The 112,349-nt window shown below is 69.8% G+C and carries 106 protein-coding genes and 4 pseudogenes (2 of these 110 cut by a window edge); 53 read left to right on the plus strand and 57 right to left on the minus strand.

Annotation, left to right across the window (positions count from 1 at the left end; genetic code table 11):
- Both ACFYPC_RS05810 and ACFYPC_RS05815 read right to left on the minus strand, forming a co-directional pair.
- A protein-coding gene (locus ACFYPC_RS05810) for a carbohydrate binding domain-containing protein (protein ID WP_388671314.1) crosses the window boundary here: on the minus strand, positions 1-147 show its start. Its footprint begins 1,536 nt before the window's first position; 147 of the gene's 1,683 nt are visible here — the first part of the coding sequence; the start codon lies at positions 145-147; its stop codon lies off the left edge, out of view.
- Between the two features lie 133 nt (positions 148-280).
- Positions 281-1,585, minus strand: a complete 1,305-nt coding sequence (locus ACFYPC_RS05815) for an ATP-grasp domain-containing protein (RefSeq protein WP_388671317.1) — start codon at positions 1,583-1,585, stop codon at positions 281-283.
- A gap of 263 nt (positions 1,586-1,848) precedes the next feature.
- On the opposite strand from ACFYPC_RS05815, the gene ACFYPC_RS05820 reads away from it, so the two are divergent.
- Together ACFYPC_RS05820 and ACFYPC_RS05825 are read left to right on the plus strand one after the other, a co-directional pair.
- Complete coding sequence (locus tag ACFYPC_RS05820; RefSeq protein WP_388671320.1) at positions 1,849-2,757, plus strand: metallophosphoesterase family protein; 909 nt, start codon at positions 1,849-1,851, stop codon at positions 2,755-2,757.
- On the plus strand, positions 2,705-3,394 hold the full coding sequence (locus ACFYPC_RS05825; RefSeq protein WP_388671323.1) for a 4'-phosphopantetheinyl transferase: 690 nt from the start codon (positions 2,705-2,707) through the stop codon (positions 3,392-3,394). The genes ACFYPC_RS05820 and ACFYPC_RS05825 overlap by 53 nt, the downstream gene beginning before the upstream one ends.
- Before the next feature lie 48 nt (positions 3,395-3,442).
- Here the strand turns inward: ACFYPC_RS05825 and ACFYPC_RS05830 are convergent, their stop codons facing one another.
- Positions 3,443-3,679 carry a hypothetical protein gene (locus ACFYPC_RS05830; RefSeq protein ID WP_388671326.1) on the minus strand — a complete coding sequence of 79 codons (237 nt, stop codon included), beginning with the start codon at positions 3,677-3,679 and terminating at the stop codon, positions 3,443-3,445.
- Between the two features lie 284 nt (positions 3,680-3,963).
- Here ACFYPC_RS05830 and ACFYPC_RS05835 point away from each other — a divergent pair, with 284 nt between their 5' ends.
- Positions 3,964-5,001 (plus strand): alpha/beta fold hydrolase, encoded by a 1,038-nt coding sequence (locus tag ACFYPC_RS05835; protein WP_388671329.1) that lies wholly within the window; start codon positions 3,964-3,966, stop codon positions 4,999-5,001.
- A 30-nt stretch (positions 5,002-5,031) separates the two neighbouring features.
- On the opposite strand, the gene ACFYPC_RS05840 is transcribed toward ACFYPC_RS05835, so the two are convergent.
- The 3 genes from ACFYPC_RS05840 to ACFYPC_RS05850 are packed head-to-tail and all read right to left on the minus strand — an operon-like array spanning position 5,032 to position 7,457.
- The gene (locus ACFYPC_RS05840) at positions 5,032-6,231 is read right to left on the minus strand and encodes an MAB_1171c family putative transporter (protein WP_388671332.1); all 1,200 of its coding nucleotides are present in this window, start codon (positions 6,229-6,231) and stop codon (positions 5,032-5,034) included.
- 6 nt (positions 6,232-6,237) lie between these two features.
- Positions 6,238-6,768, minus strand: coding sequence for a toxin-antitoxin system, toxin component (locus ACFYPC_RS05845; RefSeq protein WP_388672023.1), 531 nt, complete (start codon positions 6,766-6,768; stop codon positions 6,238-6,240).
- A 32-nt stretch (positions 6,769-6,800) separates the two neighbouring features.
- Positions 6,801-7,457, minus strand: coding sequence for a helix-turn-helix domain-containing protein (locus ACFYPC_RS05850; RefSeq protein WP_388671335.1), 657 nt, complete (start codon positions 7,455-7,457; stop codon positions 6,801-6,803).
- Positions 7,458-7,679: 222 nt separating this feature from the next.
- Between ACFYPC_RS05850 and ACFYPC_RS05855 the strand changes: the two genes are divergently transcribed.
- From ACFYPC_RS05855 to ACFYPC_RS05885, 7 genes are all read left to right on the plus strand, one after another.
- Entirely contained in the window at positions 7,680-8,336 is a 657-nt protein-coding gene (locus ACFYPC_RS05855; RefSeq protein WP_388671338.1) for a hypothetical protein, read from the plus strand.
- A gap of 214 nt (positions 8,337-8,550) precedes the next feature.
- Complete coding sequence (locus ACFYPC_RS05860; protein WP_388671341.1) at positions 8,551-9,549, plus strand: LacI family DNA-binding transcriptional regulator; 999 nt, start codon at positions 8,551-8,553, stop codon at positions 9,547-9,549.
- A 145-nt stretch (positions 9,550-9,694) separates the two neighbouring features.
- Positions 9,695-11,044 (plus strand): ABC transporter substrate-binding protein, encoded by a 1,350-nt coding sequence (locus ACFYPC_RS05865; protein ID WP_388671344.1) that lies wholly within the window; start codon positions 9,695-9,697, stop codon positions 11,042-11,044.
- Between the two features lie 8 nt (positions 11,045-11,052).
- A complete protein-coding gene (locus tag ACFYPC_RS05870; RefSeq protein ID WP_388671347.1) occupies positions 11,053-12,015 on the plus strand; it encodes a carbohydrate ABC transporter permease in 963 nt (320 codons plus the stop codon).
- Positions 12,012-12,887, plus strand: a complete 876-nt coding sequence (locus ACFYPC_RS05875; RefSeq protein ID WP_388671350.1) for a carbohydrate ABC transporter permease — start codon at positions 12,012-12,014, stop codon at positions 12,885-12,887. Before ACFYPC_RS05870 ends, ACFYPC_RS05875 begins: the two co-directional genes overlap by 4 nt.
- A 39-nt stretch (positions 12,888-12,926) precedes the next feature.
- Positions 12,927-14,537 carry a glycoside hydrolase family 13 protein gene (locus tag ACFYPC_RS05880; RefSeq protein ID WP_388671353.1) on the plus strand — a complete coding sequence of 537 codons (1,611 nt, stop codon included), beginning with the start codon at positions 12,927-12,929 and terminating at the stop codon, positions 14,535-14,537.
- An 85-nt stretch (positions 14,538-14,622) separates the two neighbouring features.
- Positions 14,623-16,764: a discoidin domain-containing protein gene (locus ACFYPC_RS05885; protein WP_388671356.1), complete on the plus strand. Its 2,142-nt coding sequence runs from the start codon at positions 14,623-14,625 to the stop codon at positions 16,762-16,764.
- On the opposite strand, the gene ACFYPC_RS05890 is transcribed toward ACFYPC_RS05885, so the two are convergent.
- Genes ACFYPC_RS05890 through ACFYPC_RS05905 form a run of 4 tightly spaced genes read right to left on the minus strand, consistent with a single transcriptional unit; the run spans position 16,736 to position 20,080 of the window.
- Positions 16,736-17,542 (minus strand): ABC transporter ATP-binding protein, encoded by an 807-nt coding sequence (locus ACFYPC_RS05890; protein WP_388671359.1) that lies wholly within the window; start codon positions 17,540-17,542, stop codon positions 16,736-16,738. The two genes, ACFYPC_RS05885 and ACFYPC_RS05890, sit on opposite strands and share 29 nt — an antisense overlap.
- A gap of 20 nt (positions 17,543-17,562) precedes the next feature.
- On the minus strand, positions 17,563-18,342 hold the full coding sequence (locus ACFYPC_RS05895) for an ABC transporter permease (RefSeq protein ID WP_388671362.1): 780 nt from the start codon (positions 18,340-18,342) through the stop codon (positions 17,563-17,565).
- Complete coding sequence (locus tag ACFYPC_RS05900; protein ID WP_388671365.1) at positions 18,339-19,112, minus strand: ABC transporter permease; 774 nt, start codon at positions 19,110-19,112, stop codon at positions 18,339-18,341. The genes ACFYPC_RS05895 and ACFYPC_RS05900 overlap by 4 nt, the downstream gene beginning before the upstream one ends.
- The gene (locus ACFYPC_RS05905; protein WP_388671368.1) at positions 19,109-20,080 is read right to left on the minus strand and encodes an ABC transporter substrate-binding protein; all 972 of its coding nucleotides are present in this window, start codon (positions 20,078-20,080) and stop codon (positions 19,109-19,111) included. Before ACFYPC_RS05905 ends, ACFYPC_RS05900 begins: the two co-directional genes overlap by 4 nt.
- Before the next feature lie 211 nt (positions 20,081-20,291).
- Here ACFYPC_RS05905 and ACFYPC_RS05910 point away from each other — a divergent pair, with 211 nt between their 5' ends.
- Positions 20,292-21,107 carry an IclR family transcriptional regulator C-terminal domain-containing protein gene (locus ACFYPC_RS05910; RefSeq protein WP_388671371.1) on the plus strand — a complete coding sequence of 272 codons (816 nt, stop codon included), beginning with the start codon at positions 20,292-20,294 and terminating at the stop codon, positions 21,105-21,107.
- On the opposite strand, the gene ACFYPC_RS05915 is transcribed toward ACFYPC_RS05910, so the two are convergent.
- The 4 genes from ACFYPC_RS05915 to ACFYPC_RS05930 all read right to left on the minus strand — a co-directional run bounded on the left by ACFYPC_RS05915 (position 21,058) and on the right by ACFYPC_RS05930 (position 25,017).
- The gene (locus ACFYPC_RS05915) at positions 21,058-21,984 is read right to left on the minus strand and encodes a PDR/VanB family oxidoreductase (protein ID WP_388671374.1); all 927 of its coding nucleotides are present in this window, start codon (positions 21,982-21,984) and stop codon (positions 21,058-21,060) included. The genes ACFYPC_RS05910 and ACFYPC_RS05915 overlap by 50 nt on opposite strands.
- Positions 21,981-22,271, minus strand: coding sequence for a hypothetical protein (locus ACFYPC_RS05920; protein WP_388672059.1), 291 nt, complete (start codon positions 22,269-22,271; stop codon positions 21,981-21,983). Before ACFYPC_RS05920 ends, ACFYPC_RS05915 begins: the two co-directional genes overlap by 4 nt.
- On the minus strand, positions 22,268-23,332 hold the full coding sequence (locus ACFYPC_RS05925) for a Rieske 2Fe-2S domain-containing protein (protein WP_388671377.1): 1,065 nt from the start codon (positions 23,330-23,332) through the stop codon (positions 22,268-22,270). The genes ACFYPC_RS05920 and ACFYPC_RS05925 overlap by 4 nt, the downstream gene beginning before the upstream one ends.
- Before the next feature lie 212 nt (positions 23,333-23,544).
- Entirely contained in the window at positions 23,545-25,017 is a 1,473-nt protein-coding gene (locus tag ACFYPC_RS05930) for an aminotransferase class I/II-fold pyridoxal phosphate-dependent enzyme (protein WP_388671380.1), read from the minus strand.
- Between the two features lie 271 nt (positions 25,018-25,288).
- Here ACFYPC_RS05930 and ACFYPC_RS05935 point away from each other — a divergent pair, with 271 nt between their 5' ends.
- The 3 genes from ACFYPC_RS05935 (at position 25,289) to ACFYPC_RS05945 (ending at position 26,503) form a co-directional block, all read left to right on the plus strand.
- Complete coding sequence (locus tag ACFYPC_RS05935) at positions 25,289-25,474, plus strand: hypothetical protein (RefSeq protein ID WP_388671383.1); 186 nt, start codon at positions 25,289-25,291, stop codon at positions 25,472-25,474.
- 115 nt (positions 25,475-25,589) lie between these two features.
- Positions 25,590-26,072 carry an SRPBCC family protein gene (locus tag ACFYPC_RS05940; RefSeq protein ID WP_388671386.1) on the plus strand — a complete coding sequence of 161 codons (483 nt, stop codon included), beginning with the start codon at positions 25,590-25,592 and terminating at the stop codon, positions 26,070-26,072.
- Positions 26,073-26,149: 77 nt separating this feature from the next.
- Complete coding sequence (locus ACFYPC_RS05945; protein WP_388671389.1) at positions 26,150-26,503, plus strand: PRC-barrel domain-containing protein; 354 nt, start codon at positions 26,150-26,152, stop codon at positions 26,501-26,503.
- Between the two features lie 122 nt (positions 26,504-26,625).
- Here ACFYPC_RS05945 and ACFYPC_RS05950 read toward each other — a convergent pair whose 3' ends face one another.
- From ACFYPC_RS05950 to ACFYPC_RS05960, 3 genes are all read right to left on the minus strand, one after another.
- A complete protein-coding gene (locus tag ACFYPC_RS05950; RefSeq protein ID WP_388671392.1) occupies positions 26,626-27,282 on the minus strand; it encodes an endonuclease in 657 nt (218 codons plus the stop codon).
- Between the two features lie 111 nt (positions 27,283-27,393).
- The gene (locus ACFYPC_RS05955) at positions 27,394-27,816 is read right to left on the minus strand and encodes an SsgA family sporulation/cell division regulator (protein WP_388671395.1); all 423 of its coding nucleotides are present in this window, start codon (positions 27,814-27,816) and stop codon (positions 27,394-27,396) included.
- Entirely contained in the window at positions 27,813-28,151 is a 339-nt protein-coding gene (locus ACFYPC_RS05960; RefSeq protein WP_388671398.1) for a DUF5133 domain-containing protein, read from the minus strand. The genes ACFYPC_RS05955 and ACFYPC_RS05960 overlap by 4 nt, the downstream gene beginning before the upstream one ends.
- A gap of 773 nt (positions 28,152-28,924) precedes the next feature.
- Between ACFYPC_RS05960 and ACFYPC_RS05965 the strand changes: the two genes are divergently transcribed.
- Positions 28,925-29,542 (plus strand): GAF domain-containing protein, encoded by a 618-nt coding sequence (locus ACFYPC_RS05965; RefSeq protein WP_388671401.1) that lies wholly within the window; start codon positions 28,925-28,927, stop codon positions 29,540-29,542.
- Positions 29,543-29,575: 33 nt separating this feature from the next.
- Here ACFYPC_RS05965 and ACFYPC_RS05970 read toward each other — a convergent pair whose 3' ends face one another.
- Positions 29,576-29,950 (minus strand): hypothetical protein, encoded by a 375-nt coding sequence (locus ACFYPC_RS05970; protein ID WP_388671404.1) that lies wholly within the window; start codon positions 29,948-29,950, stop codon positions 29,576-29,578.
- A gap of 58 nt (positions 29,951-30,008) precedes the next feature.
- A complete protein-coding gene (locus ACFYPC_RS05975; RefSeq protein WP_388671407.1) occupies positions 30,009-30,377 on the minus strand; it encodes a DUF6479 family protein in 369 nt (122 codons plus the stop codon).
- An 840-nt stretch (positions 30,378-31,217) separates the two neighbouring features.
- Here ACFYPC_RS05975 and ACFYPC_RS05980 point away from each other — a divergent pair.
- The gene (locus ACFYPC_RS05980; protein WP_388671410.1) at positions 31,218-31,538 is read left to right on the plus strand and encodes an ANTAR domain-containing protein; all 321 of its coding nucleotides are present in this window, start codon (positions 31,218-31,220) and stop codon (positions 31,536-31,538) included.
- A 132-nt stretch (positions 31,539-31,670) separates the two neighbouring features.
- On the opposite strand, the gene ACFYPC_RS05985 is transcribed toward ACFYPC_RS05980, so the two are convergent.
- Entirely contained in the window at positions 31,671-32,159 is a 489-nt protein-coding gene (locus tag ACFYPC_RS05985) for a DUF5709 domain-containing protein (protein WP_388671413.1), read from the minus strand.
- 156 nt (positions 32,160-32,315) lie between these two features.
- Between ACFYPC_RS05985 and ACFYPC_RS05990 the strand changes: the two genes are divergently transcribed.
- The gene (locus tag ACFYPC_RS05990) at positions 32,316-32,552 is read left to right on the plus strand and encodes a hypothetical protein (RefSeq protein ID WP_388671416.1); all 237 of its coding nucleotides are present in this window, start codon (positions 32,316-32,318) and stop codon (positions 32,550-32,552) included.
- 92 nt (positions 32,553-32,644) lie between these two features.
- Here ACFYPC_RS05990 and ACFYPC_RS05995 read toward each other — a convergent pair whose 3' ends face one another.
- From ACFYPC_RS05995 to ACFYPC_RS06005, 3 genes are all read right to left on the minus strand, one after another.
- Positions 32,645-33,181 carry a cysteine hydrolase family protein gene (locus ACFYPC_RS05995; protein ID WP_388671419.1) on the minus strand — a complete coding sequence of 179 codons (537 nt, stop codon included), beginning with the start codon at positions 33,179-33,181 and terminating at the stop codon, positions 32,645-32,647.
- A 110-nt stretch (positions 33,182-33,291) separates the two neighbouring features.
- Entirely contained in the window at positions 33,292-33,618 is a 327-nt protein-coding gene (locus ACFYPC_RS06000; RefSeq protein WP_388671422.1) for a plasmid stabilization protein, read from the minus strand.
- A gap of 152 nt (positions 33,619-33,770) precedes the next feature.
- Positions 33,771-34,430 carry an ANTAR domain-containing protein gene (locus ACFYPC_RS06005; RefSeq protein WP_388671425.1) on the minus strand — a complete coding sequence of 220 codons (660 nt, stop codon included), beginning with the start codon at positions 34,428-34,430 and terminating at the stop codon, positions 33,771-33,773.
- 239 nt (positions 34,431-34,669) lie between these two features.
- Between ACFYPC_RS06005 and ACFYPC_RS06010 the strand changes: the two genes are divergently transcribed.
- Positions 34,670-35,041 (plus strand): helix-turn-helix transcriptional regulator, encoded by a 372-nt coding sequence (locus ACFYPC_RS06010; protein WP_388671428.1) that lies wholly within the window; start codon positions 34,670-34,672, stop codon positions 35,039-35,041.
- 469 nt (positions 35,042-35,510) lie between these two features.
- Positions 35,511-36,302 (plus strand): SigB/SigF/SigG family RNA polymerase sigma factor, encoded by a 792-nt coding sequence (locus ACFYPC_RS06015; RefSeq protein WP_388671431.1) that lies wholly within the window; start codon positions 35,511-35,513, stop codon positions 36,300-36,302.
- Between the two features lie 215 nt (positions 36,303-36,517).
- Here ACFYPC_RS06015 and ACFYPC_RS06020 read toward each other — a convergent pair.
- The 3 genes and pseudogenes from ACFYPC_RS06020 to ACFYPC_RS06030 form a co-directional block, all read right to left on the minus strand.
- A pseudogene (locus tag ACFYPC_RS06020) lies at positions 36,518-37,359 on the minus strand (4Fe-4S dicluster domain-containing protein); the annotation flags it as partial.
- Positions 37,354-37,748: pseudogene (locus ACFYPC_RS06025) on the minus strand (formate dehydrogenase); the annotation flags it as partial. The pseudogenes ACFYPC_RS06025 and ACFYPC_RS06020, both read right to left, overlap by 6 nt.
- 87 nt (positions 37,749-37,835) lie before the next feature.
- Positions 37,836-38,096, minus strand: coding sequence for a hypothetical protein (locus tag ACFYPC_RS06030; RefSeq protein ID WP_388671434.1), 261 nt, complete (start codon positions 38,094-38,096; stop codon positions 37,836-37,838).
- 320 nt (positions 38,097-38,416) lie between these two features.
- On the opposite strand from ACFYPC_RS06030, the gene ACFYPC_RS06035 reads away from it, so the two are divergent.
- Together ACFYPC_RS06035 and ACFYPC_RS06040 are read left to right on the plus strand one after the other, a co-directional pair.
- Entirely contained in the window at positions 38,417-39,232 is an 816-nt protein-coding gene (locus ACFYPC_RS06035) for an isocitrate lyase/phosphoenolpyruvate mutase family protein (protein ID WP_388671437.1), read from the plus strand.
- Positions 39,233-39,439: 207 nt separating this feature from the next.
- A pseudogene (locus ACFYPC_RS06040) lies at positions 39,440-39,565 on the plus strand (ergot alkaloid biosynthesis protein); the annotation flags it as partial.
- A 67-nt stretch (positions 39,566-39,632) separates the two neighbouring features.
- On the opposite strand, the gene ACFYPC_RS06045 reads toward ACFYPC_RS06040, so the two are convergent.
- Positions 39,633-40,355, minus strand: a complete 723-nt coding sequence (locus ACFYPC_RS06045) for an FAD binding domain-containing protein (RefSeq protein WP_388671440.1) — start codon at positions 40,353-40,355, stop codon at positions 39,633-39,635.
- Between the two features lie 176 nt (positions 40,356-40,531).
- Positions 40,532-41,122 (minus strand): histidine phosphatase family protein, encoded by a 591-nt coding sequence (locus tag ACFYPC_RS06050; protein ID WP_388671443.1) that lies wholly within the window; start codon positions 41,120-41,122, stop codon positions 40,532-40,534.
- Between the two features lie 380 nt (positions 41,123-41,502).
- On the opposite strand from ACFYPC_RS06050, the gene ACFYPC_RS06055 reads away from it, so the two are divergent.
- On the plus strand, positions 41,503-43,554 hold the full coding sequence (locus ACFYPC_RS06055) for a phosphocholine-specific phospholipase C (protein WP_388671446.1): 2,052 nt from the start codon (positions 41,503-41,505) through the stop codon (positions 43,552-43,554).
- Between the two features lie 61 nt (positions 43,555-43,615).
- On the opposite strand, the gene ACFYPC_RS06060 is transcribed toward ACFYPC_RS06055, so the two are convergent.
- Positions 43,616-44,551, minus strand: coding sequence for a DMT family transporter (locus ACFYPC_RS06060; protein ID WP_388671449.1), 936 nt, complete (start codon positions 44,549-44,551; stop codon positions 43,616-43,618).
- Positions 44,548-45,336 (minus strand): phosphatase PAP2 family protein, encoded by a 789-nt coding sequence (locus tag ACFYPC_RS06065; protein ID WP_388672026.1) that lies wholly within the window; start codon positions 45,334-45,336, stop codon positions 44,548-44,550. The genes ACFYPC_RS06060 and ACFYPC_RS06065 overlap by 4 nt, the downstream gene beginning before the upstream one ends.
- 370 nt (positions 45,337-45,706) lie before the next feature.
- Here ACFYPC_RS06065 and ACFYPC_RS06070 point away from each other — a divergent pair, with 370 nt between their 5' ends.
- Positions 45,707-46,321 carry a TetR/AcrR family transcriptional regulator C-terminal ligand-binding domain-containing protein gene (locus ACFYPC_RS06070; protein WP_388671452.1) on the plus strand — a complete coding sequence of 205 codons (615 nt, stop codon included), beginning with the start codon at positions 45,707-45,709 and terminating at the stop codon, positions 46,319-46,321.
- Positions 46,322-46,532: 211 nt separating this feature from the next.
- Here the strand turns inward: ACFYPC_RS06070 and ACFYPC_RS06075 are convergent, their stop codons facing one another.
- A complete protein-coding gene (locus ACFYPC_RS06075; RefSeq protein ID WP_388671455.1) occupies positions 46,533-47,519 on the minus strand; it encodes a DUF2510 domain-containing protein in 987 nt (328 codons plus the stop codon).
- Positions 47,520-47,784: 265 nt separating this feature from the next.
- Between ACFYPC_RS06075 and ACFYPC_RS06080 the strand changes: the two genes are divergently transcribed.
- Positions 47,785-50,454, plus strand: a complete 2,670-nt coding sequence (locus ACFYPC_RS06080) for an ATP-binding protein (protein ID WP_388671458.1) — start codon at positions 47,785-47,787, stop codon at positions 50,452-50,454.
- On the opposite strand, the gene ACFYPC_RS06085 is transcribed toward ACFYPC_RS06080, so the two are convergent.
- From ACFYPC_RS06085 to ACFYPC_RS06120, 8 genes are all read right to left on the minus strand, one after another.
- Positions 50,451-51,266, minus strand: a complete 816-nt coding sequence (locus tag ACFYPC_RS06085; RefSeq protein ID WP_388671461.1) for an SDR family NAD(P)-dependent oxidoreductase — start codon at positions 51,264-51,266, stop codon at positions 50,451-50,453. The two genes, ACFYPC_RS06080 and ACFYPC_RS06085, sit on opposite strands and share 4 nt — an antisense overlap.
- Before the next feature lie 207 nt (positions 51,267-51,473).
- Positions 51,474-52,619 carry a 3-oxoadipate enol-lactonase gene (pcaD, locus tag ACFYPC_RS06090; RefSeq protein WP_388671464.1) on the minus strand — a complete coding sequence of 382 codons (1,146 nt, stop codon included), beginning with the start codon at positions 52,617-52,619 and terminating at the stop codon, positions 51,474-51,476.
- Positions 52,616-53,944, minus strand: a complete 1,329-nt coding sequence (pcaB, locus tag ACFYPC_RS06095; protein ID WP_388671466.1) for a 3-carboxy-cis,cis-muconate cycloisomerase — start codon at positions 53,942-53,944, stop codon at positions 52,616-52,618. The genes pcaD and pcaB overlap by 4 nt, the downstream gene beginning before the upstream one ends.
- Entirely contained in the window at positions 53,941-54,510 is a 570-nt protein-coding gene (gene pcaG, locus ACFYPC_RS06100) for a protocatechuate 3,4-dioxygenase subunit alpha (protein ID WP_388671469.1), read from the minus strand. The genes pcaB and pcaG overlap by 4 nt, the downstream gene beginning before the upstream one ends.
- The gene (gene pcaH, locus ACFYPC_RS06105) at positions 54,507-55,277 is read right to left on the minus strand and encodes a protocatechuate 3,4-dioxygenase subunit beta (protein ID WP_388671472.1); all 771 of its coding nucleotides are present in this window, start codon (positions 55,275-55,277) and stop codon (positions 54,507-54,509) included. Before pcaH ends, pcaG begins: the two co-directional genes overlap by 4 nt.
- Before the next feature lie 9 nt (positions 55,278-55,286).
- The gene (locus tag ACFYPC_RS06110; RefSeq protein WP_388672029.1) at positions 55,287-56,489 is read right to left on the minus strand and encodes a thiolase family protein; all 1,203 of its coding nucleotides are present in this window, start codon (positions 56,487-56,489) and stop codon (positions 55,287-55,289) included.
- 2 nt (positions 56,490-56,491) lie between these two features.
- Positions 56,492-57,139: a CoA transferase subunit B gene (locus tag ACFYPC_RS06115; RefSeq protein ID WP_388671475.1), complete on the minus strand. Its 648-nt coding sequence runs from the start codon at positions 57,137-57,139 to the stop codon at positions 56,492-56,494.
- On the minus strand, positions 57,139-57,921 hold the full coding sequence (locus ACFYPC_RS06120) for a CoA transferase subunit A (RefSeq protein ID WP_388671478.1): 783 nt from the start codon (positions 57,919-57,921) through the stop codon (positions 57,139-57,141). Before ACFYPC_RS06120 ends, ACFYPC_RS06115 begins: the two co-directional genes overlap by 1 nt.
- Before the next feature lie 279 nt (positions 57,922-58,200).
- Here ACFYPC_RS06120 and ACFYPC_RS06125 point away from each other — a divergent pair, with 279 nt between their 5' ends.
- Positions 58,201-58,665: a MarR family winged helix-turn-helix transcriptional regulator gene (locus ACFYPC_RS06125; RefSeq protein ID WP_388671480.1), complete on the plus strand. Its 465-nt coding sequence runs from the start codon at positions 58,201-58,203 to the stop codon at positions 58,663-58,665.
- 95 nt (positions 58,666-58,760) lie between these two features.
- On the opposite strand, the gene ACFYPC_RS06130 is transcribed toward ACFYPC_RS06125, so the two are convergent.
- Both ACFYPC_RS06130 and ACFYPC_RS06135 read right to left on the minus strand, forming a co-directional pair.
- A complete protein-coding gene (locus ACFYPC_RS06130; RefSeq protein ID WP_388671483.1) occupies positions 58,761-59,762 on the minus strand; it encodes a DUF3048 domain-containing protein in 1,002 nt (333 codons plus the stop codon).
- A 158-nt stretch (positions 59,763-59,920) separates the two neighbouring features.
- Complete coding sequence (locus ACFYPC_RS06135; RefSeq protein ID WP_388671486.1) at positions 59,921-60,991, minus strand: ATP-dependent DNA ligase; 1,071 nt, start codon at positions 60,989-60,991, stop codon at positions 59,921-59,923.
- Between the two features lie 74 nt (positions 60,992-61,065).
- On the opposite strand from ACFYPC_RS06135, the gene ligD reads away from it, so the two are divergent.
- Positions 61,066-62,082, plus strand: a complete 1,017-nt coding sequence (ligD, locus tag ACFYPC_RS06140) for a non-homologous end-joining DNA ligase (protein ID WP_388671489.1) — start codon at positions 61,066-61,068, stop codon at positions 62,080-62,082.
- Between the two features lie 39 nt (positions 62,083-62,121).
- On the opposite strand, the gene ACFYPC_RS06145 is transcribed toward ligD, so the two are convergent.
- A complete protein-coding gene (locus tag ACFYPC_RS06145; protein WP_388671492.1) occupies positions 62,122-64,338 on the minus strand; it encodes an OmpL47-type beta-barrel domain-containing protein in 2,217 nt (738 codons plus the stop codon).
- The gene (locus ACFYPC_RS06150; protein WP_388671495.1) at positions 64,338-66,857 is read right to left on the minus strand and encodes a ThuA domain-containing protein; all 2,520 of its coding nucleotides are present in this window, start codon (positions 66,855-66,857) and stop codon (positions 64,338-64,340) included. Before ACFYPC_RS06150 ends, ACFYPC_RS06145 begins: the two co-directional genes overlap by 1 nt.
- 184 nt (positions 66,858-67,041) lie before the next feature.
- Between ACFYPC_RS06150 and ACFYPC_RS06155 the strand changes: the two genes are divergently transcribed.
- The 4 genes from ACFYPC_RS06155 (at position 67,042) to ACFYPC_RS06170 (ending at position 70,693) form a co-directional block, all read left to right on the plus strand.
- Positions 67,042-67,995, plus strand: a complete 954-nt coding sequence (locus ACFYPC_RS06155; protein ID WP_388671498.1) for a multicopper oxidase domain-containing protein — start codon at positions 67,042-67,044, stop codon at positions 67,993-67,995.
- Between the two features lie 186 nt (positions 67,996-68,181).
- The gene (locus ACFYPC_RS06160) at positions 68,182-69,228 is read left to right on the plus strand and encodes a LacI family DNA-binding transcriptional regulator (RefSeq protein WP_388671502.1); all 1,047 of its coding nucleotides are present in this window, start codon (positions 68,182-68,184) and stop codon (positions 69,226-69,228) included.
- A 169-nt stretch (positions 69,229-69,397) separates the two neighbouring features.
- A complete protein-coding gene (locus ACFYPC_RS06165) occupies positions 69,398-70,189 on the plus strand; it encodes a VOC family protein (protein WP_388671505.1) in 792 nt (263 codons plus the stop codon).
- A 186-nt stretch (positions 70,190-70,375) separates the two neighbouring features.
- On the plus strand, positions 70,376-70,693 hold the full coding sequence (locus tag ACFYPC_RS06170) for a WhiB family transcriptional regulator (protein ID WP_388671508.1): 318 nt from the start codon (positions 70,376-70,378) through the stop codon (positions 70,691-70,693).
- Positions 70,694-70,884: 191 nt separating this feature from the next.
- On the opposite strand, the gene ACFYPC_RS06175 is transcribed toward ACFYPC_RS06170, so the two are convergent.
- The 3 genes from ACFYPC_RS06175 to ACFYPC_RS06185 all read right to left on the minus strand — a co-directional run bounded on the left by ACFYPC_RS06175 (position 70,885) and on the right by ACFYPC_RS06185 (position 74,652).
- The gene (locus ACFYPC_RS06175) at positions 70,885-71,862 is read right to left on the minus strand and encodes an acyl-ACP desaturase (protein ID WP_388671511.1); all 978 of its coding nucleotides are present in this window, start codon (positions 71,860-71,862) and stop codon (positions 70,885-70,887) included.
- Between the two features lie 226 nt (positions 71,863-72,088).
- Positions 72,089-72,865 carry a dimethylargininase gene (gene ddaH / locus ACFYPC_RS06180; RefSeq protein ID WP_388671514.1) on the minus strand — a complete coding sequence of 259 codons (777 nt, stop codon included), beginning with the start codon at positions 72,863-72,865 and terminating at the stop codon, positions 72,089-72,091.
- 152 nt (positions 72,866-73,017) lie between these two features.
- Complete coding sequence (locus tag ACFYPC_RS06185; RefSeq protein ID WP_388671517.1) at positions 73,018-74,652, minus strand: ABC-F family ATP-binding cassette domain-containing protein; 1,635 nt, start codon at positions 74,650-74,652, stop codon at positions 73,018-73,020.
- 361 nt (positions 74,653-75,013) lie between these two features.
- Here ACFYPC_RS06185 and ACFYPC_RS06190 point away from each other — a divergent pair, with 361 nt between their 5' ends.
- Positions 75,014-75,694: a GPP34 family phosphoprotein gene (locus tag ACFYPC_RS06190; protein ID WP_388672032.1), complete on the plus strand. Its 681-nt coding sequence runs from the start codon at positions 75,014-75,016 to the stop codon at positions 75,692-75,694.
- A 208-nt stretch (positions 75,695-75,902) separates the two neighbouring features.
- Here ACFYPC_RS06190 and ACFYPC_RS06195 read toward each other — a convergent pair whose 3' ends face one another.
- Positions 75,903-76,319: an SsgA family sporulation/cell division regulator gene (locus ACFYPC_RS06195; RefSeq protein ID WP_388671520.1), complete on the minus strand. Its 417-nt coding sequence runs from the start codon at positions 76,317-76,319 to the stop codon at positions 75,903-75,905.
- A 258-nt stretch (positions 76,320-76,577) separates the two neighbouring features.
- On the opposite strand from ACFYPC_RS06195, the gene ACFYPC_RS06200 reads away from it, so the two are divergent.
- The 4 genes from ACFYPC_RS06200 (at position 76,578) to mmpA (ending at position 79,302) form a co-directional block, all read left to right on the plus strand.
- Positions 76,578-77,684 (plus strand): WD40/YVTN/BNR-like repeat-containing protein, encoded by a 1,107-nt coding sequence (locus ACFYPC_RS06200; RefSeq protein WP_388671523.1) that lies wholly within the window; start codon positions 76,578-76,580, stop codon positions 77,682-77,684.
- A gap of 107 nt (positions 77,685-77,791) precedes the next feature.
- Positions 77,792-78,121: a plasmid stabilization protein gene (locus ACFYPC_RS06205; protein WP_388671526.1), complete on the plus strand. Its 330-nt coding sequence runs from the start codon at positions 77,792-77,794 to the stop codon at positions 78,119-78,121.
- Between the two features lie 261 nt (positions 78,122-78,382).
- The gene (locus ACFYPC_RS06210; protein WP_388671529.1) at positions 78,383-79,072 is read left to right on the plus strand and encodes an endonuclease V; all 690 of its coding nucleotides are present in this window, start codon (positions 78,383-78,385) and stop codon (positions 79,070-79,072) included.
- 83 nt (positions 79,073-79,155) lie between these two features.
- Positions 79,156-79,302: a morphogenic membrane protein MmpA gene (mmpA, locus tag ACFYPC_RS06215; RefSeq protein WP_388671532.1), complete on the plus strand. Its 147-nt coding sequence runs from the start codon at positions 79,156-79,158 to the stop codon at positions 79,300-79,302.
- Between the two features lie 39 nt (positions 79,303-79,341).
- Here mmpA and ACFYPC_RS06220 read toward each other — a convergent pair whose 3' ends face one another.
- On the minus strand, positions 79,342-80,631 hold the full coding sequence (locus ACFYPC_RS06220; protein ID WP_388671535.1) for a saccharopine dehydrogenase family protein: 1,290 nt from the start codon (positions 80,629-80,631) through the stop codon (positions 79,342-79,344).
- 117 nt (positions 80,632-80,748) lie between these two features.
- Between ACFYPC_RS06220 and ACFYPC_RS06225 the strand changes: the two genes are divergently transcribed.
- The 6 genes from ACFYPC_RS06225 to ACFYPC_RS06250 all read left to right on the plus strand — a co-directional run bounded on the left by ACFYPC_RS06225 (position 80,749) and on the right by ACFYPC_RS06250 (position 87,895).
- On the plus strand, positions 80,749-81,129 hold the full coding sequence (locus ACFYPC_RS06225) for an MmcQ/YjbR family DNA-binding protein (protein WP_388671538.1): 381 nt from the start codon (positions 80,749-80,751) through the stop codon (positions 81,127-81,129).
- 130 nt (positions 81,130-81,259) lie between these two features.
- Positions 81,260-82,399, plus strand: a complete 1,140-nt coding sequence (locus tag ACFYPC_RS06230; protein WP_388671541.1) for a CaiB/BaiF CoA transferase family protein — start codon at positions 81,260-81,262, stop codon at positions 82,397-82,399.
- On the plus strand, positions 82,396-83,538 hold the full coding sequence (locus ACFYPC_RS06235) for an acyl-CoA dehydrogenase family protein (protein ID WP_388671544.1): 1,143 nt from the start codon (positions 82,396-82,398) through the stop codon (positions 83,536-83,538). Before ACFYPC_RS06230 ends, ACFYPC_RS06235 begins: the two co-directional genes overlap by 4 nt.
- 21 nt (positions 83,539-83,559) lie before the next feature.
- Positions 83,560-84,774 carry an acetyl-CoA C-acetyltransferase gene (locus ACFYPC_RS06240; RefSeq protein WP_388671547.1) on the plus strand — a complete coding sequence of 405 codons (1,215 nt, stop codon included), beginning with the start codon at positions 83,560-83,562 and terminating at the stop codon, positions 84,772-84,774.
- A 31-nt stretch (positions 84,775-84,805) separates the two neighbouring features.
- Complete coding sequence (locus ACFYPC_RS06245; RefSeq protein WP_388671550.1) at positions 84,806-87,019, plus strand: 3-hydroxyacyl-CoA dehydrogenase NAD-binding domain-containing protein; 2,214 nt, start codon at positions 84,806-84,808, stop codon at positions 87,017-87,019.
- A gap of 147 nt (positions 87,020-87,166) precedes the next feature.
- Positions 87,167-87,895, plus strand: coding sequence for an SDR family NAD(P)-dependent oxidoreductase (locus ACFYPC_RS06250; RefSeq protein WP_388671553.1), 729 nt, complete (start codon positions 87,167-87,169; stop codon positions 87,893-87,895).
- Between the two features lie 21 nt (positions 87,896-87,916).
- On the opposite strand, the gene ACFYPC_RS06255 is transcribed toward ACFYPC_RS06250, so the two are convergent.
- The gene (locus ACFYPC_RS06255) at positions 87,917-88,615 is read right to left on the minus strand and encodes a MerR family transcriptional regulator (protein ID WP_388671556.1); all 699 of its coding nucleotides are present in this window, start codon (positions 88,613-88,615) and stop codon (positions 87,917-87,919) included.
- Between the two features lie 145 nt (positions 88,616-88,760).
- Between ACFYPC_RS06255 and ACFYPC_RS06260 the strand changes: the two genes are divergently transcribed.
- A complete protein-coding gene (locus ACFYPC_RS06260) occupies positions 88,761-89,240 on the plus strand; it encodes a macro domain-containing protein (protein ID WP_388671559.1) in 480 nt (159 codons plus the stop codon).
- A 31-nt stretch (positions 89,241-89,271) separates the two neighbouring features.
- Positions 89,272-89,776, plus strand: a pseudogene (locus tag ACFYPC_RS06265) (PfkB family carbohydrate kinase).
- Here the strand turns inward: ACFYPC_RS06265 and ACFYPC_RS06270 are convergent.
- Positions 89,770-91,281 carry a M1 family metallopeptidase gene (locus ACFYPC_RS06270; RefSeq protein ID WP_388671562.1) on the minus strand — a complete coding sequence of 504 codons (1,512 nt, stop codon included), beginning with the start codon at positions 91,279-91,281 and terminating at the stop codon, positions 89,770-89,772. The pseudogene ACFYPC_RS06265 and the gene ACFYPC_RS06270 overlap by 7 nt on opposite strands.
- A gap of 183 nt (positions 91,282-91,464) precedes the next feature.
- Here ACFYPC_RS06270 and ACFYPC_RS06275 point away from each other — a divergent pair, with 183 nt between their 5' ends.
- The 3 genes from ACFYPC_RS06275 to ACFYPC_RS06285 all read left to right on the plus strand — a co-directional run bounded on the left by ACFYPC_RS06275 (position 91,465) and on the right by ACFYPC_RS06285 (position 96,460).
- Positions 91,465-93,426: a Xaa-Pro dipeptidyl-peptidase gene (locus ACFYPC_RS06275; protein WP_388671565.1), complete on the plus strand. Its 1,962-nt coding sequence runs from the start codon at positions 91,465-91,467 to the stop codon at positions 93,424-93,426.
- Positions 93,423-94,706 carry a M14 family metallocarboxypeptidase gene (locus tag ACFYPC_RS06280; protein ID WP_388671568.1) on the plus strand — a complete coding sequence of 428 codons (1,284 nt, stop codon included), beginning with the start codon at positions 93,423-93,425 and terminating at the stop codon, positions 94,704-94,706. The genes ACFYPC_RS06275 and ACFYPC_RS06280 overlap by 4 nt, the downstream gene beginning before the upstream one ends.
- 80 nt (positions 94,707-94,786) lie before the next feature.
- A complete protein-coding gene (locus tag ACFYPC_RS06285) occupies positions 94,787-96,460 on the plus strand; it encodes a BCCT family transporter (protein WP_388671571.1) in 1,674 nt (557 codons plus the stop codon).
- Positions 96,461-96,615: 155 nt separating this feature from the next.
- On the opposite strand, the gene ACFYPC_RS06290 is transcribed toward ACFYPC_RS06285, so the two are convergent.
- Positions 96,616-97,566 carry an FAD-dependent oxidoreductase gene (locus ACFYPC_RS06290; RefSeq protein ID WP_388671574.1) on the minus strand — a complete coding sequence of 317 codons (951 nt, stop codon included), beginning with the start codon at positions 97,564-97,566 and terminating at the stop codon, positions 96,616-96,618.
- 66 nt (positions 97,567-97,632) lie between these two features.
- Between ACFYPC_RS06290 and ACFYPC_RS06295 the strand changes: the two genes are divergently transcribed.
- Both ACFYPC_RS06295 and ACFYPC_RS06300 read left to right on the plus strand, forming a co-directional pair.
- Positions 97,633-98,652, plus strand: coding sequence for an oxidoreductase (locus tag ACFYPC_RS06295; protein WP_388671577.1), 1,020 nt, complete (start codon positions 97,633-97,635; stop codon positions 98,650-98,652).
- Positions 98,653-98,757: 105 nt separating this feature from the next.
- The gene (locus ACFYPC_RS06300; RefSeq protein WP_388671581.1) at positions 98,758-100,398 is read left to right on the plus strand and encodes an ABC-F family ATP-binding cassette domain-containing protein; all 1,641 of its coding nucleotides are present in this window, start codon (positions 98,758-98,760) and stop codon (positions 100,396-100,398) included.
- A 239-nt stretch (positions 100,399-100,637) separates the two neighbouring features.
- Here the strand turns inward: ACFYPC_RS06300 and ACFYPC_RS06305 are convergent, their stop codons facing one another.
- From ACFYPC_RS06305 to ACFYPC_RS06315, 3 genes are all read right to left on the minus strand, one after another.
- Positions 100,638-103,022 carry a Tex family protein gene (locus ACFYPC_RS06305; protein WP_388671584.1) on the minus strand — a complete coding sequence of 795 codons (2,385 nt, stop codon included), beginning with the start codon at positions 103,020-103,022 and terminating at the stop codon, positions 100,638-100,640.
- Positions 103,023-103,145: 123 nt separating this feature from the next.
- The gene (locus tag ACFYPC_RS06310; protein ID WP_383688820.1) at positions 103,146-103,277 is read right to left on the minus strand and encodes an LPFR motif small protein; all 132 of its coding nucleotides are present in this window, start codon (positions 103,275-103,277) and stop codon (positions 103,146-103,148) included.
- A 52-nt stretch (positions 103,278-103,329) separates the two neighbouring features.
- The gene (locus ACFYPC_RS06315; RefSeq protein WP_388671587.1) at positions 103,330-104,196 is read right to left on the minus strand and encodes a hypothetical protein; all 867 of its coding nucleotides are present in this window, start codon (positions 104,194-104,196) and stop codon (positions 103,330-103,332) included.
- 144 nt (positions 104,197-104,340) lie between these two features.
- On the opposite strand from ACFYPC_RS06315, the gene ACFYPC_RS06320 reads away from it, so the two are divergent.
- Together ACFYPC_RS06320 and ACFYPC_RS06325 are read left to right on the plus strand one after the other, a co-directional pair.
- Positions 104,341-105,294, plus strand: a complete 954-nt coding sequence (locus tag ACFYPC_RS06320) for a GlxA family transcriptional regulator (protein WP_388672035.1) — start codon at positions 104,341-104,343, stop codon at positions 105,292-105,294.
- An 11-nt stretch (positions 105,295-105,305) separates the two neighbouring features.
- A complete protein-coding gene (locus ACFYPC_RS06325) occupies positions 105,306-105,941 on the plus strand; it encodes a DJ-1/PfpI family protein (RefSeq protein WP_388671590.1) in 636 nt (211 codons plus the stop codon).
- Here ACFYPC_RS06325 and ACFYPC_RS06330 read toward each other — a convergent pair.
- Entirely contained in the window at positions 105,928-106,683 is a 756-nt protein-coding gene (locus ACFYPC_RS06330) for an enoyl-CoA hydratase/isomerase family protein (RefSeq protein ID WP_388671598.1), read from the minus strand. The two genes, ACFYPC_RS06325 and ACFYPC_RS06330, sit on opposite strands and share 14 nt — an antisense overlap.
- A gap of 259 nt (positions 106,684-106,942) precedes the next feature.
- Between ACFYPC_RS06330 and ACFYPC_RS06335 the strand changes: the two genes are divergently transcribed.
- Positions 106,943-107,449 (plus strand): ATP-binding protein, encoded by a 507-nt coding sequence (locus ACFYPC_RS06335; protein ID WP_388672038.1) that lies wholly within the window; start codon positions 106,943-106,945, stop codon positions 107,447-107,449.
- Between the two features lie 132 nt (positions 107,450-107,581).
- Here ACFYPC_RS06335 and idi read toward each other — a convergent pair whose 3' ends face one another.
- Both idi and ACFYPC_RS06345 read right to left on the minus strand, forming a co-directional pair.
- Positions 107,582-108,175: an isopentenyl-diphosphate Delta-isomerase gene (gene idi, locus ACFYPC_RS06340; protein WP_388671601.1), complete on the minus strand. Its 594-nt coding sequence runs from the start codon at positions 108,173-108,175 to the stop codon at positions 107,582-107,584.
- Positions 108,176-108,542: 367 nt separating this feature from the next.
- A complete protein-coding gene (locus ACFYPC_RS06345) occupies positions 108,543-109,481 on the minus strand; it encodes a cation diffusion facilitator family transporter (protein ID WP_388671604.1) in 939 nt (312 codons plus the stop codon).
- A 534-nt stretch (positions 109,482-110,015) separates the two neighbouring features.
- On the opposite strand from ACFYPC_RS06345, the gene ACFYPC_RS06350 reads away from it, so the two are divergent.
- Both ACFYPC_RS06350 and ACFYPC_RS06355 read left to right on the plus strand, forming a co-directional pair.
- On the plus strand, positions 110,016-111,833 hold the full coding sequence (locus tag ACFYPC_RS06350; protein ID WP_388672041.1) for a DUF5941 domain-containing protein: 1,818 nt from the start codon (positions 110,016-110,018) through the stop codon (positions 111,831-111,833).
- A protein-coding gene (locus tag ACFYPC_RS06355; RefSeq protein ID WP_388671607.1) for a sugar phosphate nucleotidyltransferase crosses the window boundary here: on the plus strand, positions 111,830-112,349 show its 5' portion. The gene runs 233 nt beyond the window's last position; the window shows 520 of its 753 coding nt (coding positions 1-520); its start codon is at positions 111,830-111,832; the stop codon falls past the right edge of the window. The genes ACFYPC_RS06350 and ACFYPC_RS06355 overlap by 4 nt, the downstream gene beginning before the upstream one ends.

Below are 112,349 nucleotides of genomic sequence, written 5' to 3' on the forward strand. Positions count from 1 at the left end.
CGCGCCCGACTCGAAGCCGGGGTTGGTGAGGATGTTGGCCGCATGGGCCGTGGTGGGCAGGGCGACCGCTCCGGCCAGAGCCAGGGCGGCGGTGCCGAGCAGAGCGATGAGGCGACGTCTGGAACGTCTGAGGAAGTTGATGCGCACGCGATCTCCCTGAAGAAATGGGGGTGTTCGGGAGTGCTGAGGGATGCGCACCCAAGTTGGTATGGACCAATCGAGCTGTCAAGATGCTGTGCGCTGATTGGTCCAGACCGGTAAGGGGTGGTGGGGGAGTGGTCTAGGCGGGCGCGATGGCGGACGCGGCTGCGGCCGCCGGGGCGATGCCCGACGCGATGGCCGGAGACGCCGCGGGAGTGAGGACCGGTGTGACGGCCGGTGTCGCCGCGGGAGCGATGACCGGCGTCACGGCAGGTGTCGCCGCGGGGGCGATCACCGGCGTGACGGTCGGCGTGAGCACGCTCTCCGTCACCGGGGCGGTCCTGGTCTCCGCGACCGGGGCCACGGCGGCCTCCACGGCGGGCGTGGCGGGCAGCGTCTCGGCGCGCTGCTGCGGCACCGCCACCGGGCGTACCGGACGCGGTCCCGTAACCACGGCGTAGTCCTGCCCGAGCAGTGCGGGAACCAGTTCGCCGGTCTCCTCGCCGAGTGCCAACTGCACTGCCGCCCAAGGGGCGTTGATCCCGCAGAGTGCGAGTTGGTGCAGCCCGCCGGCCGGCCGGGTGTTGACGTCCATGAGGACCGGCTCGTCGCCGAACATCCGGAACTGAATGTTCGTCAGGTAGTGCAGGCCGAACGCCTCCGCGAGCCGGCGCGCGGGGTCGATCCAGGTGGGGTGGAGCGTGAAGCCGCGACGGCGCCCGTTCTTGGTGCGGCCCACCGCCATCCGGACCCGGCCGTCGGGCCCGGTGAGGCAGTCGACGGACACCTCCGGCTCCGCCAGGAGCGGCATCACCAGCCAGTCGACGGGCTTCCCGGCTCCCCGCAGAGCGTCCTGAACCAGGCTCAACGGCACGTGCGAGCTGGGGAATCCGTTGAGGTGCATGAGTGAGAAGGGGGCGCGTGTGATCACCCGGAAACCCACCCCGCCCGCACCGGCGGCGGGCTTGAAGCAGGCCTTGTGGCCCGCGGCCTCCAACGCCTCGACGGCGACGAGGAGTTCCTCCTCGTTGCGGACGCGCCACCACGGCGGCACCGGAATACCCACGGCCTGCAGCGCCTGATATGCCGTCACCTTGTCGTGGAAAATGGCCACGGCCTCGGAGGGCGGCGCGAGCAGGGCCGTACCGAGCGCGGCGAACTCCGCGCGATGAGCCACGATCGCCGACTGGTGGAGCACGGGCACGAACACGTCGATCTCGTGCCGGGCGCACTGGTCGAGGGCGTACTCGACGTACGCGGCCCGGGAGAGGCCCTCGGGCTCCATGGCGGCGGTGTCGGCGGCGGCCAGGATGGGCGAGTCGGCGTCTCCGTGTGTCGCATGGATCTCGACCGGGCGTCGCTGCGGATTACTTCGCAGCTGATCCATGAAGAACACGTTCTCCGCGTACGTGCGGTTGAGCCAGACGCGTACGCGAGAACCCATGCAGGCCGCCTTTCACGGTTCCCGGGCACGGCGGAGCAGGCCGTGCCCGGCCAGGGGAGAGGGAGGTACACCAAGCCGCCGCAGACCGAGGAAGGTTCAGCGCGGTGGTGTTGGGGCGATCATAAGGGGCGCGGGACGGGTGTGGCGCTACAGGCGTGTTACGGATTCCCGAATTGTGGACCCCGGCTCCCGCAGGACGGTCTTGTCCGGCCCCGCTCGGATGTGTTCTTGTGTTGCTATTCGTGTTCGTGGAAGGGGCGAGGGTGGATTCGACGGCCGGCCGTTCGGGACAACTGCTGGCCATCAGCGATCTGCACATCGGGTACGCCGAGAACCGCGCTCTCGTCGAGCAGATGCGCCCTGGGTCCGACGACGACTGGCTTCTGGTGGCCGGTGACGTCAGCGAGAGCGTGGCCGACATCCGCTGGACCCTCGAGACGCTCAGCGGCCGATTCCGCAAGGTGATCTGGGCACCCGGCAACCACGAGCTGTGGACCCACCCGAAGGATCCGGTGCAACTGCGCGGCGTCGCCCGCTACTGGCATCTGGTCGCGCTCTGCCGGGAGTTGGGCGTCACGACCCCCGAGGACCCCTACCCCGTCTGGGACGGTCCCGGCGGCCCCGCCGTCATCGCCCCGCTCTTCCTGCTCTACGACTACTCGTACCTGCCGAAGGGCTGCACGACCAAGGAGGAGGGGCTCGCCTACGCCGAGGGCACCGGCGTGATCTGCACCGACGAGCACTTCCTGCACCCAGATCCCTATCCGAGCCGCGAGGCCTGGTGCCGGGCCCGGGTCGCCGAGACCGAGCGCAGACTCGCCGAACTGCCCGACGACCTGCCCGTGATCCCGGTCAACCACTACCCGCTGGACCGCCATCCGACGGACATCCTGCGCTACCCCGAGTTCGCGATGTGGTGCGGCACCACGCTGACCGCCGACTGGCACCGCAGATTCCGCATCGAGACCATGGTCTACGGTCATCTCCACATCCCACGGACCACCTGGCACGAAGGCGTCCGATTCGAAGAGGTGTCCGTGGGCTACCCCCGCGAATGGCGCACCCGCCCGGGACCGCCAGGTACGCTGCGCCGCATTCTGCCGATGGAGGTCGAAGCAGGTGATCGAGGAGCTGCTCCCGGAGTCCGTGGTGGCCGTGGAGAGCTACGGTGACGACGGGGCCGAGGATACGACTTTGTACCCCGAGGAGCAGGCGCTCCTGACCCGCGCCGTGGCGAAGCGGCGCCGCGAGTTCACCGCCGTACGTGGCTGCGCCAGGCGAGCCATGGACAAGCTCGGCGTGGCCCCGGCGCCCATCCTGCCCGGCGAGCGCGGCGCCCCGCAGTGGCCCGCCGGCCTGATCGGCAGCATGACGCACTGCGAGGGTTACACCGCCGCCGCGGTCGCCCGCGCCACCGACCTGGCCTCCCTCGGCATCGACGCCGAACCTCACCTGGTGCTCCCGGACGGCGTCCTGGGCGCCGTGGCCCTGCCCACCGAGGTGGCCCGGCTGGGAAGCCTCGGGGTCCGGATCCCCGACGTGCACTGGGACCGGCTGCTGTTCAGCGCCAAGGAATCGGTCTACAAGGCGTGGTTCCCGCTCACCGCGAAGTGGCTGGACTTCTCCGAGGCGGACATCGACATCTTCGTGGACCCCGGGGCCGGGGTCCACCCGCTGTCGGGGCGGCTGCGCGCGAAGCTTCTCGTACCGGGCCCGCTGGTCGGCGGTGACCGCCTCGGGTTCTTCGACGGTCGCTGGACCGTACAGCGGGGCCTGGTCACGACAGCCGTCACGGTGCCGCACGGCTGAGCCTGCCTGGGCTTGCCGCAGCTGCTGGAGTCCGGCCGGCCACCGGCCTCAGAGCTGTGTCGGCTCGGGGCACCAGGTGTGCAGCAGCCGGAAGAACGACTCCTCGTTTCCCGCGAGCCCGGCCGCCGCCAGCGCCTCCTCCGCCTCGGCCAGAGCGGAGGGCGGCACCACGGGTGGTCGGCGCCCGTCCGGCGGGCTGTCGAAGGCGGCTCGGACGGTCTGGAGGAGACGCAGGTAGGCCTGCACGGCGGCGCGTTCGTGATCGGTCAGTACGGCGGTCGGCATCGGACGGCTCTCCCCGGGTCGGCTGGTCGAAGCGATACATGGCGGTACTGACTCCAGCTTGCCGTCCGCCACTGACAATGCCGTTTCGGTACACGGAGGTTCGCCCGCTTAGCGGAGGCGAAACCTCACGGAAATCCCTTGGGGGACGAGGGCCCTAGGCTGGAACGGAGACCTGGGAACCGCTTTCTCGGCGGCTTGCCGGCTGCCTCGACGGTGGCTCGGGCGCTGCCTTGACGGTGGCTTCGGGCTGTCTGCACGGCGGCCCGGGAACAGGAGGTGAGCCCATGGCCGACGTACCGCCCAAGCGCCCGCGGCGCACCCTGCGCTCGGTGGGTGACGGGGAACTGCGCCTGCACCACCGCGTCGTGCACGGCTACCGGCGCGCCTACCGGATGGCGGGCGAGGGTCCCGCACTCGTCCTGATCCACGGCATCGGCGACTCCTCGGACACCTGGGGAGAGCTGATCCCCGACCTCGCCCGCACCCACACGGTGATCGCGCCCGATCTCCTCGGCCACGGGGCGTCCGACAAACCGCGGGCCGACTACTCGGTGGCCGCGTACGCCAACGGAATACGTGATCTGCTCACCACCCTCGACATCGAGTCCGCCACGCTGGTCGGGCACTCGCTGGGCGGCGGCGTCGCGATGCAGTTCGCCTACCAGTTCCCCGAGCGGACCGAGCGGCTGATCCTGGTCAGCGCGGGCGGCGTCGGGGGCGAGGTCAACCCCGTACTGAGGGCCGTGTCGCTGCCCGGCGCCCACCTCATGCTCTCGGCACTGCGACTGCCCGGCATGCGCCTCCAAGTCGGCCTGTTCTTCCGCCTGATGATGATCCTCAACACCGATCTGGGCCAGGACGCGCCGGAGTTGCTGACCCTCGTCGACTCGCTGCCCGACGCGACATCCCGCAGCGCCTTCATCCGCACCCTGCGCGCCGTGGTCGACTGGCGCGGGCAGGCGGTCACCATGCTCGACCGGTGTTATCTGACCGAGGGCATGCCCACGATGCTGCTCTGGGGGGACCGGGACAGTGTGGTGCCCGTGCGACACGCCTACGGTGCGCACCAGGCGATGCCGGGCAGCCGCCTGGAGATCTTCGAGGGCGCCGGCCACTTCCCCTTCCACAGCGACCCGGTGCGCTTCCTCGCCCTGATCGAGGAGTTCACGAGCACCACCAGCCCCGCCGACTGGAGCCGCGACCACTGGCGCGAACTGCTGCGCGCCGGCCGCCCCGGCACGGCCGTCGGACAGCCGGACACGGAGCAGAACCGAGAGGTGGAACGGGACCTGCGAGAGGCGAGCGAACGCAGCGCGACGTGAGGGCACAGGCCCTGAATGCGTCTCGTAGGTCTATCCGGCGTGTTCCGGGGACCCGGACGCGACCCGTTCCCGGGCGGTCGCGACGACGGGGGAGCGGCGCAGGGCGAGGGACATCCCCACGAGGTCTCGCGGACCGCCGGCCGAGGTGGCGGTCGGGTTGGCGTCCGCCGTCGCCGCGCTGATGATCCTGCCCTCCGGATCGTCGGCCCTGGCCCGCAGCGCAGCCGTCACCATGGCCGCGTCGGCCTCGGCCCGCGCCCCCTTCTCGCCGGAGCCCGCGGACACGGCGGCGGCGTAGGCCCGTGCGCGCACCGCGGGGTCGAAGTACGGATACAGGCTGAGCAGACCGTCGTGGATGTCGGACTCCCGCTGGGTCACCAGCAGTTCGGCCGGAGACCACCAGGCGATCCGCACCGCGTGGTCACCGGGGTCGCCCGCCGGCCGCAACTCCCGCCAGAGCGGCCCGAGGTGACGGTAGGTCGCCCAGGTGCTCCACACGTCTCCGAAGCGCTGACAGGCCATCGGGACACAGAAGCCGATCGCGCAGATCAGTTCCCCCGCGGCGGCCAGGACGGGAGCGACGTCGGTGCTCAGGTAGTCGAGGTTCGCGCCGCTCCAGCGGGCGACCACGGCGGTCAGCTTGGCGGCGTCGAAAGCGACGCTGGTCAGGAAGCCGCATACGAGGACGAGCAGCCCGGCGCGCAGCCAGCCCCGCACCTGGAGCGCCCAGCGCCAGCACATCATGACCATCGCGACGTTCGCGAAGGTGAGCGCGGCGAGGTAGAGCACGATCATCTCGCGGATGAACGGCGTGTTGGCGTAGTACGTGTCGAGATCCCGGAGGCGCTCTTCCGGGGCATCCCCGAGGGCGAACAGCGTCACGGACGCCACGATCACCACGGAGTACCCGGCGATCCAGCGGCGCGAGGCGCGACGGGTGACCTCCGACGGTCCGCCGCGCCAGTGGATGATCAGCACCAGACAGGAGGCGCTGAAGGCGCTCAGCAGGCTGTACACGAGCGGCGCTGCGACGTTGGGGATGCCGGTGAGGTGGTTGACCCGGGTGATCGTCGGCGGAGCCGCGAAGCAGAACACCAGCGCGGACAGCGCGAGCAGCGCGTACACCGACCGCAGCAGCGGATCGCGCCAGGCGCGCAGCACCGCGGGGCCCTTGAGAACGAGGGCGATCGCCATCGCGACCGCCGGTATGTAGTAGCTGGAGTCGTGCACGCCGTCTCAGCCCTGCGGTCCGCGATAGCCGAGGGACGCCTCGATCCGGCCCGCCAGTCCGTCCCGCCGAACCGGCCCGCGCAGCGACGAACCGGCCAGCCACGTACGGCACTTGCTGGCGAGCAGCAGACCGAAGTTCTCGGCCTCCGCCTCGTCCGAGAGGTGCGACCGGGTGCGTGCGGCGACCTTGAGGACGGTCTCCTGGAGATCCGCCGCGTCGCTGAGCAGGCGGGCCGCGACGGCCGCGCCCTCGACGTGGTGACTGCAGTGCCCGGCCTGCATGTGCCACAGCTCGTGGCCGAGGATCACCAACTGGTGGTCGGGCGCGGTGCGTTCCTCGACTACGACGAGATCCTGCTCGGCCATGTCGAGCCAGAGCCCGCTGGCGGTGCCGGGCGGGAACGCCGCGGTGCGGAACCGGACGGGGCGCCCGCGGCGTCTGCTCATGGCGTCGCACAGCGCCGTGCAGAGGTCGGCGGGTTCCGCCGGCGCCGAAAGGGTCAGTTCCCCGACCAACTCGCCGCACAGGCGGCGCATGTCCCTTTGGATGCCCACAGTTCTCCCCGTGCTCACGACTCGGGCCGCTTGACGCTTTCCAGGAGCATGTCCAGCCACTCGGCGACCTTGTCCCGGTGCTGATCGGTGGGCAACTGGGCGGCCCGCCAGGCGATTCCGCGGACGCCGTGGTCCAGCAGCAGACGCTCCAGCGGATCGGGGGCCGCCGAGGCCGCCGCGCGCTCGCAGTCGGCGAGCCGTTGCAACAGCTCCTGCTCCGAGCGCTGGAGAGCGCCCACGAGCGCCTCGGAGTCCTCGGCGGTGAGGAAACCGGCGTGCACCCGGAAAAACCGTTGAATGGCGTCGCAGTGCTCCATGGTGGGTCGCCGGTCGCCGTTGATGAGCGCCCCCGCCTGCTGCCGCGACATGCCCGCGCCGTCGGCGATCTCCTGCTGTGTGTAACGGCGCCCATTGGGCTTCAGCCGGGTGCGGCGCAGCAGATCCAGGCGTTGCAGGAAGCGGGCCTGCAGATCGGGTTCTCCCGCGCGGTGGCCGCTGAGCAGGGCTCGTACCACGGGCTCGGGGACACCCGACTCGGCCGACAGGCGGCGGGCGTCGAAGACCTCGGCGTGCCGCACACCGAGCCGGTCGGCGAGCACGCTGACCCGGGCCACGACGGCCTGCAGCAGAACCGTCGCCGTGGCGGCCGGAACCTCGAAGCCATCCGTCACCGACAGATCTCCTACGTCTTTTCTCAGGTCTCTCACGTGATGGTCAGGAATCATCGGGAGACTAGCCTCTTGCTCGAACTCACATCCAGGTCTCGCCACAACTGTGGCGAGATTCAGCCGTCAACGAGCGTCAAATGCCACGATAGTTGACACGACAACACTCAGGGAAGCAGGATCGGGGCGCCGCGTGAAGGCCGCATAGGCAAGAGGGGTGACCTCCCGATGGCGTACCAGGCAGGATGGCAGCGGTCCCAGCCGCGACCTGTCCCCGAGAGTCTCGAAGCGCAGGCGTATCTGCAGGACTACGCCGATCTCCTCGAGGCCGTCCCGTTCCCCTCCGTCGTCTTCGATCACCGTTGGGACGTCGTTCTGTGCAACGACGCGTTCGAGACACTTTTCGCCGGCGTCGGACCCCATCCGACAGCGATGCCCGGCGACAACTTCCTTCGGTTCGTCCTGTTCCATCCGGACGCGAGCACGATCCTCGGCGACCACGAGTCGAGCTGGTGTCTGCCGATGCTGGCCCACTTCGCGGAGGCGGTGAAGCGGAACGAACAGGATCGCGCACTCCAGTCGATCCGCCGGGACATCGCCCAGGACCCGATCATGGACGCCGCCTACCGGCACGGGCTGTCGCACTGGATCCGCGCGGTCGGCCCGGACGGTGTCGAGTCCGACGGCGCCGTACGCCCGTTGCTGCACCCCGACCCGCGCTGGGGCCGTACGGACTGCCGGGTCGTCTGTGACGCCCCCAAGTCGCTGCAGGACATGGGCTACACGCGGATGACGCTGGTGCTGCGCGAAGCCCGGCACGCGACGACCGGACCGGGCAGGACGCACAAGACCCGAAACGGCGCGGCGGAGCTGCGGGCAGTGTGAGCCCGCGCCGGGCGTCCCAGGGGCTGGGCCCCCGCTGAACTGCCCAAGGGGTGTGCCGGCGTTGAACGGTCCGAGGGATGCGCGCGCTGCGCGCCCCAAGGGTGCGCCCGCGCTGGACGAACGGTCCGAGGCAGGCGCCCGCGGAGTGAGGCCGCGGGGTCGTTTCACCCCTAATGCGCAAGCCGCTTGCATTTCTTGCGCTATTCTTGCATGTATGACGCGACGACTTGCTCAGGTGGCGAAGAAGGTCGGGGTCAGTGAGGCCACGGTCAGCCGGGTGCTCAACGGTAAGCCCGGAGTCTCCGATTCCACCCGGCAGGCGGTGCTTTCCGCCCTCGACGTCCTCGGCTACGAGCGGCCCACGCAACTGCGCGGCGAACGCGCCCGGCTGGTGGGCCTGGTGCTGCCCGAGCTGCAGAACCCGATCTTCCCGGCGTTCGCGGAGGTGATCGGCGGGGCGCTCGCGCAGCTCGGTCTCACCCCGGTGCTGTGCACCCAGACCAAGGGCGGCGTCTCCGAGGCGGACTACGTGGAGCTGCTGCTTCAGCAGCAGGTCTCCGGCGTGGTGTTCGCGGGCGGTCTGTACGCGCAGGCGGACGCGCCGCACGATCACTACCGGCAGCTCGCGGACCGCAACATTCCGGTGGTCCTTGTGAACGCGGCCATCGAGCACCTCGGCTTCCCCTGTGTCTCCTGCGACGACGCCGTCGCTGTTGAGCAGGCCTGGCGCCACCTGGACTCGCTCGGCCATGAGCGCATCGGCCTTGTTCTCGGCCCCGGCGATCACATGCCCTCGGGGCGCAAGCTCGCCGCGGCGCGCGTGCTCGCCCCCGACCTGCCCGACGATCACATCGCCCGGGCGATGTTCTCCCTGGAGGGCGGCCAGGCCGCGACCACCCGGCTGCTCGACCGAGGCGTCACCGGCATCATCTGCGCCAGCGACCCGCTCGCGCTCGGCGCCGTACGCGCCGCCCGCCGCAAGGGCCTCACCGTGCCCGGCGAGGTCTCCGTCGTCGGCTACGACGACTCGGCATTCATGAACTGCACCGAGCCGCCGCTGACCACCGTGCGTCAGCCCATCGAGGCCATGGGGCGCGCGGCCGTGGAGTTGCTGAACGCTCAGATCGGCGGCAGCAGCGTCACTCCCGAAGAGCTGCTGTTCGAGCCCGAGTTGGTGGTCCGTGGTTCGACAGCGCAAGCGCCGCGCCACTGAGCAACACGTGACTGTCAAATAATTACAGATTCTGCGCGACATCTTGCGAACAGATGACGTCGGTGCTTGAGTGTGCGGCGCCCACCGCTCCAGGCCACGGGTTGCCAAAAGGGTTCCACCCGCTCCCGCCCAAAGGGGTCCACCGATGAGAAGCACCGGGTTCCGCCGTACCTTCGTCACGCTCATGGCGTGTTCTTTCGCGCTCACCGCCACTGCCTGCGGGTCGGGCGACGACGACGCGGCTGACGGCAAGACCAGCATCACCGTCAACTGCATGCCGCCCAAGAGCGCGAAGGTCGACCGCTCGTTCTTCGAGGCGGACATCAAGGCCTTCGAGAAGGCCAACCCGACCATCGACGTCGTCGCACACGACGCGTTCCCGTGTCAGGACCCCAAGACGTTCGACGCCAAGCTGGCCGGCGGTCAGATGGAGGACGTCTTCTACACGTACTTCACCGACGCCAAGCACGTCGTCGACATCAACCAGGCCGCCGACATCACCAGTTACGTCAAGGACCTCAAGAGCTACGGCACCATCCAGCAGCAGCTGCGCGACATCTACACCGTCGACGGCAAGATCTACGGCGTCCCGCGCACCGGCTACTCGATGGGCCTGATCTACAACAAGAAGCTCTTCAAGGAGGCGGGCCTCGACCCCGAGAAGCCCCCGGCCACCTGGGAGGAACTGCGCGCGGCAGCCAAGGCGATAGCCGGGCTCGGCAACGGCACCGTCGGATACGCCGACTACAGCGCCCAGAACCAGGGTGGCTGGCACTTCACCGCCGAGATGTACTCGCAGGGCGGCGACGTCGTCAGCGAGGACGGCAAGAAGGCCACCATCGACACCCCCGAGGGCAAGGCCGTCCTGCAGAACCTCAAGGACATGCGCTGGACCGACAACTCGATGGGCAGCAAGCAGCTCCTCGTCATCAACGACGTCCAGCAGATGATGGGTTCCGGGAAGCTCGGCATGTACCTCTCCGCGCCGGACAACATCCCGATCCTGGTCAAGGAGAAGGGCGGGAACTACAACGACCTCGCCCTCGCGCCGATGCCCGGCGGCCAGGGCACGCTCATCGGCGGCGACGGCTACATGTTCAACAAGAAGGCGACGCCCGAGGAGATCAAGGCGGGCCTGAAGTGGCTCGACTCGATGTTCCTCACGCCGGGCGACGGCTTCCTCGGTGACTACGCGCGCGCCAAGCAGAACGACGCGCCCGTCGGTCTCCCCGAGCCCCGCCTGTTCACCGGCGCGGCCGACGAGAAGGACCAGCAGATCAAGAAGGCCAACGCCAACGTCCCGGTCGAGAACTACCAGACCTTCCTCGACGGCAGCGAGAGCCTGGACAAGAAGATCGAGCCGCCGCAGGCCCAGCAGATCTACTCGGTCCTCGACGGCGCCGTCTCCGCGGTGCTCACCAAGAAGGACGCCGACATCGACAAGCTCCTGAGCGACGCGTCCGGCAAGATCGACTCCATTCTGGCCCGGAGCTGACACCGTTCATGAAGACCGCATCGAAGCCTGCGGTGCCTCCGCCGACGACTGTACGGCCGGTGGAGGCACCCGGGTCCGGACCCCACAAGCGGCCACTGCGCCGGCGCCTGGCCGACCAGTCGCGCGCCTACGCCTTCCTCATCGGTGGCCTGCTCTGCTTCGCGCTGTTCTCCTGGTACCCCGCGATCCGCGCGGTCGTGATCGCCTTCCAGAAGTACACGCCCGGGGCGGAGCCGGAGTGGGTCGGCACCGAGAACTTCACCCGCGTCTTCCACGACCCGGAGTTCGCGGCCGCCTGGCGAAACACCCTGACCTTCACACTCCTCGCCCTGCTCATCGGCTTCGCCGTCCCCTTCGTCATGGCGCTGGTGCTGAACGAACTCCGGCACGCGAAGTCCTTCTTCAGAGTCGTGGTCTATCTGCCGGTGATGATTCCGCCGGTGGTCAGCGCCCTCCTCTGGAAGTGGTTCTACGATCCCGGAGCGGGCCTGGCGAACGAGGCACTGCGCTTCCTGCACCTGCCCACCTCGAACTGGTCCAACGGCGCGGACACCGCCCTCGTGTCGCTCGTGATCGTCGCCACCTGGGCGAACCTCGGCGGCACCGTCCTGATCTACCTGGCCGCGCTGCAGAGCATCCCCGGTGAGCTGTACGAGGCGGCCGAGCTGGACGGCGCGAACATCTGGCAGCGCATCCGCCATGTGACGATCCCGCAGACCCGCTTCATCATCCTCATGCTGATGCTGCTGCAGATCATCGCCACGATGCAGATCTTCACCGAACCGTTCGTGATCACGGGCGGCGGCCCCGAGAACGCGACCGTGACGGTCCTGTACCTGATCTACAAGTACGCCTTCCTCTACAACGACTTCGGCGGAGCCTGCGCCCTGAGTGTCATGCTCCTCGTCCTGCTCAGCGCCTTCTCGGCGCTCTATCTGAAGCTGACCAGCTCCGGAGGCGAGGACTCATGAGCACCCGCACGCTGCTCTCACCGCTCACGCTGGCCCGCCGCCGCGGCAAGGCCCTCTACTGGAGCGTCTTTTCCGGCGTGGTCCTGCTCTTCGCGCTGGCCTTCCTCTTCCCGGTCTACTGGATGGTCACCGGCGCCATGAAGTCGCCGGACGAGGTCAGCCGCACACCTCCGACACTCGTCCCCGACAAGTGGAGCCTCACCGGCTACACCGACGCCTGGGACCTGATGGACCTGCCCACCCACCTGTGGAACACGGTGGTGCAGGCCACCGGCGCCTGGATTCTCCAACTCGTGTTCTGCACGGCCGCCGCGTACGCCCTGTCCAAGCTGAAGCCCGCCTTCGGCAAGATCATCCTCGGCGGCATCCTCGCCACCCTGATGGTCCCCGCCCAGGCACTGGTCGTCCCGAAGTACCTGACCGTCGCCGACCTCCCGCTCATCCACGTGAGCCTGCTCAACGACCCGCTCGGCATCTGGCTGCCCGCCGTGGCCAACGCCTTCAACCTCTACCTCCTCAAGCGCTTCTTCGACCAGATCCCGCGCGACGTCCTGGAGGCCGCCGAGATCGACGGCGCCGGCCGGCTGCGCACCCTCTGGTCGATCGTGCTGCCCATGTCCAGGCCGGTTCTGGGAGTCGTGTCGATCTTCGCCCTGGTGGCCGTCTGGCAGGACTTCCTCTGGCCGTTGATGGTCTTCTCCGACACCGACAAACAGCCCATCAGCGTGGCCCTCGTCCAGCTGTCGCAGAACATCCAGTTGACCGTGCTGCTCGGCGCGATGGTGATCGCCAGCATCCCCATGGTCGTGATGTTCCTGGTGTTCCAGCGCCACATCATCGCCGGGATCAGCGCGGGCAGCACGAAGGGCTGACCCCACCCCCTTCCAGAGCTTCACAGAAAGGTTGGCACCGTGGGACAGCATTCCCCTGCCCGCATTCACGGCGAATGGTGGCGCTCCGCCGTCATCTACCAGGTGTACGTCCGCAGCTTCGCGGACGGCGACGGCGACGGCACCGGCGACCTCGCGGGCGTCCGCGCGAAACTCCCGTACCTCGCCGAACTGGGCGTCGACGCCTTGTGGTTCAACCCCTGGTACCTGTCGCCCATGGCCGACGGCGGCTACGACGTCGCCGACTACCGCGCCATCGACCCGGCCTTCGGAACGCTCGCCGAGGCGGAGAAACTCATCGCCGAGGCACGGGAGCTGGGTATCCGCACCCTCGTCGACATCGTGCCGAACCACGTCTCCGACCAGCACGCCTGGTTCCGCGCGGCCCTCGCGGCAGGTCCGGGCAGCCCGGAGCGCGAGCTGTTCCACTTCCGCCCGGGACGCGGCGAGAACGGTGAACTGCCGCCCAACGACTGGCCGTCCCAGTTCGCCGGCTCCACCGAGCCCGTCTGGACCCGGCTGCCCGACGGCGACTGGTACCTCCACCTGTTCACCCCCGAGCAGCCCGACCTCAACTGGGCGCACCCGGCGGTCCGGCAGGAACACGAGGACGTGCTGCGGTTCTGGTTCGAACGGGGCGTGGCGGGCGTCCGCATCGACTCGGCGGCGCTGCCCGCCAAGGACCCGGACCTCCCCGACTTCGTCGAGGGCCGCGACCCGAACCCCTTCGTCGACCGCGACGAACTCCACGACATCTACCGCTCCTGGCGTGCGGTGGCCGACGACTACGACGGCATCTTCGTCGGCGAGGTCTGGCTCCCCGACACTGAGCGCTTCGCCCGCTACCTCCGCCCGGACGAGCTGCACACCGCCTTCAACTTCTCCTTCCTGTCCTGCCCTTGGGACGCCGAACGGCTGCGTACCTCGATCGACGAGACCCTCGCCGAGCACGCACCGGTCGGAGCGCCCGCCACCTGGGTCCTGTGCAACCACGACGTGACGCGCACGGTCACCCGCTACGGCCGCACCGACACCGCTTTCGACTTCGCCACCAAGGCCTTCGGCACCCCCACCGACCTCGTCCTCGGCAGCCGCCGCGCCCGTGCCGCCGCCCTGCTCTCGCTCGCCCTGCCCGGCGCCGTCTACGTCTACCAGGGCGAGGAACTGGGCCTGCCCGAGGCGGACATACCTCGCGACCACATCCAGGATCCGATGCACTTCCGCTCCGGCGGCACGGACCCGGGCCGGGACGGATGCCGGGTCCCCCTGCCGTGGACCGCCGACTCGCCCCACGCGGGCTTCGGCGGTGACCCCTGGCTTCCGCAGCCCGCGGGCTGGGCCGGGTACGCGGCCGACCAGCAGGCGGCCGACCCCGGCTCGATGCTCGCCCTCTACCGCGAGGCACTCCGCATCCGCCGTACCGAGCCCGGCTTCGGCGACGGCACGCTCAGCTGGCTGCCGGCCGCCGAGGGTGTCCTGGCCTTCGCCCGCACGGACGGTACGCTCTGCGTGGTCAACCTCTCCGACACCCCCACCGACCTCCCCGTACACTCAAAAATCCTTCTCACGAGCGGCCCCTTGGACTCCGAAGGCCGCCTTCCCCAAGACACGGCGGCCTGGCTGCGCGCCTGACACCGCAGCCCGACCGCCGCTCCACCCCGCTATCCCGGCACCCCCACACGAAAGGGATCAGCATATGTCCAGATTTGTCAGGCGCATGCCAGTAAGTGCGGCCGCGGTGGCCGTCGCTCTCGCCGCCGGCATGCTCAGTGTCGTCGCCGCACACCCCGCGGTCGCCGCGGGCGCCACCCTGCCCTTCACCTCGGTCGAGGCCGAGTCCGCCACCACCACAGGCACGAAGGTCGGCCCTGACTACACGCAGGGCACCCTCGCGTCCGAGGCGTCCGGCCGGCAAGCCGTACGGCTGACCGCGGGCCAGCGCATCGAGTTCACCGCCCCCCGCGCGGCCAACTCGGTGAACGTCTCCTACAGCGTCCTGAACGGCCAGTCCGGCACCCTCGACGTGTACGTCAACGGTGTCAAGCTCGCCAAGACGCTCGCCGTCACCTCCAAGTACTCGTACGTGGACACCTCCTGGATCCCGGGCTCCAAGACCCACCACTTCTTCGACAACTCCAGGCTGCTGCTCGGCGTGAACGTGCAGGCGGGCGACAAGATCGCCTTCCAGGCGACGTCCGTCCAGGTCACCGTCGATGTCGCCGACTTCGAGCAGGTGGCCGCGGCCGCCACCAAGCCCACGGGGGCCGTGTCCGTCGTCGACAAGGGCGCTGACCCCAGCGGCGTGGGCGACTCGACGGCGGCGTTCCGGTCCGCGATCGCCGCCGCACCCGGGGGAGTGGTCTGGATCCCGCCGGGCGACTACAAGATCACCTCCTCGCTCAGCGGCGTCCAGAACGTGACCCTGCAGGGCGCGGGCAGCTGGTACTCCGTCGTGCGCACCTCACGCTTCATCGACCAGAGCAGCTCCTCCGGAAGCGTGAAGCTCAAGGACTTCGCGGTCATCGGCGAGGTCACCGAGCGTGTCGACTCCAACCCGGACAACTTCGTCAACGGCTCCCTGGGCCCGAACTCGACGGTCTCCGGCATGTGGATCCAGCACCTCAAGGTGGGGCTCTGGCTGACGGGCAACAACGACAACCTTGTCGTCGAGAACAACCGCATACTCGACACCACCGCCGACGGCCTCAACCTGAACGGGAACGCGCGCGGAGTCCGTGTCCGCAACAACTTCCTGCGCAACCAGGGCGACGACTCGCTCGCCATGTGGTCGCTCAACGCGCCCGACACCAACAGCAGCTTCGAGAACAACACCATCTCGCAGCCGAACCTGGCCAACGGCATCGCCATCTACGGCGGTACCGACATCGCGGTCAGGAACAACCTGATCTCCGACACCAACGCGCTCGGCAGCGGTATCGCGATCTCCAATCAGAAGTTCATGGACCCCTTCTACCCGCTGGCCGGCACCATCACGGTCGACGGAAACACGATCGTGCGCGCCGGTGCGATCAACCCCAACTGGGGCCACGCGATGGGTGCGCTGCGGGTCGACGCGTACGACAGCGCGATCAACGCCACGGTCAACATCACCAACACCACGGTCACCGACAGCCCGTACAGCGCCTTCGAGTTCGTGTCGGGAGGCGGGCGCGGCCTCGCGACGAACAACGTGAACGTCACCGGCGCCACGGTCAACAGGGTCGGCACGGTCGTCGTCCAGGCCGAGACGCCGGGCGCGGTGAAGTTCACCAACGTCACGGCCACCGGAGTGGGCGCGGCGGGGGTCTACAACTGCCCCTACCCGAGCGGTACGTTCACCCTCACCAACGGCGGCGGCAACTCCGGCTGGGACACCACCTGGTCCAACTGCGGTGCCTGGCCCCAGCCCGCGGCCGGAACCCCGGCCCCTGACGCGACCACCAACATCGCCAAGGGCCGCACCGCCACCGCCACCGGCTCGGTGGACGTCTACACCCCCGCCAAGACCGTCGACGGCGACGTGAACACCTACTGGGAGTCCACCAGTAACGCCTTCCCGCAGGTCCTGACGGTCGACCTCGGTTCGACCCAGCCCGCCCGGCGGGTCGTTCTGAAGCTGCCCCCGGCCACGGCGTGGGGCGCGCGCACCCAGACCCTGTCCGTACAGGGAAGCACGGACGGCTCGTCGTACTCCACGGTCGTGGCCTCGACGGCCTACCGCTTCGACGCGGCCACCGGGAACACGGTCACTGTGACCCTGCCCAGCACCACGAACCTGCGCTACCTGCGGCTCAACGTCACCGGGAACACGGCCTGGCCGGCCGCCCAGCTCAGCGAGGTGGAGGCGTATCTGTCCTGACATCCGAGGCCGTCCCGCGCTTCGCTGCCTGGATCTGCTCGTACACATGGGTCCGTAGTTCGGCGAAGCGCGGGGCGACCCGGGTGTGCAACTGGTCCCGTTCGTCCGGGAGATCGACCTTCAACTGCTCCTGTACGACGGTGGGGGAGGCGGAGAGGATCAGCACCCGTTCCCCGAGGTAGACGGCCTCGTCGATGTCATGGGTGACGAACAGGATCGTGATCCCGCGCTCCCGCCACAGCCCCCGCACCAGGTCCTCCAGGTCGGCACGTGTCTGGGCGTCGACCGCCGCGAACGGCTCGTCCATCAGCAGCACTTCGGGCTCGTAGGCGAGCGCGCGGGCGATGGCGACGCGCTGCTGCATACCGCCGGACAGTTGCCAGGGGTAGGCGTCCGCGGCGTCCGTGAGCCCGACCGACTCCAGCGCGTCGGCGACCAGTTCCCGGCGCCGCGGCTTGCCCAACCGCTTCTGCTTCAGCGGGAGTTCGACGTTCTCGCCGACCCGCATCCAAGGGAACAGACTGCGCCCGTACTCCTGGAACACGAACGCCATCCCGGGCGGCGGCCCACTGACCCGACGGCCGCCCAGCAACACCTCGCCCGCGGTCGGCGTGAGCAGCCCGCCCATGCACCTCAGCAGCGTGGTCTTACCGCACCCCGACGGCCCCACCAGACAGACGAGTTCACCCGCCTCCACGGTGAAGGTGAGGTCCCGTACCGCCTCCACCCGGCGACCTGAACCCTCGTAGACCTTGTTCAGGCCGCGTACGTCAAGCATGGACCGACCTTTCGCGAGTTTCACGGGGACCGCCGAGAGGACGCGCGCAGGCCGTGATACCAGCCGAGCACCCGGCGCTCGACCAGCTGGAAGACAACGGAGAGCAGAAAGCCGAGCAGGCCCAGAACCAGAATCCCGGTCCACATGTCGGGGATCGCGAAGCTGCGCTGGAACTGGACGATGGTGAAACCGATACCGTTGCTGGCCGCGAACATCTCGCTGATGACCATCAGGATGATGCCGATGGACAGCGCCTGGCGCAGGCCGGCGAAGATCTGCGGGCTCGCCGCGCGCAGCACCACGCTCCGCAGCCGGGCGACCCCCGTGATGCCGTACGAACGTGCCGTCTCGGCCATCACGGAGTCCACCGCACGCACGCCCTCGACGGTGTTGAGCAGGATCGGCCAGACGCAGCCGCTCGCGATGACCGCGATCTTCATGGTGTCGCCGATGCCCGCGAACAGCATGATGACCGGGACCAGGACGGGTGGCGGTACCGCGCGCAGGAATTCGAGGACCGGCTCGCAGAAGGCCCGCACCCGTCGGTACGAGCCGATGACCGTGCCCACCGCCACGCCCATGACGGCAGCCGACGCGTAGCCCACCAGCAGCCGCACCATGCTGGGCAGAACGTCGGCGCGCAGCCGCTCGCCGGTCCAGACGTCCGGGAAGGTCTGCAGGATCGTGCGCAGCGGCGGCCAGAAGACGTCGGTGCTGCCGTCCGACGCGAACCACCAGAGAGTGACCAGCAGAGCGGGCAGCGCGAGGACGTGGAGCGCTCGCAGCAGTACGCTCCTCACACCGTCACCTCCCCGCGCACCGACTGATGCCAGGCCAGCGCCCGCCGCTCGACCGCGCGGGCCCCCACATTGATCAGCAGGCCCAGCAGACCGGTGACCACGAGCAGGGCGTACATCTCCGGGACGGCCTGGGAGGTCTGGGCCACCCCGATGCTCTTGCCCAACCCCGGTGCCCCGATGACGAGTTCGGCGGTCACGGTGAGGATGAGGGCGACCGCGGCGGCGAGCCGGACACCCGTCATGACGTACGGCAGGGCCGAGGGCCACAGCACATGGCGGATCCGTGCCCAGGTGTCGAGGCCGTACGAGCGTGCCGTCTCCTCCGCCACCGGGTCGACGTCCTGGACGCCGTACAGAACCTGGATGAGGACCTGCCAGAAGGAGGCGTAGACGACGAGGAGGAGGACGGAGCGGAGTTCGGAGCCGTAGAGGAGGACGGCGAGGGGGATGAGGGCCACGGAGGGGATCGGGCGGAGGAACTCGATGGTGGAGGCGGTGAGTTCGCGCAGCTGCGGGACGACCGAGATCAGGACGCCCGCCAGGATTCCGGCGGTCACAGCGATCGCCAGACCCAGCGCCCAGCCGGTGAGGGTGTCCCCGAGCGCCGTCCAGAACACCTCGTCGGTGAGCTCCTGCCCGAGCGCGTCGGCGATGCGGCTGGTCGGCGGGAAGTAGGCCTCCTCGACAAGACCGAGTCGCGGCGCCGCCTCGCCGAGGGCGAGGAAGGCCGCGAGCCCGGCCGCACCCAGTGCGGCGTTCAGTCCTTTCACGGAAGCAGCTTGTCGAGGTCGGGAGTCGACTTGAACAGCCCGTCCGCCTCGCCCAGCTTCGCCAGCGCGTCGATCGACGCGCGGTTCGGCTCGGCCGGCCACTTCGGCAGGACCACGTCCGCCAGCACCGCCGCCGGGATCTTGGTGTACGTGGTGACGATGTCCCGGGCCTCGTCCGGGTGGGCGTCGGCGTAGGCGAGCGACTCCGCGGTGGCCTCCTGGAACTTCTTCACGACGTCCGGATTCTGCTGCGTGTACTGCGTCGACGCGAAGTACATGGCGATGGTGAGGTTCGGCGCGACGTCGAGGAAGGGCGAGGCGATCTCCCGGCCGCCCTGGCTCTTGACGGTGGCGAGCGCCGGCTCGACCACCATCGCGGCATCGACCTGGCCGCTGTCGAGGGCCGCCGGCATCTGGTCGAAGGCGAGCTCGACGAACTTCACCTTGTCCGGGTCGCCGCCCGCCTTGCGCACCGACTCACGCACCGCGGTCTCGTTGATGTTCTTGAGGGCGTTGTTGGCGACCGTCTTGCCCTCAAGGTCCTTCGCCGACTTGATGGGGCTGTCGCCCTTCACCGTGATGGCGCCGAAGTCCTTGCCCTGCACGCCCGTTGAGGCGATGGCGTTGGCGACGGCCTGCACGGGCACGCTGTTGGTCTGGGCGATCATCAGCGAGGTCACGTTCGAGAACCCGAACTGGAACTGGCCGCTGACGACACCCGGCACGATCGCCGCGCCGCTCTGCGCGGTGGTGATCTCCAGCTTCAGGCCGTGCTTCGCGAAGATGCCCTTCGCCTGGCCGAGGTAGAGGGGGGCGACGTCGACGATGGGGATGAGCCCCACTTTGACCGTCGTGGTTCCTCCGGACGACGAGTTCTGGTCCGACGACCCGGAGGGGTCGGACGATCCGCAGGCCGTCGCGGTGACCAGGACGGTGGTGGCCGCGAGGCCGATGAGCAGACGACGCATGACTCCCCCTGTTGGGACCCGAAGTGCTCCGACAGGCTGTGCGCAGACAGCACACAAGTTCTCAGCGCGAACGTAGAGTGCCCGTGCACGGGGGTCAATGCCCTCGACCATGTCGAATCAACGGCTTGCTCGTGCACGGGCGTTGACAGTTCTCAAAGTGCGCTCATAGCGTGCGCAGAGCGCACACTCGTGCGCTCTCGGGGAGGCGCCCATGCCTGCTGCAGCCCGCGAACCGTACTTTGTCCGGTCCTTCGAGCGCGGCCTCGCCGTGATCCGCGCCTTCGACGCCGACCACGTGGAACTGACCCTGAGCGAGGTGGCCCGAGTCTGTGACCTGACCCGTGCGGCGGCCCGCCGTTTTCTGCTCACGCTCGCCGACCTCGGTTACGTCCACACCGACGGCCGGATGTTCCGGCTCACCCCGCGTGTCCTGGAGCTCGGTTATTCGTACCTCTCCAGTTTCACCCTGCCCGACCTCGCCGAGCCGCATCTGGAACAACTGGCCGCGGAGGTGGGGGAGTCGTCCTCGCTCTGCGTCCTGGACGGCGACGACATCGTGTACGTGGCGCGCGTCCCCACCCGCCGCATCATGACCGCGACGATCACCGTCGGCACCCGCTTCCCGGCCCATGTCACCTCTGTCGGCCGCGTGATGCTGGCCCACCTGCCTGACGAGGAGATCGACACCCGGCTCGCCCGCGCCGAACTGCGGGCCCTGACAGCCCGCACGATCGTCTCGGCCGAATCGCTGAAAGCGGAACTCCGGCGTGTACGACGCCAGGGGTACGCCATCGTCGACCAGGAACTGGAGGAGGGGCTGCGCTCGGTCGCCGCCCCCGTGCGGGACCGGGGCGGCGACGTCGTGGCGGCCGTGAACATCCCGGTGCACGCGAGCCGCAACTCCGTGGAGTCCGTACGACGCGACCTGCTGCCCCACCTGCTCGCGACCGTGGCCCGCATCGAGGCGGACCTCCGGGTCACAGATCCAGCACGAGCCGCTTCCCCCGACAACGAGAGACGCAGATGAGCATCGTCTCGCCCGCTTCCCGCTCCTGGTCGCTGAGCACCGAGTCCCGGTGGTCCGGGGTCCCTTCGAGGACGTCCGTCTCGCAGGTCCCGCAGGTCCCCTCGGTACAGGAGTACAGCACCTCGACGCCCGCGGCCCGCACGGCGTCGAGGACGGAGACCTCGGCGGGGACGGTCACCGTGCGCGCGCTCCGGGACAGCTCCACCTCGAACTCACCGTCCGGGCCGGTCTCCTGGACCTTCGGCTGGAAGCGCTCGACATGCAGCAGCCCGGCGGGGCACCGCTCCTCGACCGCGTCCAGCAGCGGTCCGGGCCCGCAGCAGTAGACGAGGGCGTCCTGCGCGTCGAGAGGGGCCAGATCCAGCAACCCGGTCTCGTCCTGCGGGGCGATGGTCACCCGGTCCCCGTAGCGGCGCAACTCCCGGGTGAACGCCATGGAGTTACGCGTGCGCCCGCCGTACAGCAGTGTCCACTCCGCGCCCGCCGCCTCCGCCGCGGCGAGCATCGGCAGGATGGGCGTGATGCCGATACCGCCGGCGATGAACCGGTAGCGCGGGGCGTCCTGGAGGGCGAAGTGATTGCGCGGGCCGCGCACCCGCACCTTGTCGCCCTTGCTCAACTCCTCGTGCACGTACGACGATCCACCGCCTCCGTCCGGCTCGCGCAGCACGGCGATGCGCCACACGCCGCTGTCGGCGGGATCGCCGTAGAGCGAGTACTGCCGTTCCAGGCCCGGACGGAGCGCCACGTCGATGTGGGCGCCCGGCTCCCACGCGGGGAGTTCCTCGCCGAGGGGATGGCGAAGGGCGAGAGCGAGCACGCCGTCCGCCGCGAACTCTCGCTGCTCGACGACGAGATCGGCCTCGTACAAGGTCATCGTGCGTGTCCTTCGGGCTTGCGGCTCTGCGCCTTGCGGACCGGTCGCTGGTGGCCCTCGGGACGGGGGACCGGTGGCTGGGCGTCGTCGGGACGGGGGACCGGTGGCCGGTGGTCGTGGGGATGGAGGGCCGGTGGCTCGTGGCCGTCCGGGTGGGCGAGCATCCACTCCCACATCTGGATCGGGTCCTGAGCGGTGTGCTCGGCGCCGCAGTGGCAGGTGCCGTGCAGGATGTCCGTGCCCGGGAGCCAGTCGACGCGGTAGATCTCGCCAGTGGGACCGGTCACTGGACCTTCTCCATGGGTTTGTCGTCCTCGTCGACCAGCCGGGCGAGGATACGGCGGGCCGCGAGTCCGCCGGTGTCGATGTTGATGCTCAGTTCCTGATACCCCGTCCGCTCCGAACCCAGCGCCTTTTGCAGCAGGTTGAGCGCGTCGACGTCCTGCATGACGACAGTGTGGTTGAAGTCCCACAGGAACGTGGTGACTTCCTCGTCGTCGCGGGCGAAGTCGCGGGAGACCGCCCAGAAGTCGTAGACATGACCGTCGCCGGACGGCGTGATCGCGTACGTGATCTCTGTGTGGAACGCGTGCGGGTCACTGCCGTCCGGCTCGGGCAGCACACCGACCGGCGCGACCCGGCTGTGCAGCAGATACAGACACGGCGCGAAGTACTCGATGTCCTGCCGGCGGGTGATCCGGCCCTCGATTCCGGTAGAGCGGGCGTAGAACGGCGGGCACTCGGCGTCGTCCATGTGCCGGCTGACCCGCACGATGCCCGCGCCCTCGTCGACCTCGGTGCTGATCGGTGTCTCGGCGACCTCGGGAGTGCCGATGTAGCCGCCGTGGAGGTAGGTCTCGTGGGAGAGGTCGAGCAGGTTGTCGACCAGAAGGCCGTAGTCGGCGTCGATGGGCTCCATGCCGTAGACCGTGACCCAGTCGGGGGAGTCGAGGTGGCGAGCACGCGGAATGGTCCCCGGGTCGGCGAGGGCGGGGTCGCCGACCCAGACCCAGATCAACGAGTCCTGCTCGACCAGCGGGTAGGACGCCACGCGGGCGGTGCGCGGTATGCGCTTCTGCCCCGGCACGTACACGCAGGTGCCTGTCGTGTCGTAGGTGAACCCGTGGTACCCACACACGATCCTGTCACCGTCGAGCCGGCTCTCCGAGAGCGGGAAGCGCCGGTGCACACACCGGTCGGACAGGGCGACGGCCGTCCCCTCTCCCTCGGTCCGGTAGAAGACGAGCGGCTCCCCGAGAATCACCCGCCCGAACAACTCCCGCCCCACCTCATGGGAGTAGGCGGCGACGTACCACTGGTTCCTGGCGAAAGTCGTCATGTGCGGCATGGCTGCGGCTCCCGTCGTCGGGTGATGGCGACATCGTCCGGAAGGACGTCACGGCGCCGCAATACCCCTTCCGCCTCACGGAAGGGGCTCGGCGAACGGGCTGTTCACGGCCGGGGGTTCGGCTGGGGAGGGGAAAATCAGGAGGGGAAAATCAGGAGTGGGCTGCGCGGGCAACCTCACTGGGGGTCGGGCCTGTGGCTCCGGCACGCGGGTCAGCCCTCCGCGACGATCCGTACGGTCTTGAGTTGCTGGTCGGCCGCGTCCGGAAGGAACATGCCGGCCTCGACTCCGGTGACCAGGTACTGCAGTACGGGCTCGGTGAGGCGTTCGCCGGGCAGGGCCACGGGGATGCCGGGCGGGTAAGGGGTGATCATCTCGGCGGCGACCCTGCCGACGGCTTCGGCCGTGGGGACCTTCGCGTGCCGGGCGAAGTAGGCGTCCCGGGGTAGGAGGGCCTGGTCCATCCGCAGACGGGAGGGCGACGGGACGGTGACCTGGGGGGCGTCCCGCAGTTCGGCGCTGTGGTCGGCCAGGTCTCGCAGCGCCGTGAGGAGACGTGCGGTGGTGTGCTCGTCGTCGGCGTGGGTGAGCTGTGTGCTGATACGGCGGTGGTCGAACAGGTGGGCGTCGATGTGGTGGTGGGTTCGCAACCAGTCGGCGGCGCGATAGCCGGTGGTGCCCAGTTCGCTGATGTCCATGACGACCGGGAGTGGGTCGAAGTCGTGGGCGAGTCCGGGGCCGCGGAAGTCGTTCGCGTCGTTGACGTGGAAGCCGTCGATCGCTTCGATGGCCGTTCGGGTGCGTGCCGCCAACTCCAGCGCCTGGCCAAGGAGTTGATGGCCGTGCTGGACCATCTGCCGGCGCCAGGCGTCGATGCCGGCGTAGATCAGGACGTTCGGGCTGGTCGTGCCGAGGAGGTCGGCCCGAGAGGCCAGTTCGGCGGGGTCGATGAGGTCGCCCTGAAGGTGGAAGACCGAGCCCTGTTCCAGGCCGCTGCCCATCTTGTGGATGCTGGTCACGCAGATGTCGGCGCCCGCGTTCATGGCCCACGCCGGCAGGTCGCCGTGGAAGGGGAGATGGGCTCCCCATGCCTCGTCCACGATGAGCGGCTTGCCGAACTGATGACAGACGTCGGCGATGCCGGGGAGGTCGGCGGCGGCTCCGTAGGGGGTGGGACTGGTGACCAGGGCACCGTCGGCGTCCGGTTGCTCCGCGAACGCCTTGGCGTAGGCGGCGGCCGACGGGGGATGGGCGAGATGCCGGGAGCTGTCCCACTGGGGCTCCACCCACACGGGTTCGACACCGGACAGAATGATCCCGGCGATCACCGACTTGTGGGCGTCACGTCCGACGAGGAGCCGGTGGCCGGGGCAGGTCACCGCCAGCATGGCGGCCTTCACCGACAGAGAACTTCCGCAGGTGGAGAAGAACGTGTGGTCCGCGTGCACTGCCTCGGCCATGAGGTTCTCGGCGCGTTCCAGTACCCGGCCCCGGGTGAGTCGGTCGTCCAGACCGCCGTTGGCCAGGACGTCACCGTAGAAGACGGCGTCACCCAGGATCTCGCGGGCACGGGGGTCCGCGCCGCGTGCCTGTTTGTGCCCCGGGGGAGTGAACGCCAGTTCGTCCGCGTCCGCGTAGTGGGCGAGCGCTTCGAGAATCGGGGCCTCAGCCTGGTTCGCAGCCATGGAGGCCGGGTTCCCCGCGGTCAGGCATCCATGCAGGCCAGGGATGCAGGAGGCCGGCAACTCCTCGCCTGGGATGACAATCCATCCGCCCCCCTGTGCGCGGTAACCGGGGAGCCGCATGACGGGGCCGCCTGGATGAGTTCGGCGCGGCGCTTTGGAAGGGTTTGCGCGCACCGCGGCGGGCAACTCGACCACCAGGACATCGCGCCGTAGGTCTCTGTCCCGTTCCGAGGAGTCAGGGCGCCGCGGCACAGGAAGAAGATGAACGACCGTGACCACACAACTCCCGCGCATCACGCCGAAACCGTCGATCCGCGTCGCCGAGACGGGCTGGTCGAAGGCCCGTCGCCGCCGCGGGAAGGGTATGCGCACCTGCGTCGCAGCCGTCGAGGACGAGGGCACGCCCGTGGTGGCGCAGACCGATACCGAGGCGAACATCATCAGGAGCACGGACTGACCACCCGGTCGACCGCCTGGATGAGTTGATGTCCTCTTCCTGGGTACCCAATGCGATCCGGACCCGCGCCGGTCCACCGTTCCGGCGCGGACGACCCCCTTTCGAAGGAGGAGCGATGAGCACGAGCACCGTCAAGGAAGCCGTGGACGTCGAGGTCCCGGTCCACACCGCCTACAACCAGTGGACCCAGTTCGAGCACTTCCCCCACTTCATGGAAGGCGTGGAGGAAGTACGGCAGCTCGACGACCGGCACAACCACTGGGTCACCAAGATCGGTGGGGTGCGGCGCGAGTTCGACACCGAGATCGTCGACCAGTTGCCGGACGAGCGGATCACCTGGCGCTCCGTGGGCGGCGACACGCAGCAGCGGGGCTCGGTGCACTTCGAGCCCTTGGACGCCGCACACACCCGGGTGGAACTCACCATGGAGGTCGAGCCGACCGGCGTCGCCGAGAAGAGCGCGGACGCGCTGGGCGTGATCGACCGGCGGGTCAAGGGGGACCTGCGGCGATTCAAGGACTACATCGAGGAGCGCGGCGGCGAGACAGGCGCCTGGCGCGGACGCATCCGGCCCGAGGACCCCGGCACGTCCCTCTGACGTTCTGACGCGCAATGGCGAGCGGGCCGTGAAGTTCCCTTTCGGCCAGGAATTCGTCAGAGCAAGGAGAGGCATTCGTGAGGGCGGACATGTGGGGCTACCTGCCTGCGGTCGGTTACACCGCCGCGGGCACCAGCCTGATCGGCTACAAGGTCGAGGCGACGGACGGCGCCATCGGCAAGGTCGACAAGCACTCCGACGACGTCGGAGCGTCTCATTTCGTGGTCGACACCGGTGGGTGGATCTTCGGGAAGCACCTCCTGGTCCCCGCCGGCCTCGTCGTCGGCATCGACACGGCGGAGGAGAGGATCCACGTCGGCCGGACGAAGGAGGAGATCAAGAACGCTCCGGAGTTCGACAAGGACAAGCACACCGGTGACGTGGGCTATCACGAGCAGCTCGGTAGCTACTACCAGAGCCACCGTGCGTGAGACCTGAGCGGGGTGTGTGAGGTGTGGGCCGGAGCCGCCGCTCCGGCCCACACCTTTTTCTCGCCCGAGTACCTCGCCCGAGTACCGTCGGGCCTTTCTCGCCCGGGTACCGTCCCGCGGGCTCAGCTGTGTGCGGCTTCGCGGAGGGCCTCAGGGGCCTTCTTGTCGAGGGCGACGCGGACCAGGGCCGCGGCCAGGACGGCCGGTTCCGTGCCGTCCGCCAGGCGGACCAGGGCGGCGGGTGTGGTGGGCAGATCGAGGGTGCGGGCGCCCTGGAGGGCTTTGGCGTCGAGATACGGCGCGGTTTCGGGCCAGACGGCCTGTGCCTCGCGCAGGAAGATGTCGGCGCCGGCCGGGCCCAGTCCGGGGAACTCCTGCAGCAGGCGCCGTATCCCCGCCGTGTCGCCGCCTGCCTGGTCCCGCAGTTTCCGCAGGTCACCTCCGTAGCGGTCAGTGGCCAGCGTCGCGCCGTCGCCGAGTTGGGTGGCGGTGCGCTCGTCGTAGCGCCGGTAGCCGCCGCGGCCGAGCGCGTCGACCCGCTGCTGCCAGGTCGCCGCGGCCATCCGGCGCGGATCACGCATTCCGGCGGCGGTCAGCTCCTTGGCCGAGGCGACCGCGATGTCGGCGCGAATACGCGCACTGAGCAGGCAGGCGAGCACGAGCAGCCGGTACAACGGCTGAGGAGTGTCCCTGAGACGGATGCCCGCCTCGGCGGCGTAGGTACGGCCGTGGGCATCCAGGAGCGCCCGCATCACCTCGCGTCGGGGGGTCGCGGCCATCCGGCTCTCACCTCCGAAGACTGCGTACGGGCACTTCGCGTACCCGGATGAATCAGGGGCAAACAGACAGGTCGTAACCGTCTGTCACGCGGAAGCGGAGACTGCCCTCGCCTATGTTCCGTTCGTGATCGTGGCAAGTTCCCTGTCGAGCGCCGGAGCAATGCCGCGGGCATCGAGGCCGGCTCTCCTCCGCACATCCCGCACGAACTCCGCGACGCCGTCCCCAGGCAGCCACACCCGTGCGGGGGACAGGGCGACAAGGCTCACCTCGACGCCCTCGACCGGCCCCCGCACGGGGCGCACGGTGATGTCTCCGTCGCCGGCCGGGGACACCATGCCCCTGGCGAGCAGTTCCCAGGCGAAGGTCCAGGTGACTTCCACCCCGTCGGGTCCGAGCAGTACCAGACGCGCGGCGAGGCAGTCGTCCGCCCGGTACACCAGCTGCGTGGCAACGATGGCTCCTTCGCGCTCCGCGACCACCACGAATCCGGTCGTGCCGACCGTCAGCCGAAGCCAGTCCGGCCGCTCCGTCACGACACGGCCTCCGCCTGCCCCAAGCCGCTCTCTGCCGTAGAAACGATCAATGTCCGCGGGTGCGAAGGTCCGGGCGTCATGAATTCCGGGCACAGCGCACGCACGGCCGACATGGCGTCCTCCACGGTGCGGGTGCCGGTCAGGACGCACAGGGTGTAGGCGGCGTTCTGCACGGTGAGGGCGGCGGCCGGGTCGCCGTCGGCCGCGAGCGCCAGGTAGCGGTCGACCGCCTGCCGCAGTACTGCCGGGTCCGGCACCATCACATGAGACGCGCGCTTTCCCGGCGGGATACCCGGGCTCGTCGGGTCGGAGTCGTGACGAGAGGGGGAGGGCAAGATGACACTCCTGGAAGGGGGAAGGAAGCGTGCCTCCCTGCCGAAGCACTTGACTGCGCTCCCGTGTGCCCGGTCCGTACGATCCGAAACAGACCGGACCGCGGCGGAATTGCTTACCCGCCCGGCGCCGGCGCCCGCGACGCATGGCGTACGCCGACTCGGGCCACCGCTCCTTGCTTGTGCCAAGATCGGGTGAAACCGTTGTACGGAACGGTCGTGAGAGGTGATGGTCATGGCGGGGGACGACCTGCTGGGCGGCGGAGACGCCGAACAGGAGGCGGACGTCGAGCGGGCCCGTATCGCCCATGAACTCATCGCCGGAGCGCGTGGTTTGTCTCCGCCCGAAGTGCCCGACGCGCTGTGTCGTAGTTGTGTGACCCTGCTTCCGGCGGTGTCGGGCCTGTCGGTCTCGGTGCTGGCTGATGGCTCGGACATGGGTGTGGTGCTGTGTGCCAGTGACGGTGTCGCGGGTCGGCTGGCGGAGATTCAGTACACCCTCCTCGGCGAAGGACCGTGCCGGGAGGCGATCCGCCTGCGCGCGCCGGTGTTCGGGACGAATCTGTCCCGTGACGGGCGTCGCTGGCCGTTGTTCTCCGTTCAGGCGGCCAGAGCCGGTGTGGGGGCAGTCTTCTCACTGCCGTTGATGGGCGAGCATGAACCGCGAGCGACAGGTGGCGCAGGCTTTCGTCGTCCTGGCGGACACCTGTGCCGCAGGGTTCGACCCCCTGCATCTTTTCCACTGTCTCGTTCATGCCTGACAGGATCTGTTGGACGTGGACGCGGCGGCCGTGATGATCGCGGACGCCCGCGGCAGCCTGAGGACCATGGCGACGACCGACGAGGACGGCGCCTTCGCCGAGTTGCTGCAACTGCAGAACGGCCAGGGCCCCTGCATGGACTGCTGTCGCACCGGAGAGCCGGTGAGCGTTCCGGACATCGCCGGCGAGTACGAGCGCTGGCCGCGGCTGGTCACCGCCATGATCGACACCGACTACGGCTCCCTGCAGGCCGTCCCGGTGAGTCTGCACACGCGTCCGCTCGGAGCTCTCACGCTGCTGCGCCGCAGCCCGGGCCGGTCGGCCGAGGACGACGTACACCTCGCGCAGGCCCTCGCGGACTCCGCGGCGCTGGCCCTGATGCACTGGTCCGCCGAACCGGACCACATCGACGAGGTCATCACCCGGGTGCAGGGGCTGATCGCGGCGAAGACCACCCTGGAGATCGCCAAGGGCATGGTCGCTCAGCACGCGGGCGGCACCATCGGCGAGGCGGCCCGGCTGCTCAGCGCCTATGCGAGCGGACGGCAGGTCCGTCTCACCGAGACCGCCCACGCTCTGGTCAACCGTGGCCTCACGCCGGCCGCCATCGTCGAGGGGCAGTCCGGGAAGTGAGCCGGACGGACTGAGCGCAGGTGGCAGAACCGGTCACGTGAGCGTGCTGTCGCCCGGTCCGCCCGTCCAGGTCCGGGTCCCGGGAGACGTCCCTTTCCGGAGCATGCGCAGGACGGCCAGTTCGACGAGGCCGTGGGTGGCGGGGATGCCGTACGCGCCATCCTCACCCAGGTGAGGCAGTGCGTCGGTGATCGTCACTCCTTCTTCGTAGAGTTCGATCGCCCGCGGGTCGATGTAGGAGGCCCGGCAGACCGCGGGCGTGTTGCCGAGATACTGGGCCACTTCGCGCACGGCGCGGGCGACGGCACGGCGCCGGGCGGTCTCACTGCGCGCGACCGGCTGCGCGACGGCGGCCATGACGGTGGGCACCGCCGTGGCCGCGCCGCAGAAAGACTCCTTGGCGCGCAAGGTGCCTTCCCGTGCACCCTCGCAGTACTGGACCAGTCAGCTCCCGCGGCCGGGGGTCTCAGGTGTTGCCGGGGCCTCCGCTGCCGAACGAGCCGCCCGATCCGGAGCCCCAGCGTGAGCGTTCCTGCTTTTCGCTGCGTTTGGTGCCGGAACCACCGAGTTGGTGCGGCGTGAGGCGGTCGCTCTCCTCGTCCGCATGGGGCACCTCGTTCGGCTCCCGGACTTCCCTGCTTTCATACGTGGGCCCGGATTCCGGCAGCGTGGGCTGCTCGTGGGCCTTGGGCCGATCCGGCTCGCGGCGGCGCACCCGGATGCCGAGCCGGACCGCCCACACCAGCGCTCCGGCGATGACGAGGCCGCCCACGAAGGCGCCCAGTGTGGCGTACGCCGCGTCCGAGACGGCGATCTCCCAGTATGTGGCGTTCATGATTGCCGAGTACCCCCGCTCGTGAATTGAAGACTCGGGATCACCTTTCCGTGTCGGCAGACCATTCCCTGCCCGACCCGACGGTGGCCGACCTGCTCCAGGCCCTGGCCACCGGCTGAGGGATCCCGCCCCGGGTGACGGGTGGTGGGATCTTCCGCGATCGCGGCCAGCCCACGTGCGTGATTGGTCAGGAACATCCAACCGCTCTGTGGTGCAGGTGCTTCAGGCATGCTCAGAGCGCACGCTCATCGATTCACGCATCCAGAAGAGTGAAATAGATTTCAGGTATGATCTGACGTGTGATGGTTTTCGAGCGGAGTCTTGACGGGCACGAGGTGAACATGCATCGAGGTCCATGGAGCGGCTGTCATGTCGGAACGTGCATCCATGACGCACGGCGCGGCGAGAGGCGGGACCGTCTGCCCAGACCCCCTCCCGTCATGGGGTGATCCCGAGCCCTCTGTGCGGGGAACCGAAGCGCATCCCGCGGCCGACCGGACCCTCGCGGGGTGTCGGGCGCACTCGACACCCTCACCGAGCAAACCCCGCACGACGCTCTGCGCGAAGTCCTCGCCGATCGGTACGCGGAATCGACCTCGGTCCGGGCGGCGTCGACTTCTGTGGCTGCGCCGGCCCCGACGCGTCGCAGCGTGTGCGCGGCAGGCTCGCGGCGAGGGCAGGACCGTCGTCCTCCGGACCGGGAGTGCGGTGGTGCACCGGCTCCTCCCGGCCACCGGTACGCGCTCCCTCTTCGCCGTGTTGGGCGAGCACCACATGAGCGGTCGGCAACTGCGCCGGACGCGCCGTCCGATCCCGCATCCCATCAATGGAAGAATCCAAATGTCCTTCGGTGACGCGCACCAGGATCTGCGCATCGAACTCACCCAGCTGCGACAGGCCATGCAGACACGGCCCGTGATCGATTTCGCACGCGGAGTGCTGATGGTGTCCTTCGGGCTGTCAGCAGAGCAGGCCTGGGAGGTTCTCGTCACGGTCTCCCAGAACACCAACACCAAACTGCACCAGGTGGCCGAAGAGATCGTCGGCGCCGTCAGCGGACCCCCGCTCTCCGAGGTACTCCAAAAGCATCTGGCGGCGGCGGTGGCCGCCCTGCCCCAGACCCGGTCAGCGATTCCAGAGGCCGAGGTCAGCGAAGGCTGAAACGTCCGGCGGCCCTTCCTGCGCGTCCTGAAGTGCCACCGGCCCGCGAGCTGGGCGGCTGGACGGCCTGCGGCGCCCCGGCATCGGCACCTCCGCTGAAGAAGGGGGCGCGGTCCGGGCAGCCGACTTCGACTACGGGAGGTCGTCGTCCTCGTCCGGGATCCGGTGGACGGCGGCCTCTTCGGCAGAGGCCGCGCCGCCGTCGATGCCGACATCGTGGGCGATCATGTCCTTCTCGGCGTCCTCGCGTGCCCCCTCGTCCTCAGCCACCAGGCGGCCGGCCCGGTTCGTCCCCACCTCGTCGTCCAAGGGCTCACCTTCCCCGCCCGCGAGGTCCCCCAGGCCGTCGCTGCCGCCGGGCTCTTCGAGCGCCGGATCGGTGCGCTCCTCGGCCAGCCTCTGGTCCAGGCTCTCGCCCTCCCGCTGCTCGCGCGCGGTCGTGCCCGCGTGCTCCACCGCGAGCGGCCGCTCGGGCGGTGACCAGCCCTCCTCGTAGGGGTCGGTGCCCCGGTCGTTGAGCGTGTCCTCCGGGTCGAGGATGCCCTCGTCCTCACGGCCGTCGGGCCCTTCGGGCTGGTAGACCTCGTCGCCCATGACGTCTTCCTGGTTCTGGCTCTCCATGGTGCGCGTACCTTCCGACTGGGTGCAGGTGCCTGTGATCCGCGTATCCAGGTCCGCCTCGTCCACACGCGTGGACTGCCGGAGTGTGCGCCGGGGCGGGGCGGGTACCCGCGCCGGGCCGGAGGGGCTACAGCCCCGAACCTGAAGGAGGCGCGGATGACCAGCAGCACGGAGGCCGGCGGTGTCACGGGCACGCCGGACAAGGACTACAACCTGATCTGGTACGTGGAGGCGTGCTTGAACAACGCGCTGCGGCTGGAGACGTACATCGCGGATGCGGAGCGCGAGAAGGACGCCGAGATCCTGGACCTGTTCCGCAAGGCCCAGGCCGACAGCCGCAAGGGCGCCGACATCGGCAAGCGGCTTCTGCGTTCGCGCCTGGACGGCGCCTGAGCAGGCACTCCGCCCGCCGGCGAGTACCGCGTCCCAGCGGGCACCGCGTCCGGCATGAGGCTGCGCCGGACGCGGGGGACGAGTCGTGCTGGTCAGAACCGGATGTCCTTGGCGAACGAGATACGCGCTCCCATGTTGCGTTCCATCATCCGCAGGGCGGCCTCGGCCAGATCGGGGTAGATGTGGGCCACCGCGTCGCGGGCCACCGTCACCCGCAGATGCCGGATATGGGCGTCGAGGGCCGAGTACAGCACACACTGCTCGGTGACCTGCCCGCACAGCACCACGTGTTCCACATCTTCCTGGCTCAACAGATAGCTGAGCGGGGTCTCGTAGAAGGCGGAGTGTCGCGCCTTGACCACGAAGAGGGACGCGTCGTCGGGTGCGACGGGCCGTACGAGGTCGGCGTGCGGTCCCTTGAGCGCCGTCCCCAGGATCTCGCCGTGATGGGACCGCCACTGCCCGAAGTTGTCGTTGACGTAGATGACCGGAACGTCCCGTCGGCGCGCGTGATCCAGCAGTGCGGTCACGGCAGGCAGGGACGCCTCCACCGAGGGGATCAGCAGGGTGGCGTCGTCGTGGTCGTACGTGTTGATCATGTCGATGACGACGAGTGCGGTCTTTGCCATGCCTTCCACGCCTTCCACGTCTTCCGCCCTGCGACGGCGACGGCGTCCCGCCTCGTGGAGAGGGGCACGTGACGCCGCCGGGAGACGTCTCTGCAGGCCGGTTGTCGTGATCAGCGGCCGAGGGCCTTTTGCAACTGCTGCTTGTTCATGGACGAGCGGCCGTGGATGTCGCGCTTCTTCGCCTCCGCGTAGAGCTGATCCCTCGTGGGCCCTTCGGCGCCGCTGTGGGAGCGCCGGCCGCCGCGCTGGGAGGCGGACTTCGGGTCACGTGTGGAGGTTTTGCTGGAGGTCTTCGCCTCGCCGGAGCGGGCACGCTGCTTGTTCACCGTGCGGGAGGCGATCTCCTTCGCCCGGGCTGTGGACTCGCCCCGCTGCTCGGCACTCTCCTTCACGTGCTCGTACTGCCGTTCCCTCTTCTTGTTCGATCCTGCCGGCATCGCGTTGCTCCTCTCCCGAATCGATCCACGGGTTCCCCTTCCCCGGGGTGCGTAACGCGCTCGTACGGGGCTCGCCAGACTCCGACTCGGGGCAGGACTTTGCTGCGGCAGAAGCAGAAGTCGAAGAAGTCGGCACACCGGCCCACGCCGGTCTATGCCGGGCGTGAGATTTCGGTGACCGCCGTGGAGATTGCCTGCTGCAGATGGTCGGGCAGAGCTGCGCCGTTGACCGAGGCCACGAGCTCTTCGGCAAGCTGGTGAAGTTTCGTGTTCGTGTGCTGGGAGACGTCGACCAGGACGCTCCAGGCATCCTCGGAAGTGAGGGCGAAGGAGGCCATCAGGACTCCGCGGGCCAAGTCGATGACCGGCCGGGTCAGCATCGCCCGCTTGAGCTGCACGACTTCGGCACGCAGCTTCTCGGCCTCTTCGGGCACCCCGTCCTCCTCCATCTCCTCCATGAGGTTGTGCGTCGCGGCGGAATGTTCGTGCCAGTCGTGGACAACGCCGTTGACAGGCCCGCGAACCTGAGTGAACAGCGCGGACGTCCCGGTGAGGGCGAGCAGTCTCCCGACCCACGGACTGAGAGCCCGCACGCCGAGTGTCTTGCCGTCCGCCAGCGCGAGCCGGCGGACCCGCAGCAGGACATTGAGGCCGGAACAGTCGCAGAAACCGACTCCGGTCAGGTCGAGATCCACGCCTACGGAAGACCGTGCCAGTGCCAGGCGCAGGGCGCGCTGCAGTATCTGTTCGGTCTCGATGTCGATCTCGCCGGAGACCGCCACGATCGGCCTGTCCCCGTCCGGATGCGTCACAACCTCCAGGAAGGCGGACGGGGCAACCGTCGCTGCGACGTGCGCTGTTGCATGGACAGCTCGGCTGCTGCCCTTGGGCGGAGCAGGAGATCCGTGTTCTGACATGGCCGTCGCTCCCGAAGCGTTCGCCTGTCCTCTGCCGGTACAAGTCTCATCCCGGCACATGAAACCCGTCAAGAGATACATGAAATTTATTTCGCGCCTTTGAATACGTGAGTGTTACGCCCTATGCTGGGCGCATGGGTGGAGTATCCGAGACACATGCGGGATGGACGTTCCTCACCAGTCATGCCCGGGTGTTGGCCGCGATCGCCGAAGATCACCGCATCCGCATCCGCGACATCGCCGCGCGCTGCAGGCTCACCGAGAGGGCCGTCCAGAAGATCATTTCCGATCTGGAGGGGGACGGCTATCTCACCCATACGCGAGAGGGGCGGACCAACGCGTATCGGATTCAGCCGGGCACCATCCTGCGGCACCCGGCCGAGGTGGGGATGACGGTCGAGGCGCTGCTGTCCGCCCTTGCGCGGCACGACGCGGGGTATGACGGAGGGTCACGGCGGTCGCGGACAGCGGTGTCGCGGGAGCGTGATTCCGAATCCGCCGGGTGACGGGGGCGACTTGACGCGCGCCGCTGTTTGAAGCGTGCGGCAAGGGGGACTCGCGCGGTGCTGGGTGGCAAGGGGAGTGGGGCTGCGGAGTTGCCTCCCTCGCGATACGGGGAGACAGCTACCGCAGCCCCACGAGGCCGCCGTTACGGCTTGCGGCCCTCCCTTTCGATCGGCCGTGAGTGGCAGGCGTCGTAGAAGCGTGCTGCGGACCCCGGCCGCCGGACCTTTTGGGGTTTCACGCCCGGATCGTCACCACTTGTTAGCTATTTCTGGCTCTGCGTGATCGTGTGTGTGAGCCTGTTTCGATGCTTCCTGTGCGGGAAGGCGCAGGTATGAGTGCTTCGGACAGGAGGCACGTCCGTGGGAGCCGGCGTACGCCAGGTCGCGGGTGTGTTGCGTCTGTTCAGCGCGTGCTCACTCCCATGGGGACCGTCCAGTCGACAACCCCACGAGGGAAGTTGTGAGCACGATGGACACAGCTACCAGGAAGCGCCACCCGCACGACGACGCCCCGCACACCGTCGCCGCCTTCGCCCGCCTCTCCCACCTGTCCGACGGACCCGAACGAGACACCTTGCGTGACGAACTCGTCCGGGCGTGGCTCCCCATGGCGGAACGTATCGCCGGCCGCTACCGGGGAAAGGGTGAGCCCTTCGAGGATCTGCGCCAGGTCGCGGCACTCGGCCTGGTCAAGGCCGTCGACGGCTACGACCCCGACCGCGGCCACGCCTTCGAGAGCTACGCCGTGCCGACCATCACCGGCGAGATCAAGCGCCACTTCCGCGACCACATGTGGACCCTGCACGTCCCCCGGCGCATCCAGGAACTCCGCAACAGGGTGCGCGTCGCCCTGCGGGACCTGTCCGGACCGGGTTCGGACCGGCGCCCCGGCATTGCCGAGATCGCCGAGTACACGCAGCTGAGCGAGGAGGACGTACGCATAGGTCTTGAGGCACTGGACAGCTTTGCCGCGCTTTCGCTGGACGCCGGGACACCCGGTGAGGATGCCGGTATGACGCTCGCCGGCCTGCTGGGGGAGTGTGACGCCGGTTTCGATCTGGTCGTCGACCGGGAGGCGGTCAAGCCCGCCCTGCGGACCCTGCCAGAGCGCGAGCGCACCATCCTCTACCTGCGCTTCTTCCGGGGCATGACGCAGAGCTGCATCGCCGAGCAACTCGGCGTCTCCCAGATGCATGTCTCCCGGCTGATCAGCGCCTCCTGCGCCACCTTGCGCGAACGCGTACTGGACGACGCCGCCTAGTGCCGTGACAGGCGACGCGTTCGCCCCGTCGTGAGTCGGCCGCCCTGCGGGACTCTTTCCCGGGGCGGCCGGTGGCGGGCTCACTGCCGAACCCTCCCGGGAGCGGTTGGACAGTCGGCCGCCTCCTTCCGACTACCGGGCTGGGCCCGCCGCAAACAACGAGCGCGGGTCACTGTGCGGGTGCAGCTCCGGGAGTGCTGGTGAGCCGGGCGACCTCACGAAGCACCGTCCGTGCGCGGCCTGTCGCCCCGCTGGGCACCACCGTGTACTTCGGGTCCTGCGCCGAGGCCACCCCGGCCGCGAAGATGCCGAAACGGGTGCACGCCGAGCCCGCGAGGAGGGCCAGGCCCCCGACCACGGCCGCCGACCAAGGAGAGGGTCGCCGCACCGGCGTGCTTCCACATGGTGGGGAGATCGCGGGTGGTGACGACCGGGTTCGGTGGCAGTCCGTAGACCTCGGGTTCGTCGAGGAGCAGGAAGAACGCGCCGTCGCCGCCGACCCCGTCATCGGGCTCGTGGCCGTAGAGCCGGGCTCCGTCCACGCCCGCCGCGTGCAACTGGTCCACGCGCAGCGCGGCTCGTTCGCGCAGTTCGTCCAGCGGGCCGAACTGGATGGACTCCGTGGGGCAGGCCTTGGCGTAGGCGGGTTCCTGTCCGGCGCCCAGCCGGTCGTAGCACATGGTGCACTTGAACGCCCGGTCGTCGGAAGGGCGTTGCTCGATGACGCCGTACGGGCAGGCGGGTACGCAGTAGCCGCAGCCGTTGCAGATGTCCTCCTGGACGACGACCGTGCCGAACTCGGTGCGGAAGAGGGAGCCGGTGGGGCAGACGTCGAGGCAGGCCGCATGGGTGCAGTGCTTGCAGACGTCGGACGACATCAGCCAGCGCAGCTCCCGGCCTCGCCCGGTGCCGTGGATCCGGCATCCACCAGGGGGAGTTGGGTACGCCCGTCCGGCGCCGGTGCCTGCTGTTCGATGAAAGCGACATGGCGCCAGGTGGAGGCGCCGAGCCCTTGTGTGTTGTCGTAGCTCATGCCGGTGAGGGAGAGGCCGTCCTCGTTGTCCAGGGTCGCGCCGCCGAGACTGGCGATACCGAGGGTCCGTGCGGTGCGCAGCCCGTCGGACTCCCACTCCCAGGTCGTGCGCCGGGTCTCGATCACCCGGTCGGCCACCATGTCCATGGCGGTCTCCAGTCCGAGAGGTTCCCAGTCGGTGGCGTACGGCCGCCGGTACAGCACCTCGTGGCGACGGGCCGAGTGTAGATCTGCTGACCGCAGCCCACCGCGCAGTAGGGGCAGACGGAACCGACCACCCGGTCGGCGGTGTCCGTACGCGGCCTGAGCTGTTGGGTACGCGCCGACATGGCGGCCCGGCCCCGGCCCAGTGGGTCGGATCCGGTGAGCTGGCGGAAGGCCGGCCAGTCACTGATCCACGTGCGCACCCCCATGGTGTGTCCTCTCGGCGGTCGAAATCTCCGGCCGGTCGGCGGGCGTCTCCAGACTGGCCCACCTGGGCGGGTACGGCGCGCGGAGCGTCAGCCCGGCGGTTCGTCGGGCACGGGGTGTTCCGGCCGGTGGCTACCGGAGTGGAGGGAGCCGCGTCGGCCCGTTCCGGCCTCGTCCGTGTCGGGTGGCTCCGGCTGGGGCCGCACGTCCGCGGTAAACCGCGTCGCGTCGCCGCCGGGCTCCCAGGGATCCCCCTCGACACCTGCCTGCTGATCGGGCATGTCCCGGGGCACGGGCCTGGTACCCCGGGCTTCGCTGTCCCCGTGACTCCCCGGACGGTGGTCGCTCACGGTGCTCTCCCTGTCTCGGTCGGACCCTGCCCCGGGACCGGGTACCCCGGAGATGCGTCGCCACCCGGGCCGTCAGGTCCTTCGTCCCTGACGCGCCGTGGACTGCGGAGCAGCACGGGGCGTGCAGCGGAGCCTGCGATCGAATGGCGAGCTCTTGTGGGCGCTCTTGTGGGCGCACCGCAGGGTCGGGGGTTCCTGCTGATGGGGTGAGGGGCGTAGCTTCTTCTGGGGTTGATCGAGGAAGGGTCATTCTCGGGTTGATCGAAGAAGGGTCACAGGGTCACGTGGACAGCAGCCGCCGTGAACGAGCAGAGAGATTCGTGGAGTTGCACCGGGAGGGCTGCTTCCTGCTGCCCAATGCCTGGGACGTGGGAAGCGCCCGCGTCCTGGAGTCGGCCGGCTTCCCCGCGGTGGCGACCACGAGCGCGGGGGTCGCGTTCTCTCTCGGACGCCCGGACCACGACTTCTTCGACGAGAAGGCGCCGGACGACCGCGTCGACCGCGAGACGATGATGCGCCGCGTGCGTGAGATCGCCGACGGGGTGACAGTGCCCGTGAGCGCGGACCTCGAAGACGGGTACGGCGAGGCGCCCGGCACAGTGGCCGCGACTGTGTCGCTGACGCTCGCGGCGGGCGCCGTCGGCGGCAACATCGAGGACTTCACCGGCGACCGTACCCGGCCGCTGTACGACGAGGCGCTCGCGGTGGACCGTATCCGCGCCGCCCGGGCCGCCGTGGACGCCGGCGGCGAGCCGTTCGTCCTGGTCGGCCGGACCGACGTGCTCCTGGTCGGCGGTGGGCTCGACGAGTGCGTACGGCGCGCGAACGCCTACCTGGCGGCCGGGGCGGACTGCGCGTTCGTCCCGGGCGCCGCCGACCCCGCGACCATCGGCACCCTGGTGCGTGAACTCGACGGCCCGCTCAACGTGGTCATGGGGCTGACCGGAAACACGCGGACACTGCACGACCTGCGGGAGCTCGGCGTACGCCGGGTCACGGTCGGCGGCAGCATCGCCCGCGCCATGTACCACCACCTCCTGCGCGCCGCACGCGAACTGGCGGACCTCGGCACCTTCTCCTACGCCGACGACCAGCTCTCCCAGACCGAGCTCAACCACCTCTTCCGGCGCGATTGATGCCCGCCGGCCGCTTGAGGCCGAGGGACCGGCGGGTAGGGACCGGTTTCGGGGCCTGGGGACCGTACCGCCGGGTAAGGTGCGGCGACCCGGGCGGGACGGCCCCCGGCGCAGCATCCCGAAGCTGCTGTGCCATTGCGCGTAGTGCTCTGCCTGGTAAGGGCTGCTGACGCTGCCGGTTCCCTCCAAGGCAAGGGCGAGGTGGCGGTGGTCTGTCTCATCCCGCCGTGCGGCGCTCCGGACCCGGCGGCCGTCATGCTGCCCTTCCTGCGGCAGGCGCGCGCCGCGGGAGTGCGGCGCGCGGTCCTCCTCAGTTCGTCGGCGATCGCCGAACGGGAGTTGGGCGGAATCCGGGTCTGACGACGAGGCCCTGGCCTGAACCCGGCGAAATCGCGCGTCCTCAGCGGACGGCAGGGTGCGCCAGAAGCTCCGTGACCTGCCGGCGGACCACTTCCCAGGCCGCCGCCTGAAGTCCGCCGACAGCTGTACCACGCAGGGTGTGGAGGACCTGTTCGGCATCGGCGTCACACAGGGCGCTGTCGCTGACCACCTCGTAGCCGTCGCGGACGGCGACGCGAAGGCGGCTTCGTCCGGCGCCGTCGCCCTGCACGGCCGCGGCGACGACGAGGGGCGGCGGCCCGCCCGCTTCACCCGGCTCCTTGTAGTACGTGCTGGCGATCGGTTCGCGCCAGCGGAGGCTGAGCAACAGATGGCGCTTGGCCAGCACTTCGGCCAGGTCGGTCTCGTAGACGCTGTCCGGTTCCAGGACCGTCGCCCGGGCGTCCAGCACGAGTACCGCGGGCAGCAGACAACGCAGTGTGCTCCCGACGATGTTGCCGCCGACGGTGGCCGTCCGGCGTATCGCTCCGGTTCCCACGGAGGAGGCCGCCCGGCGCAGTGTCTCCGGCAGGTGATCGTCGATCCGGTTCAGTACCACGGCCGCGCCCAGCACCTCGCGGCCGATCGCGTTGGCCTCCGGCAGGTGGCGCAGCGACACGGACTGCTCGGGGAAGCCGTCCCGCTGCCAGGTGGCCCACACCAGAGTCGCCCCGCCTATCGGCACCGCCCCTTCGGCCATGCACTCCTGTGCTTCGGACACGGACGTGGGCAGACGCAACAGCACGGTGGCCGACCTGCCTTCCTGGAAGTTGGGGCCGAGGTAGCCAATACCTCAACCACATGACCGTTGACATGGCGCATTTTCCCCGCGCACGCGGGGGCGCGTACAGGGCTCACTCCTGCACGGGGCTCGCCCCGCGTGCGGCCCGCAGTGCGGCGCCGTTCATCCGCGGCTCCGGATCAGGGGCCGGCACCGGTGCCCGGCGTACCGAGTGGCCGGCCGAGCCGTAGGTTCCAGCGCCCGGAGCGACCGCTGACCTCGGTCGCCGTCAGTGGGGGTACGTCGAGCCGCCAGAAGGCCGCCTCGGGTGCCTTGAGGATCGTGACCGCCACGGCCCGTACGATCTCCGGCTCCACCACGGCGAGGGTCCTGCCCGCGATCTCCGCGGACGCGTCCAGCCACCCGGCGACCCGCTCGCACAGGTCCCGCACCGATTCCCCGCCGGGTGGCGCCGCGGCCGAATCCGTCAACCAGCGGGCCACCGTGTCCGGTTCTCCGGCGCCGACCTCGTCGAGCGTCCGGCCCCGCCAGTGGCCCATGTCCAGTGCGCGCAGCCCCGGTTCGTCCAGCGCGACGAGCCCGAGGGCCGACGCCGTTTCCCGGCAGCGCACCGTGGGGGAGACCAGTACCCGGTCAGTGGCGGGAAGCGTGCCGGCGGCGGACTCGGCGCGTGCGGCGCCGCTTGCGTCGATCGGGCTACCGTCGTCGAACCGGGCCTCCCGCAGTGATCGGTTCATCGCCGGTGAGATGAATGTGACGCGGCTGGTCACTACTTCGCTCCTGTTCTCCGTGCCGGGGGACGGGCACGTGCTCCGAGTACGACATCACAGCCACGCGCCACACCGGTGGAGTCGGTGAGGCAATTGGGGAGGTCCCGCCGGACTGCTTGTCGCCGGTCATGCCGTCCGTGTGGACGGGCCGCCGGCCGGCCGCGGGTTTTGCCCGACGTTGGTTGCCGGAGGCGGCATTGCCATTCCGTTTACCGTCGTTCGCCGCACGTACCGCTGAGTTTCACACAGGGGCCATAAGGCCCTTCCTTGTCGTTCAGTGCTCTTGTAACACTCCAATCGCACACGTTCCAGCAGTAACCCGACCACCCCGGTCATCCCGTAGCTCCGCTATCCCAGTCAGGACAAGAGGTCACCTCCCCATGCCTCAAGTGAATCGGCGCCGCTTTCTCCAACTCGCCGGCGGCACCGCGGCGTTCACCGCGCTGTCCAACAGCATCGAGCGGGCCGCGGCGCTGCCCGCGCACTCCGGCTCCGGCACGATCGACGATGTCGAGCACATCGTCGTCCTGATGCAGGAGAACCGTTCGTTCGACCATTACTTCGGCTCGCTCAGGGGTGTCCGCGGCTTCGGCGACCCCCGTCCGGCCACGACATCGGGTGACAAGTCGGTCTGGTACCAGTCGGACGGCACCAAGGACGTGCTTCCCTTCCGGCCCGACGCCGACAACCTGGGCCTGCAGTTCATCCAGGACCTCCCGCACGGCTGGAATGACGGACACGCCGCCTTCAACAAGGGCAAGTACGACAAATGGGTGCCCAATAAGTCGTCGACGACCATGGCGTACCTGACGCGTGAGGACATTCCCTTCCACTACGCGCTGGCCGACGCGTTCACCGTCTGCGACGCCTACCACTGTTCGTTCATCGGCTCCACCGACCCGAACCGCTATTACATGTGGACGGGCTACACCGGCAACGACGGCACCGGCGGTGGCCCGGTCCTCGGCAACAACGAGGTCGGCTACGACTGGACGACGTACCCCGAGCGCCTCGAAGCGGCCGGCGTCTCCTGGAAGATCTACCAGGACGTCGGCGACGGCCTGGACGCGAACGGCTCCTGGGGCTGGATACCCGACGCCTACCGCGGCAACTACGGCGACAACTCGCTGCTGTACTTCAACAAGTACCGCAACGCCGAGCCCGGCGACCCGCTCTACGACAAGGCCCGCACCGGCACCGACGCCCGCAAGGGCGAAGGCTTCTTCGACCAGCTGAAGGCCGACGTCAAGGGCAAGAAGCTGCCGAAGATCTCCTGGATCGTCGCGCCCGAGGCGTTCACCGAACACCCCAACTGGCCCGCGAACTACGGCGCCTGGTACATCTCCCAGGTCCTGGACGCGCTCACCTCCGACCCCGAGGTATGGGGCAAGACGGCCCTCTTCGTCACGTACGACGAGAACGACGGCTTCTTCGACCACCTCGTACCGCCGTACCCGCCGCAGTCCGCCGCGCAGGGCAAGTCCACGGTCGACGTCGGTCCGGACCTGTTCGCGGGCGACGCGAGCCACACGGCGGGTCCGTACGGAATGGGCCAGCGGGTGCCGATGCTCGTCGTCTCGCCCTGGAGCAAGGGCGGTTACGTCTGCTCCGAGACGCTCGACCACACCTCCATCATCCAGTTCATGGAGCGCCGCTTCGGCGTGCACGAGCCGAACATCTCGCCCTGGCGGCGCGCGATCAGCGGCGACCTCAGCTCGGCCTTCGACTTCACCGGCAAGGACACCAAGCCGGTCGCACTGCCGGACACCGACGGCTACGAGCCGCCGGACAACGACCGCCACCCCGACTACGTGCCGACCCCGCCCGCGAACCCCGTCCTGCCCAAGCAGGAACGCGGCTCGCGGCCGGCCCGCCCGCTCAAGTACGCGCCCGTGGTGGACGGTTCGGCGGATGTGCAGGCCGGCAAGTTCACGCTGACCTTCGGCTCGGGCGCCAAGGCCGGCGCCGCCTTCCTCGTCACGTCCGGCAACCGCACCGACGGCCCCTGGACCTACACCACCGAGGCCGGCAAGAACGTCGCCGACACCTGGAACTCGGCGTACTCGAACGGCTCGTACGACCTGACCGTGCACGGCCCGAACGGCTTCCTGCGCACCTTCAAGGGCCCGGGCAAGGAGGCCGGACCCGAGGTCACCGCGCGGCACGTCGGTGACAACGTCGAGCTGACCCTCACCAACAACGGCTCAGGCACGGTCAACCTGAAGGTGAGCGACGGCTACGGCGGCAAGCCCAAGTCGTTCAAGCTGCGGTCGGGTGCGAGCGTGAAGCACACGTTCGACCTGCGGGCGAGCAAGCGCTGGTACGACCTGACCGTCGTCTCCGACGCGGACGCGAGCTTCCTGCGCAAGTTCGCCGGACACGTGGAGAACGGCCGGCCGGGCGTGAGCGACCCGGCGATCGTGACCGACTGACATGACGCCATGGGGAAGGGCGGCCACGGACATTCCGTGACCGCCCTTCCCCATGGCGTCTCTAGAGGGCTGTGAGGTGCCCCGCGTTCGGTTGCTGCGGCAGCAACGAGGGTTCGTACGCCGCCGGCTCGGGCTCAAGGGCCAGCACCGCGGCGACCGGATGGTCCCCGACCAGCGGCGGAGGCGCCGTCCGCGACAGCGTCACCACGCCCCAGGCCGCGATGCCCGCTCCCGCGAGGGCCAGCAGCACGCCCGCCGCGCCGCCCTGCAGGCGCTCGCCGAGCAGGGACAGGCCGATCACCGCGGCGGCCACCGGATTGGCGAGCGTCACCACAGCGAGCGGCGCGCCCAGACCGCCCCGGTAAGCGGTCTGCGAGAGGAGCAGTCCGCCCACCGCGAAGGCCGCCACGAGCACGGCCACCACGATCACCTGGGCGCTGAGCAGCGAATCCGAGCGGTCGGTCGCGGCCACTGTCACCGTCTGGGTGAGCGCCGAGGCCACACCGGAGGCGAAGCCCGAGGCGGTCGCGTGCCGCAGCCCCGGCCGCGCGCCCCGCCGTGCGAGGGCGCCGATCAGTACGGCGGTCGTGGCGGCGACGCCCAGGGCCTGCGGCACGCTCAGCACGTTGTCGGGCGCCGGCCCGGACGCCGTGACGAGCAGCGCCGCAAGTCCCGTCAGGGTGAGCGCGGTGCCGCGCCACTCGACCGCGCTGACCCGCCGCCCCGCCACCCGCGCCCCCAGCGGCACCGCGGCCACCAGGGTGAGCGCGCCGAGCGGCTGCACGAGCGTGAGCGTGCCGTACTTGAGTGCGGCGACATGCAGCAGCGCGGCGGACGCGTTCAGCGCGACCGACCACCACCAGGCCCCGCTGCCCAGCAGCCGCAGCACACCGGAGTCCGAACTCCGGGACGCGAGCCGCTCCTGTGCCACGGCCGCGGCGGCGTACGCGACGGCCGAGAACAACGACAGGACGACGGCGGCGACGGTGGCGTTCATCGGCCGGCTCCGACGAGTTCCGGTATGTCGCGTACGGTCGCATCGGCACGTTCCTGTGTACGCCCCGCCGTTGTCGTGGTCCGGTGGGGCGGGTGGATCACCGCGAGGGCGATGCCGAGCAGCGAGGCCGCCACGATCGCGTCGAGCCAGTAGTGGTTGGCCGTACCGACGATCACCAGCAGGGTGATCAGCGGATGCAGCAGCCACAGCAGGCGCCATCGGGACCGGGTCGCGGCGATCAGGCCGATCGCGACCATCAGGGCCCAGCCGAAGTGCAGCGAGGGCATCGCCGCGAACTGGTTCGCCACCGCGTCGGTCGCGGGATGCGCCCCGTACACCGTGGGCCCGTACGCCTGCCCGGTGTCCACGAGACCCGCGGCCTTCAGCAGGCGCGGCGGTGCGAGCGGGAAGAGGAGATGCCCGACCAGAGCGGCGCCGGTGACCACCGCGAGGACCCGGCGCGCCCATACGTAGTGGGCCGGGCGCTTCAGATACAGCCAGACCAGGAAGGCCACCGTCGCCGGGAAGTGGACGGTCGCGTAGTAGGTGTTCGCGAGGTGCACGAGGGTGTCGCTGTGCAGGAGCAGGCTCTGTATGTCGCCCTCGCCCGGCAGGTGGAGGGCGCGCTCCCAGTTCCACACGCGGTCCGCGTTGCGGAAGGCCTCGGCGGTGTGGCCGGTGGCCAGCTGCCGCCCGATCTTGTAGACGAGGAAGAGGCCTATGACGAGCAGGAGTTCGCGCAGCAGCGGCGGGCGTGCGGCGGTGCCCTTCGGCGGGTGCGCCACCTTCTCGTACGGTGCGGCCCGGCCCTCGGTCGCGTCGGACTTCGGTTCGGTCACGGATTCTGCAGGCTCGGTCGCGGGTTCTGCAGGCTCGGTCGCGGGTTCTGCAGGCTCGGTTCGGGAATCCATCCCCCGGCCCCCTTGCTGACGGTCTTGCGTGGGGTGGTGCGTGGTGAACCCAGGACAAGGTCCACTCCCGCCGGCTCGCTCGACAAAAAGGGTGGGTCCTGTCCAAGGCTCATCGATACGCCAGTGTACCGATACGAGAGTGTACCGATACGCTCGCGTTCCGGTACAGTGACGTATCGATTAGACTGTGTGAGACGGAGCACCGAACCCCACCGTGTCGAACCGACCGAGCGAGGAGAAGAGCATGACGTCGCAGGCCGCGGACGGACCGGAGACGGTCGTCGCCTCGCGCCGCTCCAAGATCACGCCCGAGCGTGAGCGGGAGTTCTACGACGCTGTGATCGACCAGCTCCGCGAGTGCGGCTATGACGCCTTCACCATGGAGGGCGTGGCGGCGAGCACCCGCTGCAGCAAGTCCACGCTCTACCGGCAGTGGAAGACGAAGCCCCAGTTCGTGGCTGCGGCGCTGCGCGCCAACCGCAGCCCCCGGTTCCTGGGTATCGACACCGGCTCACTCGCCGGGGATCTGCGCGCGGCGGCGCGCGCCGCGGGCGAGTGGTCGGACCGCGACACCCGGCTGCTCCAGGCGCTCGGACATACCGTCATGGCGGACGAGGAGCTCCAGCGGGCGTTGCGCGAAGCGCTCGTCGAGCCCGAGGTCGCCGCGCTGAAGGAGATGATCCGGCGCGCCGTCGACCGAGGTGAGATCGCCGCCGATCACCCGGCGCTGGAGTTCGTCCCGGCACAGGTCATCGGCGTGATGAGGGTCCGTCCGGTGCTGGAGGGGCAGTACGCGGATGCGGCCTACCTCACACAGTTCGTGGAGGCGGTCGTGATCCCGGCCCTCGGCCTGACCTGAGACTCAGGCCGCCGTCCGCGGGATGACCGGACGTCGGCCTGCTCGCGCCGCACCGTGGGGACGGGGGCGGCGCGAACCGCCGGCCGGGTGGGGTTCCTCTGAGCGGAGGGCACCCCACCCGGCCGAACTTTTTCCGGATCCTTTTTCCTGGACCTTTTCTCCTGGTCCTTGTTCCGCGTCCGGCGCGATCCGCCGGATCTGCGGTACGGCCCTACACGCCCTGCCCGCTGCCGGTCCCGGACGCCACCTTGATGCCCTTCGTGATCTCATCGATCACGTCCTGCTTCTCGCTGACGTCGACGCCGAAGCGGATCACGACGAGCTGCTCGGCGTTGAGGGGGGAGGGGAAGGCGAGCGACTCCACATAGCCGTCCTCGCCCTTGCTGGTGACCGCCTTCCAGCGGACCAGGTAGCCCTTCTGTCCGGCCACGGTGACCGCCTTGGAGGCGAGTTCCTCGTGCGAGGTGATCTCGCCGTAGGACTTGCCGCCATAGGACTCCTCGGCGTTCTTGGAGATGTCCTCCTTCGCCGCCGCCTCGGCCGTGGTGGCCTTCAGCTCCAGTGCCACCGCCGGGGCCGAGTACAGGCCGCCGGCGGTGCAGGTCGCCGTGGTGTCGCCGGGGCACTGGTAGGAGTCGTCCGAGGTCACCGCGGCGCCCACCGTGATGCTGGAGCCGGTCCAGCCGTCGGGCACCGGGATGCTGATGCCGTTGACCGGGTCGGTGGCGAAACCGTCCTCGGTCTGCGGCGGAAGGGGCTGGCGCGGCGGCGCGGTCTGGCCGCCGGAACCGCCACCGGAACCGCCACCGGAACCGCCTCCGGGGCCGCCGCTGGGAGCGCCCGAGGGACCGCCCGAACCGCCGGGGAACCCGCCGGGCCCCTGGGTGGTGGCGGTGGTGTCGCCGTCGTCCTTCGTCAGCGCGTACACCCCGCCCCCGATGCCGGCGAGGACCGCGATCGCCACGGCGACGGCTATGCCGGTGCGCAGCCCGCTCCGCGGCGGACCCGGCGGACCCGGCGGATAGTCCGGATACGGTCCGGTGGCCGGCGGCTGCGCCGGGGGACCCCATGCGGCCGCCGACCCGACGGGCCGGGTCTGGTCCGTCCATGTCTTGCCGTCCCACCAGCGCTCGGTGGCGGGACTGTCATCTGTCTGCCCGGGGTCGGGATACCAGCCGGGAGGAGTCTCCTGCGTCATGGTGCCCACCGTATGAGGTGTGAGTGAAAGACGGATGAGAGGGCCGGGGAGGGGCGGAGACTGATGTGGGAAATCTGGTTTCAGTTCGTGGGTGGTTGACGGTCGACGACTTTCACCGGGGCTGGTCGGGGCGTCGGCGCGTCGCCTGCGGAACCCCGCCGTCACTCGTCTCGGCAACAGCTGCCCGGACCCGCCGACATGACGGCTTCGAGGGGGCTACGCTCGTTGCCTGTACGCCGTTTGGGCGACCTGGGGAGGTAGCGGGATGACGGAGGCAGGGCCAGGAGTGGCCGCCTCGGCTCCCCTGTGGGAGCGCGACGAGGAAGTCGCCACGCTCGAACGGGCGATCGGCGCCTTGCGTGCCGACTCCGCCACGCCGGGAAGCCTGCTGGTTTTCAGCGGCGACGCCGGCCTCGGCAAGACCGCGCTCCTCGCCGAGGCGCGCCGGATCGCGGAGAGCGCCGGCTGCGCGGTGTGGTCGGCACGCGGCGGTGAGACCGTCACGTCCGTCCCCTTCAATGTCGTACGGCAGCTTCTGCAGCCGGCCCTGGTGTCGTTACTGCCCGAGGAGGCGCGCGAGTACCTGGGCGACTGGTACGACATCGCGGGACCCGCGCTCGGCATAGCGGAACCGGGCGACCGGCAACCCGACCCGCAGGGCGTCTGCGACGGCCTGGTCGCGGCCGTGCGACGGCTGGCCAAGCGCGAGTGGCCGCTCGTCCTTCTCGTCGACGACGCACACTGGGCCGACCAGGAGACCCTGCGCTGGCTGGCCGCCTTCGCCGAGCGCCTCGACGACCTGTCCGTCCTCATCGTGGTGGCCCGCCGCCCGGGCGGCGTGAGCGGCGTGAGCGCCGGTCACCTCGACACCATCGCCGCCGCGGCCCGCCCGACCGCCACCCTGAGCGCACTGACCCCGTCGGCGACCGAAGGGCTCACCCGCGCCACGGTCGGCGAGCACGCCGACGCCCCGTTCTGCCGCGAGGTCTGGGCGGTCACCGGCGGCAACCCGTACGAGACCGTCGAGTTGCTCGCAAAGGTCCAGGACAGCGAGCTCGACCCGGTGGAGGCCTCGGCCGCCGAACTGCGCGCCCTGAACCGCTCGGCCCGCGGCCGCGGACTCGTCGCCCGCCTCGAAGGACTCGGCCTCGATGCCACGCGCTTCGCCTGGGCGGCCGCGATCCTCGGCACCGCAATCTCCCTCGACCTGGCCGCACACCTCGCCGGAATGCCGGCCGAGGAGGCGCAGCGCTGCGCCGACCTGCTCAGCGTCGCCCGTATCCTGACCAGGACCGAACCCGTGAACGGCCGGGCGCCCGAAGGCGACCTGGAGTTCGTGCACCCGCTCATCGCCAGCGCGGTCTACCGCTCGATCCCGGACGCCCTGCGCACCGCGATGCACGGTCAGGCCGCCTGGGCGGTCACCGACTCCGGGCGCGGCGCCGCGGCCGCCTCCCGCCACCTCCTCGAAGTGCACCCGGACGAAGACCCCGAACTCGTCGAGCAGATGCGCGAGGCCGCCCGCGAACACCTCGCCGTCGGCGCGCCCGACGCGGCCAGGCGGTGTCTGGAGCGCGCGCTGGCCGAACCCCCGCTTCCCGACATCCACGCGCTCGTGCTCTACGAACTGGGCTGCGCCACGCTCCTGACCGCGCCCGCCAGGACGATCGGCCATCTGCAGGCCGCACTCGACAGGCCCGGCCTCCAGGGCGACCTCCGGGTGAACGCGGTCTTCCGCCTCTCTCAGGCACTCGTCCACAACAACCAGCTCGAAGAGGCCGTTCGCACCGTCGACACGGAGGCCGCGCGGCTCGACCCAGGCCCTGCCCGGATGCGGCTCCAGGCCGCGCACTACATGTGGGAGGGCATCCACGCCGGCGAGGACCAGGCCTCGGGACGCTCGAGCGGTCTCGCCGAACTCGCCAGGACCTGCACAGGCCGCGACAACTCCGAGCGCGCGCTGCTCATACTGCGCGGCTTCGACGCGATGACGCGCGGCGAGAACGCCGAGGAGGTCGCGGAACTCTGCGACCGCGTCCTCGTCAACGGCCGCCTCGCACCGGGGCTGGGCTGGACCGACACCGAGTGGGGCATCGAGCTCCTCCTGATGCTGGGCAGCGCGTACGCCTACGCCGACCGGCTCGACCGCGCCGAGAGCCTGTTCAGCGAGGCCCTGCACGCCTACATGAAAGCCGGCTGGAGCGGCGGCCACCTCGCCCTGGCCAACGCCTACCTCGGCCTCGCGCACCGCAGACGGGGCCGCCTCGCCGACGCGGAGACCTATCAGCGCGAGTCGCTGCGCCTCGCCGAACGGGTCGGGCGCGGACTGCCCCTGTACTGGTCCGCGACCTGCGGGCTCATCGACACGCTGGTGGCCCGCGGCCACCTCCTGGAGGCGGAGGAGATCGCCGAGGAGTACGGCTTCGCACCGCCGTACCCGTCCACGATCGTCCTCCCCGACATCCGTTCCGTACGCGGCCGACTGCTGTGCGCCGTCGGCCGGACGAAGGAAGGCATCAACGAACTGGAGGCAGCCGAGAAGGCCTCCGCCGCGCGCGGTCACCACAACACGGTGCTCGCTCCCTGGGCGGTCGACCTCGCCCGCGCTCTCGCCACGGAGGACCCGGCGCGTGCCGCGGCCGTGGCAGCCGACGCCCGCCGCCAGGCCGAGCGTTTCGGCACCGACACGGCCATCGGTGAGGCCCTGCGCTGTGCGGCGGCGCTGGAATCGGGCCAGCGCGCGGTACGGCTCGCCGCCCAGGCGGTCACCTATCTGGAGGCCTCCCCCTGCCAGTACGAGCACGCGGCGGCCCGTGTCGAGTACGGCATCGCCGCCCGGTCGGTGTCCGAGCTCAACAAGGGCCTCACATTGGCGCGTTCGTGCGGCGCGGACGGAGTGGTGGCACAGGCGGAGCGGGCACTGGCCGGCTTCTAGTCAGTCGGGTGCCGGCCTTCGAGCAACCGCTCGGTGGTCGCCGCCAGCCGTTTCCAGACCTCGCGGTCGTATGCCTCGCTGTGCGCCCGCGAGGGAGTTGTGCCGTCGAAGTAGCCGCCCGTGCCCAACTCGGTTGTCACCAGGGCGAGTACACCCGCGGCACCGTCGGCGACGCTGGACCACGGCTCGACGCCGCCCTCGCGGACCATCGCCGTGTCCATGTAGGTCGCGGGGTGCAGCACGTTCACCGAGACGCCGGTGTCCGCGAGTTCCTCGGCCAGCGCGAAGGTGTGCGCCGCGAGGGCGAACTTGCTGCGCCAGTACGCCGATCGGCCGCTGTAGCCCCTGGTGAGCTCGGGGTCGTCGAAGTCCAGGGGCTCCTGACCGCCGGAGCCGACGTTGACGATCCGGGACGAGGCGCTCGCACGGAGCGCGGGAAGCAGCGCGCGGGTGAGCGCGACCGGCGCCAAGTAGTTCACGGCGAGCCGTAGTTCGTGCCCGTCGTGGCTCACCTCGCGGCCCGAACCGGGCGAACCGAAGCCCACACCGGCGTTGTTGACCAGGATGTCGAGACGGGGGTGCGCGGCGGCGACCTCGGCGCCGAGCCGCCGTACTTCGTCCAGCGAGGCGAGGTCGGCGACGAAGCCGTGCGCCTCACCGCCCTCCGCCTCCGCCTCCAGCTCCGCGACAAGCTGCTGCGTACGTGAGCGGTCGCGTCCGTGCGCGAGGACGGCGTATCCGGAGCGGACCAGCTCGAAGGCGACGTACCGACCGAGGCCGGAGGTGGCGCCGGTGATCAGGACAGTGGGCACAGGGGCTCCGTTCACGGGGGATCTCCGTCCAGCCTAGGCACGGTTGGGCACCGCTACCTGGTGCTGTTGTCACTACGCCTGGCAGGGTTACGGTGCCGGCCGGCCGGACCCTGCCGTCAGCCGTCAGCCGTCAGCCGTCAGCCGTCAGCCGTCAGCCGTCAGCCGTCAGCCGTCAGCCGTCAGCCGTCAGCCGTCGGCCTTTCCGGCTCAGGCCTCCGCACCGTCCTCATCCTCCTCCGCCAGCACTCGCTGGGCCACGGCGAACGCCGAGTTGGCCGCCGGGACACCGCAGTACACGGCGGTCTGGAGCAGGACCGCGCCGATCTCTTCGGGGGTGAGTCCGTTGCGCCGGGCAGCGCGGACGTGCATCGCGAATTCGTCGTAGTGGCCGTGGGCCACCAGCGCGGTGAGCGTGATCATGCTGCGCTCACGGCGGGTCAGTGTCGGATCCGTCCAGATCTCGCCCCAGGCGTAGCGGGAGATGAAGTCCTGAAAACGGGCGGTGAAGGGCGTCTGGCGGGCCTGTGCGCGGTCCACATGGGTGTCGCCGAGTACCTGGCGGCGTACCGCCGTACCGCGCGCCGCGTAGCCGTCGAAGTGCCCGCGCAGCGCGGCGAGCACGGCCTCCGGGCGCTCGGCCGGCGCCAGATGTGAGGCACCGGCGATCTCGGTGAGCGTGGCGCCGGGTACCGCGTCCGCGATCTCCCGCAGATGCGCGGGCGGCGTCGCCGGATCCTCGCGCCCCGCGACCAGCAGGGTCGGCACGCTGACGGACGAGAGCCGGTCGCGGATGTCGAAGGCGGCGAGCGCGTCGCAACAGGCGGCGTAGGCCCCCGGGTCGGCGGTCCGGTGGTCCTCGACCAGCTCCGGCACGGTGAAACCGGGCGTGAACCAACGGGAGTTCGCGGCGTCGGCGAGCGCGCCGAGACCCTCGCGACGCACGGCCGCCGCACGCTCCTCCCACGGCTTGGAGCCGTTGAAGTGGGCCGAGGAACAGACGAGAGCCAGCGACGACACCCGCTTCGGGTGGTGGACGGCCAGGTGCAGACCCACCGCACCGCCCAACGAGACACCCGCGTACGCGAATTGCTCGATGCCGAGCGAGTCGGCGAGGGCCAGCACCAGTGCCGCCAGGTCGGCGACAGTCGCGCCGGGCCCGATGAGGTCGGCCGGTGAGCCGCCGTGACCGGGCAGGTCCCAGCGGATCACCCGATGCGTCACGGACAGCTCGGGGGCGACCTTGTCCCACAGCGCGCTCGACGTGCCGAGCGAGGGCCCGAGCAGCAGCGGGGGAGCGGTGACGGGCCCTTCGGCGCGGTAGTGCAGAAGCTTGCCGTGAGAGAGGGTCGTCAACGTCGCTCCAGCGCACGGTCGGTGAGGGCTCCGGCGGAGCCCGTGTAACGGGCGGGGTCGGTCAGGTCCACGAGGTCGAGATCCTTGAGTTCCGACTCCTCATCGAGCAGATCGAGAAGAGGCCGGTTCTCGGTGACCGCCCGTTTCGCGGCCGCCGTCAGCAACTCCTTCGCGCGGGCCCGCCCGAGCACGGGGGCGAGGGCGACGGCCAGCCGCTCGGAGACGATCAACCCTTGGGTGAGGCCGAGGTGTTCACGCATCACCTCAGGGTGCACCCGCAGCCCATCGGCCAGTTCGGCGGTGTCGCGCGCCGCCCCGCCGACGAGCCGGAGCAGCTCTCGCAACGGTTCCCATTCGGCGTGCCAGGCCCCGGCCGGGCGCTCGTCCTCGGCCGCCATCGCGCCGTACAGCGTGGCCGCGAGCTGCGGCGCGCGCCGGGCGGCGGCCGCGACGAGGGTGGCCCGTACGGGGTTGGCCTTGTGCGGCATCGCCGACGAACCGCCGCCGCTGCCTTCGGTGACCTCCGCGATCTCGGTACGGCCGAGGGTGAGCACGTCGACCGCGGTCTTGCCCAGCGCTCCCGCCGTGAAGGCCAGCGCTCCGGCCAGGTCACCGATCGGTGTGCGCAGGGTGTGCCAGGGCAACACGGGCTCGGTCAGGCCGAGTTCACGCGCGTACGCCGCGGTCAGAGCCTGGGTGTCCGCCGCGCCGAACGCGGTGAACGCCGCCAATGTCCCCGCCGCGCCGCCCAGTTGAGCGGGCAGCGAATCTCGTACGGCCGAAAGCCGGTCCCTGGCGTCAAGGACCAGCGACCGCCATCCCGCCGCCTTCAGTCCGAAGGTCGTCGGCACCGCGTGCTGCGTCAGCGTCCGGCCCGGCATCACCGTGTCCCGGTGCTCCGCCGCGAGCCGGGCCAGGGCCTCTTCCGTACGGTCCAGATCCCCCAGGACCAGATCCAGTGTGCGCGCGGCGACCAGCATGGTGGCCGAGTCCATGATGTCCTGACTCGTCGCACCCCGGTGGACGTACGCCCCGTACTCCCCGCCGACCGCCTGCGTCAGGTCCGCGACCAGCGGGATCACCGGATTGCCGCCGGCACGGGCGCGCAGAGCGATCGACCGTACGTCGAAGCCGGAGACGTCGGCCGCGGCATCCACGGCGGTGGCCGCCTCCGCCGGAGCAAGTCCCAGGGATGCCTGGGCGCGGGTCAGCGCCGCCTCCGCGTCGAGGAGCGCCCGCAGATACGCGGTGTCGCTCGTCGCGGCGGACGCCGGGGAGCCCGCCCACCCGGGGGCGAGCAGGGCTTCGGAATCACCGAATGTCACTGGAACTCCAGGAAGACCGTTTCGCCTTCGCCCTGAAGGCGGATGTCAAAACGGTACGTCCCCTTCGTGCCCTCGGCCGCTATCAGCGTGGCGCGCCGGTCGGCCGGGAGCGCGTCGAGCAGTGGGTCGGCGCCGTCGGCGAGGTAGGCGCGGGTGTAGAGGTGGTTCGTCAGGCCGCGCGCGAACACGCACACGCTGATGTACGGCTGTCCGGTGTTGCCCGGGACCAGTGTGGAGAGCGCGTAGTGCCCGTCGGTGTCGGTGGGGACCCGCCCGAAGCCGGTGAAGTCGGTGCTGTTGCGGCCCAGGAAACCGCCGGTGGCCGGGTCGCGGCGCAGCGAACCGGGGGCGCCCTTCAGGGACCCGTCGGGCGCCGCTTGCCAGAAGTCGAGCATGGCGTCGGGGATCGGCTCGCCCGCGCCGTCGAGCACGTACCCGTGCAGGGTGATGGCCTCGGGGTGGCCCTGGGGCGCGACCTGGCCGCCGCCGGGAAAGGGGAGCGCGTATCCGTAGAAGGGACCGATGGTGTGGGACGGGGTGGGGAGCAACCGCTCGGTCATGCTCATCGGCCTTCCTCGATCCAGGTGGCGGAGGGACCGTCGAGGACGATGTCCCACTCGTAGCCCAGGGAGAACCCGGGCTGGGAGAGATCGTGGCGGTAGGTGGCGATCAGGCGCTCGCGGGCCGCCGCGTCCGTCACGGAGTTCAGGATCGGGTCGTACCGGAACAGCGGGTCGCTCGGGAAGTACATCTGCGTCACCAGCCGCTGGGTGAACGCCGTGCCGAAGACCGAGAAGTGGATGTGGGCGGGCCGCCACGCGTTGGTGTGATTGCCCCAGGGGTAGGGGCCCGGCTTGATCGTGGTGAACGTGTACCGGCCCTGATCGTCCGTCAGGGTGCGCCCCACACCGGTGAAGTTGGGGTCCAGCGGCGCCGGGTGCTGTTCGCGCAGATGGGCGTAGCGGCCGGCGGCGTTGGCCTGCCAGACCTCGACGAGTTGGCCGCGTACAGGTCGGCCGTCGCGGTCGAGCAGCCGGCCCGAGACGGTCATGCGCTCGCCGATCGGCTCGCTCCGGTGGTGGCGGGTGAGGTCGTTGTCGATCTCGGTGATGTCGGTGACGCCGAAGACCGGACCCGACAGCTCGACGGTCTCCGGGTCACCGCCGCTCACGGCGACCAGCGGCTGCTTGGGGTGGCGCAGCACCGAACTGCGGTACGGGGCGTAGTCGCGTTGCGCGTGGTGCAGGACGGGGCCGCCACCGGCGACGGCCTTGTCGTACGCGTCCTGGCGGTCCTTGATCTCGACGTCGATGTCCGACTGAGTGAGAGCCATGCCGGTTTCCTATCGTTCGAGGACGAGGGCGAGGCCCTGGCCCACGCCGATGCAAAGGGCGGCGACGCCAACTCCGCTGCCCTTGTGTGCGAGTTGGTGGGCGACCGTGCCGGCGAGCCGGGCTCCGGAGGCCCCGAGTGGGTGGCCCAGCGCGATGGCGCCGCCCCGTGGGTTGAGGATCGCCGGGTCGAAGTCGGGCCATTCGGCCACGCAGCCCAGCACCTGCGCGGCGAAGGCCTCATTCAGTTCCAGAGTTGACAGGCCGTCAAATCCCTTGCCCGCCTTGGTGAGTGCGCGGTTGACGGCCTCGACGGGGGCCAGTCCGAAGTACTGCGGTTCGATCGCGGAGACGCCGGTCGCCGAGACGCGGGCGAGGGGCTCACGGCCGGTGGCCTTCAGGCCCTCCTCGTCGACCAGGAGCAGGGCTGCGGCCCCGTCGTTGAGCGGGGAGGCATTCCCGGCCGTGACCGTTCCGTCCTCGGTACGGAACGACGGCTTGAGCCCGGCCATGGCATCGAGGGACGCCGACGCGCGGACGGATTCGTCGGCGGCGAAGACGACCGGTTCGCCCTTGCGCTGCGGGATGGACACGGGAGCGATCTCGGCGTCGAACAGGCCGTCCGCCTGGGCCCGTGCCGCCTTTCGGTGGCTGGCGAGCGCGAACTCGTCCTGCTGCTCACGCGTGATCTTGTGCTTGTCGGCGATGAGTTCGGCCGACTCGCCGAGCGGGATCGTCCACTGCGGGTCCATCCGCGGGTTGACCATGCGCCAGCCGAGCGTGGTGGAGAACAGCTCGGCGTGCCCGGCCGGGAAGGGCTTGTCGCTCTTCGACAGCACGTAGGGGGCGCGGGTCATCGACTCGACTCCGCCGGCCAGGGCGATGGAGGCGTCACCGAGCGCGATGGCCCGTGCGGCCTGGATGACGGCTTCGAGCCCGGAGGCGCAGAGCCGGTTGACCGTCACACCGGGCACCGAGGTGGGCAGTCCCGCCAGCAGCGCGGCCATCCGGCCGACGTTGCGGTTCTCCTCGCCGGCGCCGTTGGCGTTGCCGAGGTAGACGTCCTCGATCCGGGCGGGGTCCAGATCCGGTGTACGGGCGAGGAGTTCACGGATGGCGTGGGCAGCCAGGTCGTCCGGGCGCACGGACGCGAGCGAACCGTTGTACTTTCCGATCGGGGTCCGTACGGCATCGACGATGTAGACGTCACGCAGAGTCATGACGGGATCTCCTCGGGGATGTGCACCTTCGCAGCGGTCTTCGCCACGATCTCCTCCGCCGCCACGCCGGGCGCGGTCTCGAACAGCACCAGACCCTGCGCCGTGACGTCGAGGACACCGAGATCGGTGATGATCCGGTTCACGCACGCCCTGCCGGTGAGCGGCAGCGCGCACTCCTCCAGGATCTTCGGGGAGCCGTCCTTGGCGGTGTGGGTCATGACGACGATGACCGTGCGGGCGCCGTGCACGAGGTCCATCGCCCCGCCGATGCCGGTGATCATCTTGCCGGGGATGGCCCAGTTGGCGAGGTCGCCGCCCGCGGACACCTGCATGGCGCCGAGCACGGCGACGTCGATGTGGCCGCCGCGGATCATGCCGAAGGACAGCGAGGAGTCGAAGTACGAGGCGCCGGGCAGGACCGTGACGGTCTCCTTGCCGGCGTTGATCAGATCCGCGTCGACCTGGTCCTCGGTGGGGTAGGGGCCCGTGCCCAGGATGCCGTTCTCCGACTCCAAAACGACCTCCACACCCGGCGGGAGGTAGTTGGGGATCAGCGTCGGCAGACCGATGCCGAGGTTCACATACTGGCCGTCCTGAAGCTCGCGCGCGGCGCGGCCGGCCATCTGCTCGCGGGTCCAGGCCATCAGTCGCTCACCGTTTCGTTGGCCGCGGACGCCGAGACCGTCCGCTGCTCGATCATCTTGGCCCGCGCCTGCTCAGGAGTGAGGGCGACGACGCGCTGCACGAAGATCCCGGGCAGGTGCACCGCGTCCGGGTCGATCCCGCCCGGCTCCACGAGCTCCTCCACCTCGGCGATCGTGATGCGGCCGGCCATGGCGGAGAGGGGGTTGAAGTTGCGGGTGGACTTGTTGAACACCAGGTTCCCGTGCCGGTCGCCCTTGGCGGCCCGTACGAGCGCGAAGTCGGTACGGATGCCACGCTCCAGCACGTACTCGGTGCCGTCGAACTCCCGCACCTCCTTGGGTGGCGAGGAGAGGGCCACGCCGCCCTGGCCGTCGTAGCGCCAGGGCAGTCCGCCGTCGGCGACCTGAGTGCCGACTCCGGCGGGTGTGTAGAACGCGGGGATACCGGCGCCGCCCGCGCGCAGCCGCTCGGCGAGCGTGCCCTGCGGGATCATCTCGACCTCCAGCTCACCGGCCAGGTACTGGCGGGCGAACTCCTTGTTCGCGCCGATGTACGAGCCGGTGACGCGAGAGATCCGCCCGGCCGCGAGCAGGACCGCGAGGCCGGACTCCATCGCCCCGCAGTTGTTGGAGACCACGCCGAGCCCGGTGACACCGCGCTCGTAGAGGGCCTGGATCAGCACGTTCGGTACGCCGCTGAGGCCGAAACCGCCGACCGCGAGCGTCGCGCCGTCCGGCACATCGGCCACCGCCTCCGCGGCTGTGGCGATCACCTTGTCCATCCGAGAAGCCCCATCTCTCCCGAGCGTCATCTCCCCGAGATCTCAGCGCCTTGGTCAGTCAGGGCACTTAGTCAGGGCACTGAGTATTTCTTCGAGGTTTCCAACACGCTGCCACCCTGGCCTTCTTCCGTCAAGGCCTCCTTGGAGTGTGCAGGTGAGTGCCCGGGAAGGGGGCGAGACGGCCGGTCCCTCTGCCGGGTATCGTTCAGTACACCAACTAATCTGATTCGTCTGCGCGGCGCGTCCATCGCGCCGCGCGGGCCGAGCCGAGGAGCGCACATGGCCGCGGTGGACCTCTCCACCCACCCCGGGCACCTGGCCCGGCGGCTGCAGCAGGCGCACTACCTGCTGTGGAACACGATGGTCTCCGAGGAGATCACCTCGCCGCAGTTCGCGGTCCTGAACGCGCTCGTCGCCGAGCCGGGACTGGACCAGCGCACCGTGGGGGAGCGAGTGGGCCTGGACCGCTCCACCATCGCCGAGGTCATCAGCCGGCTCGGGCGCCGCGGTCTGCTCGACAAGGTGCGCGATCCACAGGACGGCCGCCGTTTCCTGCTACGCCTCACGGACGAGGGAACGCGCACGCACAAGAAGCTGACCGTGCGCACCGCCCGTATGAACCAGGTCTTCCTCGCCCCGCTCACCGGCGACGAACAGACCCTGTTCTTCGACCTCATCCAGCGGGTCTCGGACGCGGCGGAGGGGCTCCGCAATCCGGCGGATCCGCTTGTCGTCCAGCGGTAAGGACAGTCGTGACAGGTCACCGGGGACCAGGCGCGGGGCGGCCGCCGTGGGCTCGACCCGGTCGAGGACGCACCGCGCCTGATGTGGCTTTCCTGTCACGCCTCGGCGAAGACCACCCACACCTGGCCCTTCGCGAAGTTCATCGGCGCGCCGTCCGCCGTCGTGAACTCCGTGCCGTCCGTGGCCCTGGGGCGCGACCAGTTCACGTTGAAGGCCCGGCCCTCGCGCAGCACCTTCGCCGTCCCCGAGCCGACCGTTTCCGTGTACGGCGTGTTGTTGCCGAGGACATCGTGGTACTTGGACTCGCGGACCTTCACGTACTGCACGACGACGGTCGCGGGAGCCACCGTCTTACCGTCCGTCGTCACGGTCGGCGTCCCGTCCATGTCCACCAGCCACCGCTCCCGGCTCGCGGACCAGGTGAAGGTGAAGCGGGCGGCGGGGAAGCGCACGGTCTGGGAGGTCTGCGGGCTGCCGCCCGCCGGAGCCGCACCGAAGTGGAACCCTGTGGTGAGGGCGGCGGTGCCCGGCGCGGTGCGGGTCAGCCGCTGGGGGCGCAGGAAGAGGTTGTGCGGTGCGGCTTTTCCGGTGCCCCGGTAGTAGGCGTCCCCGGATGTCTCGCCCGGGGGGTACGCATGCAGCGGCGCCTGGTCGATCAGCGGCAGCAGCTTGTGCTGCGCCCCCGAGAAGGCGAGCGTCGGGTCGTCGAACTGGCGCAGCAGCTCGAGGTCCGACTCGCGCGCGCTGCGCACCGGGCCGACGACCTTCGGCAGCTTGCTCGCGTAGACCGCCATCAGCCGGCTCAGACCGCCCTCGACCTGCTCCGCGTACACGATGTCCGCCGCTTCCAGACCTGTCTGGGGGCGGGCCGCACGCACGTTGTCGATCTTCACGGCGAGCACCGAGCCGACGGCGGCGGGGCTCGGTGTCTGCTTCTCCGGGCTCGCCTGGCCCGGGGTCGGGGCCTTGCTGTGCCCACGCCCGTCGTCGGTCGATCTGCCGCCCGCGATGCAGCCCGTCACCAGGGGAGCTGTCACCACGGCGGCCAGCAGCGCCGCTGTCGTCGCGCCGCTCCGCATCCGCGCCATCTGTCGCATGCCCACCGTGCCACCCTGTCCCGTGTCATTGATTGTGCGCTTATAAGTTCAACGGGGGACATACCCGTTCAGTTCTTGTCGCGCGCGCTCAGTGGGCCGATCGGCTCAGCGAGAAGCCTCGGAGGTGGGTGACGGGGGCCAGGGGTGGCCGGGAAGGTTCAGCCCTGCGGGCCGAAGATCTCCGCGAGGTCGTACCCCACTGGCTCCTCGAGCTGGCTGTACGTGCAGCTTTCGGCGGTGCGGTCCGGGCGCCAGCGGCGGAAGCGGGCCGTGTGGCGGAACCGTACGCCGTTCTCCATGTGGTCGTACGCCACCTCGGCCACCCGCTCGGGCCGCAGCGGCACCCAGGACAGGTCCTTCTTCGAAGACCACCGGCTGGGTGCGCCCGGCAACCGTGCGGTCTCGTGCGCCGACTCGTCCGCCCAGGCCGCCCACGGATGCTCCCCGGCATCCGCCAGCCGCAACGGCTCCAGCTCCTCCACCAGCTCCGCGCGCCGTTTCATCGAGAACGCTGCGCTCACCCCGATGTGCTGCAGGGTGCCCGTGTCGTCGTACAGGCCAAGAAGCAGGGAACCGACGATCGGCCCGCTCTTGTGAAAGCGGTAGCCGGCCACGACGACATCCGCCGTCCGCTCGTGCTTGATCTTGAACATGGCGCGCTCGTCCTGCCGGTAGAGCAGGTTGAGCGGCTTGGCGATCACCCCGTCCAGACCGGCGCCCTCGTACTGCTCGAACCACTGGCGCGCCACGTCGATGTCCGTTGTCGCCGGGGCGACATGCACCGGGGCGGTGGCGCCGGACAGTGCCATCACCAGCAAGGCGCGCCGGTCGCCCAGCTCGACGTCGAGCAGCGCCCTGTCGGCGAGCGCCAGCAGGTCGAAGGCCACGAAGGAGGCGGGGGTGCGCTCGGCCAGCGTCCGTACCCGAGAGACCGCCGGATGGATGCGCTCGGTGAGCGCGTCGAAGTCGAGCCGCCCGTCCCGGGCGATCACGATCTCGCCGTCCATCACACAGCGCCCCGGCAGCCGCTCCCGCAGTGCCTCCACCAGCTCGGGGAAGTACCTGGTCAGCGGCTTGCCGGTGCGGCTGCCGATCTCGACCTCGTCGCCGTCGCGGAACACGATCGCCCGGAAACCGTCCCACTTGGCCTCGTAATGCATGTCGGGCGGGATCCTCGCCACGGGCTTGGCGAGCATCGGCTTCACGGGTGGCATCACCGGCAGGTCCATGGTTCGATTCTGCGCGGTTCCCGTGCCGTCCGCCCGGTGTGCGCGGCGGGCATCTCGGGCCTACCGTGGCTCGCATGGCAGAAGCGGTGGAACTGGAAGCAGCCGGGAGGACCGTACGTCTTTCCAGCCCGGGCAAGATCTTCTTCCCCGAGCGCGGCTTCACGAAGCTGGACCTCGCCCGGTACTACCTCGCCGTCGGCGACGGCATCCTCCGCGCGCTGCGCAATCGCCCCACCACGCTGGAGCGGTACCCCGACGGCGTGACCGGCGAGTCCTTCTTCCAGAAGCGGGCGCCCAAGAACATGCCCGACTGGATCCCGACCGCCCACATCATGTTCCCCAGTGGCCGCAGCGCCGACGAGATGTGCCCCACCGAACCCGCCGCCGTCCTGTGGGCGGCGCAGTTCGGCACGCTCACCTTCCATCCGTGGCCGGTACGCCGTGACGACGTCGACCATCCCGACGAACTCCGCATCGACCTCGACCCGCAGCCCGGCACGGACTATGCCGACGCCGTCCGCGCTGCCCACGAACTACGCGCCGTCCTCGACGAGTTCGGCGGCCTGCGGGGCTGGCCCAAGACGTCCGGCGGCCGGGGCATGCACGTCTTCGTGCCGATCGAGCCGCGCTGGACCTTCACGCAGGTCCGCCGGGCTGCCATCGCCGCCGGGCGTGAACTGGAACGCCGGATGCCCGACGGAGTGACCACCAAGTGGTGGAAGGAGGAGCGCGGGGAGCGGATCTTCGTCGACTACAACCAGACCGCCCGCGACCGGACCATCGCCTCCGCCTATTCCGTACGACCCCGCCCGCACGCCCCCGTCTCCGCGCCGCTGCGCTGGGACGAGGTGGACGCTGCCGTGCCCCGTGACTTCGATATCGCGACCATGCCGGCGCGCTTCGCCGAACTCGGCGACGTGCACGCAGACATGGACGACCACGCCTTCTCGCTGGAAGCCCTGCTTGAACTCGCCAACCGCGACGAGCAGGATCACGGCCTGGGCGACCTGCCCTACCCGCCCGAGTACCCGAAGATGCCGGGCGAGCCCAAGCGGGTACAGCCGAGCCGGGCCAGGCACGAGGCCGGCTGAACGGGAAGGCCCGTGAGCCTCCCCGTTCAGGGGTGTCGGCTACAACTCCTTGATCCGGATGTCCCGGTACGAGACCACATCCGTCGTGCCGTGCACCTGAAGCCCGACATAACCCGAGGCGAAGCGTCGCCCGTCCGTGCCCGGGTCGTCCGAGCGCGGCGGGGAGAACACCTGACCGCCGATGTTGTCGAACTCGTTGATGAGCACACCGTTGCGGAACACCGAGTAGTGCTGGTCGACCACCCGGATCTCGTAGTCGTTCCAAGTGCCCTTCTGGGTGACACCCGCACCGGCGAGGCCGACTCGGTCGAAGCCGTAGACCGACCCCGTCTTGTACATGTCGCCGTCGGGCCGATCGAACACCTGCACCTCGTGCCCGTACTTGATGGCGACCCACTCCGGGCGCGACTCCTCCGGGTGGTCGTGGACCCACGGGAACCGCACGAACACACCGGAGTTGGCGTTCCCGGTACCCGGAGCGTCGTCACGCCACTGGAGCTTCAGTGAGAAGTCGCCGTACTTGCGCTGCGGGAACCACAGCATGCCAAGGCCCTGGACCGTGCTGCCGCTGGTGATCGACCCGTCGGCGTTGAGGCCGAACGAACCGCCGCCCACCTGCGACCACTTGGCGAACGACTCCGGGGACCCGTCGAAGATCGTGCTGTAGCCCTCGGTCTGGCCCGGCTTGCCGATGCCGGACTCCTCGGCCGCCTCGGTGACCGTGTCGTACTCGCGCTGGTCGATGACCCCTTCCTTGAAGAGCATGTCCAGGACGGTCTTCACGTGCTTGAGAAAGAGGGCGTGGGAGGTCCAGTCCTTCTCGTCCTCGATCAACTCGTTGATACGGCAACGGCTGTTGGTCACCCGGTTCGGTACACCCGAGTCGACCGTGCCGACGATCACCGTCAACCGTTCGTCGTACTCGGGGCAGTTGGGCGCGGGTACGCCACCTCCCGACGCGACCGTGAAGCTCACGGTGCGCGCGGCGGAGGTGTTGCCCGCTCTGTCGCTCGCCCGGTACGCCACGGTGTGCGCACCGACGCGGTCGACCGACACCGGTGCGGTGTAGGTGAGGTAGGGCCCGGCGTCGAGCGAGTACTCGATCGCGGCGACCCCCGAACCGCCCTCGTCGCTCGCGCTCACCGTCACCTTGGCGCTGTTCACGTACGCACCGTTCGAGTTCTTCGTCCCGTCGACGGTCACCCCGGTCACCGGCGGTGTCGTGTCGGATGCGGGCGGCGCCACCACGGTGAACCCGACGCTCTTCTCGGCGGCCGCGTTGCCCGCCTTGTCGGTCGCGCGGTAACGCACCTGGTGCGCGCCGAGCGCGTGCACCATCACCGGCGCCGTGTACGGCTGCCAGACGCCGGAATCGACCGCGTACTCGATGGTGTTGACGCCGGAACCGGTGTCGGAGGCGGAGACGGTGACGGTCGCCATGTCGATGTAGGCCCCCGTGGTATCGCGCTCACCGCTCACGGTCGCCGAGGTCTCCGGTGGAGTCGTGTCCCCCGTCGGCGGCGCCACCACCGTGAACGCGACGTTCTTCTCGGTCGCCGTGTTGCCCGCCTTGTCGACCGCACGGTAGCGAAGCTTGTGATCACCGACCTGGTCGACCACGACAGGCGTGGTGTACGGCTGCCAGGCCTCCGCGTCGCCGAGCGCGTACTCGACACGCTCGACACCGGACTCCGCGTCCGTCGCGCTGACGGTGACCGTCGCCGAACCCACGTACGCGCCCTGCGAGTTCTGCGACCCGGTCACGGCAGCCGAGGTCTCGGGCGCCGTCGTGTCCTCGCCGCCGCCCTCGGTGACCACGAGGATGCCCTGCATCGATCCATGGCCCGGAATCGTGCAGTGGTAGAAGTACCGGCCGGGCGTGAGGGTGACCTCGGCGGTGTGCCGGCCGCCCTGGTCGTCGAACGGGTTGGCCAGGATGTTGAGTTGGACATCGTTGTTGAACTCGGGGTCGGAGGTCGCGAACGTCAGCGTGTGCGGCATCCCGGTCGTGTTGCCGGTCGCCGCGCTGTTCTCGAAGACGACCGTGGTCGCTCCCGCCACGGCCGTCGTCGGCGCGGAGGTGTACTTGGTGATGTCGTCGCCCGCCGTCCAGGTGAGGGTCTGGGCGGCCGAGGTGTCCGGGGGAGCGTCGTCCGTACGCCCGAACGCGGACGTCGACGTCAGCCCGAGCACCATCAGCAGGGACGCCAGCAGGGCCGTCCACAGGCGTTCTGTTCTTCGCCTTCGTGCGCGCATCACTCCGCCTTCCGGGCGAGTTCGTCGACAGCGGGAGTCGGTCCGCCGCCCGTGTAAGTCACCTTCCACAGCGCCGACTTGGCGTCCGAGGTGAAGAAGCCGCGGCCGTAGTCGAGGACGTACAGCGCGCCGTCCGGCCCGAACTTCCAGTCCATGAGGTTCTTGATGCCGTCGTTGCCGATGGGCACGATCTTCTTCAGGGACTCGGAGTGGATGGGGAGGCCGCCGTCGCCGGCGGTCCTCGGGTCGGTGATCACGGCATTGCGCGGCTGGTCGGCGTCGTAGAAGTCACCGACGAACCACTTGCCGTCCCAGTAGGCGGGCCACTGGCCGGCGTTGGTGACCGCGGCGTCGTACCGGTAGACGGGCCCGTTCATCGCCGCCTGGCCGCCGCCCTTCAGCCACGGCAGCAGATAGGTGGCCTCCTCGTTCTTGTACGAAGGGATGCCGTTGGCGTTGCGCGGGAAGTCCGGGGCGCCGCCCTGGGGCGAGTACCAGATGTTGTTGCCGGTGACCGGCGGGATGTTGACGAGACCGTCGTTGTTCGGGGACTCGTTCTTCGGGTGGTCGCAGTCGTACCAGCCGAGCGGCTGCGTCGGATCCGGCAGATTGCGGTCGCGGTAGGGCTGCTTGTTGCCCATGCAGAAGGGCCAACCCCGGTTGCTCGCCTTGGTGATGACGGCGAAAGTGTCGTACTTGGCAGGACCCCAGGTCGTCGAGGGCGTGCCCGCGTCAGGGCCGACCCAACCGGCGTACAGGGTGTCGGTGCTCTTGTCGACGGAGATGCGGGCGGGGTTCCTGACACCCATCACATAGATCTCGCCGCGCGTCTTGCCGCCGCCCTCGTCGGTCTCCTCGCCGGTGAAGAGATTGCCCACCGGCAGTGTGTAGCTGCCGTCGGGCTCAGGGTGGATGCGCAGGATCTTGCCGTTGAGGTTGTTGGTGTTGCCCGCCGTGCGGCGCGCGTCCGCGAACGAGACGCCCTTGTAGTTGGGCTGGGGATTGTTGCCCGAGTAGCCGTCGCTGAAGCCACTGGAGTTGTTGTCGCCGGTCGCGATGTAGAGGTTGCCCTTGGAGTCCCAGGCCATCCCGCCGCCCGCGTGGCAGCAACTGTGGATCTGCACCGGCCAGTCGAGGAGCACCTTCTCGCTGCTCAGGTCCAGCTTCTTCGTGACGGGATCGAGTGTGAAGCGGGAGACCCGGCGCTCGGCCATCCGTGTGTCACGGTTGATCTCGGAGTGGGGTGTGTAGTGGAGATACACCCAGCCGTTTCGCGCGAAGTCCGGGTCCAACTCGATACCGAGCAGGCCCTCTTCGACCTTGACCAGCTCGTCGCCGCCGCCCTTGTTGCCGAACACGGTGAGTGCGCCGGCCAGGGTGACCTTCTTGGTCTTCGGGTCGTAGACGTGGATCTCGCCCCTGCCCTTGCCGATGTCCGGGTTGTTCCAGTCGGTGATCACGGGCTGGGAGGAGTCCGCGCCGCCGCGGCCGATGTAGAACACCCGTCCGTCGGGCGCGGTCACCAGACCGTGCGGCTCGCCGATCTGGTCGTTCTGGCCCGGCTGATTGGGCTGGGTCAGTCGCTCCGCCTTGTAGTTGGCGTTGATCGTCGCCTTGCAGTCGGCCTGCGCCAGCCGGGTCGTCCAGAGCAGGGCGCCACGCAGATGCGCACGGAAGTCCGTCTCGTCGTACGAGGAGACCGTGCCGCCCATGCCGGTGTAGAAGGACCGCCCACCGTCGTAGTCACGGCACCAGCTCACCGGGTGGTCCGCGCCGTTCTTGCTCGTGCCCGGCTGATACGTCGACTCGCGCACCCGGGCCACGGTGTGCACGTCGCCCGACGGGTTCTTCACCCAGTTGAGCCACTGGTCGGGGCGCTTCCACTCGGTGGGCAGGTCCTTGGCTGCGGGATGCTGCCGGTCGCCCACCTCAACGGTCGCCCGCTGTACGGCGGTTGGGCTGGTGCTCGCGGGGCGGGCGCCGACGAGTCCGGTGAACCAGTCCGAGTAGGGCTCGGCGCGGGCCGCGTCATGGATGCCGAGGAATCCGCCGCCCGCCTCCATGTAGGTCTCGAGGCCGGCCTCCTGCTCGGGGTCGAGGACATCCCCGCCGCCCGTCAGGAAGGCGATGGCGTTGAAGGTGCCCAGCTTTGTCTCGTCGGTGAAGACGGACGCGTCGTCCGTCGCCTCCACCGCGAACCGCTGGGCGGTCGGGCCCGACAGACCGATCTTCTCGATCGCCTCGATCCCGGCGTTGACGACCGGCGACTCGTCACCGGCCGCGGCGGAGCCGTGGAAGAGCAGCACACGTACGTTGGCGCCGCCTGGAGGCGACGTGATGGACATCGTTGTCAGGGTCGGATCCGGAGCCGGGCGTGCACTCGCGGAAGGCGCGGACAGCGCTCCGGCGGTGACAGCTCCGGCGGCCAGGGCGGCCGCCCAGGCGCGGCGGTGCCTGCCACGTCTTCTCGCGCTCAACTCTCGTAAGACGGTCGGTGTTTGATGCGATGTGAGCCGCATGTGGTCATCCACTCCTCGCCGGTCACAGACAGCGCATAGGAAGCTAGACCTCTTTTCGTGACTCGCCAATAGGTATGACCGGGATGGAACGAACTTTGTCCTGAGTGTGGATAAACGGGAGCGGCGCGGCTACCGTCTCACAGGTTCGGCTCCGTAAATTCCGTAGCAGGGTGGGGAGTTCGCCATGGACAGACGCGGTTTCAACCGGCGGATGCTGCTGGGCGGGGCGGCGGTCGCGGCCGGAGCGACATCGTTGTCGTCGGCCACGCAGGCGCTGAGTGTGGACATCCCGGCGAAGACCGCGCCGGCCGGCGGCGAGGTCCGGCACATCAAGCTGTACGCCGAGAAGTTCGCCGACGGGCAGATGGGCTACGGCCTCGAAAAGGGCAAGGCCTCGATTCCCGGACCGCTGATCGAACTCAACGAGGGCGACACGCTGCACATCGAGTTCGAGAACACCATGGACGTCGCGGCGAGCCTGCACGTCCACGGCCTCGACTACGAAATCTCCAGCGACGGAACGAAGTTGAACAGGAGCGACGTCGAGCCGGGCGGTACCCGCACCTACACCTGGCGCACCCACGCGCCCGGCCGCCGGGCGGACGGCACCTGGCGGGCGGGCAGCGCCGGCTACTGGCACTACCACGACCACGTGGTCGGCACCGAACACGGCACCGGCGGCATCCGCAAAGGCCTCTACGGCCCGGTGATCGTCCGCCGCAAGGGCGACATCCTCCCCGACAAGACCGTCACGATCGTCTTCAACGACATGCTGATCAACAACAAGCCGGCCCACTCGGGCCCCAACTTCGAGGCGACGGTGGGCGATCGCGTCGAGATCGTGATGATCACCCACGGCGAGTACTACCACACCTTCCATATGCACGGTCACCGCTGGGCCGACAACCGCACGGGTGCGCTCACCGGCCCCGACGACCCGAGCCAGATCATCGACAACAAGATCGTCGGGCCCGCCGACTCGTTCGGCTTCCAGGTGATCGCGGGGGAGGGGGTCGGGGCCGGGGCGTGGATGTACCACTGCCACGTCCAGAGTCATTCCGACATGGGGATGGTCGGGTTGTTCCTGGTCAAGAAGACGGACGGGACGATTCCGGGGTACGAACCACACGAGCACTAGGCGTAGGGCCCTGGGAGGCTGGGGACGCGGGGCGGCCGGCCTACAGGGGCCCTTCTCCTCGTCATGCCGTGGTTGGCCGCCGGGCCGGTCTCCGGGTGCGATGGGATCGCGTGCACGAGAGCGCTCTCACCCGGGCGGCGGTGCGGCGGCTATTCTGATCCGCAACCGTCGAGGAGGTGCCCACAGGTGACCGAGACAGCGTCCCGTCCCACGTTGGAGGCCGTGGCCGCGCGGGCCGGGGTCTCCCGAGCCACCGTGTCACGCGTCGTGAACGGGGGCGACGGGGTTCGCGAATCGCTCGTCGAGCGTGTCAAGCAGGCCGTGGAGGAACTGGGTTACGTCCCCAACCAGGCTGCGCGCAGTCTCGTCACCCGGCGCCATGACGCGGTGGCCGTCGTGATCGCCGAACCGGAGACCAGGGTCTTCGCCGACCCCTTCTTCGGACTCCAACTCCGCGGCATCAGCAAGGAGTTGACGGCCCACGATTCGCAGCTCGTGCTGCTGCTCACGGAGGGCCGCGACGACCACGTGCGCGTCGGTCGCTATCTCGCCGGCGGTCACGTCGACGGCGCGCTCGTCTTCTCACTGCACCTCGACGACCCGCTGCCCGGCCTGATCCACGGAGCGGGCGTACCCACCGTCTTCGGCGGGCGCCCAGGCTGGGGCGATGGCCCCCGCAAGGCCGCGTCCGCCGTGTATGTCGACTCCGACAACCGGGGCGGCGCCCGCGAGGCCGTCCGTCACCTCGTCGGACTCGGGCGCACCCGCATCGCCCACATCACCGGCGCCCTCGACCAGACGTCCGCCGTCGACCGGCTCGACGGGTTCCGGGACGTCATGGTCGACGGCGATCCGCGGCTCATCGCGGAGGGTGACTTCACCCCCGCGGGCGGCGAGCGCGCGATGCGGGAGCTTCTGGAGCGCCGCCCGGACATCGACGCGGTGTTCGTGGCCAACGACCTGTCGGCCTCCGGCGCGCTGCGCGTCCTGCGTGAGCACGGGCGGCGGGTGCCCGAGGACGTCGCCGTGATCGGCTTCGACGACATGCTGCCGGTCGCCGAGCAGACGGACCCGCCTCTCACGACGGTCCGTCAGGACATAGAGGAAATGGGCCGCCTGATGGCACGGCTGCTGCTGCGCGGCCTCGACCGCCGGGGTGGCGAGGAGGGGCCGGGAGGCGCGCCGTCCAGTGTGGTGCTGCCGACGACGTTGGTGCGACGGGCCTCGGCGTAGGGAAGCGGCACCTTCTCGAACGTCAGTTTGAAGACATGGGCGTGGACATAGCCGAACCAGAAGGCGAACCAGAAGCCGCAGGTATCGGGTCGCGGCTCCGCCAGCGATTGTCAGTGGGCGGTGCAAGACTCGGCGGTGCAGGCAATGTGACCCCTCAAAGGAGGGCATCATGCTCACCACCCGTTTTGTCACCGGCGCTCCGAACTGGATCGATCTCGGCACACCCGACATCGACGGCGCCACCACCTTCTACGGAGGCCTCTTCGGCTGGCAGTTCCAGTCCGCGGGGCCCGACTCCGGCGGCTACGGCTTCCTCCAGCTCGCCGGAAAGACCGCCGCGGGCGGTATGCAGACCACTCCGGAGCAGGGCCCGCCTTCCTGGACCGTGTACTTCCAGACCCCCGACGCGGAGGCCACGGCCAAGGCGGCAGAGCATGCCAAGGGCTCCGTGATGATGCAGCCCATGGACGTGATGGACGAGGGCCGTATGGCGATCCTCGGCGACGAGGCCGGGGTGCCCTTCGGTGTCTGGCAGCCGGGCCGGCTCAAGGGTGTCGACGTGGCCGGCGTCCCCGGCTCGCTGACCTGGGTCGAGCTCTACACCCCGGACATCCCCGCGGCTGCCGCGTTCTACTACACCGTGTTCGGCTGGGAGACCTCGGCCACGCCCTTCCCGGGCGGCACGTACACCTGCATCAACCCGTCGGGTGCACGGGAGGAGGACATGTTCGGTGGCGTCGTCGCCCTGGCCGACGACCCGATCGAGGCCGAGTCGGGCGCGTACTGGCTGCCGTACTTCGAGGTCAGCGACACCGACGCCACGGTCAGCAAGACCCAGGCACTGGGCGGCACGGTCCGGATGCCGGCCACGGACGTGGAGGGCGTGGGCCGTATCGCCAAGCTCGCCGACCCGTACGGGGCGCGCTTCGCGGTGATCAAGAGCGTGCCGCAGCAGAGCTGACGGCTGTCCCCAGGGCGTGGGGGTGTGCGCGGCACGGTCGCCCGCAAAACCCGGCGACCGTGCCGCGCGCCGCCGTGCGGGCCCTGTGCCGGCCGGGCCATCATCAAGAACTCATGGCGCCGGACGGGAGCGGACGGGACCGGACGGGACCGCACGCCGCCGGATTGACACGGCGTTGATCGGCCATTGATTGAACGTTTTTCATCAGGCGGCACGATCTTCGTCATGCACACCGACACCGACACCGACACCGACACCGGCACGGACCTGGACACCACGCCCGACCAGGACTGGCAGGACGAGGCGCTGTGCGCCCAGACGGGGGCCGAGTTCTTCTTTCCCGAGCCGGGCAGCTCGGTCCGGGAGGCGAAGCGCATCTGCGGTATGTGTGCGATCCGCTCCGCTTGTCTTGAGTACGCCCTCAGCAACGACGAGCGCTTCGGAGTCTGGGGCGGCCTCTCCGAGAAGGAACGGCTCAGCCTCCGGCGCGTCGACCGTAACTGACCTCCCGCCGCCCCAACGATGCGACCCCGTGGGTCAGTTCGCGTCGGCCCCGAGCCGGCTGCTGCTCGCAGGCGGAAAGCACCGCGCCGCCACCCGGTGCCCGACGTGCGCGATGCGGCGTCGGTCCAGGTGACGGCGTACGAGTGAGGCAGTCCCACCGGTCTCCGGAGGTTGTCCGGAGGACAGGGGCGTCAGCTCGCGGCGCGGGCCGCCATGCGGGCCTTGCGGGCGGCGAGCTTCGCGTCGAACTTCGAGGCCTCCGCGTTGAGACCGCCCATGTAGAGGCCGAGCTCCTCCTGGGCCTGCAGGCCCAGCGGGTTGAGGCCGTCGATGTCCAGGACCTTCAGGTGGCGCAGCACCGGCTGGAGCACGTCGTCGTGGTGGATGCGCATGTTGTAGACCTCGCCGATGGCCATCTGCGCGGCGGCACGCTCGAAGCCGGGCATGCCGTGGCCGGGCATCCTGAAGTTGACGACGACATCACGCACGGCCTGCATGGTCAGATCGGGGGCGAGCTCGAACGCCGCCTTGAGCAGGTTCCGGTAGAACACCATGTGCAGGTTCTCGTCGGTCGCGATGCGGGCCAGCATGCGGTCGCAGACCGGGTCACCCGACTGGTGGCCGGTGTTGCGGTGCGAGACACGGGTCGCCAGCTCCTGGAAGGCGACGTACGCGACGGAGTGCAGCATCGAGTGACGGTTGTCCGACTCGAAGCCCTCACTCATGTGCATCATGCGGAACGCTTCGAGCTGGTCGGGGTCGACCGCGCGCGAGGCGAGCAGGTAGTCGCGCATCACGATGCCGTGCCGGCCCTCCTCCGCGGTCCAGCGGTGCACCCAGGTGCCCCAGGCGCCGTCACGGCCGAAGAGCGAGGCGATCTCGTGGTGGTAGCTGGGGAGGTTGTCCTCGGTCAGCAGGTTGACGACCAGTGCGATGCGGCCGAGCTCGGTGACCTTGGACTGCTCCTTGCCCCAGGCCTCGCCGTCCTCGAAGAAGCCGGGGAAGTTGCGGGCGTCGCTCCACGGCACGTACTCGTGCGGCATCCAGTCCTTCGCCACCGTCAGGTGGCGGTTGAGCTCCGTCTCGACCACTTCCTCCAGCGCGAACAGCAGCCGAGCGTCGGTCCAGTCGGAGGACGGGCTTGCGAGGTGGGGAGAAGTGATCGTCACAGGTGCTCCAGGGGGACGGGGCGGGTACGCGAACAGTGAGCGGGGGAGGCAACCTACGGCATCGTAGGCTACGTATCCGTAGGTTACGAAACCGTAGGTTAAGCGCGGTGTAAAGAGCCCCTGATCAGCAAGGGTTTTGCAGCTAGATCAAGTGCCTTGGGCGGTTGCCGGAGGCTTGTCCCGGAGGCCCAGGTCCCGAGGGTGAACGGGGGTCACGGTCACCCATTCAGACGTACAGCTCCCGAAGTCGGACCGAGAGGCATGTCACACAGCCTTCGAGCTTCTCGAACTCGCTGATGTCGACGAGAACCGGCTCATGGCCGAGGTCCGCGAACAGTTCCGCCGTCTTCGGGGCGCTCGACGCCATCAGCAGCTTTCCGCCGCCGAGCAGGACGACGTGCGAGCCGGACTCCTCCGGTACCGGCAGGAAGCGCGGGAACAGCGAAGGCATGTCCACATCCGGGAGGTGGCCGATCACCGTCCCGTCCGGCAGCGCCGTGACCGCCGACTTCAGGTGCAGGACCTTGCTCACGGGTACGGCGACGACCTTGGCGCCGAGAGGTTCGAACGCCGCACGCACCTGCTCGACCCCGGCCGCGTTGGTGCGTCCGCCCCGCCCCACGTACACCGTGTCGCCGACTTTCAGGATGTCACCGCCGTCCATGGTGCCCGGTTCCCAGACCCAGTTCACCGAGCAGCCGAGGCGCGCCACGGCCTCCTCGACCCCGGCGGTCTCGCCGCGCCGGGACTCGGCGCCGGGGCGGGCGATCAGCGCGACATTGCGGAAGACGACCACGGTGTCCTCGACGAACACGGAGTCCGGGCAGTCGTCGGCCGGATCCACCTCGACGGTCTCCCAGCCGTGCGTACGCAGTGCCTCCGCATACGCCTCCCACTGCTCGACCGCCAGGCCGACATCCACCGTCTCGCGCTCGACGTGGGTCACCAGCCCCTCGGCTAGGCGGGGGCTGGGCCGGCGTATGAGGGCTTTCTGGCTGGGCACGTGCGGGTCTCCGAATCGGCCGGGGGCGTCGGCGCACATCATGCAGCGCCGGTGCGCGCCGACAAAAGCCCCCAAGGCCCACGCGAGGCGGTCCCGGGTGCCGCGCCGGGCGACCCCTGTGCCCGAAACTATGCGATTCGCCCTGCCAGGCGCTAGGAGGGATACCCGACAGCTTCCCGACCGATTTCTTTCAGTTCTCCTCCTTCCAAGAGCAATGTGCGCGTGATTCCGAGCGATTCCAGGAACGGCATGTCGTGGCTGGCGACGATCAGCGCTCCCTCGTACGACTCCAGAGCGGAGGTGAGCTGCCGGACACTCGCCATGTCGAGGTTGTTCGTCGGCTCGTCGAGCATCAGGAGCTGCGGCGCGGGCTCGGCCAGCATCAGCGCGGCGAGCGCCGCGCGGAAGCGTTCGCCGCCGGAGAGCGTCGCCACGGGCTGGTCGGCCTTCGCCCCCTTGAACAAGAAGCGGGCCAGCCGCGCCCGGATCCGGTTGTTGGTGGCGGCGGGTGCGAAGCGCGCCACGTTCTCCACGACGCTCAGCTCGTCCTCGAGGACGTCGAGCCGCTGGGGCAGGAAGCGCAGCGGCACATGGGCCTGCACCTCACCGGACACGGCGTCCAGCTCGCCCGCGATCGTGCGCAGCAGCGTCGTCTTACCGGCGCCGTTGCGCCCGATCAGCGCGATCCGCTCGGGCCCGCGCAGGTCGAAACCGCCGTCCACGCGTGCGCCGTACTTCAACTCCAGGTCCAGGAGGGTGAGTACGGTACGGCCCGGCGGTACGGCCGTGTACGGCAGGTCGACGCGGATCTCGTCGTCGTCCCGTACGGCGTCCACCGCGTCGTCGAGGCGTTCCTTGGCGTCGGCGAGCTTCTCCTCGTGCAGGATGCGGTACTTGCCGGCGGACACCTGCGCCGTGCGTTTGCGCACCCGCATGACAGCCCTCGGCTCGCGCTTCTGGTCGAACATCTTCTGCCCGTACCGTTTGCGCCGGGCCAAAGTGACCTGGGCGTCCACCAGTTCGCGTTTCTGCTTCTTCATGTCGGCCTCGGCGACACGCACCATGCGTTCGGCCGCGTCCTGTTCGCCGGCGAGCGCGTCCTCGTACGCGGCGAAGTTGCCGCCGTACCAGGTGACCTCTCCGGAGCGCAGATCGGCGATCTGGTCGACCAGATCGAGGAGTTCACGGTCGTGGCTGACCACGACCATGACGCCGGACCAGGCCTCGACGGCCGCGTACAGCCGTCGGCGCGCGTACAGGTCGAGGTTGTTGGTCGGTTCGTCCAGCAGGAGTACGTCGGGACGGCGCAGCAGGAGCGCGGCCAGGCGCAGCAGCACCGACTCGCCGCCCGAGACCTCACCGATGGTGCGGTCCAGGTCGATGTGGCCGAGCCCGAGCTCGCCGAGCGTCGCGAGCGTTCGCTCCTCGACGTCCCAGTCGTCTCCTACGACGTCGAAGTGTTCCTCGGCCGCGTCACCCGCCTCGATGGCGTGCAGCGCGGCGCGGGTGGCGGCGACGCCGAGCGCCTCGTCGACACGCAGACCGGTGTCGAGCGTGACGCTCTGCGGCAGGTAGCCGACCTCGCCCGCCACGCGGACGGTGCCATCGGCCGGGGTGAGCTCTCCAGCGATCAGCTTCAACAGGGTCGATTTTCCGGATCCGTTGAGCCCGACGAGCCCGGTCCTGCCGGGTCCGAAGGCGACCTGGAGGTCGTCGAAGACGGCGGTGCCGTCAGGCCAGGCGAAGGAGAGGGAGGTGCAGGTGACGGAGGTGGGGAAGGTTGACAAGGTGGCCTCGCGGTTTGCCGGGTGCGGTCGGGGGCACGTGTGGAGGACACCGCGAGGTGAGACGATCAAGGTACGAGGCGGATCAGTTCCCAGGACGGGTCCGGTTCCGGTTCCGAAGGCGGATCCGCTTCCGAGGGCAGCGAAAAAGCCCTGTACCGGAGGGACGGCTCGTACGCCGAGGTCGCACGCTGCGCACACGCGGGCCAGGATGTACTGGCTGTGTGTGACGCGGTGTCTCCGACCTCAGACGAGCAACGTCCTTCTCCATTCGACGGCAACAGGACCGCTTCACACCGTAGGAGCGGCCCTGACCCGTGTCAAAGGAATTAGCGTGGCCCTCAGACGACGCGAAGGAGACCCCGTGCCCGACGGCTCGCTCTCGCTGCCCGCCCGGCTCTATCTGCTCTCCTGGGACACCACGAGGCTGAAAGTCACCGGCGCGACCCATCTCCACCACCTGGTGCGCGCCGGAGCCCTCACGGAACTCGCGCAGCGCGGACTGCTCGCGGATGTGGAGGGCATCGCGACCCCTGTCGACCCCGACGCCCACACGGGGGACCTGGTCCTGGACGGGCTCCTGGAACTTGTCGAGGAGTCCCGGCCGCGGAAGTGGAAGGCATGGGTGACGTTGCGGGCCCGCGTCACCCTCGATGCCGTACGCGCGCAGCTCGCGGCCGAGGGGTACCTGCGGGCGGAGAAGAAGCGGGTGCTCGGGCTGTTCCCGTCGGTGGAGTACGAGCTGGAGCGGGTGGCCGCCGTGGACGCACTGCGTGAGGACGCGCGGCTGGTGCTGATGGGCCCTGTGCCCGTCGCCGACGTCTCCGACCGCGACGCGGCTCTCGTCGCCCTCGCGGCCGCGGCCGAACTCCGCACGCTTCTGCCGGGCAAGGACCGCAAACTCCACAAGGACCGCATCGAGGAACTGACCGAGCGCAGCGGAGCGGCGGCTCCGGCCTTGAAGAAGGTCATCCAGGAGGTCCGTACCGCGGTCACCGTGGCGGTGACCACGGGGGCGGCGACCGGGGCGGCGGCGGGCGGCTGAGGGCGGCTGAAAGATCTGTGGAGCGGCCCGTATCAGCGTGGTACCGGGCACCGGGCACCGGGCATCGCGCAGGCCGCGCACGCTGTGGTCGGTCGCGCCGTGGGGAGCTGCTGGGCACGGGAACCCACGGCCCGGCGGCCGAGGGCTCGACCACGCCGAGTTCGACGCGCTGATGGCTGTGGTCGGTCGAGGAGGGGCGGGGAGCCGCTCAGCAGGGGCCGCGCATGAGCTCCGCTAGGTCGTGGTCCAGGTCCACCTGGAGGTGCTCGAGGCCGGTGGGCACGAGTTCCGTCGTACGCGACAGGAAGCTCCGCACCTCACCCGAGCGCACATGCACCACGGCGGTGCCCTCGGGGGCGTGGAACTCCAGAACGGTGCGGTCGTAGCCGTACGGCCGCACTCGTACGTCCCCACAGCCCACCTCGTCCTCCAGCCCGGACGCGAGCAGTTCGCGGGCGAAGGTCCAGCACACCTCCACACCCTCCAGCGTGGCGGGGGCGGGGAAGGTCATGCGGACGGCGAAGGGATCGCTCCGGTCGTAGTGAAGGGTTGCGGGAATACTCGGCATCCTCGGCGCGGCGGCGACGAGGCGGGCCTCTACGGGCTGCTCGATGACGATGGACAACGCCTTGCTCCCTTGTGACTGAACGAACTCCGGGTGGATGAGGCCGGTCAATAGAAGAGACGAAGGAACAGGCCAATCCGTGCACATGAAACCTGAGTGACCTGTGTCACCGCTTTCATTCGCTGTGGTGATCCATTTCTCGTCCCGTGCTCTCCGGACAAGAGACCGGACAAGAGAGAGGACACTCGGTGGGGGCCCCGGGGTTCCCGGGGGAGGCCATCTGGACGCCACTGGGGGAGTGGGCTAGCTTCGCCCGCCATGAGGGGCTTGGGAAAGACGCGACTGACGAGACGTACGAGCCGGATGGTCACCGTGGGGCTGTGCGCGGGAGCGCTCGCCGCCGCGCTGACGGCACCCGCACAGGCGCAGGAGGCGGCACGGGTGGCGACCGAGGCGCCCCATTGGGAGCTGAAGGACAGCGGCACGGACGTACGCTTCCGCGGACTGTCGGCCGTCAGCAGGAACACCGCATGGCTGGCCGGTTCCGGCGGCACCGTGCTGCGTACCGGTGACGGCGGCGCGAGCTGGCGGAACGTCTCGCCACCAGGCACCCAGGATCTGCAGTTCCGCGACATCGAGGCCTTCGACGCCAGGCGCGCCGTGGTCCTGGCCATCGGTGAGGGCGAGGCCTCCCGGGTGTTCAGGACCGACGACGGCGGCGCGACCTGGACCGAGTCCTTCCGCAACACCGACACCAGAGCCTTCTACGACTGCATCACCTTCTTCGACAGCCGCCACGGCCTGGCGATGAGCGACCCGGTGGACGGCAGGTTCCGCATCCTTTCCACCAGTGACGGCGGCCGCTCCTGGAAGGTGCTGCCCGACGAGGGCATGCCGGCGGCCCAGGCAGGCGAGGCGGGCTTCGCGGCGGGTGGACAGTGTCTCGTGAGTTCGGGTCCCAGTGATGTGTGGCTGGCCACCGGTGGGGCGGCACGCGCGCGTGTGCTGCACTCCGCCGACCGTGGCCTGACCTGGACCGCGGCGGACACGCCCATCCCGGCCGGCACCTCGGCGCGCGGTGTCTTCGCCCTGGCCTTCCGGGACCGCACCCACGGCCTCGCGGTCGGCGGCGACTACAACCCCGACCAGACCTCCCCACAGGCGGCGGCGGTCACCCCCGACGGCGGCCGCACCTGGCAGCCTGCGGCACAGCCACCGCCCGCGTACCGCTCCGGCGTCACCTGGTTGCCGCACAGCCGTACGTCCGCGCTCGCGGTGGGGCCCACCGGCACCGACCTGACCACCGACGGCGGCCGCACCTGGCGCACGCTGGACACCGGCTCGTACGACACCGTGGACTGCGCCCCCGACCTCGGCTGCTGGGCGTCCGGCGAGAAGGGCCGCGTGGCCCGTCTCGAGCGTTGACCTGTGCGGTGTCCGTCCGGATGCGGGGTACTCGGGTCGCGAACAAAGTGAAAGGAACTGCCCCGAAGCCCGAGAAGCCCGAGAAGCCCGAAAGGGAGTGATCAGTGATGCCACGCGGTTCAAGCCCCAAGCGGGAACGCCAGTACGAACACATCAAGGAGAGCGCCCGCGACCGGGGAGAGAGCGAGAAGCGCGCCGAGGAGATCGCCGCCCGCACCGTCAACAAGGAACGCGCCCGTTCCGGCGAGTCGAAGACCGCGAGCCGGACCTCCGTCGAGGACATGTCGTCCGCCAAGCGCGGCGGTCAGCGCTCGCACAAGGGCGCCCAGGGGCCCACGTACGACCAGCTGTACGAGGAGGCCAAGCGGCGTGGCATCCACGGCCGCTCGGACATGAACAAGCAGCAGTTGCGGCGCGCGCTGGGCGACAAGAACTGACGACGACCGGAGCGGACCGGATGCCGCCCACCCCTGCGGGTCGCTCCGGTCCTGAAGGGCTGACGACGGCCGGACGGGATGCCGCCCACCCTGCGGGTCGCTCCGGTCCCTGAAGGGCTGACGACGGCCGATGGTGTCTCCATCCCTGCGGAGCCGGCCCGGTCCCTGAAGGGCTGACGAAGGCCTGACCGGACGTGTCCGGACTGTCGGCCCCCTCCGCTGGCGGCCCGCCCGCTACCTCGTCGTACGCTCGTGCCCACCATGACGACCGTGAGGATTCCATCGGGCTGGCCCGCCACCGAGGAGCAAGCGCGCGCCGTGCAGGACGAGTTGCGGGGTCGGGTGGTCCTGGGAGAGGCGGGCCCGCCGCCCGGCACGGGCCGGGTGACGGGCGTCGACGTGGCGTACGACGACGAGCGGGACATCGTCGTGGCCGCGGCCGTCGTGCTCGACGCGGCGACGCTCGCTGTCGTGGCCGAGGTCACCGCTGTCGGCCAGGTCTCCTTCCCGTACGTTCCCGGGCTCCTCGCCTTCCGTGAGATCCCGACCGTCCTGGCCGCACTCGACGCCCTGCCCTGCGCACCGGGTCTCGTCGTCTGCGACGGCTACGGCCTGGCCCACCCGCGCCGCTTCGGCCTCGCCAGCCACCTCGGCGTGCTGACCGGGCTGCCCACGATCGGGGTCGCCAAGAACCCGTTCACCTTCAGCTACGAGGAACCGGGCGCCCGGCGCGGCAGCGTGACCCCACTCGTCGCGGGCCAGGAAGAGGTGGGGCGCGCCCTACGTACCCAGAACGGCGTGAAGCCGGTGTTCGTGTCGGTCGGCCACCGGGTGAGCCTCGACAACGCGTGCGCGCACACGCTCGCGCTCACTCCGAAGTACCGCCTCCCGGAGTCCACTCGGCGCGCGGACTCCCTCTGCAGACGGGCGCTCCAGGAGGCGACTCCCTGAGAGCCGCCCAGCGATGACTGAGTACGTTTTCTGAGTACGAGTACGGATGCGGGCGCACCACCTTGATCGGCAGGCTGGGCACCATGACGACGCACCGCGCCACGAAGCCCGAAGCCAACCCCACCCAGCCCGTCGAGCGCGCCGTGACGGCCGCGCTGTTCCTCGCCGTGATCGCCGGAGTGGTCTGGATAGGCGGGATGATCTACACGGTCACGGGGTGGACGTTCTGAGCGCCTGAGCGCCTGAGCGCCTGAGCGCCTGGAACGTCTCTAAAGGGTGGCCGCCACCCGGAACGTGATGCCCGCCGCACGGAGCCGTGCCGTCAGCGCGTCTCCCATCGCCACCGCCGTCGTGACCTGCCCGGCCGTCTCCGGCAGCTCGTCGAAGGCCAGCGACAACGCGGACTCCGCGAGCATCTTGGCGGTCTCGCCGTAGCCGGGGTCGCCACCCGCGACCTCCGTGAAGACACGTCGCCCGCCGCCCTCGCCCACGAACCGCACCGAGAACCAGCTCTTCGCACGCAGCGCCGCGCTCGGTCCCTCCCCGGGCTTGAACCGGTCGGACAGCCAGCGCCGGGCGGGCGGCAGCTGGGCGGCCGCGAAGAGCGCACCCGTCGCGGCGACGCCGCCCAGCGCGATGGGCAGCCGTTCGACGGCCGCGTAGTGGCGGTAGCGGAAGTCGGGCCCGTACCGTTCGAGGGCTTGCGCGGACCGTCGCACCACCTGAGGGTCGATCGTGGGGAGCGGCAGTGCCCACGCCCCGATCTCCTTGGCGAACCGCGGAGCGCTCTGTGGTGCCGCCGCCCGCCGTCCCACCAGCCGAGGCTCGTGCCGACGGCGGTCGCGGGCCGCGGCCAGCACCTGTCGCCCACGTGAGAACTGGCCGAGCGCCGAGGCGAACGTGCCGCCCGAGAACATGCCCTGGGCGCGCACGAACCCGTCGACCCGCAGCGGAACGCCCTCGGGAAGCTGTCGCACGGTGAAATACGCGCCCAGGTCGTGCGGAATCGAGTCGAAACCGCAGGCGTGCACGAGCCGCGCGCCGGTCTCCCGCGCGCGCGTGTCGTGCCGGACGTACGTCAGGTCGATGAACTCCGGCTCGCCGGAGAGGTCCACGTAGTCGGTACCGGCGTCGGCGCAGGCGGCCACCAGTTCCTCGCCGTACGTGACGTACGGCCCGACCGTAGTGGCCACCACGCGCGCGTGGCGGGCGAGTTCACGCAGTGACCCGGGATCGGACACGTCCGCGCGAATGACGTCGGGGGCGTCAGGCGGAGCGGGGTCGTCGGGGGTGCCGGGCACAGCGTGGTCGTCGGGGGTGCCGGGCTTATAGGGAGTGCCGGGGGTGCCGGGCGTATAGGGAGCGCCGGCCAGCCGCTCACGCAGCCGCTCCAGTTTCTCCTGGCTCCGCCCCGCGATCGCCCACCGCAGCCCCTTGGGCGCGTGCGAGGCGAGGTACTCCGCGGTGAGTTCCCCGACGAACCCGGTGGCTCCGAAGAGCACGATGTCGTACGCGCGCTCCGTGCGATCCGCGCGATCCGTCCCGTTCGGCCTGCTCATGACACTCCTGCTCCTCCACCGCGCAGCCGTGCGCGAAGCGCCGTTGTCGGTGGCTGAGGCTAGCGTGAGGTACGAGCAGCCGGACAACGAGGTCGGACGAGAAGGTCGGAGGTCGCCGTGGCCGTGCCGAAGAGCGCCCTGAAAAACTGGGAGAAGATCCGCGAGTTCGCCCTCGGGCTGCCTGGCGCCACCGAGGAGTTCCCCTGGGGGGAGTCCGTCGCCAAGGTCAACAAGAAGGTGTTCGTCTTCCTCGGCATGGACGACGGCAGCTACCCGCTGGGCGTCACGCTGAAGCTCAAGGACGAGGAGGCGCACGCCCACGCCCTGACCTCGCCCGGCGCCGAGCCCGCCGGTTACGGCCTCGGCAGATCCGGCTGGGTGCGCATACCCCTGGAGGAGCGAGGGGCTCCGGCCGCGGAGCTGCTCTGCGACTGGGTCGAGGAGAGCTATCGCGTGATCGCGCCGAAGAAGCTGGTCACGGAACTGGACGCCCGCTGAGGGGTCCCGTTCGGGCGACGGCGTCCCGGGAATTTAACTAAGCGCTTGCTCGTTGAGGGCTTGCCCGATGTGGAACACGTTCTTAACATCACTGATGTCACATCAGTAGTGTCACAGAGCTGGGGGCTTGATGGCAGTGACGGGTACGGCAGGGCAGGGCCCGCTCGCCGGAGTGCGCGTTGTCGAACTGGCGGGGATCGGTCCCGGCCCGTTCGCCGCGATGCTCCTTGCCGACCTCGGCGCCGACGTGGTCCGCGTGGACCGCCCCGGTGGCGCCGGGCTCGCGATCAATCCCGAGTACGACGTCACCAACCGCAACAAGCGCTCGGTCGTGATCGACCTCAAGGCGCAGGACGGGCCCGCCCGCGTCCTCGGCCTGGTCGAGCGCGCCGACATCCTCGTCGAGGGCTACCGCCCCGGCGTCGCCGAACGCCTCGGCGTGGGGCCCGCGGCCTGCCACGCCCGCAACCCCCGGCTCGTCTACGGACGGATGACCGGCTGGGGACAGGACGGCCCGCTGGCCCAGCGCGCCGGGCACGACATCGCGTACATCGCCCTGACCGGCACGCTCGGGATGATCGGCAAGCCGGACGAACCGCCGGTGGCCCCCGCGAACCTCCTCGGCGACTTCGCGGGCGGCTCGCTCTACCTCGTCGTCGGCGTCCTCGCAGCCCTTCACCACGCGCGCGCGACCGGCGCCGGACAGGTCGTGGACGCGGCCATCGTCGACGGCACCGCGCACCTCTCCGCGATGATCCACGGCATGCTCGCCGCCGGGAGCTGGCAGGACCGGCGGGGCGCCAACCTGCTGGACGGCGGCTGCCCGTACTACGGGACGTACGAGACGTCCGACGGGCAGTACATGGCGGTGGGCCCTCTGGAGCAGCAGTTCTACGACGAGTTCGTGCACCTGCTCGGCATCGAGGACGATGCACCGGCCCGCAAGGACGTGTCGCGCTGGGGCGAACTGCGCGAGACGGTCGCGGCCGGCTTCAAGACCCGTACGAGGGACGAGTGGACGGCCGTCTTCGAGGGTTCCGACGCCTGCGTGGCGCCGGTCCTCTCGCTGCGCGAGGCCCCTGCTCACCCGCACCTGGCCGCCCGCGGCACCTTCACCGACCACGGCGGCATCACTCAGCCCGCCCCCGCGCCCCGCTTCTCCGTCACCCACACCTCCGTCCGCGGCGGCCCCGCCCAGCCGGGTGCCGACACGGCGGAGGTGGCCCACGACTGGGACGTCCCCGACCTTCTGAAGGGCGGTCCCGAATGAAGCGGCAGATCTTCGCGCCCGAGCACGACGCCTTCCGCGAGACGGTGCGCACCTTCCTCGCCAAGGAGGTGCTGCCGTACTACGAGCAGTGGGAGAAGGACGGCATCGTCTCGCGCGACGCCTGGCGGGCGGCCGGAAAACAGGGGCTGCTCGGGTTTGCGGTGCCTGAGGAGTACGGGGGCGGCGGCAACACCGACTTCCGCTACAGCGCCGTACTGGCCGAGGAGTTCACGCGCGCGGGGGCCGCCGGAATCGCGCTCGGACTGCACAACGACATCATCGGGCCGTATCTGACGGGCCTCGCCACCGAGGAGCAGAAGCGGCGCTGGCTGCCCGGGTTCTGCGACGGCTCGCTGATCACGGCGATCGCCATGACCGAACCCGGCGCCGGATCCGACCTCCAGGGCATCACGACGCGCGCCGAGGACCGGGGCGACCACTGGCTGCTCAACGGCTCCAAGACCTTCATCTCGAACGGGATCCTCGCCGATCTGGTGATCGTGGTGGCGAGGACGACGCCCGAAGGCGGGGCGAAGGGGCTGTCCCTGCTCGTCGTAGAGCGAGGCATGGCGGGCTTCGAGCGCGGGCGCAACCTCGACAAGATCGGCCAGAAGGCCCAGGACACGGCCGAGTTGTTCTTCAACGAAGTCAAGGTGCCCAAGGAGAACCTGCTCGGCGAGCTGAACGGCGCCTTCGTCCATCTGATGACCAACCTCGCGCAGGAGCGCATCGGCATCGCGGTCGCCGGGATCGCCGCCGCCGAGTACCTGCTCGAAATCACCACGGAGTACGTCAAGGAGCGCGAGGCCTTCGGACGGCCGCTGTCCAAGCTCCAGCACATCCGCTTCGAGATAGCCGAGATGGCCACCGAATGCGCCGTCACCCGGACCTTCCTCGACCGCTGCATCGTCGATCACTCGAACGGGGAACTCGACGCCGTACACGCCTCGATGGCCAAGTGGTGGGCCACCGAGCTGCAGAAGCGGGTCGCGGACCGCTGCCTTCAACTGCACGGCGGCTACGGCTACATGACCGAGTACCGCGTGGCCAGGGCCTTCACCGACGGCCGTATCCAGACCATCTACGGCGGGACCACCGAGATCATGAAGGAGATCATCGGCCGTTCCCTCCTTGGCTAACCCTCCTGAAAGGCTTGATCAGTGAGCACCGAAGCGTACGTGTACGACGCGATCCGCACCCCGCGCGGGCGCGGCAAGGCGAACGGCGCCCTGCACGCCACCAAGCCCATCGACCTCGTCGTCGGGCTCATCCACGAGGTCCAGCGCCGCTTCCCCGGCCTCGACCCGGCCGCGATCGACGACATCGTGCTCGGTGTGGTGGGTCCGGTCGGCGACCAGGGCTCCGACATCGCCCGGATCGCCGCGATCGCCGCCGGACTCCCCGACACGGTCGCCGGAGTGCAGGAGAACCGCTTCTGTGCCTCGGGCCTGGAAGCCGTCAACCTGGCCGCGATGAAGGTCCGTTCGGGTTGGGAGGACCTGGTGCTCGCGGGCGGCGTCGAGTCGATGTCGCGCGTGCCGATGGCCTCGGACGGCGGCGCCTGGTTCGCCGACCCGATGACCAACCTGGCCACCAACTTCGTACCGCAGGGCATCGGCGCCGACCTCATCGCCACCATCGAGGGCTTCACGCGCCGCGATGTCGACGAGTACGCCGCCCTGTCCCAGGAGCGGGCGGCCGCCGCGTGGAAGGACGGGCGCTTCGAGAGGTCCGTCGTCCCCGTGAAGGACCGCAGCGGCCTCGTCGTCCTCGACCACGACGAGCACCTGCGCCCCGGCACGACCGCCGACTCGCTCGCCCGGCTGAAGCCGTCGTTCGCCGACATCGGCGACCTGGGCGGCTTCGACGCCGTGGCGCTGCAGAAGTACCACTGGGTGGAGGCGATCGACCACGTCCACCACGCGGGCAACTCCTCCGGCATCGTGGACGGCGCCTCGCTGGTCGCCGTCGGCTCGAAGGAGGTCGGCGAGCGCTACGGCCTCGCCCCGCGCGCGCGGATCGTCTCCGCGGCCGTCTCCGGCTCCGAACCCACCATCATGCTCACCGGACCCGCTCCCGCGACCCGCAAGGCACTCGCCAAGGCGGGTCTGACCATCGACGACATCGACCTCGTCGAGATCAACGAGGCCTTCGCGGCCGTCGTCCTGCGCTTCGTCAAGGACATGGGCCTGTCCCTGGACAAGGTCAACGTCAACGGCGGCGCGATCGCGCTTGGCCACCCGCTCGGCGCCACCGGCGCCATGATCCTCGGCACGCTCGTCGACGAGCTGGAGCGCCAGGACAAGCGCTACGGCCTCGCCACCCTGTGCGTGGGCGGCGGCATGGGTATCGCCACGATCGTCGAGCGCGTCTGAACTTTCCCAACGGATCAACGGAGCAACCCTGATGAGCACTCAGCCCACCACCATCCGCTGGGAACAGGACGAGACCGGCGTCGTCACCCTCGTCCTGGACGACCCCAACCAGTCCGCCAACACCATGAACCAGGCCTTCCAGGCCTCGATCGCGGCGATCGCCGAACGCGCCGAGGCCGAGAAGGACTCGATCCGCGGCATCATCTACACCTCCGCCAAGAAGACCTTCTTCGCGGGCGGCGACCTCAAGGAGATGATGGGGGTCGGTCCGGAGAACGCCCAGCAGGCGTTCGAGATCGGCACCGGCATCAAGTCCGCCCTGCGTCGCATCGAGACCCTCGGCAAGCCGGTCGTGGCCGCCATCAACGGCGCGGCTCTCGGCGGCGGTTACGAGATCGCCCTCGCCTCCCACCACCGCGTCGCCCTCGACGCCCCCGGCACCAAGATCGGCCTGCCCGAGGTCACCCTCGGTCTGCTCCCGGCGGGCGGCGGCGTCGCCCGCACCGTCCGGCTGATGGGCATCGCGGACGCGCTGTTGAAGGTCCTGCTCCAGGGCACCCAGTACTCCGCGCAGCGGGCGCTGGAGAACGGACTCGTGCACGAAGTGGCGGCCACGACCGAGGAGTTGCTCGCCAAGGCGCGCGCCTTCATCGACGCCAACCCCGAGTCGCAGCAGCCGTGGGACAAGCCGGGCTACCGGATCCCGGGCGGTACGCCGTCGAACCCGAGGTTCGCCGCCAACCTGCCCGCGTTCCCGGCCAACCTGAAGAAGCAGCTGAACGGCGCCCCCTACCCGGCCCCGCGCAACATCCTCGCGGCCGCCGTGGAGGGCTCACAGGTCGACTTCGAGACCGCGCTGGTCATCGAGGCGCGCTACTTCACCGAGTTGGTCACCGGGCAGACCGCCAAGAACATGATCCAGGCGTTCTTCTTCGACCTCCAGGCGGTCAACTCCGGCGCCAACCGCCCCAAGGGCATCGCACCGCGCCAGGTCCGCAAGGTCGCCGTCCTCGGCGCCGGGATGATGGGCGCGGGCATCGCGTACTCGTGCGCTCGCGCGGGCATCGACGTCGTCCTCAAGGACGTGTCCGCCGAGGCGGCGGCCAAGGGCAAGGCGTACTCCGAGAAGCTCTGCGCGAAGGCCGTCTCCAGGGGACGTACGACGCAGCAGAAGGCCGACGCGCTGCTCGCCCGCATCACGCCCACGGCGGACCCCCAGGACGTGGCCGGCTGCGACGCCGTGATCGAGGCCGTCTTCGAGGACACGTCGCTCAAGCACAAGGTGTTCCAGGAGATCCAGCACCTGGTCGAGCCCGACGCGCTGCTCTGCTCCAACACCTCGACCTTGCCGATCACCGTGCTCGCCGAGGGCGTCGAGCGGCAGAGCGACTTCATCGGGCTGCACTTCTTCTCGCCGGTCGACAAGATGCCGCTCGTCGAGATCATCAAGGGCGAGCGGAGCGGCGACGAGGCTCTGGCCCGCGCCTTCGATCTCGTACGCCAGATCAACAAGACCCCGATCGTCGTCAACGACTCGCGCGGCTTCTTCACCTCACGCGTCATCGGGCAGTTCCTCAACGAGGGCGTCGCGATGGTCGGCGAGGGCATCGAGCCCGCGTCCGTCGAGCAGGCGGCCGCCCAGGCGGGCTACCCGGCCAAGGTGCTGTCCCTCATGGACGAGTTGACGCTCACCCTGCCGCGCAAGATCCGCAAGGAGTCCCAGCAGGCCGTCGAGGAGGCGGGCGGCACCTGGGAGACGCACCCGGCCGAGGCCGTCATCGACCGCATGGTCGACGAGTTCGGCCGCACGGGCCGCAGCGGCGGCGCGGGCTTCTACGAGTACGGCGACGACGGCAGCCGCGGCAAGCTGTGGCCGGGGCTGCGCGAGCACTTCACCAAGCCGGGCAGCGAGATCCCCTTCAGGGACATGCAGGAGCGCATGCTCTTCTCCGAGGCGCTGGACACCGTCCGGCTCCTTGAGGAGGGCGTCCTGACGTCCGTCGCGGACGCCAACATCGGGTCCATCTTCGGGATCGGCTTCCCGGGCTGGACCGGCGGTGTCCTGCAGTACATCAACGGGTACGAGGGAGGCGCCGGGGAAGGTTCCCGTACCGGCGTGGCCGCGGGCCTGCCCGCTTTCGTGGCACGCGCGCGTGAACTCGCCGAGCGCTACGGTGAGCGGTTCACGCCTCCGGCCCTGCTGGTCGAGACGGCGGAGAAGGGGGAGCGGTTCCGCGACAGCTGACGACAGCTGACGACGGCGATGACGGGGATGACGGGGACCGGCGCTGACCGTGAACCGGTCTCCGTCATCCCCGTCGCACCGACGGGGCCGTTCCGGCGAGTGGGATGCGCCCTTGCCGAGCGTCTGACGGTTCATCACACTCGCCCCATGGAGACACGTACCGCCCTGGTGACCGGAGCGGCACAGGGCCTCGGGCTGGAGTTCGCCGTCGCGCTCGCCGGGCGCGGATACCGAGTCGCGGGGATCGATCTCGTCCCGCAGCCGGAGACGGCCGAACGGGTGCTGGACTACGTGGAGTTGATCGCCGACGTCACCGACGAGGAACAGATCGGGGCCGCGCTGGAGCGGGTCATCGACCAGTTCGGGACACTGCACGTCCTCGTCAACAACGCCGGTGTGCACCCGGAGTCGGCCTTCGAGGACATCACGCCCGACGAATGGCGGCGCGTCATGCGGGTCAACCTGGAGGCGCCGTTCCTGCTGACCCGTGCCGTACTGCCGTATCTGAAGGCGGCCGGCTGGGGCCGGATCGTGAACATCGTGTCGGCGGCCGTCCTCACCGCGCCGCCGGCGATGGTCGCGTATGTCTCCTCGCAGGCGGGCCTGATCGGCTTCACGCGTTCACTGGCCGCCGCGCTCGGCCCGTCAGGCATCACCGTCAACGCCATCGCGCCGCCGAGCATGGTGCGCACCGTCGGCGCCGGGCGCACCGTCGGCGCGGAAGGCGGCTTCGAGCACATAAGCGCCCAGCAAGCCATCCCCAGGACCCACGAGCCCTCCGATCTGGTCTCGACCTTGCTGTACGTCGTCGACGAGGGCAGCGGCTTCGTCACCGGACAGACCCTCAACGTGGCGGGCGGGTCCGCCTACTTGTAGCCGCTTGGAGAGCCCGGTGGCTCAGGACTCCTTGAGCCACTCCCGGAGTTCCTCCTTCAGCGAGCGCTGGAACGTCGTCAGCAGCGCCTGCACCACCAGCGGCTGCATATGTGCCGACAGTGACTTGACGGCCGCCACGGACTCGCGCTCGCCCACCGCGTCACGCAGCAGCGCGGACAGTTCGTGGGCCGCCGCGCGCGAGTGCTCCAGCAGGACGGTCCGCGCCGCGAGGATCGTCTCGTGCGCGATGGGTACGTCGAGAAGCTGTACGCCGAGCCGCAGCAGCCCCGGGTCCACGCGGAAGGAATCCGCGGTCCGCGTGATGACGCCCATCGCGACGAGCCGGTCCAGCTCGTCCTCGCCCAGCGAGCGCTCCGCCCGCCGCTCCAACTCCTCGCGCGCCACGTATTCCGCCGCGTCGGGCGCCCAGGAGGCCACCACCGCACGGTGGATGGCGAGGTCGTGAGCGCTCAGATCGGGCGGCAACTGCTGAAGATGCCGCTCGATGGCCGCCAATGTCATGCCCTGGTGCTGCAACTCCTCGATGAGGGCGAGCCGGGCAAGATGCTCCTGGCTGTAGTGGCCCACCCGCCGGGGACCGATCACCGGCGGCGGCAGCAGACCCTTCGTGCTGTAGAAGCGAACCGTACGGACCGTGACACCCGCCCGCGCGGCCAACTCATCGACCGTGAGCGCCGGCTCCTCGGTGTCGGTCGTCATGGCGGGCCCTGCCTCTCCGGGTCGTGCAGCGATCTGGCGCAACAGTATTGCTGTCTCACCAGTGTTGCGAAAGCGCCGCCCGATGGGATGCCGGATGCCCACTGCGCCTGCGGCCACTGTCAGTGCCGGCGCCTACGGTGGCGTCATGTCCGAGATCGCGTACGTCCGAGGGGACGCCACCGCTCCGTTGGGGAAGGGCGTCAAGGTGATCGCCCACGTCTGCAACGACATCGGGGGATGGGGAAAGGGCTTCGTACTCGCCGTCTCCCGCCGCTGGCCGGAGCCGGAAGCTGCATATCGAGCCTGGCACCGAGACCGCGCGCACAACGACTTCGGCCTGGGGGCGGCCCAGTTCGTGCAGGTGGCGCGGTATGTGTGGGTGGCGAATCTGGTCGGCCAGAGGGGCATACGCACGGGCAGCAAGGGAGTCCCCGTCCGCTACGAGGCCATTGACGACGCCCTCGGACTGCTGGCCGGTAAGGCCGCCGAGCTCGGCGGCTCCGTCCACATGCCCCGGATCGGCTGCGGTCTCGCCGGTGGCAAGTGGTCCCGTGTGGAACCGCTCATCGCGGAGCGGCTGCTGAAGCCGGGGATAGCCGTGACGGTGTACGACCACGGAGACTGAATTCGGGAGTTGGCCGCCGGAGAGGACCCCCATGACCAGCCAGATCGACGTCCTCGTGCGCGGAGGCGCGGGTGTGGACACGATCGTGTACGTGCCCGAACTGCCGCTTCCGTTCGCTGACAGCTACATGATCCGGCCCGGTATCGAGACGCGGGCCGGCCAGAGCGGGGACTTCGTCGCCCTTGGTCTGCACGCGCTGGGTCTGCGCACGCACCGAGGTGGTCGTCGCCACCGCCGGAGCCGACGGGGCGTACCTGCTGGCGGACGACGAGGTGACCCACATCCCGGCGGTCACACCAGCGGCCCCGGTCGTGGACTCGAACGGCGCCGGCGACGCCTTCGCGTCCGGGTTCCTCGTCGGATGGCTGGCCGGTGAGCTGCCACGGCGTTGCGCCCTGTACGGCGCGGTCGCCGGCGCCCACGCCTGCACGGTGCCGTCGACGCGGGCGGACGCCATCAGCCGCGACGAACTCCTGACCCGCGTCAAGGAGTTGGAACGCGAAGGCGCCCGCCCGCCGTACGGCACACCTCAGTGATCGTGAACCGAATCAGTCGCGGCGATCTTCTTCCACGACTTCGGCTGAGCGGGAACCTCGGAAGGAGTCCCGGCCGTCCCCGCGGCCCGAGCGATCGACGCGTCCTGCGCCGCGGGCGCCCCCGGCTTCGACGGCTGGAACAGCCAGGTGTCGAAGAGCGGGCCGAGCGACTGGCCCGACACCTCCTCCGCGTACTTCTGGAAGTCGCCGACCGACGCGTTCCCGTACGCGTGCTTGCTCGGCCACCCCTTCAGGATGGCGAAGAACGCGTCGTCGCCGACCTCGTTGCGCAGCGCCTGAATGGCCAGCGCCCCTCGGTCGTAGACCGCGATGTCGAACTGGTTCTCCGGTCCCGGATCGCCGGGCGCGACCGTCCAGAAGGTGTCGTCCGCCGGGTGCAGCGCGTACACGTAGTCCGCGAGTTCCTGCGTCGTTCCCTCACCCTCGTGCTCCGACCACAGCCACTGCGCGTACCGGGCGAAGCCCTCGTTGATCCAGATGTCCTTCCAGCCGGCGACGGACACCTCGTCCCCGTACCACTGGTGGGCCAGCTCGTGGACGACGACGGACACGTTCGAGCCGTTCGCGAACTGGCGCGGGCTGTAGAACGGCCGCGTCTGCGTCTCCAGCGCGTACCCGGTGGTGGTGTTCGGGACGTACCCGCCGAGCGCGTTGAAGGGGTAGGGGCCGAAGTACCCGGTGAGGAAGTCGGCGACCTCACCGGTGCGCTCGATGCTTGCCCGCGCCGCCCCGGCGTTGTCGCCCAGGTCCTTGCTGTACGCGTTGATGATCGGGATGCCGCTCTCGGTCGTCCCGGTCGTGATGTCGAACCTGCCCACCGCGAGCGTGGCGAGATACGTGGCCTGCGGCTTGTTGGACCGCCAGTTGTAGCGCGTCCAGCCCAGTTTCGAACTGGTCGACTGGAGCGTTCCGTTGGAGATCGCCTGGGTGCCGTCGGGCACGTTGACCGACACGTCGTACGTCGCCTTGTCCAGCGGGTGATCGTTGCTGGGGAACCACCACCAGGCCGCCTCGGGCTCGTTCGCCCCGACGCCGCCGTCCGGAGTGCGGTGCCAGCTGGTGAACCCGTACGCGGTCTTCGACGACGGCACACCGCTGTAGCGCACCACGATGGTGACGGTCTTGCCCTTGACCAACGGGGTCTTCGGGGTGATCTCCAGCTCGTGCTCGTCGGACGTGGCGAACGACGCCTGCACGCCGTTGACCCGTACCTCGCTCACATCGAGCAGAAAGTCCAGATTGAAGCGTGAGAGATCCTGCGTGGTGGTCGCCAGGAGGGTTGCCGTGCCCTCCAGTTCATCGGTCGCCGGCTGGTACTGGAGGCGCAGATCGTAGTGCGAGACGTCGTAGCCGCCGTTGCCGTAAGCCGGGTAGTAGGGGTCGCCGATGCCCGGCGCTCCGGGGGAGTAACTGGCCGCCGATGCCGGGATCGCCAGCAGGAAGGAGGCCGCGAGAGCGCCCGGGGCGATGAGTCTGCGGTGCACGTCAAGCTCCAAGTCGTAGGGCTGTGAAGTCTGTTCGGAGCCTATTCAGTCGCTGTGGCCTCGGTCATGTCCACGGCCACCCCTGTCACACGATCGCCATTCGGCCGTCATGGGCAATCCCGTCCCGGAGTCCTTTCACTGACCCTCTTTTGTACGGGAGTTGACCCGGGGTACCTTCCGCGCATGCCGATACGTGCGCGCCGTATGCGCCTCACAACGTGGAGATCGCTCGCGACGGCGGCCACGGCCGCCCTGATGGCGACTCTGCTCACCCCTGTCGCTGCACACAGCGCCCCACGGGAGAGCACCCCGATCTACTCGTACGACAACGCGATCCGCGAATCCGTGTGGGTGGACACCGGTCTCGACGGCGACAGCGACGGGAAGACCGACCGCGTCGCCGTCGACATCGTCCGCCCCCGCGAACTCGCCGCCTCGGGCCGCAAGATACCTGTGATCATGGACGCCAGCCCGTACTACTCCTGCTGCGGTCGCGGCAACGAGAGCCAGAAGAAGACGTACGACGCGAACGGCAACGTCGTCCAGATGCCGCTGTTCTACGACAACTACTTCGTGCCTCGCGGTTACGCCTTCGTCGGCGTCGACCTGGCCGGCACCAACCGCTCCGACGGCTGTGTGGACGTGGGAGGCCGCTCCGACATCCAGTCCGCGAAGGCGGTCGTCGACTGGCTGAACGGCCGGGCCAAGGCGTACACCACGCGCACCGGGACCGCCGCCGCCAAGGCCACCTGGACCAACGGCAAGACCGGCATGATCGGCAAGAGCTGGGACGGCACCATCGCCAACGGCGTCGCCGCCACCGGCGTCAAGGGCCTTGAGACCATCGTGCCGATCAGCGCGATCTCCTCCTGGTACGACTACTACTTCAGCGAGGGCGCCCCGCTCTACGACTCCGGCCCGGACTGGCTCTCCGACTACGTCGACAGCCCCGACGCCCGCGCCAAGTGCGCCGCGGTCCAGCAGAAGATCGTCGACGGAGCACCGCGCACCGGCGACTGGACCTCGTTCTGGACCGAGCGCGACTACGTGAAGGACGCGAGCAAGGTCAAGGCGAGCGTCTTCCTGATCCACGGCGCCCAGGACCTCAACGTCCGTACCCAGCACGTCGGCCCGTGGTGGGACGCGCTCGCCGAGAACGGCGTCGACCGCAAGATCTGGATCTCGGAGACCGGCCATGTCGACCCCTTCGACTTCCGCCGCGCCGAGTGGGTCGACACCCTGCACCGCTGGTTCGACCACGAACTCCTCGGCTACGACAACGGCATCGACGACGAGCCGATGGCCGACGTCGAGCGCCACCCCGACCAGTGGGTGACCTCCAGCGTCTGGCCGCCCCGCGCCACCGACACGACGACCCTCCGCCCGGCCACGGGCTCCGCGGCGGGCGTCGGCACCCTCGGCCTGGCCAAGGGCTCCGGCACCGAGTCCTTCACCGACAACCCGCAGCTCAGCGAGACCGACTGGGCCGCGTACATCGACCGGTCGACCCCCGAGAAGGCCGGCTTCGTCACCCAGCCGCTGACCCAGGACCTGCGGCTGTCCGGCTCGTCCAAGGTGACGGTCACCGCCACTCCGTCGACCCCAACGGCCCATCTCACGGCGGTACTTGTCGACCTCGGCCCGGACACAATCCGCGACTACGCCGCCTCGGGCGAGGGCATCAGCACGCTCACCGACCGCACCTGCTGGGGTCCGAGCACGACCGGCGACAGCTCCTGCTTCAAGGAGACGCAGTCGAAGAACGCGGACGTCGACTACACGGTCTTCAGCCGCGGCTGGGCCGACCTCGGCAACTACGCCTCGGTGGCGAAGGGCGTCCCGCTCACTCCCGGCAAGGCGTACACGATCACCCTCGATCTCGCCGCCACCGACCACGTCGTCCCCAAGGGCCACCGGCTCGCCCTCATCGTCGCGGGCACCGACAAGGACCTCATCGACCCGCCGTCCACCACCCCGACCCTGACGCTCGACCTGGCCCGCACCTCGGCCAAGGTCCCGCTGGTCGGCGGCGCCAAGGCATTCGCCAAGGCGACGACAGGATCCGCCGCGGCTCCGAGCGCCGCCGTCCTGGACGGCGTACGCGACCCGCGCCTCGCCCCCCGAGTCCCGGGAGAGAGCAGTTGACCGCCTTACCCATCCGCGCCCTGGCCGTGGCGGTCACCGCCACGGCCCTGGCCGCGCCCCTGCTGACCGCACCCGCGTATGCGGCACAAACCCCGCCGCGCACCGGCTTCGAGCAGACCAACGGCGCCCGCTGGACCAGCCAGCCCGAGGAACAGGGCTTCCTCACGGCCCTCGACAAGACGAGCGAGCGCGTCTCCGTGGCCGGGATCGGCACGACCAAGCAGGGCCGCCCGCTCCAGCTCGTCCGCGTCGGCGCACCCCGCGCCGCGACCACCGTGCTCCTCGTGTGCAGCCAGCACGGCGACGAGCCGTCCGGACGCGAGGCCTGCCTCACCACGATCCGCGACCTGGCGTACACGAAGGACCAGCGCACCCTGCGCTTCCTGAAGTCCACCACCCTGCTCGTCGTGCCCACCGCCAACCCGGACGGCCGCGCCGCCGACACCCGCGGCAACAGCGACGGCGTCGACATCAACCGCGACCACCTCGCCCTGCGGACCGCCGAGGCCCGCGCGACGGCCGCGGTCCTGCGTGACCGCAATCCCGACATCGTCTACGACCTGCACGAGTACGGCGCCACGCCCCCGTACTACGACAAGGACCTCTTCGACCTCTGGCCGCGCAACCTCAACACCGCCACCGCCGTGCACGACGAGGCGCAGACGCTGTCCCTGGACTACGTACGGCCCGCGGCCCAGGACGAGGGGTACTCGACGGGCACGTACGGCATCTGGACGGACCCCGTGACCGGCGATCCGATCCAGCAGGTGGCGGGGGACGGGCAGGAACGCATCCTGCGGAACATGTCGGGCGTCAAACACTCCGCGGGACTCCTCATCGAGAGCCGGGTCGACCCCCTCACGGACGCCGAACAGGCCGACCCGGCCCTCAACAACCGCCGCCGTGTCGACTCCCAACTCGCCGCGCTCGGGGGCTTGTTCACCTTCACCGGTGAGCGTCGCGCACAGGTCGAGGCAGCAACCTCGGCGGCCCGGCTCACGGGCTACCTGGACACCGGCCCGGTCTACCTCGGCGGCGCCGACAACGACCCGGCCGAACCGGCCGAGGTGATCCAGGACCCGCCCTGCGGCTACCGGCTCACGGCGGACCAGTACACGGACCTGGGCGACGAGCTGAGCCTGCACGGCGTCCGCGTACAACGCGAGGGCGACGGCGTACTCGTACCACTGCGTCAGTCCTTGCGCGCTCTCGTCCCGCTGCTCCTCGACGAGCGCGCGCCGTACCACCTCACGGTCGGGGAGCCCGACACCGACTGCTGAGACGCTGAGCAGGACCACACCTGTGATAGGGCGTATGGGGGCAATAACTCCTATACGCCCTATCGTGAAAGGTGCTGCCCATGACAGGGCAAAAAGAAGATACGGCTCATGGCGGGCGAACCGATCGCGTGGTGTTCGGCGTCACCGCCGTGCTCACCGTGGCCTTCGTGATCTGGGGCTCGGTCGCGACCGACTCCCTGGAGAGCGCCTCCACCACGATGCTCAACGGCCTGATCCACAACGGTGGTTGGGCCTTCATGCTGGCCGCCTCCTGCTTCGTGGTCTTCGCGCTCTGGCTGGCGATCAGCCGCTACGGCAGGATCCACCTCGGAGCCGAGGGTGAGAAGCCCGAGTTCCGCACGGTGTCCTGGGTCGCGATGATGTTCAGCGCCGGCATGGGAATCGGCCTGATGTTCTACGGCGTGAGCGAGCCGCTGGCTCACTACGTCACGCCCCCGCCGGGCACCACCCCCGCCGACTCCGGTGAACGCATGGAGACAGCGATGGCCACGACCCTCTTCCACTGGACGCTGCACCCCTGGGCGATCTACGCGGTGGTCGGCCTCGGTATCGCCTACAGCACCTTCCGCAAGCGCCGGCGCCAGACGATCAGCGCCGTCTTCACCCCGCTCATCGGCGAGCGGCACGCGAACGGCGCCTGGGGACGGGTGATCGACATCCTCGCGATCGTCGCCACCGTCTTCGGCTCCGCGGCCTCGCTGGGCCTGGGCGCGCTCCAGATCGGCTCCGGGTTCACGGAGTTGGACTGGATGGACAAGGTGAGCAACGGCCTGCTCGTCGCGATCATCGCCGTGCTGACGGTGGCGTTCGTGGCCTCGGCCGTCTCCGGCGTCGAGAAGGGCATCCAGTGGCTGTCCAACATCAACATGGTCCTTGCGCTGGTCCTCGCCGTCTTCGTGTTCATCGCGGGACCGACCATCATCGTCCTGGATCTGCTGCCCACCTCGATCTTCGCCTACCTCGGTGACCTGCCCCAGCTCGCCGGCCGCACCGAGGCCAGCGGCGGCGAGGGCGTCGCGGCCTGGCTGGGCAGCTGGACCGTCTTCTACTGGGCGTGGTGGATCTCCTGGACGCCGTTCGTCGGCATGTTCATCGCCCGCATCAGTCGCGGCCGCACCATCCGGCAGTTCGTCGGCGGCGTGATCCTCGTACCCAGCAGCGTCAGCCTGGTCTGGTTCGCGGTCTTCGGAGGCACGGCGATGAAGCTGAAGGAGACCGGGCACCTCGGGGGCGAGTCGACGCCCGAGGGTCAACTCTTCGGTGTCCTGGCCGAGTTCCCCATCGCCACCGCCACCAGCCTGCTCGTGATGATCCTGGTCGGCATCTTCTTCGTCTCGGGAGCGGACGCGGCGTCCATCGTGATGGGCACGCTCTCCCAGAAGGGCGCGCTCGAACCGGGCCGGTTCGTCGTGGTGTTCTGGGGCGTCCTGACCGGCGCGGTCGCCGCCATCATGCTGCTCGTCGGCACCGAGGGCGATGCGCTCACCGGCCTGCAGAACCTCACGATCCTCGCCGCCGCGCCCTTCGTCGTCGTGATGATCGGCATGTGTGTCGCGCTCCTGCACGACCTGCGCAAGGACCCGCTCATCGTGCGGGGGGAGATGGCCTCCGAGGCGGTCGAACTCGCCGTGATCGAGGGACACAAGCAGTACGACGGCGACTTCGAGATCACCATCGGCCCCGGGCCCGGTACGGACACGGAGGGGGACCCGCTCGGGCACGACCACGGGTGACCGTCCGGGGGTTGGCGAGCCGATCCGCTATGGGTCGGTGCGCTGGGCAGGCGAGACTGCGGATGACCGTCCGGGGGTTGGCGGGTTGGTCGGGCCCGACTGCGGTGATGGTCCGTGGGCCGGAGCGTCGATCCCGGGCCGACCACGGAGGATCGTCAGCGGGTGGCGAGCGCCGCAGCTTCCCGCGCGCACCCCCACGCCACCGTGACACCCCCACCGCCATGACCGTAGTTGTGCACCAACACCCGCCCGTCCGGGAGCGGTTCACGCTCCAGCCGGACCGTGCCACGCACCGGCCTCAGCCCCACCTGGTGGCCGAGCACCCGCGCCCCGGCGATCTCGGGACGCAGCGCCGCACACCGCCCGACGATCTCGGCGGCCGCGGCCGGTTCGGGCGTCAGCGACCAGTCGTCCTCGTCGGTCGTGCCACCCAGGACCAGCCGGTCGGGCTGCGGGAAGAGGTACGTGGTCGTCCCGGCGTCCGCGTCGCTCGACACGAGCCAGGTGGTGAGCCCAGGGTTCTCCACGATCACGAGCTGCCCGCGCACGGGGCGCACGGCCGGATCCGGTACGAGTTCGCGGGCGCCGAGCCCCGTGCAGTTGACGACGACCGGTGCCGCCGCCTCCGCGAGGTCGTTCAGGGGGCGGACCTCGAACACCCCTCCGGCCCGCAGGAAACGCTCACGCAGCCACCGCAGATGCACCGGCATGTCCAGCAGCGGCAGCCGCGCCCACAAACCCGTCCCCGCATATTCCTCGGCTGTCGCCGCACGCAGTCCCGGTATCCGGGCGGTCACCCACGAGGCCTCGTCCAGTCGGGACTCGCCCATTACGCCCTCGACCGTGCGTACGCCCGTCTCCTCGGGCCGCGCCGCCAACTCCTCGTACACGGAGAGTGATTGGAGAGCCCAGTCGCGGGCGAGCGCCTCCGGTTCGATGCGGTAAGGCCACCACAGCGCGCCCGCAACCGCCGAGGTGGTCCCCTCGGCGGGCTCCCGCGAGCACACCCGCACGCGCCTGCCGCTCTCGCCCAGAACAACGGCCGTCGTCAGCCCGATGACGCCACTGCCGACCACGATCACATCGTCGCCCCGCTCGGTCTTCACGCGGGGACGGTAGCGGAATATGTCATGCCGTGCTCAGATCACTCCCACTCTGGGGATACTCACAACATGTCTGCCGAGTACGCGACCTTCGGCCTGGCACCGGCGATGCGTGCCGGTGGAGTCCTCGCCAACGGTGACTACCAAGTGCACCGGGATTTCGTCGACTTCATCGTCGACGGCCGCCCGCTGCTTTTCCAGCTCTCCGACCTCGACGCCGTCTCCCCACTCGCCTCCGACGTACCACCCGCGATCTTCACCGCACAGGTGCGCAGCCTCCTGCTGGAGGCCGACGCTCCGCTCGTGGGCGGCCGGTACGTCATCTACGGCTGTCCCGAGTGCGAGGGCCTCGAATGCGGCGCCGTCACCGCCGTCATCGAGAGGGCCGGCGACGACTACGTGTGGCGCGACTTCGCCTGGCAGACCGACGAGCGTCCCGACCTCGAGCTCAACGGCTACCGCGGCATAGGACCGTTCCGCTTCCACGGCGCCGAGTACCGCAGCGCTCTCCACTCCCTGTTGAACGGCGACACCGGACCCCGCCGCCGGGTCCTCCTCATCGGCGCCCGCGTCGCCGTCCTCGCCAAACTCGCCGCCGCCCTGCGCACGATCGGCATCGGCGCCGACATCACCCGGGACGCCACGGACGTCCTGCCCGACGAACTCCGCAACTACGGCGCGGTGGCCTTCGGCCGGGCCGTCAGCGAGGAGGAACGTGCCGCCGTACGTCTCTCCTTCCGACGTGCGAGCGTCGAGGTGGCGTACGTCGAAGGCCTCGCCCCCATCATTCCGCTCCTCGTCGCCCAGATAGAACACGCCCTGGACCGCAGCCCGCGCGAGCTGCGCCGGCTCACGCGCCTGGTCGCCGCCGACGGCGAGGCGGGCATCGAGGTCACCTCCACCTGCCGTGTCCAACTGACTGCGTACCGCCTCGACCGCCTGTACCGCACCCACGCGCAGGAGGTCTTCGACGGGGTCCTGGAAGCGGGCCGACACCGGCTCGCGCTGGACGCCGGAGCCGTGCGGGGGGAGTCCTTCATCGTCGCGCGTACGTCGGGGAGTGTGCTGGTGGAGGCGATGGTCCACTGAGAGCGACCCCCTGATGACCGTGGCGAAACCCGACGACAGGGGAACAGGGCACGCTGAAAACCGGGGCGATGGGGCGGCGGCCGGGCCGTTAGGATCGGCCATCTGATGACTGCCACCCTCGTCGCCAAGAATCTCGCCGCCGGACACGGCGACCACTCCCTCTTCGCCGGGCTCGACCTCGTCGTCGCGCCCGGCGACGTGATCGGGCTGGTCGGTGCCAACGGCGCGGGCAAGTCCACCCTGCTCCGACTCCTCGCCGGACTCCTCGCGCCGGAACAGGGCGAGCTGCGGCTCTCCCCACCCTCGGCGACCGTCGGACATCTGCCGCAGGAACCGGAGCGCCGCGAGGGCGAGTCGGTACGGGACTTCCTCGCGCGCCGCACGGGCGTGGCCGAGGCCCAGCGCGTGATGGACGACGCCACCCAGGCGCTCGTCGACGGCGCGCCCGGCGCGGACGACGCGTACTCCACCAGCCTGGAGCGCTGGCTCGACCTCGGCGGCGCCGACCTCGACGAGCGCGCCGAGGAGGTCACCGACTCCCTCGGGCTCGGCGTCGGCCTCGACCAGCTGATGACCTCCCTGTCCGGCGGCCAGGCGGCCCGCGCCGGACTCGCCTCCCTCCTGCTGTCCCGCTACGACGTCTTCCTCCTCGACGAGCCGACGAACGACCTGGATCTGGACGGCCTGGAGAGGCTCGAGCGATTCGTGAGCGGCCTGCGCGCGGGCACGGTCGTCGTCAGCCACGACCGCGAGTTCCTGACCCGCACGGTCACCAAGGTGCTCGAACTCGACCTGGTGCAACAGCAGATCAAGCTGTACGGCGGTGGCTACGAGGCGTATCTGGAGGAGCGCGACACCGCGCGCAGGCACGCCCGCGAGAACTTCGACGAGTACGCCGACAAGCGATCGGCGCTGGAGGGGCGCGCCCAGATGCAGCGCGGCTGGATGGACAAGGGCGTGAAGAACGCCCGGCGCAAGGCGGGCAACGACAACGACAAGATCGGCCGCAAGTTCCGCAGCGAGGCCAGCGAGAAGCAGGCCTCGAAGGCCCGGCAGACCCAGCGCATGATCGAACGCCTCGACGTCGTCGACGAGCCGCGCAAGGAGTGGGAACTGCGCATGGAGATCGCGTCGGCCCCGCGGTCCGGCGCGGTCGTCGCCACGCTGCGTGACGCGTCGGTACGTCGCGGCGACTTCACCTTCGGCCCGGCGACGCTGCAGATCGACTGGGCGGACCGCGTCGCGGTCACCGGCGCGAACGGCGCGGGCAAGTCGACGCTCCTGGGTGCCCTGCTCGGCCGCGTCCCGCTGGACGCCGGCCAGGCCGCCCTCGGCCCCGGGGTCGTCGTCGGCGAGGTCGACCAGGCCCGCAAGCTCTTCCTCGGCGGCGAGTCCCTCCTCGACGCGTTCTGCGCGGCCGTACCCGACACCGAGCCCGCGGAAGTCCGCACCCTCCTCGCCAAGTTCGGCCTCAAGTCCCACCACGTGCTGCGCCCCGCGGCCACCCTGTCCCCGGGCGAACGCACCCGCTCCGCCCTGGCCCTCCTCCAGGGCCGAGGGGTCAACCTCCTCGTCCTCGACGAACCCACCAACCACCTCGACCTACTGGCGATCGAACAGTTGGAGTCGGCCCTCGACTCCTATGAAGGCACGCTGCTTCTGGTCACGCACGATCGCCGGATGCTGGACGCCGTCCATACGACGAGGCGGCTGGAGGTGGCGGGGGGCAAGGTGACGGAGCGGTAGCGGTGGGTAGGGCTGGGTTCGCCCCCTCCGCCCCTTCCCGTCCCGTTCTGGGGGCTGCCGCCCCCAGGCCCCCGCTGTCGCGCTGAACGCGCTCGTCCTCAAACGCCGGACGGGCTAAAGAAGTTCAGCCCCTCCGGCGTTTGAGGAGCGGGGTCTGGGGCGGAGCCCCAGGAACAAGGGACGGGTAGGGGCGGAGGGGGCAAAAAACGCCCTACCTCAGCCCCTGCCCCACAGAACCCTCAGCCCCGCCCCCGCTTGGGATCCGTCAACCCCGCCCGCCGCAACGCGTCCGCCATCGCACTGTTGGCAGGCGCCGCCGCCTGCCGCGATCCCGCACCCTGACCGGTGCGCCCCTGACGCGTCTGCTGCTGCCGCTGCTGAGGCGGTCGCCCGCCCCGCTGGGGCCGCCCCCCACCCTGCTGCTCCTCCGGAGACACCGCCTCGTCGTCCAACCGCAGCGTCAGAGAGATCCGCTTCCGCGGAATGTCGACCTCGAGCACCTTCACCTTGACGATGTCACCGGACTTCACCACATCCCGGGGGTCCTTGACGAAGGTCTTGGACATCGCGGACACATGCACAAGACCATCCTGGTGGACACCCACATCCACGAACGCCCCGAAGGCGGCGACATTCGTGACGACCCCTTCGAGCACCATCCCGGACACCAGGTCGGAGAGCTTCTCGACACCGTCCTTGAAGGTCGCCGTCTTGAACGCGGGCCGGGGATCGCGCCCCGGCTTCTCCAGCTCCTTCAGGATGTCGGTCACGGTCGGCAGACCGAACTTCTCGTCCACGAAGTCGACAGGCTTGAGCGATCGCAGCACACCGGTGTTGCCGATCAGTGAAGCGACTTCGTTCCCCGCCGTCTTCACCATCCGCCGCACCACGGGGTAGGCCTCGGGGTGCACGCTGGACGCGTCCAGCGGATCGTCCCCGCCCCGGATCCGCAGGAAGCCCGCGCACTGCTCGTACGCCTTCGGGCCGAGCCGGGCCACGTTCTTGAGGGTGGTACGGGACCGGAAAGGACCGTTCGCGTCGCGGTGGGACACGATGTTCTCCGCGAGCCCGGAGGTGATGCCGGAGACGCGGGAGAGCAGTGGCGCCGAGGCGGTGTTCACATCCACACCCACGCCGTTCACACAGTCCTCGACCACCGCGTCCAGCGACCGGGAGAGCTTCACCTCGGACAGGTCGTGCTGGTACTGCCCGACCCCGATGGACTTCGGGTCGATCTTCACCAGCTCGGCGAGCGGGTCCTGGAGCCGGCGCGCGATGGACACGGCGCCGCGCAGTGACACGTCCATGTCGGGCAGCTCCTGCGAGGCGAACGCGGACGCCGAGTACACCGACGCCCCGGCCTCCGAGACCATCACCTTGGTGAGGTTCAACTCCGGGTGTTTGGCGATGAGTTCGCCGGCGAGCTTGTCCGTCTCGCGGGACGCCGTGCCGTTGCCGATCGCGATCAGCTCGACCGCGTGCTCCTTGGCGAGCCGCGCGATCTTGGCGATGGCCTCGTCCCACTTGTTGGCCGGGACGTGCGGGTAGATGACATCCGTCGCCACGACCTTGCCGGTCGCGTCGACCACGGCGACCTTCACGCCGGTTCGGAACCCGGGGTCGAGACCCAGCGTCGCGCGCGTGCCCGCCGGGGCGGCGAGCAGCAGGTCCCGCAGGTTCGACGCGAACACGTTGACCGCCTCGTCCTCGGCGGCCGTCCGCAGCCGCAGCCGCAGGTCGATGCCGAGGTGCACGAGAAGGCGGGTCCGCCAGGCCCAGCGGACCGTGTCCGTGAGCCACTTGTCGGCGGGACGACCGCGGTCGGCGATCCCGAAACGGTGGGCGACGATCCCCTCGTACGAGGAAGGACCGGGCTGCTGGGACGGCTCCTCGGGCTCCAGGACGAGGTCGAGGACGTCCTCCTTCTCGCCGCGCAGCATGGCGAGGACGCGGTGTGAAGGCAGCGCCTTGAAGGGCTCGGCGAAGTCGAAGTAGTCGGCGAACTTCGCGCCGGCCTCCTCCTTGCCTTCCCGCACCTTGGCGACGAGCCGCCCGCGCACCCACATACGCTCGCGCAACTCGCCGACCAGGTCGGCGTCCTCGGAGAAACGCTCGGTGAGGATCGACCGGGCGCCGTCAAGGGCGGCCTGCGGATCGGCGACACCCTTGTCGGCGTCGACGAAGGCCGCCGCGGCGGCGAGCGGATCGACCGACGCGTCGGTGAGCAGCGCCTCGGCCAGCGGTTCCAGGCCCGCCTCGCGCGCGATCTGCGCCTTCGTGCGGCGCTTCGGCTTGAACGGCAGGTAGATGTCCTCCAGACGCGCCTTCGTCTCGGCGCCCCGGATCTGCGCCTCGATCTCCGCGGTGAGCTTGCCCTGCTCACGGACCGATTCGAGGATCGCGGTGCGCCGCTCCTCCAGCTCCCGCAGATAGCGCAGCCGCTCCTCGAGGGTGCGCAACTGCGCATCGTCGAGCATCTCGGTCGCTTCCTTGCGGTAGCGGGCGATGAAGGGCACCGTCGAACCGCCGTCGAGCAAGTCGACGGCGGCCTTGACCTGCCGCTCCCGTACGCCGAGCTCCTCGGCGATCCTGCCTTCGATGGACCCTACGAGGGGTGTCGTCACGATCCCGTACCGCCTTCTCCACTGGGTTGCGCGGCAATTGTGGCAGGTGACACCGACAACGGCGGATCAGGGCGGCACCGGAACCCGGACCGCGCCCGAAACGAACACCCGGAAAGGGATTGCTCAGGTCCTGCGGGTCCGCCCGGAGTGTGAAGCGCCCCCGAACAGCCGTGCCAGTGCACGGAACGGCAGCGTGACGACCGTGGCGATGGCCGAGCCGATCTGCCGCAGGACGTCTGCGATCGCGCGGAACATATGTCTCCCCTTTCGTCTCCGGACCCGTACGGCCGGAAGACGTACGGGTACCTCATCCCTTGCCGATCATGCCCTCCGGGAACGCACCGGCGGCGAATGCCGTCAGCAGCGGCTTCTTCGCCAACTCCGTGAGCCGTTCCACGCCCTCGGCGCCCAGATGCTCGTACGGCGCACGGTCCAGCCGGTCCGTCCGCGCCTCGATCTCCTTGCGGAAGGACTCTCCGGCCCCGGTCAACTCACCCTCGGCGTCGAGCAGCCCGCGCTCCCGCAGTCGCAGGACCGCCGCCTCCCAGTCCGAACGGGACCAGCCGCGCGTGCCGAGAGACCACTTCGGGGTCATGCCCCTGCCGGTCGCGGTGTGGCTCACCAGGGCCTCGACCGGGTCGAGTTCGGCGTCGAGCAGCGCCGCGAGGTGACCGTCGCCGCGGTGCTCACGCAGCAGTGTGGCCGCGTGGTAGAGGGCGAGGTGCGGCGCGTCGGGGACCGGCAGGTCCGCGTGGGCGGCGTACAGCGGGCGCGCGCTCCTGGTGCAGGCCTCGGCCGCCCGCAGCCCGAGCTCCGCCGCCTCGGCCATCTCCTTGGACGCGACGACCTCGTCGCCGAGCAGCCGGCGCAGCGTCGCGTCGATGGCACGCTCGCGGGCCGCGAGCACGGTCTCCGGAGAGGCCGCCTGCCACACCGCCGGCACGTGCTTCGCCACCAGCTCGTGGCTGAAGTTGTAGAACGTCGCCGTCACCGTGCCCGGGCCCACCGCGCCCATGGCCGCCGCCCGCGTCGCGAAGTACGCGCCGTCGCTGTCCTCGATCCCGACCGCGGCCAGTTCCCGGCCCAGGTCGGGCGAGAAGTACAGCGTCGCCGCGATCGAGTTGAGGACGTTGTGGCAGCGCCGCCCGGCGCGTTCCGGCAGGGGAGTCGTCATACCCGGCACATTACCGACTGGTTGGTACGGCGGGAATGGCGGTATCTCGTACGGCACGAACGTATGGCAGGAAAGGTGGGGCATTCGTCGTTGCGGACATCATCCGGCACCCGAACAATCGAGGACATGCGAACAATCGAGGACATGCGAACCGTCCTGGTCGTCCTCTTCGACGATGTGCAGAGCCTCGACGTCTCCGGCCCCGTAGAGGTCTTCGCGGGAGCCGAGACGCGCCGGGCCGGCTCGTACCGCATCCGCACCGCCTCCCTGGACGGCACCCCGGTGCGCACCTCCAGCGGCCTCACCCTTGTCCCGGACCACGCACTCGCCGACGCGCCCGCCCCACACACACTGCTCGTGCCCGGTGGCGCGGGCAGCCGACACCCCGACCCCCGTCTGACCGACTGGCTGCGCGAGCACGGCCCGCGCGCCGAGCGTCTGGTCTCCGTCTGCACCGGCGCCCTACTGCTCGCGCGAGCGGGCCTCCTGGACGGCCGCCGCGCGACGACCCACTGGGCGTACTGCGACGATCTCGCCCGTGACCATCCGGCGATCGAGGTCGACCCGGACCCCATCTACGTACGCGACGGCCATGTCTTCACCTCGGCGGGAGTCACCTCCGGTATCGATCTGGTCCTCGCGCTGGTCGAGGAGGACCTCGGGCGCGAGACCGCGCTCACCGTCGCACGCCATCTGGTCGTCTTCCTCCGGCGCCCGGGCAACCAGGCCCAGTTCAGCGCCCAGCTGGCCGCCCAGAGCGCCCAGCGCGAACCCCTGCGGGAGGTCCAGCAGTGGATCTCCGAGCATCCCGGCGCGGACCTGAGTGTCGATTCCCTCGCCGCCCGCGCCCGGCTGTCGCCCCGCCACTTCGCCCGTGCCTTCCAGAGCGAGACCGGCGTGACGCCGGGCCGGTATGTCGACCGGGTCCGCCTCGAACACGCCCGGCGGCTCCTGGAGGACACCGCCGACGGCATCGAGGAGATCTCCCGCACCTGCGGCTACGGCACCCCGGAGGCGATGCGCCGCGCCTTCGTCAGAACCCTCGGCGCGGCACCGGCCGAGTATCGCCGCCGCTTCCGCCCGGCGACCGCCCCCTGAAGGGAAACTCCATGCAGATCGCCATCGTGCTCTTCGACCGCTTCACCGCCCTCGACGCCGTCGGCCCGTACGAGATCCTCAGCCGCCTGCCCGATGCGGAGACCGTCTTCGTCGCCGAGCGGACCGGCCCCGTCCGCGCCGACACCGGAGTCCTCGCCATCACCGCGGACAGGACCCTCGCCGAAGTGCCCCGCCCCGACATCGTGGTCGTTCCCGGCGGCCCGGGCCAGCACGAGCAGATGGACAACGAGCCGCTTCTGGACTGGCTGCGCGCCGCCGACGAGACCAGCACCTGGACGACGTCCGTGTGCACCGGCTCACTGCTGCTCGCCGCCGCCGGACTGCTCAGCGGCCGCCGCGCGAGTTCGCACTGGCTGGCCCTCGACCAGCTCGCGCGCTTCGACGCCGAACCCACCGGCGAGCGCGTCGTCCTCGACGGCAAGTACGTCACCGCCGCAGGCGTCTCCGCCGGAATCGACATGGCTCTCACCCTGGTCGGCCGGATCGCGGGTGACGACCACGCCAGGGCCGTACAGCTCGCGACGGAGTACGACCCGCAGCCGCCCTTCGACGCCGGTTCCCCGCACAAGGCGCCCGCGGACCTCGTCGAGAAGCTCCGCTCCAGGAGCCGCTTCACCCTGACGTAGGCACGGTCCACGAGAAGTGCGGCGCCCGGTGATCGAGGAACGCGGCGACCCCCTCCGCGGTGTCGCCGCTGCCCCGCGCCCGCTCCGTCCAGTACGCGTCCCGGTCCAGGTGCCCGTCGGCGAACTCCTTGGCCGCCGCCTGCGTCAGCAGTGACCGCGTGGCCAGCAGGCGCGTGAACTCGCCGACGCGCTTGTCGAGTTCGCCCTCGGGCAGTACCTCGTCCACGAAACCCGTGCGCAGCGCCCGCTCCGCGTCGATCAACTCGCCCGAGAACAGCAGGTACTTGGCAGTCGCCGGACCCACCAGCGAGACCAACCGCCGGGTGGAGGACGACGGATAGACGATCCCGAGCTTCGCCGGAGTCACCCCGAACCGTGACCCTTCCGCCGCGAACCGCAGATCGCAGGCCGCCGCGAGCTGGGAGCCGCCGCCCACGCAGTAGCCGCGGACCGCCGCGAGCGTCGGCTTCGGGAAGGCCGCGAGCGCTTCCTCGGCGAGCACCGCCAGGCCCTGTGCCTCGTCCGGCGAGCTCCGCAGCGCAGAGATGTCGGCCCCTGCACAGAACGTGTCGCCCGCACCCGTGAGCACCAGCGCGTGAACATCGGCGTCATCGGTCAACTCGTCGAGCAAGGACGGCAATGCCCGCCACATGCCGGCCGTCATGGCATTGCGTTTGGCCGGGTGGTGGATGACGACGGTGGCGACCCCGTCGGTGACGCTGTGCTGCAGCTGCGGCTCCATGAACCGGATGCTATCCACAGCGGGTCACCCCATCGTCCGGAACGAATCGGACGAGCCCGGCGCCAAACCCGTACAACCCGAACAGACCCCGAAGTTGGCACAACAGGGACAGGAACAGTCCCTCAACTGACCGTGTCATACGCCGACGATCAGAAGCCGTCGATAATCGCTGACTTCTGTTCAGTTATGCGGTGCGGACCTGCCCTCTATCAACACTCATTGCGTGGTGACAATCGAGCGCAAGGGTGGCGACCGGACGATGGACGACCTCGGGCGGGGGGCCGACCCGAGCTCTGGGGGCGGCGCAGAGATGCCTCCCGACGGGAGACCTCCCGGCCCGCTTCCGTACGAGGGAGTGTGGCGATTCACCGCCCCGGCTGTCGATGCCTCGGTTCCGCAGGCACGGCATGCCGTGCGGGATCTGCTGGTCCGCCAAGGCGTGCCCGTGTCGGACGATCTCGCCCACGGGCTCCTGCTGATCGTTTCCGAACTGGTCACCAACGCGGTCCGGCACGCGGCGCTCCTCTCGCCGGTGCTGGCGGTGGAGGTCGCCGTCGGCGCCGAGTGGGTGCGGGTGTCGGTGGAGGACAACCACCCCTACCGCCCGACCGCCCTGGAGGCCGACCACGGGCAGACCGGCGGCCGGGGCCTGCTGCTCGTACGGGAGATCACCCGGGAGTCGGGCGGGGTGTGCGACGTCGAACACACGTCGAGCGGCGGCAAGGTGATCTGGGCCGCCCTGCCGCTCATCCCGAGCGTGATCTAGGGCCTGTCTGACAATTCCCGTCGTCGCCCGGAGGGCGGCCTGGCGTCGGCAGGCAGACGGGAATTGTCAGACAGGCCCTAACGCCGCGGCAGGCAATGTCTCGCCTGTCGCGGCACCGTCCCGTCGCTCCGCTCACCAGTCGGCGGACGGTCCTGTCAGCTCCCTGACCGCCGGACGCGCCGCGTCCAGGACCGTCATGAACCACGAGGAGAAGGTCTCCTTGGCGTGGCGCTCCGCCAGCTCGGCGGCGCTCACGAATGCTGTCGCCTCGACCTCTCCCGGGTCGGGTCGCAGCGGCGACTGCACCATCCCGACGAAGAGGTGGTTGTACTCCTGCTCCACCAGGCCGGAGGCCGGGTCCGGGTGGTTGTACCGGACCGTGCCGGCCTCGGCGAGCAGCGACGGGGAGACGCCCAGCTCCTCGTACGTACGCCGGGCAGCCGCCGCGAAGGGCGCCTCTCCGGGGTAAGGGTGGCCGCAGCAGGTGTTGGACCAGACACCGGGGGAGTGGTACTTGCCGAGGGCGCGCTGCTGTAGCAGCATCCGCCCGCGCTCGTCGAAGAGGAACACCGAGAAGGCCCGGTGCAGCTGCCCCGGCGCCTGGTGGGCGGCGAGCTTCTCCGCCGTACCGATCGTGTTGCCGTCCTCGTCGACCAGTTCCAGCAAGATCGCTTCAACGGTGCCGTTCGACGAACTGTGCGTCGCGGTGGCAGGTGTGATCGGCATACCCATCCTTCGCATCGGTCTTCAAACCTCAAGTCTGCCGTACGGAACCGGCAGTCCCGGCACTTCGCGGCTCCCCGCATGTCCCCATCCGGGAGCCTGGAAGGGAACGCGCGGGCCGACGTACGTCACGCACCGAAAGCGCCGGACACCAGATCGTGCCCAGTCTCACGGACCAGGAACCGTCAGGACAGGGACCGTCAGATGTTCGGGCGGCAGGGCGAATCCGGGCCGGATGCGTTACGCCGAAACGGGCGGACTGCGTACCCGGTGCACCCCCCGGACGGCGGTCGGTCCCTCTCGCCACGGTCGTACGCCGAGGGGTCGCCGACGTCGCAGGGCGAGGGTGGCGACATCGCACGGCGACGGCTCAGTGACACAGCTTCGCCTCGTGCTCCGCGTGTCCGCTCGGCTCCAGCTGGAAGGTGCAGTGCTCCACGTCGAAGTGGTCGCCGAGGCAGACCTGGAGTTCGTGGAGCATCTTCTCGTGGCCGATGGCGTTCAGGGCGTCGGAGCTGACGACCACGTGGACGGAGAGCACCGGCATGCCCGATGTGATGGTCCAGGCGTGCAGGTCGTGGATGTCCTCCACGCCCGGGAGCGCCAGGAGGTGCGCGCGCACCTCCGCCATGTCGACGTCCTTGGGAGCCGCCTCCAGGAGCACGTTGAGCGTCTCCTGGAGCAGCTTCCAGGTGCGTGGGACGATCATGAGACTGATGGCGATCGAAGCGATCGGGTCGGCGGCCTGCCAGCCCGAGGTCATGATGACGACGGCGGAGATCAACACCGCCACCGAACCCAGCGCGTCCGCCGCGACCTCCAGGAACGCGCCCCGCACGTTCAGGCTGTCCTTCTGCCCGCGCATCAGCAGCGTGAGCGAGATCATGTTCGCGACCAGACCGATCAGACCGAACACGACGGTCAGCCCGCCCGAGGTGTCGGCGGGTGTCATGAACCGCTGGATCGCCTCGTACAGGACATAGCCGCCGACGCCGAGCAGCAGCAGGCAGTTCGCGAGGGCGGCGAGGATCTCGGCCCGTGCGTACCCGAAGGTGCGGTTCCCGGTGGGCGGGAGATTGGCGAAGTGGATGGCGAGCAGGGCCATACCGAGGCCCAGTGCGTCCGTCGCCATATGGGCCGAGTCCGCGATGAGAGCGAGCGAATCGGCGAGCAGACCGCCCACGATCTCGACGACCATGACGGTGAGCGTGATCGACAGCGCGATGCGCAGCCTCCCGCGGTACGCCGCTGCCGCCGTACCCGTGCTGGGAACAGCGTGCGCGTGCCCGTGATCGTGCCCAGCCCCCATGAAAGCCGCCTCCCTGTCCGATGCCCCGGATCACAGTGAACTACGGGCAGGGGGTATCCGGCAACGCGGCACTGAACACCGTTGTCATATGCTCTGACCTGCGGAAACGATGCGCAGGTCAGAGCCTCGGCAAGATCAGGGGGCCGGCGAGCCGGAAGCGCTGCGCCCCCCCCACCTCTGCCACGCCGACACCGCCCGCCATCTCGCGCCCCCCTTCGCCGCGCCGTCCAGGCCGGCTCACGTGCGGCCAGGGGCGGCCGAGGCGACCGTCGCGGGCCGCGAAGGTCCGTACCTGGACGTCCTTAATCGGATGATTTGGCGGCACGGTTTGTGACCCGGACCCCCGATCCCCGATGATGATCGCGGCGGAGGCGACAAGGCAGATCTGGTTGATCGGACCTGAACGATCGATGAACAGCCACTTCCATCCATCCGATAGCCTCTGCCGACACGCCGCCCGGACGAGCCCCTGGGCGCGCACATCACGTACACGCCCGGCGCCAGGCCGCGCCGGCCACCCAGGGAGTGAGTTCGCTGTCGACCGCCATCCTCACCGGTCAGCCGGTCCCCGGATCGTCGCTCGAGGGCGATCTGCGGTCGCTCGGGTTCGACGTGCGGCTCGCCCACGATGCCGGTGACGCCGCGACGATCGTGGCCACCATGCCGGCCGACCAACGGGTCGCCGTCGTCGACGCCCGCTTCGTGGGACACGTGCACGCACTGCGCCTCGGCCTCACGGACCCCCGCTTCCCCGTCGCCGCACTGCCCGGCGCCGTCTCCGTACAGCCCGCCGCGCGCCGGACGCTGACCGGTGCGATCGCCCGCGAGAGCGCCACCTCCGGAAGCGTCACGCCGGCCACGGAGAACCTCGCCGACCGCATCACCACGGCTCTCGACGCAGACGGCGTGGACGTGCACCGCCCCGAACTCGGCACGCTCGTCGCCGCCGTCCCGACCGACCCGCAGGAACGCAACGAGGCCCGGCAGGCCGTCTCCGCCGTCGACGACGAGGCCGTACGGCTGCGCAGCGCCGTGAAGGCCCGTGACGGCTTCTTCACGACCTACTGCATCAGCCCTTACTCGCGCTACATAGCCCGCTGGTGCGCCCGCCGTGGCCTCACCCCCAACCAGGTGACGACCGCCTCACTGCTCACCGCCCTGATCGCCGCCGGCTGCGCAGCCACCGGCACCCGCGCCGGCTTCGTCGTGGCCGGCCTGCTGCTCCTCTTCTCCTTCGTCCTGGACTGCACGGACGGACAGCTCGCCCGCTACTCCCTTCAGTACTCCACCCTCGGAGCCTGGCTCGACGCGACCTTCGACCGCGCCAAGGAGTACGCCTACTACGCGGGCCTGGCCCTCGGAGCGGCCCGCGGCGGCGGCAGTGACGACGTGTGGGCGCTCGCCCTCGGCGCGATGGTTCTGCAGACCTGTCGGCACGTCGTCGACTTCTCCTTCAACGAGGCGAATCACGACGCCACCGCGCTCGGTACATTGTCGCTGGCCAGCCCCACCGCGGCCCTTTCCGACAGGCTCGACAGCGTCGGCTGGACGGTCTGGCTGCGCCGCATGATCGTCCTGCCCATCGGCGAGCGCTGGGCGATGATCGCCGTCCTCACCGCGCTGACGACACCGCGCATCACCTTCTACGCCCTGCTCATCGGCTGCGCCTTCGCGGCGACGTACACCACGGCGGGCCGGGTCCTGCGCTCCCTCACACGCAAGGCCCAGCGCACGGACCGTGCGGCCAAGGCGCTCGCGGACCTCACCGACTCGGGGCCGCTCGCGGAGCTCGTGACCCGCTTCACTCGCGGCGCCCTGCGCCGTGGTCCGGCGTACGTCGCGCTCGGCGCCGGAGCTCTCGTCGTGCTCGGCGCCGCGCTCGCCCCGTACGGCAGCTGGTGGCCGGTCCTGGGCGCCGTGATCTACGTACTTCTGTCGCCCGTGGCCCTTGCCAGGCCGCTCAAGGGTGCCCTCGACTGGCTGGTCCCGCCGATCTACCGGGCGGCCGAGTACGGCACCGTTCTGGCGCTCGCAGTTAAAGCGGAGGTGAACGGAGCACTTCCCGCAGCTTTCGGCCTGGTGGCTGCTGTCGCCTACCATCACTACGACACGGTGTACCGCATCCGCGGCAACGCCGGCGCGCCGCCCCAGTGGCTGGTGCGGGCGATCGGCGGGCACGAAGGCAGGACGCTGCTGGTCGTCGTTCTCGCCGCGCTGCTCACCGCTGAGCAGTTCACGGTCGCGCTCACGGCTCTCGCCGTGGCCGTGGCCCTGCTGGTGCTCGCTGAAAGCATCCGCTTCTGGGTGTCTTCAGGGGCACCCGCCGTCCACGATGAAGGAGAACCCGCATGATCGGCCTCGTGCTGGCGGCCGGCGCCGGCCGCCGCCTGCGCCCCTACACCGACAGCCTGCCCAAGGCTCTCGTGCCGGTGGGCCCCGCGGGTGTGGAGGACAGCATCACGGTTCTGGACCTGACCCTCGGCAACTTCGCGGAGATCGGTCTGACCGAGGTCGGCATCATCGTCGGCTACCGCAAGGAAGCCGTGTACGAGCGCCAGGCCGCCCTTGAGGAGAAGTACGGCCTCAAGCTCACCCTCATCGACAACGACAAGGCCGAGGAGTGGAACAACGCCTACTCCTTGTGGTGCGGCCGCGACGCCCTCAAGGGCGGTGTGATCCTCGCCAACGGCGACACCGTGCATCCGGTCTCCGTCGAGAAGACCCTGCTCGCAGCCCGAGGCGGCGGCAAGAAGATCATCCTCGCCCTCGACACGGTGAAGAAGCTCGCGGACGAGGAGATGAAGGTCGTCGTGGACCCCGACCGGGGTGTCAGGAAGATCACCAAACTCATGGAGCCCGCCGAGGCCA

Source organism: Streptomyces sp. NPDC005808, from assembly GCF_042871385.1.
Classification (GTDB): Bacteria; Actinomycetota; Actinomycetes; order Streptomycetales; family Streptomycetaceae; genus Streptomyces.

Excerpts from the sequence above, each read along its gene's own strand:
- pcaG (WP_388671469.1), bottom strand. The coding sequence starts at position 54,510 with ATGAGCATGACCGAGCGGTTGCTCCCCACCCCGTCCCACACCATCGGT.
- ACFYPC_RS05925 (WP_388671377.1), bottom strand. The coding sequence starts at position 23,332 with ATGCCGCACATGACGACTTTCGCCAGGAACCAGTGGTACGTCGCCGCC.
- ACFYPC_RS06320 (WP_388672035.1), top strand. The coding sequence starts at position 104,341 with ATGCGAACCGTCCTGGTCGTCCTCTTCGACGATGTGCAGAGCCTCGAC.
- ACFYPC_RS06230 (WP_388671541.1), top strand. The coding sequence starts at position 81,260 with ATGGCAGTGACGGGTACGGCAGGGCAGGGCCCGCTCGCCGGAGTGCGC.
- ligD (WP_388671489.1), top strand. The coding sequence starts at position 61,066 with ATGGCAGAAGCGGTGGAACTGGAAGCAGCCGGGAGGACCGTACGTCTT.
- ACFYPC_RS05885 (WP_388671356.1), top strand. The coding sequence starts at position 14,623 with ATGCCAGTAAGTGCGGCCGCGGTGGCCGTCGCTCTCGCCGCCGGCATG.
- ACFYPC_RS06345 (WP_388671604.1), bottom strand. The coding sequence starts at position 109,481 with ATGGGGGCTGGGCACGATCACGGGCACGCGCACGCTGTTCCCAGCACG.
- ACFYPC_RS05830 (WP_388671326.1), bottom strand. The coding sequence starts at position 3,679 with ATGCCGACCGCCGTACTGACCGATCACGAACGCGCCGCCGTGCAGGCC.
- ACFYPC_RS06315 (WP_388671587.1), bottom strand. The coding sequence starts at position 104,196 with ATGACGACTCCCCTGCCGGAACGCGCCGGGCGGCGCTGCCACAACGTC.
- ACFYPC_RS06275 (WP_388671565.1), top strand. The coding sequence starts at position 91,465 with ATGCCGATACGTGCGCGCCGTATGCGCCTCACAACGTGGAGATCGCTC.
- ACFYPC_RS06015 (WP_388671431.1), top strand. The coding sequence starts at position 35,511 with ATGGACACAGCTACCAGGAAGCGCCACCCGCACGACGACGCCCCGCAC.
- ACFYPC_RS05815 (WP_388671317.1), bottom strand. The coding sequence starts at position 1,585 with ATGGGTTCTCGCGTACGCGTCTGGCTCAACCGCACGTACGCGGAGAAC.
- ACFYPC_RS05990 (WP_388671416.1), top strand. The coding sequence starts at position 32,316 with ATGACCAGCAGCACGGAGGCCGGCGGTGTCACGGGCACGCCGGACAAG.
- ACFYPC_RS05930 (WP_388671380.1), bottom strand. The coding sequence starts at position 25,017 with ATGGCTGCGAACCAGGCTGAGGCCCCGATTCTCGAAGCGCTCGCCCAC.
- ACFYPC_RS06125 (WP_388671480.1), top strand. The coding sequence starts at position 58,201 with ATGGCCGCGGTGGACCTCTCCACCCACCCCGGGCACCTGGCCCGGCGG.
- ACFYPC_RS06200 (WP_388671523.1), top strand. The coding sequence starts at position 76,578 with ATGAGGGGCTTGGGAAAGACGCGACTGACGAGACGTACGAGCCGGATG.
- ACFYPC_RS06310 (WP_383688820.1), bottom strand. The coding sequence starts at position 103,277 with ATGTTCCGCGCGATCGCAGACGTCCTGCGGCAGATCGGCTCGGCCATC.
- ACFYPC_RS06245 (WP_388671550.1), top strand. The coding sequence starts at position 84,806 with ATGAGCACTCAGCCCACCACCATCCGCTGGGAACAGGACGAGACCGGC.
- ACFYPC_RS05845 (WP_388672023.1), bottom strand. The coding sequence starts at position 6,768 with ATGCGCCGCCTGTGCGGCGAGTTGGTCGGGGAACTGACCCTTTCGGCG.
- ACFYPC_RS06300 (WP_388671581.1), top strand. The coding sequence starts at position 98,758 with ATGACTGCCACCCTCGTCGCCAAGAATCTCGCCGCCGGACACGGCGAC.
- mmpA (WP_388671532.1), top strand. The coding sequence starts at position 79,156 with ATGACGACGCACCGCGCCACGAAGCCCGAAGCCAACCCCACCCAGCCC.
- ACFYPC_RS06070 (WP_388671452.1), top strand. The coding sequence starts at position 45,707 with ATGACGTCGCAGGCCGCGGACGGACCGGAGACGGTCGTCGCCTCGCGC.
- ACFYPC_RS05835 (WP_388671329.1), top strand. The coding sequence starts at position 3,964 with ATGGCCGACGTACCGCCCAAGCGCCCGCGGCGCACCCTGCGCTCGGTG.
- ACFYPC_RS06235 (WP_388671544.1), top strand. The coding sequence starts at position 82,396 with ATGAAGCGGCAGATCTTCGCGCCCGAGCACGACGCCTTCCGCGAGACG.
- ACFYPC_RS05995 (WP_388671419.1), bottom strand. The coding sequence starts at position 33,181 with ATGGCAAAGACCGCACTCGTCGTCATCGACATGATCAACACGTACGAC.
- ACFYPC_RS06150 (WP_388671495.1), bottom strand. The coding sequence starts at position 66,857 with ATGCGGCTCACATCGCATCAAACACCGACCGTCTTACGAGAGTTGAGC.
- ACFYPC_RS06000 (WP_388671422.1), bottom strand. The coding sequence starts at position 33,618 with ATGCCGGCAGGATCGAACAAGAAGAGGGAACGGCAGTACGAGCACGTG.
- ACFYPC_RS06080 (WP_388671458.1), top strand. The coding sequence starts at position 47,785 with ATGACGGAGGCAGGGCCAGGAGTGGCCGCCTCGGCTCCCCTGTGGGAG.
- ACFYPC_RS06115 (WP_388671475.1), bottom strand. The coding sequence starts at position 57,139 with ATGGCCTGGACCCGCGAGCAGATGGCCGGCCGCGCCGCGCGCGAGCTT.
- ACFYPC_RS05985 (WP_388671413.1), bottom strand. The coding sequence starts at position 32,159 with ATGGAGAGCCAGAACCAGGAAGACGTCATGGGCGACGAGGTCTACCAG.
- ACFYPC_RS05870 (WP_388671347.1), top strand. The coding sequence starts at position 11,053 with ATGAAGACCGCATCGAAGCCTGCGGTGCCTCCGCCGACGACTGTACGG.
- ACFYPC_RS06075 (WP_388671455.1), bottom strand. The coding sequence starts at position 47,519 with ATGACGCAGGAGACTCCTCCCGGCTGGTATCCCGACCCCGGGCAGACA.
- ACFYPC_RS06325 (WP_388671590.1), top strand. The coding sequence starts at position 105,306 with ATGCAGATCGCCATCGTGCTCTTCGACCGCTTCACCGCCCTCGACGCC.
- ACFYPC_RS05980 (WP_388671410.1), top strand. The coding sequence starts at position 31,218 with ATGTCCTTCGGTGACGCGCACCAGGATCTGCGCATCGAACTCACCCAG.
- ACFYPC_RS06145 (WP_388671492.1), bottom strand. The coding sequence starts at position 64,338 with ATGCGCGCACGAAGGCGAAGAACAGAACGCCTGTGGACGGCCCTGCTG.
- ACFYPC_RS06130 (WP_388671483.1), bottom strand. The coding sequence starts at position 59,762 with ATGCGACAGATGGCGCGGATGCGGAGCGGCGCGACGACAGCGGCGCTG.
- ACFYPC_RS05865 (WP_388671344.1), top strand. The coding sequence starts at position 9,695 with ATGAGAAGCACCGGGTTCCGCCGTACCTTCGTCACGCTCATGGCGTGT.
- ACFYPC_RS06335 (WP_388672038.1), top strand. The coding sequence starts at position 106,943 with ATGGACGACCTCGGGCGGGGGGCCGACCCGAGCTCTGGGGGCGGCGCA.
- ACFYPC_RS06285 (WP_388671571.1), top strand. The coding sequence starts at position 94,787 with ATGACAGGGCAAAAAGAAGATACGGCTCATGGCGGGCGAACCGATCGC.
- ACFYPC_RS05860 (WP_388671341.1), top strand. The coding sequence starts at position 8,551 with ATGACGCGACGACTTGCTCAGGTGGCGAAGAAGGTCGGGGTCAGTGAG.
- ACFYPC_RS05890 (WP_388671359.1), bottom strand. The coding sequence starts at position 17,542 with ATGCTTGACGTACGCGGCCTGAACAAGGTCTACGAGGGTTCAGGTCGC.
- ACFYPC_RS05940 (WP_388671386.1), top strand. The coding sequence starts at position 25,590 with ATGAGCACGAGCACCGTCAAGGAAGCCGTGGACGTCGAGGTCCCGGTC.
- ACFYPC_RS06250 (WP_388671553.1), top strand. The coding sequence starts at position 87,167 with ATGGAGACACGTACCGCCCTGGTGACCGGAGCGGCACAGGGCCTCGGG.
- pcaH (WP_388671472.1), bottom strand. The coding sequence starts at position 55,277 with ATGGCTCTCACTCAGTCGGACATCGACGTCGAGATCAAGGACCGCCAG.
- ACFYPC_RS06220 (WP_388671535.1), bottom strand. The coding sequence starts at position 80,631 with ATGAGCAGGCCGAACGGGACGGATCGCGCGGATCGCACGGAGCGCGCG.
- ACFYPC_RS05975 (WP_388671407.1), bottom strand. The coding sequence starts at position 30,377 with ATGAACGCCACATACTGGGAGATCGCCGTCTCGGACGCGGCGTACGCC.
- ACFYPC_RS06330 (WP_388671598.1), bottom strand. The coding sequence starts at position 106,683 with ATGGAGCCGCAGCTGCAGCACAGCGTCACCGACGGGGTCGCCACCGTC.
- ACFYPC_RS06060 (WP_388671449.1), bottom strand. The coding sequence starts at position 44,551 with ATGAACGCCACCGTCGCCGCCGTCGTCCTGTCGTTGTTCTCGGCCGTC.
- ACFYPC_RS05915 (WP_388671374.1), bottom strand. The coding sequence starts at position 21,984 with ATGACCTTGTACGAGGCCGATCTCGTCGTCGAGCAGCGAGAGTTCGCG.
- ACFYPC_RS06120 (WP_388671478.1), bottom strand. The coding sequence starts at position 57,921 with ATGGACAAGGTGATCGCCACAGCCGCGGAGGCGGTGGCCGATGTGCCG.
- ACFYPC_RS06210 (WP_388671529.1), top strand. The coding sequence starts at position 78,383 with ATGACGACCGTGAGGATTCCATCGGGCTGGCCCGCCACCGAGGAGCAA.
- ACFYPC_RS06205 (WP_388671526.1), top strand. The coding sequence starts at position 77,792 with ATGCCACGCGGTTCAAGCCCCAAGCGGGAACGCCAGTACGAACACATC.
- ACFYPC_RS06165 (WP_388671505.1), top strand. The coding sequence starts at position 69,398 with ATGCTCACCACCCGTTTTGTCACCGGCGCTCCGAACTGGATCGATCTC.
- ACFYPC_RS06135 (WP_388671486.1), bottom strand. The coding sequence starts at position 60,991 with ATGGACCTGCCGGTGATGCCACCCGTGAAGCCGATGCTCGCCAAGCCC.
- ACFYPC_RS05875 (WP_388671350.1), top strand. The coding sequence starts at position 12,012 with ATGAGCACCCGCACGCTGCTCTCACCGCTCACGCTGGCCCGCCGCCGC.
- ACFYPC_RS05910 (WP_388671371.1), top strand. The coding sequence starts at position 20,292 with ATGCCTGCTGCAGCCCGCGAACCGTACTTTGTCCGGTCCTTCGAGCGC.
- ACFYPC_RS06260 (WP_388671559.1), top strand. The coding sequence starts at position 88,761 with ATGTCCGAGATCGCGTACGTCCGAGGGGACGCCACCGCTCCGTTGGGG.
- ACFYPC_RS05950 (WP_388671392.1), bottom strand. The coding sequence starts at position 27,282 with ATGGCCGCGACCCCCCGACGCGAGGTGATGCGGGCGCTCCTGGATGCC.
- ACFYPC_RS05905 (WP_388671368.1), bottom strand. The coding sequence starts at position 20,080 with ATGCGTCGTCTGCTCATCGGCCTCGCGGCCACCACCGTCCTGGTCACC.
- ACFYPC_RS06055 (WP_388671446.1), top strand. The coding sequence starts at position 41,503 with ATGCCTCAAGTGAATCGGCGCCGCTTTCTCCAACTCGCCGGCGGCACC.
- ACFYPC_RS05855 (WP_388671338.1), top strand. The coding sequence starts at position 7,680 with ATGGCGTACCAGGCAGGATGGCAGCGGTCCCAGCCGCGACCTGTCCCC.
- ACFYPC_RS06010 (WP_388671428.1), top strand. The coding sequence starts at position 34,670 with ATGGGTGGAGTATCCGAGACACATGCGGGATGGACGTTCCTCACCAGT.
- ACFYPC_RS06295 (WP_388671577.1), top strand. The coding sequence starts at position 97,633 with ATGTCTGCCGAGTACGCGACCTTCGGCCTGGCACCGGCGATGCGTGCC.
- idi (WP_388671601.1), bottom strand. The coding sequence starts at position 108,175 with ATGCCGATCACACCTGCCACCGCGACGCACAGTTCGTCGAACGGCACC.
- ACFYPC_RS06155 (WP_388671498.1), top strand. The coding sequence starts at position 67,042 with ATGGACAGACGCGGTTTCAACCGGCGGATGCTGCTGGGCGGGGCGGCG.
- ACFYPC_RS06255 (WP_388671556.1), bottom strand. The coding sequence starts at position 88,615 with ATGACGACCGACACCGAGGAGCCGGCGCTCACGGTCGATGAGTTGGCC.